Here is a 115343-nt window from a genome sequence, read left to right as displayed (position 1 = left end):
CTGATTATTGGCACTAATACCTTGTTGTTCTGAAATTTTTTGTGTCAGCCACTCCTGCACAGCAGGGCTCGGTACAATAAAATGTTGGGTTTTTAAAACAGTAAATGGATTTTTTGAGGGTTGAGCCGTATTTTGTAAGAGCCCTTGTACAAGCACATCTATACGTTGGCTTTGAATTACATGAATCGCCATAGTCCCTCAACCGTCTGTTTTAATGATTTATTGAAATGCACAAAAGCATAAACATTCGCCTCTATACAACGACTTCATACTATGGCATTTTTACTGCATTATTGGTACATAACTTCACAATTTCAAGCTTACACACTGCTTCTGTAGAAATATGATAAAAATCTTGATAAATAGGTAATTACTTTATGAAAATTGATAAAATTCCAGACTCGATTGATCCACATTTAAACCTTGAAAACATTCGTACAGAATGCTTAGAGCTTGTTAAAAAACGTTCTTACGTTTCGGCAGGTGTTGCTGTTATTCCTATCCCCTTTTTTGATGTGATTATTGATATCGGTATGTTGTCTTTACTCATTCCTGAAATTAATGCACGTTTTGGACTCGCACCTGAGCAAATTAGTGTGTATGACCCTGAAACTAAAAAAGTGCATTGGAATGAGCTACGTAAACGTGGTTTTGAGTTTTCAGGTTTAGTGGTCGCACGTACTGCGGCAAAAGCATCGCTCAACAATTTAGCTGCGAAAGTCATTACTAAGCAAGTGACTAAATTTATTCCACTGGGCGGTTCAATTATTGCGGCAAGTTTAGGTTATATTGTGATGAAAAAAGTCGCTGAAGTTCATGTAGATGAATGCTATAAGTTAGCAAAAGGGATTCAGCAAAAGCAAAGTGCGAGCGTGGTGAAGTATTCTTAGTCGTATTTTAGATATTTTAAAACAATAGAAAAGCGGATGATAAGTCCGCTTTTTACTATTTTACTGAAAAAAAAAACAAAGTGCCTTTCTTTTCACTTAAAGAGAGGTTACATCTACTCTCCCCCCTTAGTTAGTAGTTAAATTCCTTACCCCAGAAACCATATAGACACAAAAAGTACACGGATTTTCAAGATATTAATCAGCTTTTAACTGCTTTAAAATTGCCTTAAGCACCTGAATACGAGCCGAATATTTATCATTAGTGGCAATCACATGCCAAGGGGCGCAGTCGGTATTGGTTCGCTCTAACATATCTGCGGCTGCATTCAGATATTCATCCCAATGCCCACGGTTACGCCAATCTTCTGGGGTAATTTTAAAGCGCTTATGCGGTGTCTGCTCACGGGCTTTAAAACGAGCTTCTTGCTCCTCTTTTGAAATCGCTAACCAAAACTTAATCATCACATGCTGATTTTCAGTTAAATCTTTTTCAAAACGATTGATTTCATCATAGGCACGTTGCCATTCCACAGGATTTGCAAAACCCTCAATACGCTCGACCAATACCCGTCCATACCAACTCCGATCAAAAATGGTAATTTTTTCTTCAGGCTGAATTTTTGTCCAAAAGCGCCATAAATAAGGTCTGCGAAGTTCATATTTTTCAGGGGCGGCAATGGTATGAATATCATATTCACGAGGATCAAGTTTTTTCACAATACGCTTAATTGCACCACCTTTACCCGCTGCATCCATGCCTTCAAAGCTAATGACGATATTTCGAGGATCATTTCTTAGTGCATCTGAAACTTTTTTAGTCAGTTTTTTCAACTCAGTTTTATAATCTTCTGCCGATAAAATGTCATGAGCAGGATTCAATAAAACTTCAGGTGTGATTGTTTGTTTCCATTTCGTCCGTACCGATGTGCGATGTCGTGGTAACTCTTTTAGCGCACGTAAAATATGTTGAGCAAATTGCTGATCACGTACAGTTTCATCTTCACAATCAATAACAAACCAATCATTTGTAAATTGTTGACGTAACTTTTGTACAGTATCGTATTGTTTTTTATTACGCCAATCTAAACCATGTAACTTATGCCAACGCTGTTCTGAGGCATCCATTTCATCTAAACGTTTTTGTAAACTTTTCCAAGATAAATCAAACCAAACTTTAATGACTTCGACATGATTATTTTTCAAATCTTGTTCATAAGTACGCATACTATCGACATAAGCATCAAAAAGTGTGTCATCGAGTGGACGTGAAACGTGCATCGTGGTCGCTAATAAATCGCTGTACCAATTGCCAAACATGACTTGGATCTGCCCTTCTGCAGGAATAAAACGAACATATGGTTGCCAAAAAGTTTGTTTATCTGAAAATAGATGTGCAGGATCCGCTTTAACACGCAAATAGCGAGGGTCAACCCATTCACGTAACTGTTTTACCGCCTCACCTTTACCTGCTAATTCAATTCCACTAACCAAAATAACTAAACTTTTCCCATTTTTTTGATCACGACTATTTTTTAAAGCATACTGAGCTTCAATCAAATCTACCGATAAACTTTCTTCATCACGCACAACAAAATCTAATTCTTCTTTCATCATTTTTTCACATATATTTTGATATTGATTTGAGTATAACCTGATCAGATTACATCATGATTTTTTTTATACAGAGTCAATACCTTGCTCAAATTAATCAATATTTATGGCATTTTTTCTGCATTGTTTTGTTTTTTTGTCATAGAGATACCGTTAAACTGCCTTTATTCTTGATCAAAACAGATTTTCGAGCTTTATATGTCTAAACTTGCTGCACTAGATCAACTCTTAGAACAATATCAGCAGTTGAGTTACCACACCGACCCTATATTAAAAAATCGTTTACATGAAGCACAGACATGGTTAAAAAACCGTATTCAAATGACGCATCAGGACTTATTTAATCAAAAAGAAAATGTTCTGATGGCACAATATTTTCTTAATCGTTTATATGGTGGTCCTGAGTTTGATGACTTAGCTGTACAAATTGAACGCTTGTTAAAATACGCGCATAAAGCTGAAAAAATCATTCCTGAAAATGCCATTAAAACAGGCTTAAAATCTGTTGGACTTGCTGTTTTAGCCATGCAGCTTGATGAACAAGTCGCAGCACAACTTCTGAAAGATTATCCTGCAGATCAAGTCATTGATAATGAAATGATGCGTCAAACACTTATTAAACTCGATCAATATGACGCCCGTTTAGATCAACTCTCTTTACTTGATGACCTGGGTGGCGCACTCGATAAATATATGCGTTCATTCATCATGCACACTGCTTTTAAAATGTGTAAAGGTGCTGCAAATAAATATCGTTTTGAATTGATGTATGACTTTATTGGTGAGGGTTTTATCGCAATGAAACCTATGAAATCTGCTGCAAATTTTATTCATACATTCACGGTAAAAGAACGGGAAATTGTTGAAAAAGTTCATGCGGGCGAACCCAACCCATTTTATTAAATGTTGAAATCACATCCAATATATACCGATCTTTTCGATCGGTTTTTGTATATTATTCATAACAATTACGTGCAGAAGACTGCAAATTTTTGCAGAATCTGTCATTATGCAAAATAAGATCAGATTTCCCATTTTTGTGTTCAGGAGTGACTCAAGTGTCGAATGAAAACCAACAGCCAACCGCACCTGTAGAGTCGGCAACCAATACAGACAAACAGAGTCCTTTTTTAACTGAACCATTACCGCAAGGTACTCCACAAGGGCAACAACAATCTTTACAACAAGCCCATGTTGATACACCTGTTTCAGGTACAGTACCTAAATACAATCTGCCACGTGGCGCAAACACGGGCAATGTCGGTGCAACCACTCACTTCGGTTATCAGACTGTAAGTAGTGATGATAAAGCTCAAAAAGTTGCCGAAGTATTCCACTCTGTAGCAGCAAAATACGACATCATGAATGACTTAATGTCATTTGGTATTCATCGTTTATGGAAACGCTTTGCAATCAATATGTCAGGCGTTCGTCGTGGTCAACACGTACTTGATATCGCAGGCGGTACGGGTGATTTAGCCAAAGTATTTAGCCGTGAAGTTGGTCCTACAGGTCACGTAGTTTTATCTGATATTAACGAATCGATGCTCAATGTTGGTCGTGATCGTCTGATTGATGCAGGCTGTACCAATGTCGATTTCGTTTTGGCAAATGCTGAAACTTTAGAGCCATTTGCAGACAACAGTTTTGACTTACTCACCATCAGTTTTGGTCTACGTAATGTGACTGATAAAGATGCTGCACTACAAGCCATGTATCGTGTACTTAAGCCAGGTGGTCGTTTACTCATTTTAGAATTCTCTAAACCTGTGTTTGAACCATTCTCTAAACTTTACGATATGTATTCATTCACGGCATTGCCAATCATGGGTAAAATCATTGCCAATGATGCTGAAAGTTATAAATATTTAGCTGAATCAATTCGCATGCACCCTGACCAACGTACCCTTAAAGGGATGATGGAAAATGCGGGCTTCCAAAACTGTGACTACCACAATTTAACAGGTGGTATCGTTGCGGTTCACCGTGGTTTTAAACTGTGATTTTCACATTTTGATGATTAACAATAAGGTTGCATTATGTGGTCAATTTTAGCACTCGGTGCAGTTGAACGACTGATCAATCAGTTGATCAATATGGATGCGATTACTCGCATCCAATTCAATCAGTTGCAAGGCAAACTATTACGTGTGGTGATCGACTCACCACAGTTGTCGGTTGATGTTTATTTTGATGAGTATAAAGTTCGTTTTGAACCAACGGTAACAGGTAAAAGCGATACGCCTTCTATATTTGAACAACGCCCTTATGACAAAACTGTTGCAATTGCTGAAGCAACGGCAACCTTACACGTCAAAAGTATTGTTGAATTAGCGAAGCTCTTTGTTGCTGAAGATATTGGTAATATTCCGCTTGAAGGTGATTATCATCTTTTGCAGGATATTCAAAACATCATCCAACAGACTGAACCTGATTTAGCTTCACATTTAAGCCCGTGGATTGGTCCTGCTTTGGCACATGAAATCGGCAAAATTCAGCTTGCACCCAAACATTTAAAACGTTCAGTGCAAAGTCATACCTTCTTTGTCGAAGATTTTCTAAAAGAAGATTCTGGTCTTTTTGCGCCACGTTGGCAAATGGATGATCTACAACAAGATACGCGTCAACTCAATCAAAATATTGACCGACTTGAAGCTAAAATTCAACAACTTCAAAATCAATTCAATTCTGAACAATCTAGGTAAGACCATTTATGATTCCGCACATCAGCCGTTTACTCGAACTTTGGCGCATTGCCGCGCACTATCGACTCGATACACTGGTTCCTGCGGAAGAGTTACCTGAAAAAGCGCGTCATGTCTTAGCATTAATTCGCATGCACCCTGCTGCATGGTCAAGCAAAGAGAAAAAGAACCCTCTCAAGCTGAAAGAAGCTTTAGAAGAGATGGGACCTCTCGCGATTAAAATGGGGCAATTACTCTCAACTCGTCGTGATTTGATTCCACCAGAAATGTTACAACAATTGGTTTTATTACAAGATCGTGTTAAACCTTTTGATAATGATGTTGCGAAAACGCGTATTGAACAATCTCTAAAAACCAATATTTCAACGCTATTTTCCCGTTTTGACGAACAGCCTTTAGCAGCAGCATCAATTGCACAGGTACACACGGCTGCCCTCCATGATGGTCGTGAAGTAGTTGTCAAAGTCACTCGACCTGACATTCGCAGTCAAATTTTACAAGATTTTGAAATTTTAAGATGGCTTGGTGCAAGTCTAGAAAAGCGTCTTGAAGCTGCTCGTGCTGTGCATATTTCAGAAATTATTGAGAACTATCGTCAAGTCATTTTGAATGAACTCGATTTGACTTTAGAAGCTGAAAATACACGCCGTATGCGCCATTACTTCACAGGTTCAAGTATGATGTATGTGCCTGAAGTGTATATGGATAGCAAAGATGTGATGGTGGCAGAACGCATCACAGGTGTACCAATTTCAGATACTGAAACCTTTGATAGATTGGGCATGGATCGTAAAGATCTAGCTGAAAAAGGTTTAACAATTTTCTTTACCCAAGTGTTCCGTGACAACTTTTTCCATGCTGACATGCATCCAGGAAATGTCTTTGTTGAAACATTAAATCCAAGTAGTCCTCGTTATATTGCACTCGATTGTGCAATTATGGGTGAGTTGTCTAAATCAGATCAGATGACCGTTGCTCGCATGTTACTTGCTGTAATGAACAGTGATTTCATGCAGTTGATTCAAATCGTGCATCAAGCAGGTTGGATTCCACCGGGGACTGATCAAGATGCTTTAGCGCGTGAAATGCGTCGCACTGTCGGACCAATGGTATCCAAGCCGATGCACGAATTGGACTTTGCAGGCATTTTGATTCAAGTCATGGATATTGCACGTCGCTTTCATTTAGAAATTCCACCGCAATTGATGTTATTACTCAAAACATTGGTGCACGTAGAAGGTTTGGGAACAGACTTGTATCCTGATTTGGACATTTGGAGTACAGCAAAACCGATTCTGACTGAATGGGTTAAAGCACAAATGAACCCTCAGAAAAACCTGAAAGAATTAGGACAAAAAATCCCTGATTTACTTTTAGGTGCGCAAGATTTACCAATGCTAATGATTGATAGTCTAAATGGTTTGAAAAATCAATCTGCTTGGCATTCAAAGCAACTACATGAATTGCAAATGATGCGTTTGGAAGTTGAGCATCAACAAAAACGGAGTTGGATGTTCGGCAGTATCATGGCGATTTTATTGTCTATTGCAATTATTGCGCCGTGGTATGTATCTATCGTATTAATTGTGCTGGCAAGTGTTTTAGCGATTTGGCGGATTGCGAAGTAATTAAATCACCTTAAATAATTGAACTACCTTAAAAACCACATCAAATTTGGTGTGGTTTTTCCATATTAGGGATTTTACACTCCCAATCTAAATGACGTACTTGTACAAAATTTAACTTTAGAGATGAGTAGAACTGCTATGTAAGGGAGAAGTTCTTATTTAAACTCCTCTCATCCTAACCTTCTCCCTTTGGGGGGAAGGAATTCTCAATATAAATTTGAATAGCAATTCTCAGTTTTTCCAATTTCTTAAAAATTAAGGAATACTTATTTTCAAAACCTTGAATAAAGTATCCAATGACTCAAAAGTCATCTACTGATACCTCTCGCCATTGCCCTGTCATGACTATTTTCTAAAATATAGCCATCTGTTTGAGCGAACATCACCATGACCCAAATTCTCTACCGAAAACCATCATCACTTAAAATCCAAGCTGGCTCGCTCGCCAAACAACTGATCGAAAAAGAAGGTCTTCATGCACAGCAAGTGGATATGATTCCAGGTGCAGCAGGTGGTCCCAAAGGCATCGGGCTGACAGGTTTAGACCAAGCTATTTTTGGGGAATTTCTCCCTCAAGCCAAACAAAGACGTTTTTTAATTGGTTCATCTGTTGGTGCATGGCGTTTTGCAGGAATTGTGGCGCAAGGTGAAAAACTCGGACCTGAAAAATTGGCTGAGTTGTATATCAATTTACCATTTAAAAAAGGTATGAAAATCGCCGATATCGAAAAAATTTCAAGAGACATGCTTCATGGAGTTTTAGGTGATCAACCTGATAAATTAGTCACTCATCCTGACTATCATTTAGCCATCATTGCAGCAAAAGCCGAACATTTATTTCAAAGTGATCAAAAACTTGCATTATATAGCTCTTTACTTGGAATTATTGGTAGTAATGCGATTTCTCGTGATCACTTAAATAAATTTATGCAGCGTGTGATTTGTCAGCCTACAGATTTTCCACAATTTAAAATTCGGGATGATGCTTTTAAAACTCATTATATGAATTTTAATCAGGATAATGTTGCCGATTGGCTCATGGCTTCGGGTTCAATTCCAGGTGTAACGCCTGCAGTGAAAAATATTGCCGATGCTCCTGAAGGTGCATATCGTGATGGTGGTTTGATTGACTATCACATCGACCTACCATTTGAGAGTAAAGGTATTGTTTTATATCCTCATTTCACCGACAGCATCACACCGGGTTGGTTCGATAAAATGTTTAAATCACGTAAAGCCAACCCTAAAAATCAAGCAAGAACTTTACTGATTTCGCCATCTCAAGAATATTTACAATCCTTACCTTTAGGACGGTTGCCTGATCGTAAAGATTTTGTATTAAAAGGCTTATCAGGCAGTGAACGTAAAAAATTATGGCGACAATCTGTTGCAGAAAGCCAAAGATTGGGCGATGAATTTTTAGAGTTGATAGAAAAACAGAATTTTGCGGAAGTAATGCAACGTTTATAAACTTAAAAAATTCCCTCTTTTTAAAGAGGGAATTAGGGAGATTAATAAAACGCTAACCAAGTTTTATCTTGCCTATTTCCTCTATTTTGTTAAATTTAAAACAATTAAAAAGACTAAAACCAATAATGCCAACATCTAAAATTCCAAAATTTGCCATCATTGGTGCAGGTACAGCAGGACTTTCAACTGCAATATTATTGGCTCGACAAAATATTCACGTCACCCTTTTTGAAAAAGTAAACGAACTCGAACCTGTCGGTGCAGGTCTACTGCTACAACCTTCTGGGCTTGCTGTATTTGAACATTTAGGCGTACTCGATGAAGCACTTAAACTAGGTGCAATCGTCACAGGATTAGAAGGACAACTTGCCAATGGTTTTAAAATTGTTAATAGTCACTATACTCAAGCACACCCAGATTTTTACGGTCTAGGCATTCATCGTGCAAGCTTATGTCATGTGTTAGAAAATAAATTCCATGAATATTCAGAATTGATTACATGGCAAATGAATACAGATATTCAACGACTTGAAGAATCTACCAATGAAATAAGAATCTATGGCGCTGTGGATGATCAACCTTTTGATGCTGTTTTCGATACAGTGATTATTGCAAATGGCGCACGTAGCGAGCTACGTCCTAAGGCTTGGGTGAAGATTGATAAGCCTTATCCTTGGGGTGCAAAATGGACAATTGTTCCTGAATGTTTAACACTCGAAGCAAAAATTCTGCATCAGTTTTATGATAAATCTAAAATTATGATGGGTATTCTCCCAACGGGTGCAACTCCTACAGCTCATAATCAGAGGCTTTCAAGTGTCTTTTGGAGCATGCCAACAGATCAATTAGGAAATTTTTTACAGGATAATCAATCACGTTCTGATTGGTTAAAAGTAGTATCTAAGCGTTGGAAGCCTGCTGCTGAATGGCTGGAGCAAGTCATTGCCAATCCCGAAGAAAAACAACAATGGTTTGCTGCAAATTATCGTGATGTGGTGATGTCTAAGTTTGGCGAAGGTCGCATTGGTGTGCTGGGCGATGCTGCACATGCCATGAGTCCACAACTTGGGCAAGGTGCAAATATGGCACTCCTTGATGCTTGGGCGTTGGGGCAAGCTGTAGAAATATCAAAAAATAATAATTCAATTGATCATGTGAAACTTTGGCAAACTTATCATCAACATCGTCAAAGTTCGACTGCTTTTTATCAGTTTTTAAGTCGTTTACTAACTCCACTCTATCAATCTGATTTGTGGTGGGCGGGTGCTTTTCGTGATTTAACTTTTTCGTGGATGTACCGTATTCCCTATTTCCGCAAAGAAATGGCGCTGACTGTTTCAGGTTTAAAATCTGGCATGTTGAGTCAGATGCAGTATGAGCAGATTGTGAAAAACAAACGGAACGGCGATGTTTGAAATTACTAAAGAATCTCTCGAAAATATTTTCCCACCTTTCCAATTAGGAGATAATCGCTCTCTACTAGAATGCGATTTCTACAATACTCATTATTGTTATTTTGACCAAATTGATGATGATTATTTATCGGCAATAGACATGTCCGCAGAAGGCTTACTTCTTGAATGGGGCTTCGATTGGTCAAAATTTTACTTACAAGCAGGTTTAGATGCTACTCGTTCACGCACTAGACCACTTGAAAGTATTAAGACATGGAAAGATGTAAGTTATAAATATTTATATTATTTTGGAAATAGTCGCAGTTTTTTAAATTCTGGAAGCTATAAATTCTTTTTTCCTTCTGCTGTTTATCATTTCCTGACCACAGATAAGAATAAAACCTATATGGATTCGTTCATTTTTAGATTGGAATCACAATGGGAAAAAGACAACCACGTTTTTAATGATGCTCAAAAAGAATTTATTGTTGAGTTTGTTAAAAAGCATTAGCAAGGTTATGTTTCGTGGATTCCTAACGATAAATAATTTTTAAGATTTTCCGCAAACCATTTCAAATCACGTAAACTATTATCCTCTATGCTGATTCAAAAACATCAGCACGTAGCATCTTAAAACTTAATAACTTGGTGAAATCCTATGAACAACTTGCAATGGCTCGATGAAGTAAAATTTAACGAACAAGGACTTATTCCTGCTATTGCACAACATCATCTTACAGGTCGTATTTTGATGGTGGCATGGATGAACCGTGAAGCGTTACAACTCACTGCAGATAAAATGCGTGGGGTATATTTCTCACGTTCACGTAGTAAACTTTGGTTCAAAGGTGAAGAATCTGGGCATTTTCAAACAGTTTACGAAATTCGTTTAGACTGCGATGCAGATGTGATCGTCCTACAAATTGAACAAGAAGGCGGAATAGCCTGCCATACAGGTCGTGAGTCTTGTTTCTATCGTAAGCTCACACCAAATGGCTGGGAAATTGTCGATGCTCAACTGAAAGATCCAAACGCAATCTATGGTGAAAAATCGGTAAATCCACACACATTGGCAATGAATGCATCAAATGCCCAATCCGAACAAGTCGAAGTCCTCGATTATTTAGGAAAAATGATGGCAGAGCGTAAAGCGGCTGATCCTGACTCTTCATATGTCGCGAAGCTTTACGACAAAGGTTTAAACAAAATTCTAGAAAAAATTGGTGAAGAAAGCATTGAAACCATTATTGCAGCTAAAGATTTTAAAGCCGTAGCCAATGAAGATAATAAAAATGATTTAATCTATGAAGTGGCAGACTTATGGTTCCATACCATTGTAATGCTGGGTTATTTCGACCTTGATATTCAATTGGTTCTCAATGAATTGGCACGCCGTCAAGGTTTATCAGGATTAGTTGAAAAAGCCAAGCGTGATCACTAATTATTCATTTCAATAAGCAAAGATAATGTTTAAATTCAAAAGCTCATGTACTACATGAGCTTTTTTATTATCCATGACTTATCTCAGAACCAACATTTACTCAGCTTTTCGAACATGATCTTCCCGATTGAATGTACGCTTATTCGGACTGTTCTTTGCTATACTCAATCTCTTGATTTTTATTTTTGTGTAGATTTTAGCCACTGTGTCAGACCTATTAAAGCCCACGACAGAACAAAACTTTGCCATTGAAGAAGCGCAAAAAGGTCAATCATTTAAAGTGATTGCTTATGCAGGCACGGGTAAAACGACAACATTACAATTGATCAGTGATGCTATGCAGCATCGCCGTGGCATGTATTTAGCTTTTAACAAAGCGATTGCATCTGAAGCACAAAATAAATTTCATCGTGGCGTAGACTGTCGAACGTTTCACTCACTCGCATTTCGTAGCGTGCCTCGTGGTGTGACCGATAAACTTCGCTTGCCTCGTTTAAGTCCAGGCTTTCTTGCTAAAGAATATCGTATAGAGCCAATCACACTTCGTCGTTTAATGGGTGGACGTTACGAACGTTACACACTCATGCCAAGTCGTCTTGCGAGCTTGGTTGCCAACGCCGTCAGCTATTTTTGTTCGACAAGTTCACAATACCCTGCCCCTCGACACATTCAAGCGCCAAGTTGGCTACATACCGATGATGTTGAGTCATTACAAAAACATTTATATCCTTCAGTCGAGCGCCGTTGGCTAGAGTCTATTGATCAGAATCATCAAGCTGGTATTGGACATGATATTTATCTAAAACTATGGGCACTTTCCGATCCGTATATTCCTGCCGATTATGTGCTGTTCGATGAAGCGCAAGATGCAGATCCGCTTATGCTTGGAATTTTACTGCGTCAGCGTAATACTCAAGTAATCTATGTTGGTGATGCACATCAACAAATTTATGCATGGCGTGGTGCGGTCAATGCCATGCAACAAATGCCTTTGCCTTCAACACGGCTCACGACTTCATTCCGTTTTGGTGAACCTATTGCTGATGTTGCAAATTTACTACTTGGTGCGCTGAATGAAACTGTGCCGTTAATTGGTAATCCTGACGCAAAATCAAGTGTGGTCAATAAACCACATACCAAAATGCGTGATGCCATTTTATGCCGTACCAACGCACGTGCAATGGAGCTTTTGCTTTCAGGTTTAGTTCAGGGAGATAAAGTCAGTTTACAAGCCGACCACGCACGATTAAACCGTTTTGTTGATGCAGCAAGCATGCTCAAACAAGGCAAGCGTGCAACGGATGTTCCTGAACTTGCATGGTTTAATTCTTGGCATGATGTACATGAATACTGTGAAACCAATGATGGTAGTGATATTAAACCTTTAGTAAAGCTAGTCGATGATCACGGTACTGAACCACTAAAAAAAGCCCTAGCCAAAATTACGCCCATTGAACAAGCCGACTACGTCATTTCTACAGCACATAAAGCCAAAGGTTTAGAATGGAATCGAGTACATATCGAAGATGATTATCAATTTAAAATAAATGGCTTAGAACATAAAATCAGTGATGAAGAATTACGATTATTATACGTTGCCTGTACGCGTGCTAAAGTAAGCTTAAACATTCATCATATCTACGATCTGGTTCAACAACTCAAAATCAGACCACAAATTAATAATAAAGCGTCTGCCTAAATTTTGGCAGAACAATTCAGTCGTCAAAATTTAAAGGTATACCATGAAAATTCATGCCATTCGTCTCAGACATGCCTGTCATTTTTCTGATCTGAAAGTTGAATTTAATCCTAATCAATCTGTGACCCTGATTATTGGTGAACAAGCTTCAGGAAAAACCACGCTACTTAAAAATATGTTTCATGCCTTGTCATGGTTTCCTGCACGCTTCAAAGATTTACGCAGTCCCGGCATTGTCATGCCCGATCAAGATATTATGTACAAACGTGTGCAATCTAAGATTGAGATTGAAGTTGATGTTCCTACTGAAATTGGACCACTCAGTGAAAGTGCCGATGCACGTAGTATTAATACTTTTCGTTGCCAATGGGAGCTGTATAAAACATTAAATGCAACGGGTGTTGGTATCAGTAAAGTCGAAGTTGAACAACTCGAACAACTGACTGCAAAGTATATAAAAGCGATTAAACAAGACCCTATGCAAGGTTTACCCCTTGTTGCATTTTATCCAACTGAACGCTTTGTTAATGAAATTAGTTTATTAAATAAAAACAATCCTCATGTGTTCCAATCGGCAACTGCCTATGAGGCTGTTCCATTGCCTTTTACTACATTTACTCGTTTTTTTGAATGGTTAAGAGAGATCAGTGATGTGGAAAATGCCCAAACAACGCAAGTCTTTCAACAAATTTTAGCAGATCGTAAGCAAAGTAAACTGACATCAACACCTCCTGATACTAGTCTATTGGCAGATGCACTTCTACATGCTAGCACCCAAATGCATACCCCTGCCTTAACGGCACTCCGCACCACACTACAAACCGTTATTCCCGACATTACTGATCTTTTTATTGAATACCAACCTCGTCTACAATTGATGGTGGTCTACAAAGGGCAAACCATTCAATTTGTGCAACTGTCCAATTCCTTTAAAAATTTAGTTGCTATGCTAGGTGATATTGTTCGCCGTATGTGTTTACTCAATCCACTGAGTCTTTACCCTTGCATAGAAGGTGATGGCATTTTAATGATTGATGAGTTGGATGCCCAACTTGATGATTCATATAGTTTAGGTGTATTAGAACGTTTACATCATGCATTTCCGCGTGTACAAATTATTGTAACGAGTCAACGCAATGCTTTACTTGAAACCGCAGAACAATATCAATGCTTCTTGCTTCAAGATAAAACCATCTCACAGATTCAATTTGACAATCAGCAGCAAAATTTTCAACAAATCTATGCGGATTTACTCTCAAATCATTCTACTTCCGACCAAAACATAGAAACTGAATCTACTTTAGAAAATATAGAGATCAATACATCTGAACATAATGTGACTGACTTTTTTCAGAAAATTCAAAGCATGAATCCTGAAGAAAAACTGGCTTTATTGACCTTACTGCGAGCAGATCATGATCCTACGCCACATCAGCCTTTGAATTAAATCTAAGTATTTGCATATATATCTCCATGTCAATGATGATTTAAACGAATCAAAAAATACCAAAGACTCGATATTTGCATATTTGGTCTTTTTTCAAAATCCGCGTATTTCTCACATAATGAATCTAGAACTTTAAAATTCTGATTTAAAAGATTCATTCACAGATTGAAGTGATCTGTAAAATAGCATCTAAATAGATATTTTCTGACGTATTTTTCAACATTACCTAGGTGAAACTAGCCGTACAATGTTGACATTATGCAAAATCTGACAAAATAAATTGATGTTATTCCCTACATGTAATAAGATAAAAATTCAATTTGAATTAGATTTTTCAATCCATTTTGATTTTACAATCGTTTTATCAAGTTGTGCAATACAGCTTGTTTCTTCAAATTTTTTAGATTCAGCTTCCAAAGTTTCATCGCTTTGGGGCTTTCCTTGAGTCCCTGCAGTTTTTGGAAGATAAGATTCACTGAGGTTTCGGCCCATTCACGATACTGGATACACGTGTGTTACCGATTATCATCTTACTACCATTAGTCCTAGGCACTCTACTTGTCTTATGGTTGCAACGATTTTCACGTGGCTTAACTGCATGTGGCGCAATTGCTGTCAGCCTAAGTAGCTTCTTGCTACTTCTATTACAAGCTAGACAAGTTTTTAATGGCATACCTGTTGTCCAAAGTTGGCAATGGTTACCGCAACTCGGCATCGATTTTAGCTTTCGTCTCGATGCACTCAGTCTAATCTTCGCATTACTCATCAGTGGTATTGGCACGCTGATTTATATTTATGCCTATTATTATCTCAGTCCAAAAAATTCTCTCAGTAAACTCTATGCATTGCTCATGCTGTTTATGGCGGCAATGCTTGGCATCTCATTATCCAATAACTTAATTATTTTATTGGTTTTTTGGGAGTTAACGAGTATTTCATCCTTTCTGTTGGTGGGGTATTGGAGCAATTATGAAGCGGCACAACGTGGCTCTCGTATGGCGCTCACCATCACAGGGATGGGCGGTCTTGCCATGCTCGGTGGTTTCATTCTACTTGGGCAAATCACTGGTACTTACCAAATTGATCAACTCACTGGAATGGCGGAGCAAATTCAAAATAGTTCACTATTCGTCCCTGCTTTATTGCTGATCTTATTGGGTGCATTCACAAAAAGTGCGCAGTTCCCCTTTCATTTTTGGCTACCTAATGCTATGGCAGCACCGACTCCTGTGTCTGCTTATTTACATTCAGCAACCATGGTTAAAGCGGGTATTTTCTTAGTTGCACGCCTCTTACCTATTTTTGTCGGTTCGGCATTATTTCATAATTTAGTGACTACTATTGGTTTGCTCACTTTATGCATGGCTGCATTTTTTGCTATTTTCAAAGAAGATTTAAAAGGCTTATTGGCATATTCAACCATCAGTCATTTAGGTCTGATTATGTGCCTATTGGGTATTGGTTCACCTTTAGCCGTTGCTGCTGCTATTTTTCACATCATTAATCATGCAACGTTCAAAGCCGCACTGTTTATGATTGCAGGTATTATTGATCATGAAAGTGGCACACGAGATTTACGTAAACTTAGTGGCTTATGGCAACTACTTCCATTTACCGCAACATTGACGATGATCACTGCTGCTGCAATGGCAGGCGTTCCACTCACCAACGGTTTCTTGTCTAAAGAAATGTTCTTTACTGAACTTTTGGCAAACCTTTCAGGTGGTTATGTTGTTATTGCTGCTATTGTGGCAACTTTAGCAGGACTATTTGCTGTTGCATACTCAGCTCGCTTAGTACACGGCGTATTCTTCGATGGTGACATCGGTACAGAAGTTCCCAATAAACAGGCACATGAACCTCATATTGGTATGCGTGCACCTGCCATTTTCCTTGCTACTTTATGTATTTTAGTCGGTATTCTTCCTGCTTTATTGGTTGAAAATATTGTCAATGCAGGAACACGTGCAAGCGCTCAATTACCAACATTTGAAGGTGTACACCTTGCAGTTTGGCATGGCTTCAATACCCCCTTATTGATGAGTGGTATTGCCTTAATTGGTGGTCTACTTTTTTATTTTGCACTGGCTAAAGGTGGACGTATTCGTGAAATTGATCTTGACCCTGCTTTAGGTGCATTTCAAGGTAAATTGATTTTTGAAAAGTTCCTTAAAAACCTCCTACTTATTTCTCAAAAAATAAAACAAAAAACCGAAACAGGTTCATTACAGAACTATCTTTTATTGATTATTGTTTTTAGTATTTTCATGGTGACATTACCGCTATGGGGACAAGGTTTAACCCTCGGTACACGTGAACTTTCAAGTGCCCCACTCACAGCCATTGTCTTGTGGTTACTACTCTTTACTGCATGTTGGATGATGCTGTGGTTCCATCATGAACGCATTAAAGCGGTCTTAATTAGTGGTGCAATTGGCTTAGTTGTAACCATGGTCTTTATTCTACTTTCTGCTCCCGATTTGGCACTAACTCAAATCACTGTAGATGTCGTGACCACTGTACTGTTATTGATGAGTTTATCATTACTGCCTCAACTTACGCCTTATGAATCGAGTCGTACCCGTCGTTGGCGTGATGCAATTATTTCAATTGTGGCAGGTCTAGGGATTGGTTGGATTACATGGCTAATTCTAACCCGTGATCACGATTCAATTTCGTGGTTCTTTGTACAACAAGCACTTCCTCTAGGTGGTGGTTCAAACATTGTCAACGTCATTTTAGTCGATTTCCGTGGTTTCGATACCTTTGGCGAAATTACTGTACTTGGAATCGCAGGCATTGGTGCACTGTGCATGATGGATGGTATGCGAGCACATGGTACAACGATGACTCAAGGTCTAACCTACCGCTTCAACCCATCTCCACTCATGTTTCGTATGACGGCATCTTGGGTGCTACCTATTGCACTTGTTGTTAGTCTACATATTTTCATGCGTGGACATAATTATCCAGGTGGCGGCTTTATTGCAGGGCTCATTACCTCTATGGCACTGGTGATTCAGTACATTGCTTTAGGACAAGACAAAACCGAACAATTGCTCAATGTTAAATCTGGACGTCTGTATGAAGTCTGGATCGGTCTAGGATTACTTATTGCAGGTTTAACAGGTATTGCCGCTTGGTTATGGGCACGTCCATTCCTCACCAGTGCACACATTTATGTTAAAACTGACATTTTTGGAAAATTCCATTTGGCATCTGCCGCAGGTTTCGATCTGGGTGTTTATGTCACGGTTGTCGGTGCAACCATGTTACTCATTTCTGTACTCAGTGATGCACGCAACTCAAGTATGTCCGGTCCGGTCTTTAAGGAGTAATCATGATTAGTTTAGAATTTTTACTCGCTTCCGCAATTGGTTTACTTGTGACAACAGGTGTTTATCTTGTATTGCGTGCTCGTACCTTCCCTGTAGTTTTAGGACTTGCGATGATTGGCTATGCAGTCAATTTATTTCTTTTTGCGATGGGTCGCTTACAAGAAAATGCACCTGCAATTTTAGTTGAAACTGAAAAAGTGACAGATCCTTTACCTCAAGCACTTGTGTTAACTGCAATTGTAATTGGCTTTGCAACTACTGCATTCATTGTTCAATTGGCACTGCGTAGCCGTTATGAGTCAGGTACAGATCATGTTGACTCTAAAGAGGAGCCGAATACTTTTGATCCGCGTGAGGATGAGCCTTAATGAATATGTTGATTGATTTTTGGCACACTCATACCCCTATTTTGAGTATTCTCATTCCTGCATTTACAGCCTTTGCCTTAGTTCTACTTGGCAATCCAGGTTCAGGAACTTTAGCACAAGATTGGCGACAACCTTGGCGTCGTGGAATCAGTTTAATCTCAGCAATTTTGGGACTTGCAACAGCAATCAGCTATCTAATACAAGCAAGCTCAGGGCAAATCTTTATTTACGAACTAAGTGAATGGACTGCGCCTTTCGGAATTATTCTAGTTCTAGATCAACTCTCTGCTTTAATGCTTGTACTGACCTACAGCCTTGCACTACCCATCCTTTGGTTTGCAAGTAAAGAGTGGGATGAACGTGGACGTTATTTCCATGCAATGTCCCATTTCTTATTAATGGGACTGTGTGGTGCATTCCTCACAGGTGATTTATTTAACCTCTTTGTCTTCTTTGAAGTTTTATTAATGGCATCTTATGTTTTGCTCCTTCATGGGCAAGGCAAAGCACGCTTTCAATTGGGTATTCACTACGTCACCATCAACCTACTTGCATCTGCACTATTCCTCATTGGCTTAGGCATGATCTATGGCAGTGTCGGCAGCCTCAATATGGCAGATGTTGGACGTATATTGCCAACCCTACCCAATGATCAACATCGCCTTGCTACAGCAGGTGGCTTATTGCTCTTTGTCGTATTCGGCATTAAAGCTGCAATGCTTCCTGTCGGCTTTTGGTTGCCAAAAACCTATGCGGTGGCGGCAACACCTGTGGCTGCTCTCTTTACCATTATGACCAAAGTTGGTATTTATGCCATCTTACGTGTCAATGGTACGGTATTTAATGATGAACTCGGGCAAAGTATTTTAAGTCATACCTTGTTGATTATTGGTTTAATCACTTCACTCTATGGTGTGATTGGAGCAATAGGTGTCGATCGTTTACGTCGTTTTGTCGGCTTTATGATTTTATCCTCTATTGGAACGATTCTCGTTGCATTCTCAATGATGAATGAAGCCGCATGGAGTGCAGGTCTCTATTATCTCGTACATAGCACAATCATTGCAGCATCGTTTTATTTGCTCTGTGGATGGATTACTTCACAACGTGGTGCACTCAAAGATCATCTCAAAATTGCTCCTAAAATGAAGCAAGATAAGATCATTGCTGCAAGCTTCTTCCTTATTGCTTTAATGATGGCAGGACTTCCGCCATTCAGTGGCTTCTTAGGTAAAGTCCTCATTTTGCAAGCTACTGCAAATTTCGCATATCAAGGTTGGGTTATTGGTATTGTACTCTTGGTAAGTTTACTCAGTATTCTTGCTTTTACTCGGGTTGGCTTTGTCTTATTTTGGCGAGCAACTTCACCAGAAAATAATCCAGCAGAACAAGCCTATGCCGATTATCAAAATTTGCCAAATCAAGCGCCCGTTCGTAATGATTGGACTATCTACCTACTGCTCAGTGGCTTAATTTTATATGTCGCTTGTGCAGCACCAATTTTAAAATATACTGAACAGACTGCACAGCAAATTACGAAAGCGAGCCACTATCAACAACTTATTTTGAAATCTGATGAACATCAAAAGATCATTAGTGTTCAACCTTTTGATCCAAAATATATTCCAGAAACTAAAGACGGTGGTGAAGTTGCTGATCCAAATGCTCACTATATTCCATACAGTATTTCAAAAAATACGCTGAATGGTGAACATATTTCAGAATATAAACAGCAGCAGATTCAGCAACAACAAGCCGAACAACGCAAAGATCATGATCAACCTCAACTCAAGCCGATGGAGCAGTAAATGAAACAAAAACTTTCTTTCATTGATCGCGTCCTCCCTCATCCATTTGTATCGGTACTGGTTGGTCTATCTTGGTTAATGCTTGGGCATAGCTTTGAAGCCTTTGATATTTTTATGGCAATAATGCTCGGCTTAATTATTCCTAAAATTGTACAACCATTTATTGTTCGTACACCCAATATTCACTGGAAACCTGCCATTCATTTAGTTTTTGTCGTACTTTGGGACATCATTTTGTCCAATATTCGTGTTGCAAAACAAGTGCTTGGTCCAAAAAAAAACTTACACCCAAAATGGTTCCGTGTGCCTTTAGACACCGATCATGAGCATGTTAATGCACTTCTTGCAATGATCATTACGACCACACCAGGGACAGTAAGTGCGGGTATTGATCAAGAACGTGGCGATATTTTAGTTCATGCGCTTAGTTGTGATGATATTGATGCTGAAATTGAAGCCATTAAACTACGCTATGAACTTCCATTGATTGAAATTTTTAACGTCAAGGAAGGAGAAGAACAATTATGATATTTCTACCTTATGTACTTGGTATTTGCATCAGTATGATCACGATTTCGATGCTTCTCTGCCTGATTCGACTTGTGATGGGACCTTCAATCGTGGATCGCTTGCTTGCACTCGATACCCTATTTTTAAATGCAACCTGCTTGGTGATTATTCTCGGAATTTATTGGACAAGTACCAATATGTTTGAAGGTGCTTTATTGGTAGCCATGCTTGGTTTTGTATCAACCGCAGCGTTAGCACGTTATTTCACTACTGGTCATGTCGTTGACTAATCAGGAATAAATGGAGAACTTTATGCAACTTGCTATGGAAATTATCGTTTCATTTTTTCTAATTACAGGTTCATTTTTCACCTTGGTTGGTGGCATAGGTATGGTTAAACTTCCCGATTTATTCATGCGTCTACATGCACCGACTAAAGCTAGTACATTGGGATTAGGGAGTTTTCTCATTGCAGGAATGATTTATTCGGCTTATAACAGCCGTTTCGGCTTTGCAGAATTACTCATCACCCTACTCGCTTTTATTACCGCACCTGTATCTGCAAACTTAATTGCACAAGCTGCGATTCATTTACGCTTACGTTCAACTTCAGGCGATGTACCAGAAACACTAGAACGAGCATTGCCATGGCAACGTCAAAAGACCATTAAACATTTTAAAGATGATCACCTTTAAAAATATAGCCCTAACAACACCCAAAATCATTGTTTTTATAATGAGATTCGCTTGTACTTCACCCTCAACTGAAAGTATAAGTGAATCATCCATCAGCAAATTTCTGAGAAAAAAATGTATACAGGTATTGTGCAAGGCTTAGAAAAAGTGAATGACATTCAGCAAGGCAATCACTTTACAACACTTTTTATTTCAAATAAAAATAACTTTTTCAGTGATGTTTTTATTGGTGCAAGTGTTGCAATAGAAGGTGTATGCCTCACTGCAACAGGATTTGATCAAAAACTCAATCAAGTATCATTCGATGTTGCTCAAATCTCAAATACTTTAACAACCTTACAATTTTTACAAATTGGAAATGCCGTCAATATTGAGCGTTCAATCAAAGCGGGTATGGAAAATGGCGGACATAACTTATTTGGTCATATCGAAGGAATGGCAACCATCAAAAATGCCGTACATAACGGTGAAACCTTACATCTCGATATTATTATTCCAGATGGCAATATTAAATACTTCTTCAAAAAAGGTTTTATTGGCTTACAAGGATGTAGCCTAACAGTAAATCGAGTTGACAGAGAAAGCCATGAAATTTCAGTCGATTTAATTCCTGAAACTTTACGCTTAACAACATTTAAATCTGTAAAAGCAGGTGACAAACTTAACTATGAAATTGATCAAATGACTCGAACAATGGTCGATACTCTAGAAAGTATTCATGCACGTTAACCGTAAAATTTCTGAACTTAATAAAATCACAAAGCCAATTTTAATGATTGGCTTTGTTCTTTTTTTTTTAAAACAATATCAACTATAAATGGGGGCATGGACATCCTCTTGAAAACTTTCCATGCCATACTCATCGGCAAGTTTTGTCTTCCAATATTCCACAATTTTACTGTAATCAATTTCATCAGGGTGAAAACCTTCTTTATAATAAGATAGGTACTCAGGGATTAAAGAGATCATCATTTTTGACAGCATATAAATGCCGTAAAGATTTTGAGGTACTTTAGGTACGCTCTTCTTCCAATCCTGCATAAATAAACGTGTCGCAGAATAAAAAGTTAAACTTGCAAAACCTGTCGTCACATTACGCATGACAGAACGACGGACTTTGTCATCTTTATACAGGGTTTGATAGACATCAAAAGCAACCGCACGATGCTCAATTTCTTCAATGGCATGCCAAACCCAAAGTTTGATCGCATCATCATCTAAAGTACTCAGTACCTCAGGATGACGTAAAATATAACCACCAAGAAGTGCCGTAAAATGTTCAAAAGCGGCTGTCACTGCCAATTGATACTTTGGTGGCACACTTTTAATAAGTGCATCACGGCGCCCGAGCCATGCCTGAAAACTATCTAAGTTATAGTCATCTCTGCGCCATGCATCATTAAATTCAGCATGTGCTTTGGAATGCATCGCCTCTTGACCAATAAATGCGGCAATTTGTGCTTGCAGTTTTTCATCAGTAATCTTATCACGTACATTTCGTACGCTATGTACAAAAAACTGCTCACCAATAGGGAAAGTCGATGACAATGCTGTCAACAAATGTGACATCACAGGTGAGTTTGCAAAAAAATGTCTACGAATGGCTTTGGGGTTAAAACTCGGTTTACGGACTTTAATACCAATAGCCTTAGGACGATTTAAATATGTTTTTTTTTCTTCCGCCGCTATAACTGTTGACATAAGAATAATCCTACTTTTGTCTGAATTAATCCATATTGGCAGAAAACATAAATTTGTATATTGCTAAAAAAATCATCAATTGACTAAAAATACCAATCTGGCAGAAAGGTCAAATAAGACAGAAAAATCAAAAATATAGTTATTAGTTTTTAACATTAAAAATCAACTATATATATCAAAATAAAAGACAATTATTAACATCTTATTATGTCAATCATTTACATTTATTCCTATAAAAAAACGCCTACATAAAATGTAGGCGTTGAAAATGGGTCTCTAAATTTTTAACGTGCTCAATCCATCTTATACATCCAGGTAATCTAGAATACCTTCTGCTGCTTCACGACCTTCCCAAATTGCTGTGACAACAAGGTCAGAACCACGAACCATATCACCACCCGCAAAAATTTTCGGGTTTGAGGTTTGGAATTTATACTGTTGTTTTTCAGCTGCAAGTACGCGCCCTGAACCATCTAAACCAATATTTACATCTGCAAACCAATCAGCAGGACTTGTACGGAAACCAAATGCCAATAAGACTGAATCTGCAGGTAAAATTTCTTCAGATCCAGGAATTGGCTCAGGACTACGGCGACCACGAATATCAGGTTGACTCAATTGAGTTGTCACAAACTTAACGCCTGTCACTTTGCCATTTTCACCGACAATTTCAATTGGTTGACGATTAAATTGAAATTCAACGCCTTCTTCACGTGCATTCTTCACTTCACGACGTGAACCAGGCATATTCTCTTCATCACGGCGATAAGCACATGTTACAGACTCAGCACCCTGACGGATTGAAGTACGGTTACAGTCCATTGCAGTATCACCACCGCCAAGAACGATCACCTTTTTACCTTCAACACTAATATATTCCGATGGATCTTTTTCCCAACCTTGCGTACGGTTAACATTCGCAATGAGGAAATCAAGCGCATCTACTACGCCATCAAGATCCTCACCTGCAAAACCACCTTTCATGTAGGTATATGTTCCCATACCCATGAACACAGCATCATAATCTGCAAGAAGTTGGTCAATGGTGATATCTGTACCAATTTCAACATTCAAACGGAATTCAACGCCCATACCTGTGAAAATTTCACGGCGACGTTTCATTACGTCTTTTTCCATTTTGAATTCAGGAATACCAAAAGTCAGCAAGCCACCGATTTCAGGGCGTTTATCAAATACAACAGGCTTCACACCATTACGCACAAGAATATCTGCACAACCTAAACCTGCAGGACCTGCACCAATGATCGCCACTTTTTTGTCTGTCCATTTCACATTGGACATATCTGGACGCCAACCTAAAGCAAAGGCTGTATCATTAATATATTTTTCAGCATTACCAATGGTAACGGCGCCAAAACCATCATTTAGGGTACAAGCACCTTCACATAAACGGTCTTGTGGACATACACGACCACACACTTCAGGCAAAGTATTAGTTTGATGGCACAGTTCCGCTGCTTGGAAAATACGACCTTCCGCAATCAACTTTAACCAATTTGGAATGTAGTTATGTACTGGACATTTCCATTCACAGTAAGGATTACCACAACCTAAACAACGGTGGGTCTGATTTGCCGCCACTTCTGCTGTAAAAGGCTTATAAATTTCCACAAACTCTGCTTTGCGGACATCAATATCTTTTTTTTCTGGATCTTGGCGTGCTACATCCAAAAATTGAAAGTCATTATTCAGGCGTTCAGCCATGTCTCTCTCCGTGGGTTGGATATGGATAACTTCATATACCTGTGTATATCTGCAAAGTTACCCACACCTACCTAAAATATGAGTAGTGGAATTATTGTGGATCGGCTTGAGTTGTTTTCAAAAGCGTTTGTAAATTAGCTGCTTTTGGTTTCACGAGCCAGAATTTACGACTATAGAAATCAAACTCATTGCGGATCTTATACGCCCAAGCACTACCTGTTTCTGCAATATGTTCATCTAAAATACGAAGTAAGAACTCTTGATGTTCTTCCATCGGCTCTGTTGAAATACGGTTCAATTCAATCAATTCGTGATTATAGTAATCTACGAAGTCATTATCTAAGTCAAGTACATAAGCAAAACCACCCGTCATACCTGCACCGAAGTTATGTCCAACTTTACCGAGTACAGTCACAATACCGCCTGTCATGTATTCACAACAATGGTCACCTGCACCTTCAATCACCGCAAATGCACCTGAGTTACGTACTGCGAAACGCTCGCCTGCCGTACCTGCTGCAAATAATTTACCGCCTGTTGCACCGTAAAGACAAGTATTACCAATGATTGCTGTTTCTTGTGTTTGGAATGGTGAACCTTTTGGTGGGAAAATCGACACACGACCACCCGCCATACCTTTACCTACATAGTCATTCGCATCGCCTTCAAGACTGATATGCAAACCACCAGCATTCCAAACACCTAAAGACTGTCCTGCTGTACCTTTCAGATTCATTTTTACAGGATGTGCTTCCATGCTCAAGTTACCATAACGTTTGGCAATTTCACCTGAAATACGTGCGCCAATTGAACGGTCACAGTTTACGGTTGTGAAGTGATATTCACCGCCAGTACCAGCGTCAATTGCAGGAAGCATCTCTGCAATCATTTTCTCAGCCAATACACCTTTATCAAATGGTGCATTACCTTGAACTTCGCAATATTGTGCTTTACCTTCCGCAGATGGATGTGATGTTAACAATGCACTTAAATCGAGATGTGCATGTTTTTCAGTTTCACCCGGTAACATTTCAAGTAGATCAGTACGACCAATCAAGTCTTTCAATGATGCAATACCCAATGCTGCTAACCATTCACGTGTTTCTTCTGCAATGAAGTGGAAGAAATTGATCAGCATTTCAGGTTCACCGATATAGTGTTCCTGACGTAAATGATCTTGTTGAGTCGCAACACCTGTCGCACAGTTATTTAAATGGCAAATACGCAAGTATTTACAACCTAAAGCAATCATTGGTGTCGAACCGAAACCGAAGCTTTCAGCACCCAAAATCGCAGCTTTAACCACATCCAAACCTGTTTTTAAACCGCCATCGGTTTGTACACGAACTTTGCCACGTAAATCATTCACACGAAGCGCTTGGTGCGCTTCTGCAAGACCCAATTCCCAAGGTGAACCTGCATGGTGAATTGAAGACAATGGTGAAGCAGCTGTACCACCGTCATAACCTGAAATGGTAATGAAGTCGGCATAAGCTTTCGCAACACCAGCCGCAATTGTACCTACGCCTGGCTCTGAAACTAATTTTACAGAAACCATTGCATCAGGATTGACTTGCTTCAAGTCAAAGATCAATTGTGATAAATCTTCGATTGAGTAAATGTCATGGTGTGGTGGAGGTGAAATCAAGGTCACACCTGGTACTGAATAACGTAAACGTGCAATTAAGCCATTCACTTTACCACCCGGTAACTGACCACCTTCACCCGGTTTTGCACCTTGTGCCACTTTAATCTGTAAAACTTCTGCAGATCTTAAGTAAGCAGGCGTTACACCAAAGCGACCCGATGCAATTTGTTTGATTTTCGAGTTACGAATTGTGCCGTAACGTGCTGGATCTTCACCACCCTCACCAGAGTTTGAACGACCACCAATGGTGTTCATGGCAATGGCAATGGCTTCATGTGCTTCGGGTGACAATGCACCTAATGACATACCTGCAGAGTCAAAACGTGGCAAAATTTCTGAAACCGCTTCAACTGCTTCTAAAGGAATGGAATTTTCAGTTTTTAGTTTCAATAAATCACGAATCGTAGCAATCGGACGTGTATTGACAAGCTCTGCGTATTCTTTAAAGTCCGCATAATTACCTGAACGCACAGATTTATGTAATGCATTGATCACATCAGGGTTGAATGCGTGGTATTCCTTGTCGAATACAAATTTTAGTAAACCACCTTGCTCAATTGGCTTACGTGCTTTCCACGCCAAATCTGCCAATTTTTTCAAATCGTTTTCAAGGTCTGTAAATGTCGCACCTTTAATACGGCTTGGTACGCCTGTAAAGCATTTTGCAACCACTTCATCAGACAAACCGACAGCTTCAAACAACTGACCGCCACGATACGATGCAACCGTTGAAATCCCCATTTTAGAGAGAACTTTCAATAAGCCTTTTTCAATCCCTTTACGGAAGTTCGCTTGTGCATGAATTGGATCACCCAACAACTCACCTTTAGCAATCAAATCATTGATCACGTCATACGCAAGATATGGATAAATTGCAGTTGCACCAAAACCTAAGATCACTGCAAATTGATGCGCATCTCGTGCAAGTGCAGTCTCAACGACAATATTGGCATCGGTACGCAAACCGACCTTCATTAAATGATGATGAATTGCACCTGTGACCATTGCTGAGTTTGCAGGTAAATAACCTTGACGAATTTTACGATCTGAAATGACCAACAATGTTTTGCCATCACGAATCGCTTGTGCCGCTTCTTCACAAATACGTGCAATTGCAGCTTCAAGACCTTCAGTTTCCGCATAGTTCAAATCGATATCGGAAATTTCATAACCTTTACGACCCAATGTACGAATTTGGTGCATTTTAGAGTTTGAAAGTACAGGACTTGAAACAATTAAACGATCCGCATGTTCAGGACCTTGTTCAAAAACATTTTGCTCCCGACCAAAACACGTTTCCAATGACATTACGATAGATTCACGCAATGGATCGATTGGTGGGTTTGTCACTTGGGCAAATTGTTGACGGAAATAATCACTCACATGACGTACTTGGCGAGACAATACTGCCATTGGCGTATCATCACCCATTGAACCAACAGCCTCCTGACCGCTTTCAGCGATTGGGCGAAGCAATTGATCACGCTCTTCAAAAGTTACCAAGAACATTTTTTGTGCGGCCTTAAGGTCATCACCTTTTAAGCCTTGTTCACATAAATATTCTTCTAACTCAGGGCTACCTTGGATACGCACAGAATTTTCACGTAACCATTGACGATATGGGCGCATTTTTTTCAGGTGATTGCTGACATCTTTGGTGTCGAGCATTTTTCCTGTATGGGTATCGATCACGAGAATTTGACCTGGACCTACACGCCCTTTCGAGATCACATCTTCAGGCTTATAACCCCATACACCAATTTCCGATGCAAGTGTGATGTAACCATTTTTGGTAATCACCCAACGTGCAGGACGTAAGCCATTACGGTCAAGCATACAAATGGCATGACGACCATCTTGAATCACTAAACCTGCAGGACCATCCCATGCTTCCATATGTTTAGAGTTAAACTCATAGAACGCACGTAAATCTGCATCAAGCGTTTCAACGTTCTGCCAAGCAGGTGGAATTAACATGCGTAGCGCACGGAACAAGTCCATACCGCCACCGACTAAGATTTCAAGCATATTATCCATGCTTGAAGAATCCGAGCCTGTACGGTTAACGATTGGATCTAAATCGGTAAGACCTGGTAATAATGGATTTTCAAATTTTGGTGTACGTGCAACAGCCCAATTACGGTTCGCTGTAATCGTATTAATTTCACCATTGTGCGCCAAATAACGAAATGGCTGAGCCAATGGCCAACGTGGCAATGTGTTAGTCGAGAAACGTTGATGAAATACCACAATATGTGATTCTAAACGTGGATCAGCTAAATCTGTATAGAAGTCTGCAATCGCTTCAGGCAACATCAAACCCTTATAGCTAATTACAGTTGAACATAAAGTCGTGACATAAAATGATGAATCTTGACTTAACTTTTGTTCAGCACGACGACGTGCCATAAACAATTTACGGTTAAACTCAACTTCAGTTACACCCATTGGGCAGTTAACAATAATCTGTTCAAATGCAGGCATAGACTGTAAAGCTATACGACCTAAAATATCAACATTGGTCGGAATCACACGCCATGCAATCACACGGCAACCTTCATCTTCAATTTCTTTGGTTAATACTTGTTTTGCATACGCTGCAATTGCAGGGTCAAGACTTAAAAATACACTACCGACGGCAAATACTTCACTCAGTGTAATGTCACTTAAGCGTTTTGCTTCTTCACGGAAAAATTGCTTTGGCATTGCCAAAAGTAAACCACAACCATCACCAGTTTTGCCATCTGCGGCAATACCACCACGGTGGGTCATACAACTTAAACTATGAATCGCGGTCTTGACTAAGTCATGGCTTGCATCACCCTGCATATGGGCGATTAAACCGAAACCACAGTTATCTTTAAACTCATCAGGTTGATATAAACCTTGAGCGGGAGCTACAGAATTAGGCGATGGCATGTGCATAGCGTACCCTTCTTTTCAACATGGGCCCTATCGGGCAAAAAACAAACGAATTATAACTTTGCGATTTTTATGAAACATTTCAATTTAGCTGACATCGGTCATTTTAACGTCATTATATAACCCGCTACTTATGCTTTTGTAACAAACCTTTTACGAATAGTTTTGCACTTTTTTAAAGCGATGTAGCGGATTAAAATCGCACACTAATTGGATCGTTTCGCGCCAAAACAGGGACAATTAACTCAATTAGTGCACCAATAAAGCAAAATATATGCCAATTATTATAAGAACTCACCCAAGCCCTAAAATACACTTTATTTTAATGATAACTTTAAGTGTTGCTCTATTTTAAGTCTATAAAATGCACCATTTACGTGCAATAAATATTTAAAAAAAATTAACCGCTCCATTTTAGAACTTTTTAGTTAAATGGATCACTCATTTCTTGTGAAGCTACTTTTTTCTCTACAGGTAATTGTTCTTTTGGCTTGGGTTTCGGCTGTTCAACCGCTGAATGTGACTGCTCAACCCCAATCACATTACCACTTTGATCTTTGCGTGTAATTGTCGTTTTTGTCGTTGGCACACCTGTTGTTGTCGATGAGCCACTTGTTGAACCTGATGGTAGCGTTACTGGTTTAGGTCGTACAATCAGTGTCTCATCAATAATTGGAATAGGTGCAGATTTCAACTTCACTTCATATAGTTTATTGCCACCTTGTGTTTCATCAAAACCCAAGTCATTCACTAAATCTGTATACTGCCCCAACTTAATCACTTTAGGCTTTACAGATGCAGGTAAACCCAATTGTAATTGTTGTAGTTGTGTATTGGCTTCAGCCTCAGTTTTAAATACACCGTAGTTAGCAACATATTGCTCAGCTTGATTGTCACCACTTAAACGAAAATAGAAAAGATTCTTTCTATCTGCCTGTTTACGAATAAAACCTGAAATCACATCTTCCTCATTGGCTTTAAACAATTCAATACTAAAATTTTTCTTATTGTCTTGAATAAATTTCGTGCCACGAAATTCAACGGTATGATCACCAGATACAACCACACGTGTCGTCATTTCTAGCGGACGGACTTCATCTTGCAAACTTCCCAAATGAATGCTCGCTGCCACTTTTTCAGGCTGAATTTGCACTTGAGTATCTTCAATTGGACGATCCATCTCAACCAACTGATCTGTATCTGTGACAACCCAAAAAATAAAGGCAGTCAATAGACAAGCTAAACCACTGATCAGCCAAATATATTGCCGAATACTTTCCCAGTGAATACGCTTTGTTGCCATGTGAATGCCTTAATTTGTTCAGTGTTGATTTGCAAGAATCGCTTGCTTCATCTGCTCTACATCAAACTCACGCGTAATAATTGCCCGCCCCAATTGCTTCATTAAAACTAAGCGCAATTGACCATCAAGCACTTTTTTATCGTGTGCCATATATGCAAGGAATTCATCTAGCGGAATCTGCGGACATGCTACAGGTAAATGTGCACGTTGAATGATATTTTTTGTACGCTCCAAATCAGCTTGACTGATCCAGCCCATACGATGTGACAAATCTGCTGCCATTACCATACCAGTTGCAACAGCTTCGCCATGCAACCATACGCCATAGCCCAAATAAGATTCAATCGCATGACCAAAGGTATGACCTAGATTGAGTAAAGCACGTTCACCTTGTTCTTTTTCGTCATTTGCAACAATGCGAGCTTTATGAGCACATGAACGATAAACTGCTTCAGCAAGTAAATCTGCATCACGCCCAACCAAAGCATCCATATGCACTTCAAGCCAAGCGAGAAATTCAATATCACCTAATAATGCATATTTAATCACTTCTGCCAGACCTGCAGAAAGCTCACGATCAGGCAAAGTGCTTAACTGTGCCATATCAGCAAGAACCACTTGAGGTTGTTGAAAAGCACCAATCATGTTTTTACCCAAAGGATGATTAATTCCTGTTTTCCCACCAACACTGGAATCGACCTGAGAAAGCAAAGTCGTTGGCACCTGAATAAAATATACGCCACGCTGAAAACATGCCGATGCAAAGCCCGACATATCACCAATCACACCACCACCTAAAGCCAATACGGTACAATCACGGTTAAAACCCGCTTCAAGCAAAGCATCAAAAATTAAATTAAGATGCTCAATATCTTTGAATTTTTCACCATCAGGTAAAATACAAGTTTTAACTGTTTTACCTAATTGCTCAATAGCAGATACATAATGTGATAAATATAATGGCTCAACTGTCGTATTACTCACAATCATCACTTGTTTACCAAAAATATATGGCCCAAGGAGCTGTTGTGGGTCTAAATGACTACCAATAAAAATAGGATAACGGCGTTCGCCAAGTTCAACATATAACGTTTGCATGATGTAAGCCACTAAAGAGTATCAGTCAATTCTTTGGAAATAATCAGTTGGAGAATACTTTGCGCTAAATCACGCGCTGCTCCCTGATTAGTTTCAATAATATAATGCGCAACTTCTCGATAAAATGGATCTCTAAGCTGTAATAAGTCTTTTAATTTTTGCTCAGGATTTTCGACTTGCAATAATGGTCTATTCTTATCACGATAAGTGCGCTGTAATTGAAGCTCTACAGGCGTATAAAGATAAATAACAATTCCGCGTTGATGCAGATATTCGCGGTTTTCAGGCTGCGTTACAGCACCACCACCCGTTGCAACAACCAAATTATTTTTCGATGTCAGCTCATCAATGACTGCTGTTTCCCTGAACCTAAAACCAGGTTCACCCTCTTTTTCAAATATCCACGGGATGGTCGCCCCAGTTTTACGCTCAATTTCATGATCACTGTCTAGAAAATCACGATCAAGTAAATCTGCCAAATGACGACCAACGGTAGTTTTCCCGGCTCCCATGGGCCCTACCAAATAAATATTCGGTAGGGTGTTAAACTCTTTGCTTGGCAAGGAGTCACCTATTGAATTGCTTTCATTGAAAGTATATTAATGATTTCTGGTTTGACTGTCATTAACAATTCTTGGTGTAACAAAGATTAATAGCTCACGCTTATTCTCTGTTTTTGCATCTTTACGGAACAAACGACCTACGTAAGGAATATCCCCAAGGAATGGAACTTTGGTTTGTGTTTTCGAATTTTGCTGTTCAAAAATTCCACCTAAAACCACCGTTTCACCATTATCAACAAGTACATTGGTTGTAATTTCATTTTTATTTAAAATGATTTCACCATTCGGCGCTGTTCCTGCTGGCGAGTCACTAGTAATCAGCAAGTCCATCTGCACCTTACCATCTGGTGTAATACTTGGCGTCACATCTAAACTCAACAATGCGTCTTTAAACTCAGTTGTTGCTGTTGCAGCACCACCTGCTGTCGAGGTTGTTTGATATGGGATTTGTTGACCTGATGATACTTTGGCTTTCTGCTTATCTGCAGTCAAAACTTTTGGTGTCGAAATGACTTCACCATAACCATCGGCTTGTAATGCCGATAACTCAAGATCCAACATGAAATCTGACAAACTAATCAGACCAAATGCAATTTTACTTGCACCCGCACCTGTTACACCTAAATCCACATTTAAATTATCTGGACGTGTAATGGTATATTTACCATCATCATCAGGTGTTTTTAAGTCCCAAAGTGTCGTGTCGCTACCACCAACAAGTAAATCATTATTTTTTGTAATACCTTGAGATAAAATGCCCCACTTGACTCCCATTTCCTTGGTAAAGTCTGTCGTTGCACGCACAATTCTTGCCTCAATCATGACCTGCTTCACAGATACATCAAGTAAATCAATCATTTTTCTGACTTTATCAATATTTTGTGAAGTGTCATTTATAATTAGAGTGTTGGTTCGTGTATCTGCAACGACACTACCACGAGAACTTAATAAACTTTCGAGCGCAAGATTGTCTGCATTGTTATTACCATTATTATTGCCAGCATTTTTCCCATTACGAGAATCCTGCAATAATTTCAATACATCTGCAACTTTTGCATAACTCAACTGAATATACTCAGTTTGAATTGGCGCAAGTTTAATGCTTTGTGCAATTGCTTTCGCTTCCTCATCCTCAGATTTAATTAATTCTGCAACAGGTGCAATCCAAATCACGCTACCATTACGACGTTTATCTAAATTTTTCGTTTTGAGAATAATATCAAGCGCTTGATCCCAAGGAACATCTTTTAATCGTAAAGTAATATTGCCCTGTACCGTATCTGCAGCAACCATATTGATTCCCGTAAAGTCTGCAAGCAACTGTAGAACTCGACGTACTTCAATATCTTGGAAATCAAGAGAGATTTTTTTACCTGTATAGTTATTTGGAGATTGTAAGCTTTGCGGACTTTTCTTCTCTTCAGGACGTTTTAAGCTCACAGTCAGTTTATTTTCCGCCTGATAAGCCATGTACTCATAGCTACCCGATGATTGAATAGTAATGACACCATTTGCACCATCATTATAAGCATCGATTACAGATACCGGCGTTGCAAAATCATTGACATTCATACGGCGAATCAGATGTGCAGGAATACGATTTCCTAACAAGCGAACAACGACTTTACTGCCTTGTTGCTGGACATCTACAGGTGTATTTGCTCCTAATAAGCTAATACCCACCTGCCCCTCACCAGATTTGCCACGTTGAAAACCAATATCAGCAATGCCTTGTTGTTGTGACACAGCACTTGGTCCAAGTTCAGGCAAGGCTGTATTGCTACCGACTTGAGCTGAATTATTGACTTTTAAAATAAAGGTATTGCCTTCAACACGCGTTGTAAATGCACTTTTATTATTTAAATTAACCGTTAACCGTGCGCGCTTCTCATCTGAAGTGACTTCAACAGAGCTTGCTTCATTGGTCGCAACAGGCACATTCGTTTGATTTAAAGTTTGTTTCGCATCGTTAAAGTCAAGAACCAATCGAGATGGATTCTCCAATTCATAGGCTTGTGGCTGTGGTGGCAAGCCATTAAACATCACACGAATTTCCGTCCCTTGACCAGGAACCTGCATTGGCACAACATTAGTCATGGTGATTTGTGCAGATGCAACTTGCATGATTGCCATTGATACCGCCGCCATTGAAAACTGACGAAGACTGCTATTCATAAATGTGCCATCCCCAACGAATAAATTTTTTACACTATTTTTCATTTTTATTCCTTAATCTAATCTCAATCTGCAGGCCCAAGAAGTACAAGACTCCGCGGTCTTTCGATATAACCATCCCTGCCATCTGGTACAATTTCAAGTAAATCAATACGTGTTGGCGTAATATCAATAATACGTCCTTGATTCATCCCGATATAGCTACCACGTTGTACACGTTCAACTTCACCATCTGGCGTTTGAATCAATGCAATGATCTGACCTGTTACACCCTTCATGCTACCCTTCATATTCAATGATTCAATCGCATAACTTTCAAGGGGTTGTGGTGGACGTGAGAAGTTTGGATAAACACGCTTACCTGACATGATTTTCAATTCATTGGCAAGTGAATTTGGTAAAACCGGACTGCGCAATTGTTGAGCACTATAGTTAAAACTTGCAATCGGCTCAAAAACTGGTGCTGGTTCAATCGGTAAAGGCTCTTGGCTACGAATATCTGCCATTGCTTGAGTCACTGCATCCATACGTGAATCACAGCCTGATAAAATCAATCCTATCGCAAGACCGCAGGCAATTTTAATTGTTTTCATTATTGTTGCCCTCCTGGCTGAACCGCAGGTGCTTGACTAGAGCCTGCATTATCATCCGTACCAATATAACGGTATGTCTTTGCATTCAACGTATAGTCAACCAATGGAATATCTGATTTTTTATCTGATGGTGGCGCAGCCGTCACGGTAAAGTCGTGCATAGTCACAATACGTGGTAATGCTGCAATACTGCTGACAAAATTACCAAATGAGTGGTAATCACCTGTTGCTTGAATTGAAATAGGCTGTTCAATAAAGAACTCTTGTTTTACTTCATTTTCAAGACGAATATTTTTAAATTTAAGCCCTGAACCCACGCCAGCAACGTTAATATCTTCAACTAATCCTGGTATTTCAGTTTCTTTCGGCAATTGTTGCAATTGTTGCGTAAAATTGGCTTCCATTTGCTGTAACTGCGTTTGAAGCTGCTGTAAGTTACGTAATTTAGAATCTTTTTCCTTAAACTCATTCAGCAAAGTTTGCTCTTGGTTACGCGCACCATCAATCGACTCTAACTTCGATTTGATTGCCAAGAAATACCCCAATGCGCAAACAACAAAGAATAAAAATATCCAACAGGTAATTTTGACGGACCAAGGCCAACTACCAAAATTATTCATATCAAGTGTATTAAATTGTTGAAAGAATTTTTCAACTGTCATTTTTTTCTTTTTTGGTCCATCTTTATCTAGAGACACTTCATTTAATTCATCACGACTCATTGTGCACCTCCCGCATTCGCTGTTGTTGCAACCGCAGCACTTGCACCCTGATCTGCATCGGCTTGAGTCCCAGCTTCACCAAGATCAGCAGTAACAACAAAACTTCCATAAGTTTCTTCAACTCGTGGAACAATTGAACTTGTGTCTTTATTTTTATTTTCTTCTGCTGCTAGGAATGAATTCATAAATGCATTTCTAAACCATGGTGATGCTTCCATACCACGAAGTAATTCAGCTACTGTATTTGGACTTTCTGCACGCCCTTCGATCGTAAACTTATCACCTGTACGATTGAACTTTGTAATATACATACTTGATGGCACAACACGTACCAATTCATCAATTAAATGAACTGTGACAGGTCGCTGACTTTCAAGTCCTTGAATCAGTTTCATGCGCTCAATAATGGCATTACGACGTTCTTGCATACCATCTAATGTTTTTAATTGGCTATCAAGCGTTTGATTGGTGCTTGTAATAAGCTGATTTGCTTGTTCCTGATCATTGAGTTTATGATCAAAATATAACCAAGCCAACATCACTGCAACCAAGCCTAAAATTGCCACCCCAACGCACATTGCAATAAATTGTTTCTTACGCTGTTCTCTCAGCTCATCACGCCAAGGGAGTAAGTTAATCTTTGCCATTAATCAAAACTCCTCAATGCCAAACCGCATGCAACCATTAATGATGGCGCATCATTTTCTATTTTTTTCAGGTCGATCTGTGGTGAGAACCCCATCTGCAAAAATGGATTTGCAACAGTGACTCGATAACCTAGTTTTTGTTGTAATAATTTGGATAAACCAGGAATATTTGCATTCCCCCCTGCCAGCAAAATGTGGTCAATCTCGTTAAATTGAGATGATGAGAAAAAGAATTGTAATGAACGTGCTGCTTGTTGTACTACAGCTTCTAAAAATGGATTCAATACTTCCGTTTCATAGTCATCAGGCAATGTACGATCTTTTTTCGCACGCCCTGCTTCATCATATGACAAGCCATAACGGTTCTGCACATCTTGAGTCAGTTGTTTACCACCAAAGACTTGCTCACGCGTATAGATAATTTTCCCATTTTGCATGACAGACAATGTCGTCATGGTATGACCAATATCGAGAATACCGACCATATTTACACCAATAGGCAATGTATCTGAAAACACATCAAATGCACGTTCAAGTGCATAGCTTTCAACATCAGCAATTTTTGGTGTCAAACCTGCAATTTCGATCACTTCGAGTCGAGTATCTATATTTTCTGTGCGTGTTGCGACAAGCAACACGTTGACCCGATTCGGGTTTGCAAGACGATCGGGTAACACTTCAAAATCAAGACTGACTTCATCAAGTGGAAAAGGAATATACTGCTCTGCATCCATACGAATCTGAACTTCACGTTCTTCATCGTTCATATCTGCATCCATCTCAATGACTTTATTAATCACCATTGATGTAGGAACAGCAAGCGCAACATTCTGTGATTGCGGATTTGCAATATTCACCGCGCGCTCTATTGCATCTGCAACAGATTCTGGATTGAGAATGCCTTTTTCAACGACACTCCCTTCCTGTAATGGACTTAATCCATAACTTTCAACCCAATAACGACCGTTTTTAACAGACAGTTCCAATATCTTTACAGAAGTAGAACTAATATCCACCCCTGCTAACCCCTTATTTGGCTTACGATATAGTCTAAGCACGATACAATTCCTATTATTTTTTTATCCCCAACTACATACAAACTAAAATACAGCTGGTCTTAATTTTTTAACAGATACAATATCTCATCTAACAATCCGCCAAATGAAAAGCTATACTGACCGTCAATTAGTTTGCCATTAGCTCTTATTAAAACTTACTTGTTATGAAAAAGCTATCTCGATTAGGTCATATTCACCCATTTTTTTTGCTGATTATTAGTATATTAGTTGCAATTCCAATGGGATTTTACGGCATGTACCTTTACATTGCCCCTTCACTACCTGAAATGAGCTCATTAAAAAAAGCTCCTTTATTGAAGCCATTACAGGTGTATACCTCCGATAATGAGCTAATTGCAGAGTATGGTGGCAAACTTTCGGTACCTGTTGAATACAAACAAATTCCACCAGAATTCATTTATGCATTTTTGGCGGCTGAAGATTCGTCTTTTTTTGAACACAGTGGGATCAGCTTTAAAGGTCTAGGTCGTGCTGTTAGTGAAAGTGTGACGGGGTCAAATGTTCAAACGGGTGGCTCGACCATCACCATGCAGGTAGCTAAAAACTATTATTTATCGCCTGAGCGAACGCTTAAACGTAAGTTAACTGAAGTTTTCCTTGCTCGAAAAATAGAACAAAACCTAAGTAAAGAAGATATTTTATCTTTATATGTCAATAAAATTTTCTTAGGTAAAAATGCTTATGGCATTGCAGCCGCTGCAAAAATTTATTATGACAAAAATCTTGATCAGCTCAGCATTGCCCAAATGGCAATGATTGCGGGTTTACCCAAAGCCCCATCAAAATATAATCCTGTTGCCAATCCTGAACGAGCTTTAGAGCGTCGTAATTGGATTTTGGGACGTATGTTGCAACTCGGTTATCTTAAACAAGAGCAATATCAAAAAGCAGTCGCTGAACCTATTAGTTTAAATATGCCTGACCGTGGCATCACCAATAAATTTCCTTATGTCGGTGAAATGGTTCGCTCAGAGTTAGTCGAAAAATTTGGCGAACAAGCGGTTGACTCTGGCTATAAGGTTTACACAACCATTAACAGCCAACGTCAAACCTATGCCGAAGAATCAGTACAAAAAGGTTTAGAAGACTATGATCGCCGTCACGGTTGGCGTGGTGCAGAGGCACATGACAAACCATTAAAAGACTTCATTCCATTTGCAAATACTTACCCCGCACAGGTTGTCAAAGTTAATAGCAGTAGTTTTGATGCTTTGATGCAAGATGGCTCTAAAGTCACTATTCCTTGGTCTGGTATGTCTTGGGCTCGACCATATCGTAATGCCAACAGTGTTGGTGGAGCACCAAGTAATGCATCACAAATTGTTAAAGTAAAAGATATTGTCCGCTTGCGTCCAAACGAAGAAAAAACGGCTTGGTCATTGGTTCAAATTCCAAAAGCCCAAGGACAATTGATTGCAATTAATCCCAACGATGGCTCAATTGAAGCAATTGTTGGTGGTTATAACTTTTATCATTCAAAATTTAACCGTGCGCTACAAGGTTGGCGTCAACCCGGCTCAACCATTAAACCATTCATTTATGCTTTAGCACTTGAACGTGGCATGACTCCTTATAGTATGGTAAATGACAGTCCGATTCGGATTGGGAAATGGTCACCGAGAAACTCAGATGGTCGCTATTTGGGGATGATTCCACTACGTCGTGCATTGTATTTATCTCGTAATACTGTGTCTGTTCGCCTATTACAAAGCGTTGGTGTAGAACGCGCTCGCCAACTACTTATGGATTTTGGTCTACAAGATGATCAAATTCCTCGCAACTTTACGATTGCACTTGGTACACCTCAGGTACTTCCAGTACAAATGGCGACTGGCTACGCAACGATTGCAAATGGTGGTTATCGTGTTCAACCTCACTTTATTAGCCGTATCGAAGATGCGTATGGTAAAGTCATTTACGAAGCGAAACCTGATTATGCATGTATTCCGTGTATCAATGAAAAAGTCACTCAACCTCAAGTAGAAAAAGCCGAAGATTCAATAACCTCGCCTGATGACGAAGTATTTGCGAGTGCTGCTTCTACTCCAACACCTGAAAGTAAACCTCTAAGCAAAGAGGAACAAGGGAAGTACCGCCAAGCTCAACGTATTCTAAAATCACAATCTGCATTTGATATGGCAAATATCTTACGTGATGTGATCGTACATGGTACTGGTCGTGCCGCATTGAAAATTGGTCGTGATGATATTGGTGGTAAAACAGGGACAACCAACGATGCTAAAGATGCTTGGTTTGCAGGCTTTAATGGCAAGCTTGTGACCATTGCATGGGTTGGATTCGATCAACCATCAACTCTAGGTCGTCGTGAATATGGTGGTATTGCTGCCCTACCTGTATGGACAAACTTTATGGGCAAAGCGCTTAAAGATACACCTTCTGCTTGGGTACGTTTCGACAAAGATGCAAAAGATCCTCTAAGTCGCGAACAACGTAGTACAGAAGAAGATATAATGCTGAATGATGAAGATAAAAAAGATTATCGCGCATCACCACCATTGGCTCGCCCTATTTATCGTCCTGCACCTGTGGCACCAACACGTAATCGTGCGAGTGACTTTGATGATTTACCTGGAGAAAGTGGCAATGCCGATGCTCCATCTGCGCCTCGTTCATCAGAACAAGCGCTTAAACCTAAAAACTCAGCGCCACCTGCAATGAATCAAGGTTCGACTTCAGCAAAACGAGAAAGCGATTCTATGGAAAATTTAATTAATAATGTGCAGTGACCATCTTCCAGTGAGTTACAAAGCATTATGCTAAAAAAATAGCCATCTTCGGATGGCTATTTTTTTTATGTCTATTGAATCTGTTGTTTGACTGGATCAACAACTTATTTCTTCTGAAAAATATACATTTGGAAACTCGCTTTGAGTTTCATTTCGGATTGTTGCTCCAATTGCTGACGTTTATCTTGCTTTGCTTTATAGGCATATGGTGTCATTGCAATCAAGTCTTTCAATTGTTGTTGATCTAAAGTAAATTCCGACTCGATCATCGGTTGCTCAATTAATTCAAAATTTTCTTTTAACTGCTCAACAAACTTATGCGGATCATGTGCATTTACTTCATCAAATAGCGCTTCACGCATTGCATACAAGTGTTCAGGTGCAGGCGTAACCACCATCAAATAACCTTGTGGCTTAAGTACACGTAAAATTTCATCTTCAGGAATTGGACTAAATAAACTCGTACATAAATTAATGCTTTGATCAAGTACAGGCAATGTTGCCCCTGTACCAACTACCCAAGTCACATCTCGATTCATTTTTGCTGCAACTTGTACCGCATTTTTGGCAATATCTACACCAACACATTGTAAGGTTTCTTTTTGCATTGCACTGGTGTAATAGCCCTCACCACAACCAATATCGAGCAAATTTTCAATGTGTAATTCACGAATTTTTTCAACCACTGCATGCTGTAGTGGCGCATAGAAATCACCACTTAAAAATGCACGGCGAGCTTGTACCGATTCAGGTGTATCACCCGGATTTTTACTGTGCTTATGCTGTACCACATGCAAGTTGACATAGCCTTGCTTCGCCACATCATAACTATGATGATTCGCACAGCGCCATGTTCTTTCCGTCAGACTGAGTGCTTCACGACATACGGGGCACATGAGCAGATTCATCATTTTTCTCCTGAAAATAGAAAAGTCGGCTTGAGCCGACTTTTCATTAAAGTTTTGCTTAGCGTAATTTTAAGGTCATTAAGCCTAAAACTACTAGCATAATTGTAATAATCCAAAAGCGGATAACCACTTGCGTTTCACGCCAGCCTTTTTTCTCATAGTGATGATGCAACGGTGCCATGAGGAAAACACGTTTATTACGCATGCGTAGTGAGCCAATTTGTAGGAAAACTGAAATTGCCTCCACCACAAATACACCCCCCATAATGGCAAATACAATTTCTTGACGCACCATCACCGCAATTGTACCGAGCATCGCACCTAAAGATAATGCACCGACATCACCCATAAAAATTTGTGCAGGATGGGCGTTATACCATAAGAATGCCAAACCAGAACCAATCATTGCCGCACAGATAATTACAAGCTCAGAGGTATATTTCACATAAGGAATATGCAAATAATTAGCAAAGCGAATATCACCTGCCAAATACGCAAATACACCTAAACCTGCTGCCACTAAGACAATTGGCATAATCGCCAAACCATCCAGACCATCAGTTAAGTTCACTGCATTTGAGCCACCATTAATCACTAAATATGTGAATAAGATAAAGCCTATTCCCAAAGGTACTGCTGATAACGGAATGCTGAGGTTCTTAAAAAATGGAATCAATAAATCAAGCATATTTGCAGTATGAACAGGATTCGCTTGCTGTGTCGCAATCACATATAGCGCAATACCTGCACCCAATGAACCAACTGAAGTCCAAAAAAACTTTTTCTTTGCAGGTAATCCTGCATTATCTTTATAACGAACTTTAATCCAATCATCCGCCCAACCTACTGCACCGAAGATGATCATTACAGCGAGCACAATCCACACATAAGGATTAGATAAATCTGCCCAAAGCAATGTACTGATGCCAATCGACAAGAGTATGAGAATCCCGCCCATCGTTGGCGTACCCATTTTCTTTGCATGATTTTCAGGTGCAAATGAACTGACCGCTTGTCCATATTTCAATGCTTGCAGCTTACGAATCATATATGGACCAAGCGCCAAGCCAATGGCAAGAGAGGTCAATACACTTAATAAAGCGCGCAATGACAAATATCGAACCACCTGAAACGTGCTATCAAAGCCTGCCAGATGTTCAAACAACCATAACAACATTTTAGAGTTTCTCCATTAAAGCAGTCATCAATGTTTCCATATGCGTATAACGAGAACCTTTAAAGAGGAAACTCATTGACTGTGGTTGATGGGTTTCAACCAAACTTACCAAGAAAGGTAAAGCCTGTTCTTGCGTCAGAAAAGCCTGCATTTTTTTACCGTATTGTGTACTACGTGCACCTTCTTGTGCAGCAGGAGAAAATTCACCCACAACAACTACAAAATTGACACCTTGAACAGAAACTAGGTCACGTCCCAACATATAGTGTTGTTGTGCCGCCGTATCTCCAAGCTCTCCAATATCACCCATCACCATGACATTTATACCGTTTTGCTGTGAAAGCACTTCAGCAGCAGCGCGCATAGAAGTCGGATTGGCATTATAAGTATCATCAATAAATAAATATTTATCTTGCTGAATAAAGTTCAAACGCCCTTTCGCGCCTTGTGCTTGTTCAAGCCCAGTAACAATATCATCAAGTGAAATACCAATCGCTAAAGCAAAAGCAGTCGCTGCTTCCGCATTTTGAACATTATGCTCACCTGCAAAGGGTAAATGAACTTTTTTAGAGCCTTCAGGTGTATTCATGGTAAATGTTGCAGACTGAGTATGTAGCTGAAGATCTGTTGCAAAAATATCACCACCTTGACCAAAACTGAGTACTTTCTCGGTTTTTATCACTTGGCGAATCGTATCGGTAAAGTCGTCATGTGCAGGAATAATTGAAGTTCCTGTAGGAACAATATGTGCATAAATTTCAGATTTTGCACGACAAATGCCATCACGACCACCAAACTCACCCAAATGTGCCGTCCCAATATTGAGAATACCTGCGACATGCGGTTGAACTAAATTTGAAGTGTAATCAATTTCACCTTGGTGACTTGCACCCAACTCCATGACCGCATATTGATGCTCGGCACGTAGCTCAAGGAGCATCATCGGCACACCTAAATCATTGTTCAAGTTACCACGCGTAATTAAAGTCGGTGCTAAGCGAGATAAAATACTACCCAACATCTCTTTGGTTGTGGTTTTACCACTACTGCCTGTCAGCGCAATTACTTTCAGTTGTGAGTTTTTAGCACGACGATATGCACCCAAATACCCCAAAGCCAAGCGTGTATCTTTGACGACCAATTGGCAAATATCAGCATCAACTGGATGACTCACAATCGCAACTTGGCAACCATTGGTAGCCACTTGTACAATAAAATCATGCGCATCAAAACGCTCACCTTTGAGTGCTAAAAATGCATCTCCCAATTCTGCATGACGTGAATCGGTCAAAATACGTTTAACTTCACCTTGTGGTGCTTTATCTAAATACCAATAACCTTGAGTTGCTTCAGCAAGTTGCTCTGCTGACCATGGCTCCAAAGGCACAGTACTCGTGGTCGAGGTATGCATCTCTTATTCCTACTGAGCTGGATATGCTGAATTTGAATTATGATGTTGCGCATCAATGGCTGATTGCACTTCTACCACATCATCAAACCAATGGCGTACACCATCAATTTCTTGATAGTTTTCATGCCCTTTGCCTGCAATCACCACGATATCACCGCTATTTGCATGCTTAACGGCATATTTAATGGCTTCACGGCGATCATGTATTTCATGAACGTCATGCTGACTAAAATTAATATCTTGTTTCATATCTGCAAAAATTTGTGTCGGATCTTCTGTTCGTGGATTATCCGAAGTAATGATGATCGGATTAGCTTGTTCTAAAGCAGCCCTAGTCATCAGTGGGCGTTTACCACGATCACGATCACCACCACAGCCAAACACCGCCCACAATTGATTTTCTACGTGACGTTTTAGAGTTTTTAAAACTTGTGTAAGTGCATCGGGTGTGTGCGCATAATCGACCACAAATAAACGATCTTCATCACGAATCACCTGCATGCGACCCGGTGCACCTTTGAGCTTCGGCACATCAGCAATTAAACTTGCTAAATCAAAACCTGCTTGCTCTGCAACAATCAATGCAGCAACAAGATTTTCAATATTGAAATGCCCTAATAATGGGCTACGAACGGTAAATTCTTGAGTTATCGTTTTTAAGTGGAATGTCGCGCCCTCTAAACTGTACTGAATACCAAAAACTTGATAATCCGCAGTACGTGATGTTGAATAGGTCAACACTTTAGGATGCGATAAATTGCTACTTGCCGCATCTAACATGATATGAGAATGTTCATCATCAATATTAATCACAGCAACTTTCAGTGATGAAAATTTAAATAAACGTGACTTCGCTTCAGCATAAGCTTCAAGCGTACCGTGATAATCCAAATGATCACGGCTTAAATTGCTATACGCTGCAATTTCAATATCACAGCCATTCAGACGACCTTGCTCTAAGCCATGTGAACTTGCTTCAAGTGACGTAAATTCGGCACCTTGTTTGGCAAAATCATGCAACATATCTTGTAAATGTAGTGCATCCAATGTGGTATGTGACGATGCTTCAAGGTTCGGTAAAATACCATTCCCTGTTGTTCCCATCACGGCACATTTTTTGCCTTGCAACATAATCAATTCAGCAACTAAACGAGAAATGGTCGTTTTACCATTGGTTCCTGTAATGGCTAAAATACGACTTAGCGTTACAGCATCAGTCGCTTGCAAATATTGTTTTTGCCATTGTCCCATCAAATGACGTACATCGGGACAAATCAAAGTAGATTCAAGACCTAAATCTGTTTCACTAATCACTGCCAATGCACCATTTTGCAAAGCGGATTGAGCAAACTGAATAGTTTTTTCAGGCTGCGTATAACTGGTCAGAGCAATAAAAATTTGCCCTGACTGTACAGCACGACTGTCTAAACTAAAACCGTGAAAAGGCTCTGCCATCCAAGCATACTTATTTTCGGTATCAAAAATATCCTGAAAACAAATCATCATTTTTACCTATTGGGCTTTCGCTGTTTCAAGCGGTTTATCTAAAGGAACATTCATTAAACGCAGAGATTCCTGCATGATACGTGCAAACACAGGAGCAGCAACCAAGCCGCCATAATATTGCCCACGAGGATTTTCCACCACAATAATAATCGCTAAACGTGGATCGCTAATCGGAGCAACGCCTGCAAATAATGCACGATACTCGGTATTTGAATAACCACGATGGTCAGGGCGCAATTTATGTGCCGTCCCCGTTTTACCACCGACACGATAACCAGGAATGTTCGCTTGTTTTGCTGTACCACCTGGCATCGTCACCTGCTCAAGCATCAGCAAAACATCATCGGCAATTTTTTTATCAATAATTTGTTCGCCCTTCGGCTCACTTTCCAACTTATACAAACTTAGTGGATGACGCACGCCATGGTTCGCCAACATTGCATAACCTTGTGCAAGCTGTAAGGTTGTGGCATTGATCCCGTAACCATATGCCATTGCACCTACTTCAGATACATTCCATTTATTCGATGGCAGAATTAAACCACCACTTTCACCTGGAAATTTCACCGCAGAGCGCTGACCAAAGCCGACACGTTTAAAGAACGTTGGTAAAGTTGAATATGGCATCGATAATGCGATTTTCGCTGAACCGACATTCGATGATTTAATAATGACACCTGTAACTGTCAACGAACCATAGTTATGCGTATCACGAATGGTATGGTTACCAATACGCATTGAACCCGGACTTGTACTAATCACACTATTTGGCGTGTATTTACCACTTTCTAGACCCGCAGCAATAGTAAATGGTTTCATGGTTGAGCCTGGCTCAAACATATCAATTGCCCCACGGTTACGCATAGCATCTTTATTTTTTAGACCATTTTTATCATTTGGATTGTACGATGGCCAACTGCTCATCGCCAAAATTTCACCCGTTTTCACATCTACAGCAATCGCAGAGGCAGAACGTGCATTATTTGCAACACCAACCGCCGTCAATTCACGATACATAATATATTGCAAACGTGAATCGATACTCAGCGTAATATTTTCACCCGCAGTGACTTCTTTCACTACTTCAGGCGTTTTTACACGGTTACCATGTTTATCACGGGAAATTTTTTGCTCACCATCTTCACCTGCTAAGCGAGTATTGAGCTGCATTTCCAAGCCTTCAATTCCAAGCCCCTCACTATTGGTCAAACCAATAATCTGCGCATTTGGCTGTGGCTGTGGATAATAGCGTTTATAGGTTTTTTCAGCATATACTCCTGCAAATTCACGCTTCACAATCAAATCAGACTGTGGTGGTGGCACTTCTTTTTTCAGTACCAAATAGCGTGAACGAGGGCGATCATTCAAATTTTTCTTTAAAGCTGCACGATCGATACCCACTGCATCCGCAAGCTCATCTAGATTTAAATTTTTATCGGGTAAAGCGCGCTTTAATTTACGGCTATTCGGCTGTTTTTCAAGCTCTTTTGCGATGCGATCAAATTCAGCTTTTGTTTCAAAATATTCTTTTGGATCAATCACAACTTTCATGATTGGTGTACTAATTGCTAAAGGTACACCATGACGGTCACTAATGACTCCACGCATTGCTCTGAGCTTTTCTGTTCTCAAAATATTAGCATTGGCTTTATTTTGTAAAAAGTCTTTATTAATGACTTGTACATAAAACGCCCGACCAACCAGTGCAAAAAAACACACCAATACTACGCCCCATAAAAGATAAAAACGCCACATATCTAGGGTGATTGTATTTTTTTCGGAAATAGACTTCTTTTTACGCGTAGGTTGAGTCTGTTTCGTCTGCTTAGTTACCATACAGCGAGCCTTATTTCTTCTGATCTGTTTCAGCAGGTAATGAAATTACAACGGTTTGTCCCGCTGGTGGTGAATACATACGTAATTGTGTGACAGCACGTGTGCCGATTTGTGCCGTTGCACCAAAGGTTTGCTGCTCAATCAGCAAGCGCCCCCATTCTGCATTAATATCTTCACGTTCACGCATATAGGTATTTAATTCACGAAAATCATGTCGATATTCAAATACTTGTAACACCACCATAAAAGCACTACCCATCACTATAAGCAGCAAAATGGCATATACCACGATTTTTTTAATAGCAATATTTGCTGATTTTTCTTCAATCACCTGTTCTTTCATTCTGTGCCTTTTTGCTCTAAGCGTTCAGCTACTCTTAACCATGCGCTACGTGAACGAGGATTTTCCTTCACTTCAGCTTCACTCGCACGGATACGGTCAATTTTTTTCAGTTTACGGGTATCTTTAATTTTTTGTGGTAAACCCCAACCATCATCTTCGGCAAGTGTTGATTCTTTTTGAATAAATTGTTTAATAATTCGATCTTCTAAAGAATGGAAGCTAATCACTGCCAAACGACCACCCGATTTTAGCAAATCTGTTGCCTGAGGTAAAAAGGCATGTACATCATCAAGTTCTTTATTAATTTCAATACGAATCGCTTGGAATGTCCGTGTTGCTGCGTGTTTATTTTTTTCCCATTTCGGATGCGCAACTTTTACAATTTCAGCAAGTTCCGCTGTCGTTGTAATATAACCTGCATTTTTAATCGCTTTAGCAATACGACGACTATAACGCTCTTCACCATATTGATAAATAATATTGGCAAGATGCTCTTCATCTACACTCATCAACCAATCCGCTGCAGTTGGACCTTGTGAATTGTCCATACGCATGTCCAAAGGACCATTACGCATAAAGCTGAAACCACGTTCAGCCTGATCAAGCTGAGGAGATGACACGCCCAAGTCCGCCATAATACCATCGACTTCAAACAAACCAATTTGATTCATTTCCTGTTGTAGGTCGGCAAAACTTGCATGAATAATTTTAAAACGAGGATCTTCTTTTTCAAGTTGATAAGCAACTTCAAGAGCTTGCGGGTCTTTATCAAATGCATAAACTTGCGCATTTGTATCCAGTTTAGACAACAATAAGCGTGTATGCCCACCTCGTCCAAATGTCCCGTCAATATAAATTCCGGTATTGCGATCTGCTAACAGTGCATCAACAGTTTCATGGAGTAATACGGAAATATGAGACATAAGCGGGGTTTCAGCATAATCAAAAAAGTAACTGCACATTATTACCTTGTTTTATTAAAGCTCCAAACGACTTTTTGTACGGAAATATTAATTTTAATAGGGAAATCCGTTTTATGACGGTTATTCTGCCCTTTTAACTCAACTTCAAGATGTTCATTTAAAATTGATTACAATTTTTTTACAATTGTCTTTTTAAATACAATTTTTTTTACAATGAAATACCTAAAAACATCAAATACACCACCTAGAAAAAAGTCTCCTGTCATTCAGAAGACTTTTATCATTTAAATTAACGCTTTGAGTTATAAATTTGATCAAACATACCGCCATTCACAAAGTGTGTTTGCTGTGCTTTCGCCCAGCCACCAAATACTTCATCAATGGTAAATGTTTTCAATGCAGGGAATTGCTTTGAATACTTCGCTAAAATTTGTGGATTCCGTGGACGATAGAAATGACGTGCTGCCATATCTTGACCGAGTGGTGAGTATAAATAGTTAATATAGCCTGTCGCCAACCATTTATTACCATTCTTCTCAACAGTTTTATCAACAATTGCCACCGATGGTTCAGTCAATATAGACATTGATGGATAAACGATATCAAACTTATCACCCAAGGTTTTTTTACTGATCATGGCTTCATTCTCCCAAGTCAGTAAAACATCACCTATACCACGCTCAGCAAAGGTCGTCATTGAGGCACGAGCAGCAGGATCCATTACTTTCACGTTGTGATACATTTTCGATACGAATTCACGTGCCTTAATATCATTACCACCCGGTTGTTTCAGTGCATAACCCCATGCAGATAAATAAATCCAACGTGGTAAGCCACCTGTTTTTGGGTTTGGCGTAATAATTTGCACACCAGGCTTAGTTAAATCTGTCCAATCCTTAATACCTTTCGGATTACCTTTACGTACCATAAATACAATGGTCGAAGTATAAGGTGCAGAGTTTGATGGGAACTCTTTTTCCCAACCTGGATTGATCTGACCCGATTTCACAATTTCATTAATGTCATTCGCAAGTGCGAGTGTCACCACATCACCTTTCAAACCATCAACAACAGAACGTGCTTGCTTACCCGAACCGCCATGCGACTGTTTAAAATGTACGGTTTTACCTGTATGTTTTAACCAATATGCACCAAATGATGTGTTAAATTCATCATAGAACTCGCGTGTCGCATCATAAGAGACATTAAGAAATTCACGGTCGGCAGCCTGTACAGACGTTGTCGTTGCAACAACACCTGAGAGCAATAATGTTGCACTCAATACGGTTTTTAATAGGCTTTTCATGACATATCTAAAAATAATCTAAGTTACTAGTAAATATATGAAAAATTCATATAAATCGCAATTCAGCTTTTCGTAGATAGCATATGCTGATTTATTCTCAATTTTTTTAATCTATTGTTTTTAATTTAAAAAAATACATATTTAACTTTTAGAATGCATATATACCAATTTCTGCTTTTATTATGAAAGAAACGAATATGATTCAATTCGTTTCTTTCCACTTTACTTTCATGCACAATTTTACGATTATTTTTTAAAAGAATAATCTACAGATCATTTCTCTGCTGAAATTTGATCATAAATCGCTCCATTTACAAAATGTGTTTTTTGCGCTTTTGCCCAACCACCAAATACTTCATTGATGGTAAAAAGTTTGATCTTTGGAAATTTTCCTGCATATTTTGCTGCAGCCTGAGCATTACGTGGACGGAAATTATATTTTGCTGCCAAATCCTGCCCAACAGGTGAATACAAATAGTTTAAATAGCCTTTAGCAAGATTACGATTCCCATCTTTATCGACATTTTTATCAACAATTGCCACCGATGGTTCAGCTAAAATTGAAATCGAGGGATAAATAATCTGATATTTATCTTTATCAGGTCCTGATGTTGCCAATAATGCTTCATTTTCCCAAGACAGTAAAACATCGCCAATGCCACGCTCAGCAAAAGTCGTGAGAGACCCTCGCGCACCTGAATCTAACACTTTGACATTTTTATACAGCTTTTTCACCAATTCACGAGCCTTCGCATCATTACCACCTGGTTGCTTTAATACATAACCCCATGCTGACAAGTAAATCCAACGTGGTGCACCACCTGTTTTCGGATTTGGGGTAATAATTTCAACACCTGGTTTAACCAAATCACTCCAATCTTTAATGCCTTTGGGGTTACCTTTTCGTACTAAGAATACAACAGTCGATGTATAAGGTGCTGAGTTGTTTGGAAACTCTTTTTCCCAACCTTTTTGAATTAAGCCTGCATTGACAATTTCATCAATATCATTAGCAAGTGCAAGAGTCACTACATCTGCTTGTAAACCATCAACCACAGAACGTGCTTGCTTTCCAGAGCCACCATGTGATTGTTTAAAATCAATATTTTGTCCTGTCTTGGTCTTCCAAAACTTACCAAAATTTTCATTATATTCCTGATAAAATTCACGGGTTGGATCATAGGAAACATTGAGAAACTCTTTGGCAGCATAACTTGCTGTACTACCAAATACTCCCCCAAAGCTAACAAGTGTGACGAGACTGTGTAATATTAATTTTTTCATTGCGCATCTACTATTGGTATCATTTTTAACCACTATATTTTTATCATCTCGTTTCTACAATCCTTCGGTTATATGTATATTTTTATAATAAATCACATTTTGTCATATTTAATCGCTTGAAATTCACTCAGAAATAAATGAGAATAACTTTCATTAAGAATATTCCATAAATAGATCACAAACGAAATAAGCTCTTCATGTTGTCTACACAGTTATTTGTTAAAACAACGTGGTGAGAAACGTAAAAATGGATAGCTATTTTTATTACTTTTCGTAAAAAATGTGAACTAATTTATATTTTTTGTTATCAAATGTATTATAGTTAGTATATAATCTTGATATCCATCCAGATTATAAGAAAATACCAACCAATAGGGGATGATTGGATATGAAAACTCAATTACACAAAATAGCAATACTCGGGCTTTTTTTAGGATTTACTGCACAAATGGGGCATAGCGCTGCCATTAAAGATACACATAGAGCAATTACATCAAGCGTGGTGATTGAACGTCAATCTCCTATTGAAAAAGCTTTACTGCAACAAAAGCAACAAAAGCGTAGCGAACAAAAATTGATCACTGAAACAGATGAATTAAAAGTACTGACTTCACTTAAGTCTGCACCTACACAGAATTTTTTTGCTGAACAACACCAACGTTTTTCACGTTTTGTGCAGGCATTTTTCCAACCGCATAACTCTTAAAATAGTATTTGTAGTCATTTAAGACTACTGACTAAATTCACTTCCCCAAAGAGAATTAACTTGCTCAATCGTTTATTGGTGAATTAGCCCTTAAGCGATTGGGCTTTTTCGTTATAATAGTATCAATTTATAGTTTGAATAATAGCTTACCATGACCGTTCGTACTCGTATTGCTCCCTCTCCTACAGGTTTCCCCCATGTAGGTACAGCTTATATCGCCTTGTTTAACTTATGTTTTGCTAAACAACATGGCGGTGAATTTATTTTACGTATTGAAGATACTGACCAAGTTCGCTCCACTCCTGAATCTGAAAAAATGATTTTAGATTCATTGCGTTGGTTAGGTCTAAATTGGTCTGAAGGTCCAGATATTGGCGGACCTCATGCACCTTATCGTCAATCTGAACGTATGGGTATTTATAAGCAATATGCACTTGAGTTGGTTGAAAAAGGTCATGCCTTTTATGCCTTTGAAACGGCTGAAGAATTAGATCAAATGCGCGCAGATCAACAAGCACGTGGTGAATCACCTCGTTATGATGGTCGTGCATTAAACTTATCTGCTGAAGAAGTAAAAACTCGCCTTGCAGCAGGTGAAGCGCATGTGATTCGAATGAAAATTCCAACTGAAGGTATTTGTCGCTTTCCAGACATGCTTCGTGGTGAAATTGAAATTCCATGGACACAAGTGGATATGCAAGTGCTGTTAAAAACAGATGGCTTGCCGACTTATCATTTAGCGAACGTGGTTGATGACCACTTAATGGAAATTACTCATGTAATTCGTGGTGAAGAATGGATTCCATCTGCACCAAAACATCAATTACTTTACCAATATTTTGGTTGGGACATGCCAACACTGTGCCATATGCCTTTGTTGCGTAATCCTGACAAATCAAAATTATCTAAACGTAAAAATCCGACATCAATCAACTACTACAAAGATATTGGTGTACTTCCTGAAGCATTATTGAATTATTTGGGTCGTATGGGTTGGTCAATGCCTGATGAACGTGAAAAATTCAGCCTTGCAGAAATGGTTGAAAACTTCGACATTAAACGTGTATCACTTGGTGGTCCAATCTTTGATGTTGAAAAACTCAATTGGCTCAATGGTCAATGGATTAAAGGTTTAACACCAGGTCAATTACTCGATACGTTATTGACTTGGAAAGCAGATCGTAAATTACTTGAAGATATTGCCGCTGCAATTCAACCGCGTATTAACTTATTGTCTGAAGCTGTGAATTGGGCAGGTTTCTACTTCAATCAATTCCCAACTTTATCTAAAGAACAATTTGAAAGTAAAAAATTGTCAGAAGAACAAGTTCGTCAAAGTTTACAGTTTGCTATTTGGCGTCTAGAAAGCATGTTTACATGGAACAATGACACTGTGAGCCAAACTTTAATGGATTTGGCAACACAAATGGAAATTAAACTACGTGATTTCATGCCAACATTCTTTATTGCCATTGCAGGTTCAACATCCTCGACCCCTGTTATGCAGTCAATGGTGACGATTGGACCTGATTTGACCTTTGCTCGTTTACGCCATGCGCTTGAAATTGTTGGTGGCCCGAGTAAAAAAGAAACAAAAGTATGGGAAAAACTCAATGAAAGCTTAAAACTGCCGAAAAATGATGCAGTTGATAACACTTAATTGAATTTAATGTTGACGTATAGGCGCTATGCCCCTAATATAGCGCCCATACAGAGACTAGGTTCAAAACTTAGTTGGTAAGATCCTACAATGACATTGTTAATGTAAATTTTACTGCTGTTGCCTCGATTGTCCCTATCGTCTAGAGGCCTAGGACATCGCCCTTTCACGGCGGTAACCGGGGTTCGAATCCCCGTAGGGACGCCATATTTAAGATGGCTTTGTTTGAAGTTATCTTCGTAAAAAACCCAAGCATTATGACTTGGGTTTTTTATTGCCTATTTTTCACGATGTATTTATTTATACCTATAAAATCAGCACGCTTTTTACATTCGTCAATATTCCGATTAAAATAACACTCAGATTAAATCTGTGGAGTCCTCATGCAATACCAATGCCCTAAATGCCAGAGCCGAAAAATTCTTCCAGTTGCAAGTGCCAATGAACCTGCAGTACGCCCTGTCGTGCCGAAAAGCTTGGTATTCCTTATCCCATTAATTTTCATTTTATTGCTTTTAGTTGTTATTAGCATTTTTATGATGATTTTTGGTAATGGTGCAGGTCAAACACTCCAAATTGCAACTGTGGTTATTTTTATTGCCTCAGCCATTGCCGGAATTTTATTTTGGCGTGATCTTCCTGATTTTAAAATTTCAATGCAATCTTTCATGCAAGCCAATAAAGAGTGGAAATGCCGTGATTGCAATCATCAATGGAAAGTTTAACCCTTAATCTTATAAATAGAAAACAGCATCAATGTTGATGCTGTTTTACAGAATTTGAATGTTCATGTGACTCATGATCGTCATTCACTGACTGTTCACTATGTAAATGTGGGGCACACTCATCGTCTTCAATCTGTAAAGTCATTTCAGTAATCCCATGTTGATGACTGAGTATTTCCATTGCATCTTGATACAACTGGTTGCGATCTACTTGTGGTGCCAATAAATGTACCGTCAAATGTACATTTTTTGAAGTAATTGCCCAAACTTTCAGTTGATGAATACTCTCCACACCTTTTAAAGCCAATAAATCATTACGCAATTTCTCAATATCAATTTCTTCAGGTACACCCTCTAACAAAATATTGATACTTTGTTTTAACAAAACCCAAGTTCTTGGTAAAACCCAAAAACCAATCAATACTGCAATAATAGTATCGACCCACATCCAACCCGTGAAATAAATAACTGTAGCACCGATAATAACGCCAACAGAACCAACTGCATCACTCAATACTTCAAGATAAGCCCCTTTTACATTCAGGCTTTCTTGCGAACTTGAAAATAAAATTTTCATAGAAATTAGGTTAATAATCAAACCAATTACCGCAACAATCATCATACCAAGACTTTGAATTTCAGGTGGATGACTAAAACGCTGATACGCTTCATACAGAATATAAATCGCAACAACAAAGAGCATCATGGCATTAAACAATGCCGCTAAAATTTCAAAACGCTGGTAACCAAAAGTGCGCTTATCATCGGCAGGCAATTTACCAATTTTAATCGCAACCAAAGCAATCGCCAAAGCCGCAGCATCAGTAAACATATGCGCTGCATCGGACAACAATGCTAAACTTTGTGTCATAAAACCCGCAATCACTTCAATGACTAAGAAGGTCGTTGTTAACACTAAAGCAAAGGTTAATTTTTTTGCATTTCCTTCTGTTACAACAGCATGACTATGATCATGACCTGCATGATTACCCATTTTTCACCTCTTTTTATTGCTTTGACCTGATGGACTAATAATTAACTCAACCACAGATACTAATGATAATTATTATCAAATAATAAAATTCTCATATATACTTCATCCATTTTAAGACCAACGCTATAAACTATAACCTTACATTAGGATTCAAAACCGATGAAAAAATATATCCTTTCTACTTTATTTTTCAGCTTAGCAACAACATTAACATATGCACATGAACCCTATGTTGCTCCTCTAAGCTATATCACGTCAAATACTCAAATTCCTGTGATTAGTGCCTATGCTGAGCAAGCACTTCAACCAGAATATGCATTAAAACAACCTACATTTAATATCATTCAACCTGATCAAAGCAAAATCAGTATTCCATCTGAAAGCGATTTAAAATCTGTAAGTTTGATTGATTTACCGCTCCCTCAAAAAGGTACGTATCAAATTTCAAGTAAAGTATCTTTCCCTTTAAAATACGTACAGCACAATAAAGAATGGAAAACCTTTTTTGATATGCCCGCAGATAAAGCAAAAGATATTAAAGAGCGTGATTACATTATTCCTTCTGACTTCAAAAAATCACCTACTCCTATAGAAATCACACGTGAATGGTCAATTCAGAGCTATGTTTCTAAAGAAGAAATATCACCTCTACAAAGTACAATTGATGCACCTATTCAAGTTGAGTTCAAAACCCATCCAAATAACATTAATGCACAACAACCCATTCAAATAACAATTAAAAAATCTGGTCAAGCACTAAAAAATCCCGAGCTTGTTGTACGAGCGCAAGGACAAGAAGAGGATGATGCAACACACGTTACTGTTGATACAAATGGCCTAGCGACTTTAAATTTCCCACATGCAGGTCAGTATCTTGTTGAAGTCAGTGAGAAATTCAATAAAACAGCTAAACCAACCAATCAGTACTACACCATTATTAGCTTAGGTGTTCAACCTGCAACGAAATAAAGAAAAACTCTTTGTTTCAACCTCGCTCTTTCATAGGAAAAAGCGAGGTTCTTATTTTAAATACGCGTTCTTAATGTTTAGGATTTAATAATATCAACTTTCTCTTTCCGCTCATTCATCCAACGGTAAATTACAGGTAAAATGAACAAGGTTAGTAAAGTGGATGATACAATTCCGCCAATAACCACAGTTGCAAGTGGACGCTGCACTTCTGCACCCGTTCCTGTCGCCAATGCCATTGGAATAAAACCAAGCGATGCGACACAAGCTGTCATCAATACAGGACGTAAGCGCAGAATTGCACCCTGCCATGTTGCCTGCACAACATCGAATTGCTGACGCAATTCTTTAATAAACGTAAGCATCACCAAGCCATTTAACACAGCGACACCAGACAGTGCAATAAAACCAATACCAGCCGACATCGACAATGGAATATCACGTAACCACAATGCAACTAGTCCACCGCACAGCGCAAAAGGTACACCTGTGAATACAAGCAAACTTTCTTTCACATTGTGAAAAACTGCCATAAGTAGAATAAAAATGGTGATCAGCGCCAACGGAACAACCAACTGCATTCGAGCTTTGGCAGATGTTAGGTTTTCAAATTGCCCACCATAATCCAACCAATAACCTGATGGCATTTCTTGTTTAGAGAGTGTGCTTTGCAGTTCCTTCACAAAAGAACCTAAATCCCGTCCTTCAACATTGGCAGTCACAACCACACGGCGTTTACCATCTTCTCGACTGACCTGATTGATGCCCAGAATATTCTCAACTTTTGCCACATCTTGCAGTTGAATCAAACCACCATTCGGAATTTGAATCGGCAATGTTGCTAAATGTTCAGGTGTGCGCTGTGCATCATCTAAACGAATGACAAAATCAAAACGTCGATCGCCTTGTAAAATCTGCCCGACATTTTGACCACCTACACTCGTTGCAACCAAGTCCTGAACGGCTTTTACCGACAAACCGTATTGGGCAGTTGCAGCTTTATTCACTTCAATATTCAGCAATGGTAAACCCGAAGTTTGTTCCACATTGACTGCCGTGGCACCTGAAATACTTTTTATTTTCTGTGCAATTAAATTGGCTTGCTGATTTAGCACCTCCATGTCATCACCAAAAATTTTCACACCTACATCACTGCGCACACCTGAGATTAACTCATTAAAACGTAGTTCAATCGGTTGAGAAAATTCACTGTTATTGCCAGGTAAAGTCGCCAAAAATGCAATCATACGTTGACGCAATTCATCCAAAGTTTCCTTTGGATTTTTCCATTGATCACGTGGTTTCAGTAACAATACTGCATCGGAAATATTCGGTGGCATTACATCGGTTGCGACTTCTGCTGTACCTGTACGAGCAAAGATCGCTTTAATTTCAGGAAATTCTTTCAACAACAGCTTTTCAGTATTTTCCTGCATACGTAAAGACTGCTCTAAGCCTGTACTTGGTGAGCGCATTTGCTGAACTGCAAAATCACCTTCACTGAGTTGCGGGGCAAACTCACTACCAATTTGTGTCGCTAGCATGCCTGTTAAACACAAAATACACAGCGCAATCGTGACCATGAACATTTTAAATTCATAAGCCCAATTCAAAAGCGCTTCATATTTTTGCTTTAGCCACAGCATCCAACGACTTTCAGTTTCTTTAACTTCACCATTAACAAATAAAGCTACTGCTGCAGGGATAAAAGTCACCGATAGAATAATTGCCCCCACCAAAGCCAAGACCACAGTCATTGCCATTGGATGGAAGAGTTTAGCTTCTACACCTGACAATGCAAAAATTGGTAGATAGACGACAAGAATGATCAATTGACCAAAAATAAGCGGACGACGTGCTTGCTTAGCGGCTAGAAAAACTTCTTTAAAACGCTCAGAACGATTAAGCAAGCGCCCTTTGGCATGTTGCGCTTCTGCAAGCCTGCGGATACAGTTTTCCACAATCACCACTGCACCATCGACAATAATGCCGAAGTCGAGCGCACCTAAGCTCATCAAGTTAGCACTAATTCTTTGCTCCGCCATTCCTGCCAATGTAAATAACATTGATAACGGAATCACGCAGGCAACAATTAAAGCCGCACGGAAATTCCCAAGGAATAAAAACAAAATCACAATAACCAGAATCGCCCCTTCTACAAGGTTTTTCTGCACAGTAGTAATCGCGCGTTCAACCAGATCTGTACGGTCATACACGGTTTCTATCACAATGCCTTTGGGCAAAGATTGCTGGACTTCTTTCACTTTGGCATCGACTGCCTTGGCAACTGTTCGGCTATTCTCACCCATCATCATCATGGCAATGCCAAGTACAGTTTCTTCACCGTTATAGGTTGCACCACCTGTACGCAAATCATGACCAATGGACACAGTAGCTACATCTACCACCCGAATTGGAAAGCCATTTTTATTACTTACATTTACATTTTGAATATCTTCAATACTGTTTAATGTACCTGGCACACGAACCGTCAACTGCTGACCATTGGTTTCAATAAAGCCTGCACCACGGTTTTCATTATTTTCCGTAAGTGCAATTTGTAGATCTGACAATGGAATTTGTAACTGTTGCAAGCGATTTAAATCGGGCGTTACCACATAGGTTTTATTAAAACCACCAATAGAGTTAACCTCTGCAACACCTGCGACACGTTGTAACTGCGGACGTACAATCCAGTCTTGAATTTCACGTAAATCCATCGCTGTATAAGGTGTGCCATCGGGCTTTTTCGCATTCGGCTCTGCTTTAATCACCCATTGATAAATTTCACCTAAACCTGTCGACACAGGTGACATAGTTGGTGCAATACTTTCAGGCAACTCGGCTTGCGCTTCTTGCAAACGCTGATTAATCTGCTGTCTTGCCCAGTAAATATCCGTACCATCTTTAAAAATTATGGTGACTTGTGATAAACCATAACGAGAAATAGATCGGGTTTGCTCAAGTTTTGGTAAACCTGCCATCGCATTTTCAATCGGGTAGGTGATGCGTTGTTCAACTTCAAGCGACGTAAAGCCTGTGGCTTGCGTGTTAATTTGCACCTGCGTATTGGTAATGTCAGGCACAGCATCAATCGGTAATTTCTGATAACCATAGATACCCACACCAATCCAAGCGATAATAAACAGCATCACCCAAATCGCGTTTTTAATGGAAAATTGAATCAACCGATCGAACAATCCGTCAGGTTTTGGCAATGCTGAAGCCATATCTATATCTAATTTAGAATCAGAAGAATCATTAATGCTCATGACTCGCTTCTCCTTTTTCCAATTCAGATTTCAGCAAGAAACTGCCCTGCCCTGCATATTGCAGACCTTGCGTTAACCCTGACTCAATTTCAATCCATTGACCATCACCTGAGATTTGTCCCAAAACAACAGCCTGCGGGGTAAATTCAATTTTTTTGTCGTGTTCATGCGCCACGAAAACAGCATCTTTACCTTCAATTTTCTGTACCGCACTTTTCAACACACGCAGTGCCTGAGTTGAGCCATTTTGTTGTAATTGAACATTCACCATCAAATTTGGACGCAGTTCAGAGGCATTGGATAAAACTTTGGCACGAATCTGTAAACGACCTGTTTGAGCATCTGCTTCACTGTTTAAACTTTGAATTTGAGCTTTGAAAATATTGCCTGTTTGCAAAGATTTAAATTCAATTTGCTGATTGGGAGCAATCGCTGAAAATTCAGCACTTGGCGCAATAAATTCAAGCCATAACTGATCGAGTTGATCAATAATAAAGAGCTGATCTGCCAACTGAACATTTTCACCAATCACTAAATCTTTTTTACTGATCACACCTGAAATGGGTGCAGTCAATACATAACGTCCATTTGAACCTAAAGATGCACCAAAAGCAGAAAGGCGTGATTTAATCGCTTGCACCTGAATTTGTGCTTGTTGATAAGCGTTATAAGCACGTTGATAATCTTGTTTCGCAGAAATTCCCTGTGACCACAATTGACGCTCACGTTCATAATCTTGCTTCGCCAATTGCAGATTAGACTGTGCAATTTGTAAATTAGACTGCTGATCAACCAAATCAGGTACGAGCAATGTTGCCAAAGCCTGACCTTTTTTTACCTGCTGACCAAGCTCCACACTGACTGATTGCACATGACCACTAAATGCAGGTGACACATGCGCTTGACGATCCGTATTGACCATTAATTTTGCAGGATAAGAAGCTGATTTTGTGACTGCACCTAATTCTACTTTAGCAAGCTGTACACCTTGTTCAGCCATTTGCTGAGCCGTTAAACTAATGGCTTCGCCGTGACCTTCTCCTTGTTCGCCTTCCTCATGTGCATGCTCGCTCTCTTTATGCACCTCTTCCCCATCACCTTCTTTATACGCATGTCCTTCTTCTGCGTGAGCTTCCGATTCACCATGCCCATGCTCATCGGTTTCAGCAGGTTTATTTTTTCCAACAATAAACAATCCAAACGCAAGCAATGCTGTAATTACTAAAGCAATTCCAATTAATAGCTTTTGGGAAACTTTTCCTTGTTGATTCTGATTTTGAATATTCATTTTATCTTTTTGATTCAACATGATTAATTTCCCCCACCCACAACAGGTAATGCCTGTGTGTCCTGCCATAAACTTTGATTGAGCTGAGCAATTGCATCTTTTGCCATCACCTGACTTGGCTCAATTCCTAAACTCAGACTTTCTGCCTCAATTGCACGTTGCCAACCATCTTTAAGCAATTGCACCTTACGCAAACGCACATCCTGTAACTGCAAAGTCGCCTGTTGCACATCAGTCACAGCGAATTTTCCTGCAATAAATCCCATCAATGTTTTACGCTGTACTTGTGTCGCTAAAGGAATTTGAGATTGATCCACCGCATTGAATTGCACCTCCAAACCTTGCAATTCCGTCAATAAAGTTCCCACTTGCAAGGCATTTTGTTTCAGATAAAATTCCTGCTGTTTCGCCAATAAATCCTGTTTAGCTTGTGCAATTTCTACACCATACTGCTGACGATTAAAAATATTCAGAGGAATAGAAACCCCAACCACAAATGCATTTTCTGTCGAGGTTTCAAGGGATTTTGTTCTATTTACCCCTACATTTACAGTTGGATTCGGGCGTGCAGAAGCTTTCAGCTGATCTACTGTTGCTTTTGATTCCAGCACCTGTAACTGACGAAATTTTTCCATCAGATTTTCAGACAAATATTGCTGAACTTGCTGATGCGTAGATGATGGCCACAAAGCCTGTGGGCTCAAACCGATCCGAATATTTTTATCTGACTCACCCCAAACATTGGACAGTTGTTGAGTTGCAACTTGTACTTGCAAATCTGCTTGGCGATAAAGTCGTACATTTTCTGCATGGCTAAGTTTGGCACGATCTACATCGACCTGTGCCACACTTCCTGCCTGATAACGCTTTTGAATGGCATTAAAATTATCTTCGCTGACATTCAACTGTTCACGAATAATATTTTTTCCCAATTCAAAAATTGCTAATTGCGACCATAAATATTTAACCGCCAACTCAAGTTGAGCCCGATATATTTTTTGCTTCAATGACATTTGGTCTTGGGCGATATATGCTAATTTCTGAGCCGATTTCCGCTCACCAAATACATCTAAGCGCTGAGAAATACCAATTTCTAGCTCTCTGTCTTGATCTGAATCGAAACCTGTTTGCGTTATGGATAACTCAGGATTTATCCACAGTTTTGACTGTTTTATATTTGCAGTTGCAATATGTTGCTGAGTTTCCCACAGCCCTTGAGTCTGCTGATACTGCTCAACTTTGCTGATGGCTTGTGCTAAATTCAGTGTTGAATTTGGTGTTTCAGCCCAAGTCGTAGCTGACATTAAGGCAAGAATAATTCCAGCATATAAAGCACTCTTGCACTTCAATGATGATAATGAACCCGTTGCATAGGGTTTTCTGTTAGACATGTTGATGCCCCACTAAAATGAATGTTTAGTGGTGGGCTCTTTTTCGGCTACCCCACCTTATAGCGGGGATGATACGGGCGGAGGATTGGGCAGAATTAAATGTGGCGACTGATACAAATTATGCCAATCCATAAATGCAGATTCAGGATGTATTATAAATTTTGGTTGCTCAGATTGTTTCTGAACATCTTTAACAATGAAATGTGCAAATGAAGGTAAATGATCACTATGATCGTCACTTAAATGGTTCAAAAAATCACTTTGTTGTAAATAATCAACTTGTACTAAAGAATAATTATATTCGCTAGATTCAATGGCATGCTGTTGTTGGTCTTGCCTACAATGTAAAGCAACATGGTGACCAAAATGCGTAGAAACAAGCTGATTTGAAGAGATTGTACTTTCATGACCACAAAAAGCTGCCGCCACATTCCATAAACTTTGAAACATGAACAAACTCAATAAGACGGTCATCAAAATACCAGAACGCTTCACATATCGACCCAAAAATTACATCTTGCTAATATAACAAAAGATGTCTTGTTATAAAATTACACTGCCATTTTTATGATGCTGATCACAACAATATTAAAATAAACTTACATATTCAAAAAACATACAAAATAATATTGACACGTTACATTTAATGATTTGCAAACTTTTAAAAACACGCTAAATTAGTTATATCTAATCAGTTTTTAGATTAGTCCTCACTTTTACTTTGTTAACGGATTAACAAGGAGGTTTATATGTTGACACATCTTTTAAGACGTTTGAAGCATGATGCCAAAGAGGAATTATATGCTCCACTTTCGCATTCAATTGAGGAACACACGGATCAAGCAATCCGTAATACGATGTGGTTTTACTTACGAGAAGCACTTCGTGGCGATCAAGAAGCTCAATATCAAATAGGTCGAAGCTATTTAAATGGTGAACTTGGACTAGACCGTAGTTTTTCGCATGCGGAAAAATGGCTTGATCAAGCTGCTCATCAAGGGCACATTGCTGCAAAACATGAGCTAGAGAAAGCCTACAATAGTCTAGTATTTTCATAACCTCATCCTATTCTAAACATATTGAATTTATTTATTTAAAACCTGTCTATAGACAGGTTTTATTTGATTGACAGCTTATTTTTTATTCGATATCTTGCTTTAAATGAATAAGTTAATACAAAAACAATATGACAAGTATCACACTTCTGAAAGGAATACAGAACTATGAACTTTTTCAGAACCATTATTCAAATGAAAATAAAGTTTCTTTCATCCTTTATTCATCAATATTCGTCTGAACACTCTTCTCAGTCTGATGCTTACCTAGACTATTTAAAAGCACGGCGCTATGAGTTTAAAGCCATGTATCAAGCCCGAGATACTATAGATCCTTTTTATAATCTGAATGAACGCAATGCAATGTGGTATTTCTTACATTCAGCATCAGAGGGCTATAGCTCTGCGCAGTTTAAACTTGGGCAATGCTATTTAACAGGGCAGTTAGGACTTCAAAGCAATCCACAAAAAGCGCAACAATGGCTGGTACTTGCAGCTGATCAAGGGCATTTAGAAGCTAAAAACACTTTATTACGCATCGCTATTACCTCTTAACCAGAGAATTAATGACTAAAGTTATATTTTTCAATCAGCTATAAAAAAACCAGCCCGAAAGCTGGTTTTTTGTTTTTAAAATTAGGGATTAACCACCAATTTTACGATATTTTTGACGCTTAGCTACAAGATCATCACCATCGCGTTTACGACGGTATTCTTCGAACTCAGTATAGTTACCGTCGAAGAATTCTGGTGTTTGACCTTCAAATGACAATATATGCGTTGCAATACGGTCTAGGAACCAACGGTCATGCGAGATCACCATTACAGTACCTGGGAATACTAAAATTGCATCCTCAAGCGCACGTAAAGTTTCGATGTCCAAGTCATTCGATGGTTCATCGAGTAAGATCACGTTTGCACCCAATTGTAGGATTTTCGCAAGTTGTAAACGATTACGCTCACCACCTGACAATTGACCTACGCGTTTTTGCTGATCTTGACCTTTAAAGTTAAAGCGACCGATATATGCACGAGATGCAATTTCATATTCGCCAATCTTTAAGATGTCTAAACCACCAGAAACTTCTTCCCAAACAGTTTTATCATTATCCAATGTGTCACGAATCTGACCCACATACGCAACTTTAACCGACTCACCAAGTACTACCGTACCTGTATCTGGTTGTAGCTCGCCTGTCATCATACGGAATAAGGTAGTTTTACCTGCACCATTCTCACCCACAATACCGACAATCGCTGTTGGTGGTACTGTGAAGGTCAAATCTTTATACAACGTACGGCCATCAAATGATTTACTAATACCTTGAACTTCTACAACCTTGTTGCCTAGACGTGGGCCAGGTGGAATGTAGATTTCAGAGGTTTCATTACGTTGTTGGAACTCACGTGAGTTAAGTTCTTCAAAACGCTCCATACGCGCTTTGTTTTTCTTTTGCTGACCTTTCGCATTTGAACGAACCCATTCAAGTTCTTTTTTCAATGCTTTAGCAAAAGATTCTTCTTGTTTGTTCTCTTGTTCTAAGCGGGCATTTTTCTGCTCTAACCAAGAAGAATAGTTCCCTTGATATGGAATGCCCATGCCACGGTCAAGCTCAAGAATCCATTCAGCAACGTTGTCTAAGAAATAACGGTCATGCGTAATTGCAACGATTGTGCCTGCAAAATCTTTCAAGAATCGTTCTAACCAAGCAACAGATGAAGCATCTAAATGGTTCGTTGGTTCGTCAAGAAGTAACATGTCAGGTTTAGATAACAATAAACGACATAATGCTACACGGCGGCGTTCACCACCTGAAAGCAATGATACGTCTGCATCCCAAGCTGGAAGGTTCAAGGCTGCAGCCGCTTGATCCATTTGGTTGCCAAGATTATGTGCATCCCAAGCATGGATAATTGCTTCTAACTTTTCTTGCTCTTTTGCAAGTTTGTCAAAGTCAGCATCTTCAGAAGCATATTCTGCGAAAACTTCATCCAAACGTGCCAAAGCATCTAATGGTTCGCGTAAACCATCTTCCACATTACCACGAACGTCTTTAGTGTCGTCTAAAGGTGGTTCTTGCTCAAGGTAGCCAATTTTGATGCCCGGTTGAGCACGTGCTTCACCAGAGAAATCTTTGTCTACGCCAGCCATAATACGGAGTAAGGTAGATTTACCTGCACCGTTTAAACCAAGTACACCAATTTTCGCACCTGGAAAGAATGATAAAGAGATGTCTTTTAAGATTTCGCGCTTAGGCGGAACCATTTTCGACACACGGTTCATCGTGTAAATATACTGGGCCACGTAGGACTCCTCTATAAAAAAAGCAACATTCACCTAAACATGAATATTCAGTGAACAATAATTTGGGGCATTATACGATGAAAGCATTAAAAAAATAAGGCATTGCTGAAATCTTCAATCAGTTGTTACAACTCTCTGTATGCTGCATTTTATTCCTCCACATCCCTTACGCTATTTAATTGGGAGTTCACTCAAAAATTTCAACCATATATTTAAATAAGATATTTATTTCCATAAATATGCACTTTTACATATATAAAAAACTGCTAGACTGTCGAAATAAACGACAATACTCGATGATGGAATCATGACATATAAAGATGAAACATTAGCCATTCATGCAGGCTATGAACCTGAAGCAACCACTAAAGCCGTTGCTGTACCTATTTACCAAACAACTTCTTATGCTTTTGATAATACACAACATGGTGCCGATCTTTTTGATTTAAAAGTTCAGGGGAATATTTACACTCGAATCATGAATCCAACCACAGCCGTACTTGAGCAACGTCTTAGCGCACTAGAAGGTGGTATTGGTGCTTTAGCTTTGGCTTCAGGTATGTCTGCGATCACCTATTCAATTCAGACCATTGCTGAAGCGGGTGACAATATTGCTTCTGTTTCAACATTATATGGTGGAACATATAACTTATTTGCCCACACACTACCTAAACAAGGTATTGAAGTTCGTTTCTTTGATTATCAACAGCCTGAAAGTTTACGTAGCTTAATTGATGAAAAAACCAAATTAGTTTTTGTTGAATCAATCGGTAATCCACTTGGTAATATTATTGACCTTGAAGCGATTGCAAAAATTGCGCATGAATATGGTATACCTGTGATTGTCGATAATACTGTTGCCACCCCTGCTTTACTCAAACCTTTTGAACATGGCGCAGACATTGTGGTGCATTCTTTAACCAAATATATTGGCGGTCATGGTAATTCAATTGGTGGTGCAATTGTCGATAGCGGTAAGTTCCCTTGGGGTAAGTATCCTGAGCGTTTCAAAGTCTTGAATACGCCTGATCCAAGTTATCATGGCGTGAACTATGTAGAAGCTTTAGGCGAAGCGGCTTACATCGCTCGTGCACGTGTTGTACCACTAAGAAATACAGGTGCTGCAATCAGCCCATTGAGTGTATTTTTAATTTTACAGGGTTTAGAAACTTTAAATTTACGTATGGAACGCCACACTGAAAATGCACAAAAAGTCGCTGAATATCTGAAAACCCACACAAAAGTCAAATGGGTAAACTATGCGGGTTTAAAAGATCATCCACAACATGCTTTGGCTCAAAAATATGTGAAAGGTAAACCTTCAGCAATTTTATCTTTCGGTGTACAAGATGGACTTGAAGGTGGGACACGTTTTATTGATGCACTGCAATTATTCACTCGTTTGGTCAATATTGGCGATGCAAAAAGCTTAGCATGTCACCCAGCAACGACGACACATCGTCAGCTCAATGAAGAGGAATTAAAAGCTGCAGGCGTGAGTATTGATATGGTTCGTCTTTCTATTGGTATCGAACATATTGATGATTTAATTGCAGATCTAGAACAAGCATTATCTAAGGTTTAATCAAAAAAAACATATAAAAGCCTATCTTTGTGTAGGCTTTTTTAATTTAAACTTGACCTGAGCTTAAATAACAGTAAAAATCACTTTATATCATTTAGCCAACATTATAAAATAGAGCAATTACTCTAAAATAATTTTAAAATTCATATACTTATATGCTAGTATTTTTTTTATTTTCCGTTATTATTGCCGCACTAAAATGCCTAACTTTTAGACAACTTGCATCTATCTCAATAACGATGCATGCTTATATTTATTCATTTCAATCGTCAGGGAAACGGTTATGAATCAAAAATTAGAACAACTTTTTCAACAAAAAGTTCAGGGTAAAATTGCGCTAATCACAGGCGCATCAAGTGGTATTGGTTTAACCGTTGCAAAACGTTTAGCAGCAGCGGGTGCTCATGTACTGCTCGTGTCACGCACAGAAGAAACACTAAAAGAAGTCCAAGCTGAAATTCAAGCAGATGGCGGTCAAGCCTCAGTTTTTCCATGTGATTTAAATGACATGAATTCAATTGATGATGTGTCTAAACAAATTTTAGCCTCAGTCGATCATATTGATATTCTCATTAATAATGCAGGACGCTCAATCCGCCGTGCCGTACATGAGTCAGTTGACCGTTTTCATGACTTTGAACGCACCATGCAGCTGAATTATTTCGGTGCAGTTCGCCTTGTATTAAATATTTTGCCACAAATGATGCATCGTAAAGATGGGCAAATCATCAATATCAGCTCGATTGGTGTCTTGGCAAATGCAACTCGCTTCTCTGCTTATGTTGCATCGAAAGCAGCGTTAGATGCGTTTAGTCGTTGTTTATCTGCTGAAGTTCATTCACATAAAATTTCGATTACTTCTGTGTATATGCCTTTAGTTCGTACACCCATGATTGCACCGACTAAAATGTATAAATATGTCCCTACACTTTCACCAGAGCAAGCAGCCGACTTAGTAGCTTATGCGATTGTGAAACGTCCGAAAAAAGTGGCGACGCATTTAGGTCGTTTGGCTTCAATTACTTATTCAATTGCCCCAGAGATTAATAATAAATTGATGTCGATTGGCTTTAACTTGTTCCCAAGCTCAAGTGCATCTGTAGGTAAACAAGATAAATTAAACTTGGTACAACGTGCTTACGCTCGATTGTTCCCTGGCGAACATTGGTAAGATTCTTCTCACCAGTTCGATCTAAATAAAAAACCGCCTTTCGGCGGTTTTTTATTTAGAGGTATTAAAAATTACTTTGAACCCTTAATCCCTGCTTGTAATAACAATGCACCTAAACCACCAATTTTAGCTTCTTGTGGTTTAGTAGACTGTGGTTTCTTCGCTTGTTGTGGACGATCCCCCTGCGGACGAGTCTGTTGAGGACGTTTCGCTTGTGGTTTACGTTCACCACGTTGTTCAGTATTGGCTTGAGCTTCACGACGTGGCTGACGTGGTGCTTTTACAGGTGCTTCCGAACCTTCAGGACGCATCGACAAATTCACACGATTACGTTCAACATCTACGGCCAATACACGTACTTGAACAATTTGACCTGGTTTTGCCACTTTATGTGGATCAGATACAAATTCATTGGCAAGTTCAGAAATATGCACTAAACCATCTTGATGCACACCCACATCTACAAATGCACCAAAATTGGTGACATTGGTAATCACGCCTTCTAATTGCATACCTTCAGTAAGCTGTGATACTTGTGTGATGTCATCACGGAATTTTGCTGTACGGAATTCAGGACGTGGATCACGACCCGGTTTTTCCAATTCAGACAAGACATCTTTAATCGTTGGTAAACCAAATACATCATCAACAAATACTTCCGCATCAACCTGACGAATAATTTCAGTATTACCAATAATGTCTTTTACCGTTGTTGCTTTGGCTTCAACAATTTTATTCACTAAGCCGTAAGACTCAGGATGTACTGCAGATGCATCAAGCGGCTCTGAACCATCCTGAATACGTAAAAAACCTGCTGCTTGTTCAAATGTACGTTCGCCTAAACGAGGGACATTTTTCAACGCTTGACGGTTGTCAAAACGACCATTTTCTTTACGGAAGTCAACAATTTGTTGCGCAATTGATTTATTCAGACCTGCGATATAACCCAAAATAGCCGCTGATGCTGTATTCACATCCACACCAACCGAGTTCACACAGTCTTCAACCACTGCTTCAAGCGTTTTTGCTAAACCTGTTTGATTGACATCATGTTGATATTGACCCACACCAATAGATTTAGGATCAATTTTCACAAGTTCCGCCAATGGATCTTGTAAACGGCGAGCAATAGATACAGCACCACGAATAGATACATCTAAATCTGGGAGTTCATTTGAAGCCAATTCTGATGCTGAATACACCGATGCACCTGCTTCAGATACTGAAACACGCGTCATCGTCAAATCAGGATGTACAGCCATCATTTCAGCCACAACCGCTTCAGTTTCACGACTTGCTGTGCCATTGCCAATCGCAATCAAATCAACATTGAATTCACGGCAAAGACGTGCTAACTCAGCAATTGAACCTGCTTTATCTTCTTTCGGTGCAAATGGATAAATCGTACTGTGTGCAAGTACATCACCCGAATTTGAAACGACTGCAAGTTTAACACCTGTACGAATACCAGGGTCTACACCGAGTGTTGTACGTGCGCCCGCAGGTGCAGAAAGTAATAAATGACGTAAGTTTTCTGCAAAAACATTCATCGCTTCCGTTTCTGCATTTAGACGTTTTTCAGTTAACAATGAATGTTCAACCGTTGGACGAACTTTACCCAACCAGAACAATTTTGCTGTTTGTTTTAAGAAATCTTGACGTGCTTGTGGCTGAACAGTTTCTAAATCATATTCAGTTTCAATACGTGTCAGTGGCGCAGCATCTTCACCATCTACTTTTAATCCCAAGACATTTTCTTGGCGACCACGAAGCATCGCAAGTAAACGATGTGAAGGTACTTTGTTAAAATTTTCAGAGAAATCGAAGTAATCACGGAATTTTTTACCAACTTCTTTTTTCTCTTCACTTGCAACCAAACTTTTAAGCGTCGCTGTTTTTGCAAACATCGCTTTGAGTTCTGTCGTCAAGCCAATATTTTGAGCCCAATCATCAATAATAATATGTTGAATGGCATCAAGCTGGCTTTCAAGATCAGCATAATTTTCATGGCTAAAACTTGCCAATGCTTCAGCTGGATCAATTTGTTCTGCAATGATTTTTTCAGCGATTGGCCCTAAGCCCGCTTCTTTTGCTTTAAATGATTTACTGGTACGTTTTGGACGGTACGGTGCGTAAATTTCTTCTAATGCATTTTTAGTTTCTGCCCCGTTCACACGAGCAAGTAAATCATCTGATAATTTATTTTGTTCTTTCAGTGATTCAAGGACTTTCTCACGACGTTCAAATAAATCACGTAAATAAACAAGTCGTGTATCGAGTTGGCGTAATTGGATATCGTCTAGGCCTTGCGTTACTTCTTTGCGGTAACGTGCAATGAATGGAACACTAGAGCCTTCATCAATCAGTTTAATTGCAGCTTCTACTTGGTTGGGACGTACGGCAAGTTCACTTGCCAACTGCTGAACTAAGTCAGTCATCGTGTTTAATTCCACAAGGATAAGGACTAAAAGTTAGTGATTATAAAGACCAAGACTATAAAATCCACACTTGTTTTTCAAATTGCGAAAGAAAAAAACTATAAAAGGAGAATTTTCAATAATTTTACCTATGCAATCAGTCATTTCTATCATATTGCTAAACACTGATTTTACATAGAAAAGCATCAATTTTATTCCGTTCAAGATACTTTTAACTTATTCAATATAAAGCATAAAATCATATTCTTAAAAACAACGTTATTTTGTTGAATCATAGTGAATGACTTAAAATCTTCTGAGATGTTGTTTTTTGGTTTAAAAACACCCTTTAAATTGTAATTTTGAGCAAATTGATACATAGTCTTAACAAGAACTTAGGCATTATACTGAGACTAACGAATATCTATAATTTACAACATTTAGGGAGTGCATCATGAGTTTAGTTGTACCAGCTGAAAAGACAGATGTCGTACAAGGTGAAACGGATCGTGTCGAACGCATTTTAGTGGTCGATGATGATGTGCGCTTACGTACCCTGCTACAGCGTTTTTTAGAAGATAAAGGCTTTGTGGTCAAAACTGCCCACGATGCAACTCAAATGGATCGCTTGTTACAACGTGAATTATTTTCGCTTATTGTGCTCGACTTTATGCTTCCTGTTGAAGATGGCTTGAGTATTTGCCGACGTTTACGTTCTTCAAATATTGATACACCTATTATCATGCTCACTGCGCGTGGTAGTGACTCTGACCGTATTGCAGGTTTAGAGGCAGGTGCAGATGATTACTTACCAAAACCATTCAACCCTAATGAGTTGTTAGCACGTATTCGTGCAGTACTGCGTCGCCAAGTGCGTGAAGTTCCAGGTGCACCAAGCCAAAATGTTGAAGTGGTTTCATTTGGTCCTTGGTCACTTGATTTATCTACACGGACACTAACACGTGAAGGTCAAGTTGTGACTTTAACCACAGGTGAATTTGCTGTTCTTAAAGCCTTAGTACAACATCCTCGTGAACCATTGACACGTGATAAGTTAATGAATCTTGCACGTGGTCGTGAATGGGGTGCAATGGAGCGCTCTATTGATGTACAAGTTTCACGCTTACGCCGTTTGATTGAAGAAAACCCTGCTCGTGCGCGTTATATTCAAACGGTTTGGGGTGTTGGTTATGTATTCGTTCCAGATGGTGCTGAATAATCAATTTATTAAAATAAGCCTATTTTTATAGGCTTATTTTATTTGCATTATCCAATGTTAATATCTGTATAAATACCAATAATCTATTTTATATCTCGGGATAACGCTGTGAAATTAGAGCCCATTGATCCTCAAAAATTTACTGAATTCGCTGCATATTCTGAAAAAAAACGCACAGCTTCAGAGCGTTTTCTCGACAAAATCAAGCCACGTTCAGCAGCAATGCGAACAACGGTATTGGTTTTATTTGTAGTATTTTTCAGTTTATTTATGTCTTTTTGGTTCTTTTGGAAAACTCTATATTTACCAGAGATTCAACAACATGCTCGCTTTTTAGCAGTTGAATTAGAAATGGTCAATAACCCTCGCCTACAGATTTATCATGATGAACAACAGCTTGATACAGATGAATGGCTCAAACAGCGTGTCGGTGTTGAATATGTTACTGATCCAGCAGAATTTCCCAACGTTAAAGATAAACTGATTGCTGACTTTTTTACGAGTCGCATTGAGCATCAGCTTGCAACAGAACTAAATATCAAAGATGTGACGGTCTATTTCCAATTTAAACCGAGTCCGCGCATTTGGGTACAAACCCCTGAAATGAATGGTAATTGGGTGCGTGAACCGCTCAAAACTTATGCGAACTATAGCCCTGAACTTATTTTAGCTTGGTTATTGGGAATTCCTCTGATCTCTGCTGCCATTATTTTAACTTTAGTCCGCCAATTGAATCGCCCATTGCACCGATTACAAAATGCAGCCAATAGCTATAGTAAAACAGGCAAAGCGCCCTATCTTGAAACCAATCATGGACCTCAAGAAATTCGAGAGGTAAATCATGCCTTTAATCAAATGATTTATACACTAGAACAAACTGAGCGTGACCGCCAAATTATGCTCGCAGGCATTTCTCACGATTTACGTACTCCATTGACCCGCGTTCGCCTGAGTGCTGAAATGATGCCTGATGATGACTTTTTAAAAGAAGGTCTGATTTATGATGTCGATGATATGGATGCAATTTTGAATCAATTTATCTCTTATATGCGAGATGGTTCGGATGAAGAAATTCAAGACACCGATATCAACAACATGCTACAAGAGCTTGTTATTCAGTTTAAACCCCTTGATGTACGTTATACACCGCAATCTCTACCCATCATCCAAGCTCGCTCGTTGTCGCTTAAACGTATGATTGGTAACTTAATTAACAATGCCAAACGCTATGGTGCTGAGCCCATTAACCTAAGTGCTTTAGTTGAAAATGATCATATTAAAATTAGTGTTTCAGATCATGGCGAAGGTATTCCTGAAGACCAAATTAGTGATTTAATGCAACCCTTCGTTCGTGGTAATGCCGCTAGAACAGTACAAGGAAGCGGTTTAGGTCTTGCCATTGTGAAGCGAATTGTCGATTTACACCAAGGTGAATTATATATTCACAATCGACCTGAAGGTGGACTTGAAGCAATTATTTCATTGCCGCTTCGACAAGAAACTGAGCAGGAAGATGTGCCACAGAATACAATTCAAAAAATTAAACAAACACTTAGCGATCATTTTTGATGGTCGTTCAATAAAGCAACACCCAGTATCGTTTAATTATCAAGCAGGCACTATTATTTCATTTAAAAATAGCAACTTAAAACACATCACCAATATTTATACCTACATTTATTGAAAAAATTAGACCTTAGCATTAGAGGCATGCACAATTCAGTTTGATGGCGGTACAATCCGTCTAGTTTTGAACAAGAATTGAGCGTAAACCATGTCTTTAGATCGTATTCGTTTAGCATCACTCCACAATAAAGTGATGAGCGCAGAGCAAGCAGCTACCTTTATCCAAGATGGCATGACTGTTGGTATGAGTGGTTTTACTCGTGCAGGTGAAGCAAAAGCAGTGCCTTTGGCACTTGTTGCTCAAGCACAAGAGAATCCTTTAAAAATCACATTAATTACAGGCGCAAGTCTAGGTAATGATCTAGATAAAAAACTGACTGAAGCAGGTGTTTTAGCACGCCGTTTACCGTTCCAAGTAGACAATACCTTACGTAAAGCCATCAACAAAGGCGAAGTGATGTTCATCGATCAGCATTTGTCTGAAACTGTTGAACAAATGCGTAACCTTCAGTTGAAAAAACCTGATGTTGCAATCATTGAAGCTGTTGCAATCACTGAAGATGGTGGCATCATTCCAACGACTTCTGTAGGTAACTCAGCAAGTTTTGCAATTTTCGCTGAAAAAGTGATTATTGAAATCAACACCAACCTAAGCCCTGCATTCGAAGGTTTACACGATATTTACATCCCAACGTATCGTCCAACACGTCAACCAATTCCGTTGACTCAAGTGGATGAGCGTATTGGTACACCTGCAATCAACATTGACCCATCTAAAATCGTGGGTATCGTGATTAATAGTGAACTCCATGACTCTCCATCTACTGTGACTGAACCTGATGATGAGACTCAAGGCATTGCAAACCACCTGATCGCTTTCCTTGAAAAAGAAGTGGCTGAAGACCGCTTACCGCCAAACCTAGGCCCATTACAAGCAGGTATTGGTTCGATTGCGAATGCAGTACTTACAGGTCTTAAAGATTCTAAATTTGAAGACTTAGTGATGTATTCTGAAGTTCTTCAAGACTGTACTTTTGAATTGATCGATGCGGGTAAAATGAAATTCGCTTCAGGTTCTTCTATTACGCTTTCTGCTAAATATGGCGAAAAAGTATTTAATAACCTTGAGCAATACAAAGACAAACTTGTATTACGCCCACAAGAAATTTCAAACCATCCTGAATTGGTTCGTCGTTTAGGTATTATTGGTATCAACACTGCGCTTGAGTTCGATATTTACGGCAACGTAAACTCTACTCACGTGTGTGGTACGAAAATGATGAACGGTATTGGTGGTTCAGGTGACTTTGCACGTAATGCACACCTTGCAATTTTTGTGACTAAATCAATTGCAAAAGGTGGCGACATTTCTTCTGTTGTGCCATTTGCATCTCACATTGACCATGCTGAACATGATGTTGATATTCTTGTAACTGAACAAGGTCTTGCTGATTTACGTGGTCTTGCACCGCGTGAACGTGCTCGTGCTGTCATCGACAACTGTGCTCACCCAATGTACCGTGATGCATTAAATGATTACTTCGATCGTGCATGTGAAAAAGGTGGTCAAACGCCTCACATTCTTCGTGAAGCACTTTCTTGGCACTCTAACTTCGAAGAAACAGGTCATATGTTGACTGCTCAAACTCAAGAGAAAAAATCTGCATAAGATTTTGGTATTGATTGAGGAATAAAGAACGCCCGAAAGGGCGTTTTTTACGCCCTTTCGAAGCATGCTCATCACCTTTTCCAAAGGAGGGGGATCTAACCATTCACATTCTCTATCGCTTAAACTACCTCAACAACTTTTTCTTTTTTCTCTACAAATGCCACACTCGCTTGATCTTGACGAATCATATCCACCGCTTTCTCTGCAATCATAATTGCGGGCGCATTGGTATTACCATTCACCACAAAAGGCATAATCGAAGCATCGACTACACGTAAATTTTGCACCCCATAAACACGCAGTCGCGCATCTACAACTGCCATGTCATCAACACCCATCTTACAACTGCCTACAGGGTGATAGACCGTATCTGAGCGATCACGTAACACCTGACGAATATCTTCATCTGTCTGTACGTTAGAGGTAAATAAATCTTCCTTAATCATACTTTTAAATGCATTAGACTCCATCAATTGCTTGGTTATCTTATAGCCTTTGACCATTTCTTCTAAATCTGACTCATCACCATAAAAATCAGGATCAATGAGCAAAGGGTCATCAATACTCGGCCCACTCATTTTAATCGTGCCCCGACTTTTTGGATTTAATAAGCATACATGACAAGAAATACCGTGCCCTGTATGCATGGTACGAGCATGGTTATCAACAAGTGCGACCACAAAATGCAGTTGTAAATTTGGAAGCTTTTGTTCTATTGAACTTTTAATAAATCCACCACATTCCGCAAAATTGGTTGTGATCAAACCACGGCGTTCTTTTCGATAACGCCCAATTTGCTTGACCAAATCAATTGATCCCGGAATGGATAAACCAAAAGTGCCTTCAATTTGACTGACTTTATAGCCAAAAATAAAATCGGGATGATCATGGAAATTCTTTCCCACCCCAGGTAGATGCTTCTTCACAGCAATACCATGCTGGGTTAATTCATTTTGATCTCCCACACCTGAAAGCATCAAAATTTGTGGTGACTGCATAGCACCTGCACTGAGCAACACCTCACGACGGGCACGAATCTGCTTTAATTGCCCATCTTTTTTATATTCAACACCAACAGCCACGTCATTTTCAATCAAAATTCGATGTGTTTGCGCATGAATTTCAACTGTTAAATTTGGACGCTCTAGATGTGGAAATAAATAAGCACGTGCGGAGCTACAACGCTCACCATTAATATGTGTGACTTGGTAAACGCCTAAACCTTCTTGTTCTTCGCCATTAAAATCATCTAGGATTTTATAACCTTGCTCTTGAGCAGCTTGAATATATTTTTCTTGTAGCGGATTTTCGCTATGTAAATCAATAACAGATAAAGGGCCGTCATTGCCATGATATTGGTTTTTTATACGTCCATTATTTTCAGATTTAATAAAATATGGCAAAACGTCATCATAAGACCAACCTTCGTTACCCAATGTCGCCCAACCATCATAATCTTGACGATGCCCTCGAATATAAATCATGGCATTAATCGCAGAAGAACCACCTAAACATTTTCCACGCGGTTGATAACCCTTACGACCATTCAAACCTTTTTGCGGTACGGTTTCAAAAGCCCAATTGTTGATTTTAGTGGGAATACTGATCACGGCTGCACAGGGCACTTCAACTTTCCACCCATCGCCACCACCGCCGGCTTCTAACAAACATACAGATACATTCGGATCTTCTGACAAACGTCCTGCCAAAACACAGCCTGAACTCCCACCACCAATGACAATATAATCAAATTCCTGTTGATTCATTTCATAGTCCTTTTCTTTCTATTTTAATAATTTTACTTTTTAACCCATCATTCACTGCAACCAAATACTGAAACATCTATTTATTTTAAACGCAACTCAGCTTATTATTTATACACAACTTTCAACTCGGACGCAGTATTTTTTATATCTGGCTTGAACCCATAAAGATCTAAATCAAAAACATCGTTAAATCTTATTTTTTCTTTTCATAAAACTTTTTCTGCTACTTTTTTACTCGGCCCAAGCGTAAAAAGACAGGAAATGTGATTTCAAATTCTTGCTCTAAATCTTGTAAATATTCAGCTAAATCTAACAATGCATGTTCAGCATACTGATCTTGATAATTTTTTATTGCCGACCATGTACTCAAATACTTGAGTAATTGCGCTGCTGTCCACTGATAAGTCATTGAAAATTTAGGAACAGTAATCTCATCAAAATCAAATGGAATCGTTTGATACGCTTCATCAATATACCGACGCTCTGCATCCCAACAGCCAGCAAGTTTTTCATAATACAGTGCTTGAATCATCGTATTGACCTGCTGATCTTGAATCTCAAGTAAGCCATAACCCACTACAGCAAGCAGACCATTTACCTTTAATGTGCGCCTAACTTCTGCATAAAATTTTTCAAAATCGAACCAATGAATCGCTTGAGCAACGGTAATAAGATCAAAACTTTGATTGGTGAATATTGTCTGTTCAGCAATTTGAATTTGATAACTGACATTTTCAAAATAAGGGGCAGATTGTAATTGGCTCTCACTCAAATCAGTTGCCACAATCTGTTCAAAATATGGTACCAAAAGCTGAGTAAACTGCCCTGAACCTGCACCACAGTCCCATGCAAAACTATGTTCAGGCGTATGTTTTAAAATTTCATGAATCACACTATGCGGATAATCTGGTCGAGCTTGTTTGTAAAGTTGGCTATTCTGAGAAAATAAATCTTTCATATGCTTCATTCTTATTTTTCTATTTAAGAATAACTTTACACTGTTTTTATCACAAGAGAATGCATCCTGTTCGACAATTTTTCAAACTCTTGTAATGCCAAGCCAATAGATAAGATACAAACTTAATTTTGTACTGAGCGTATACTGAAAATTGTTTGCTCGATAGGCTGTAAATCATTAGTCATCTGATAATAACGAAAAAAATCCTGAACAAGTTCATTGTTCAGGATTTTTTAAAATATGGTGGCGAGACCCAGGATCGAACTGGGGACACACGGATTTTCAATCCGTTGCTCTACCTACTGAGCTATCACGCCGATGCGGTGTATTAAGCCGTATCTGACTATATTAGTCAATATAAAACATGATTTTTTTATTTGATTGAATGTTTTTCAGCCAAACTATAGCCAAAAAAAATCCCTAAAGTTTATTTAGGGATTTTTTAAATATGGTGGCGAGACCCAGGATCGAACTGGGGACACACGGATTTTCAATCCGTTGCTCTACCTACTGAGCTATCACGCCGATGGGTCGTATTAAACAATCTAAGCCCGTACACGTCAAGTATTCAAATGCATTAATTTAATCAATAGTTTGTTTTTACATCAACTTTTCTCAAATAATGTATTATTCGGTGATATTTCACTCAATAAATTAGTATTAGAACTACTTTTATAATACATCTATACGTCCTATGACTTTTGAGTACATATAAAAAAACAGCCTTTCGGCTGTTTTTTCATGCATTTGATGAGAACAAGATTCTTAAAATTAAACTTTGCCCAAATGTGCCAAGCAACGGTGAATAGCACCACAGCCTGGTTCAAAAACTTTCACACCTTTTTCTTCTTCTATACGACAGACTTCTTCAACCAAACGCTCTGCTACACCACGCCCTCGATTGGCAGGATGCACCACAATATTTTCAAGGACTTTACTTTCACCCTGACCAGTACACCAAAGTGCACCAATAATCTTTGTATTAAATTCTGCAGTATAAAGTAAGGTATACTGAGCTAAGTTTTGCTCAAGTTGTTCTACTGCATCTTTACCATCACCGAATTCAGGACTTGTGTCGTACAATCGCTCAAGCTGATTGCGAACTTCCTCATTTTCAAGCGAAGTTTTAGCATGTACGGTAATAGGCATTGATTAACCCTCCAGAGCAATCTAATATGCGGTGATTTTCGTCACCACGAAAAAACATTTTTACATCAAGGTTTTATTTTTGACGTCTTTTGAGGAACGTGTCCATGGCGCAACGTATCAGTGAAGTTGTAAGAAACACCAACGAGACTAAAATCCGAGTTCGTTTGAATTTGGATGGTACGGGTCAAGGCACCCTCAATACAGGTATTCCATTTTTAGACCATATGATTGATCAAATCAAGCGTCATGGCTTATTTGACATTGATATTGAGTGCGATGGCGACCTTGAAATTGATGATCACCATACTGTTGAAGACTGTGGAATTACCTTAGGTCAAGCATTTGCTCAAGCTTTGGGTGATAAAAAAGGCTTAAAACGCTACGGTCATTTTTATGCACCGCTCGATGAATCTTTAAGCCGTGTAGTGGTCGATTTATCGGGTCGTCCAGGTTTATTTATGGATATTCCATTCACTCGTGCCATGATTGGTCGTTTTGATGTCGATTTATTCTCAGAATTTTTCCAAGGTTTCGTCAATCACTCACTCATGACTGTACATATTGACAATTTGAAAGGTAAAAACAGCCATCACCAAATTGAAAGTGTATTTAAAGCCTTTGCTCGTGCACTTCGTATGGCATGTGAAATTGATCCACGTGCTGAAAATACTGTGGCATCAACAAAAGGATCTTTGTAATGACCCGTATTGCCCTTCTTGATTATGGCATGGGAAACCTACATTCTGCTGCCAAAGCACTTGAACATGTTGGCGCAACGGTTGATGTAACCAATGACCCAAAACTCATTGCCCAAGCTGATAAGATCGTATTTCCGGGTGTTGGTGCGATGCGTGACTGTATTCAAGGCATGCATGAAGCTGGTATTGATGAAGTTGTGCGCCATGCTGCATTCAATAAGCCTGTTTTAGCAATTTGCGTCGGTATGCAGGCATTGCTTGAAACTTCCGAAGAAAATGGCGGTACAGATGCGCTAGGCATCTTCAAAGGTGCTGTAAAGCATTTCCCTGATGTTGAAGGCTTAAAAGTGCCCCATATGGGTTGGAATCAGGTGCATCAAGCCGATCCATCACATCCAATGTGGAAAGACATTGAGCAAGATGCTCGCTTTTATTTTGTACATAGCTACTATGTTCAACCACAAGATCAAAGCCTAGTTGCAGCGACCTGTAATTATGCCTTAGATTTTTGTACTGCAATTCATAAAGAAAATTTATTTGCAACACAGTTCCACCCTGAGAAAAGTCATACGGCAGGATTACAGTTATTGAAAAACTTTGTGGAATGGAAAATATAATTTAGATTTCCTTCATATCTGAAAATCCATAATACAGAGATCAAGTGACTTCGGTTACTTGATCTTTTTTTATAGTTAGATAACAATATTTTGAAATAATCGTATTTTTATTTTCAAGATCAATTCCACATATTATTTAGAATAATAAAGAGTATTTATGCAAAATAGAAATAAAACAAATCAACCTTCTGCTTATGTTGCTGATGGTCGTTGTGGTCGTGCGACCTACATTGCTTGGAACTTCCTCATCACCTTAATCATGTTTATCTGTTTTGCCATTGTGATTACAATCTATTGGAGCAGTATTAGCGTACTCTTCACTATGAATGAAGCCACACCTGAAACAGCAGATCAAATTATAAATGCCATTGCTCCGATCAATGCTTTTGGCTCGTTGATTAATTTTATTTTTATGTATTTTATGTTTGTTTTTTCCATTAAGCGTTTACATGATTTCAATAAATCAGGTTGGTTTTCCTTATTTAACCTCATCCCCATTGTAAATCTATTTTTTATCGTTTGGCTCTCTATGAACATTGGTGATGAAGGCAAAAATGATTTCGGCTATCCACGCCCAACAAAAAAATGGGAATATATCCTTGCTTGGATCTCAATTATTTTCACTAGTCTAATTGGACTTAGTCTAATTGTCGCTTTAGTTCAAGTTTTTAAATTTTTATAAAAACTCATAAATTTAGCTATTTCAAATACAACTCCAAGATAGCCAAATCAATCTGAAATGTGATTACAACATCACTTTTCAGATTCATCACGCATGACAAAACCGCCTTCTATCGGTTGAACGCTAATTTTAATGTCGGCTTTTAAATTCAATGCTGCATAACGGTCTTTAATTTCACCCATAAGTTGCTCCATCGTTACATGACTCAAATCAAGCTCAGACTCAGCATAAGCTTTGGCAACCAGATCAGCTCGGCTATCTTGCTTTGTATCACTGCTTCTACGTTCTGTCATGCCTACAAGTTTGACCAACTCAACTAAACTTTGTGCGCTCGAGGGTGTTGAGTTCTGTAGCCATTTACTCATAGTACCTTTTGAGGATTCCAAAACACTCACGAGATCAGATGCTTTAATATTTTTTTCTTGAATGAGTTGTTTTAGACGCTTAGCACCTTCAACAAATAAATCATCATCCTTATCTGACATAAAACAATCTCCATTTTTCAATGTGTTAAAACTATCATTTTTTCAGCAAAATTTGTTATAAACATTCTAATTCTTCATCGTGAATATTGCCTGTGTTAGCACTTAAAAATGAACTTCCCAATAAAATACAGTGTATAGAAAAAATAATTTAATTGTATGCATATAAATTTCCATTAGAAAAGTAAGCATTAATGAGTTCTTTTTGGGTGCATCATTAAGCATGGTGTAAACATTTTCTGCATTTATAAACATTCTAGCGTCCATATTCCTACGATTCTGAACTCCTCTAGACCATATTTTAAACATACCTAATGAGTTAGTTTTATCTTAGAGCAAATTTTTGATTTTTCTTTATCAGATAAATCAAAAATATATTTATCAACATAAAAATTTATATCTTTAGAAAAATATGTTTTTATAAAAAACTTACAATTTTCAATTGCTCCATATCGCGATTCATTTATTCGACTACTGCTACTTATTCTTTGCAGAAATGGTTTATTTTTCTTCAATAAAATTAATGTAGAAATATCAATATTTCCTCTATCTGAAAAATTTGTTGAAACTTCAACACTTTCTTCATTTATTTTTTTTAATTTAGCGTTGTCATAATATGAAATTTTATAATAATCAGTATTTCCTATTTTTTAAACGATAAGCATTTTTTCCATACTTATCTGTATACTCAAACAGACATATTTTATTTTTTCCAACAGTAGAACAACTGTAATCTTTAGCTTTTGCCTCACAAGAAATTGAAATAAATAAGCCTATAAATATTAAAAAAAACTTATTTTTTATTTGTACATTGATCATACTTCATAACCTTTTTAAACTTGTCCAATTCTGGACTTTGGTAGGAAACAAAAAGAATAAACAATTAGGTATTCATTACACCCAAATCGCAAGTGATCATTGGTACAGTTTCATCACTGGTTTTAAAAACTGTAAACAAAGTATTGCTAAGTTTTTTACCGTAGGTATTGAAGGTAATAATTGTAAAATAAGGCATCGAATTAGGCGGGGTTTAACAGCAGTCGCAAAGTTGCCCGACTTTGAAAAATGGCTTTAGCCATATTTCAAAGCATCGAGCTAATGGTATATTTTAGCTAATTAATATAAGAATTTTGATAACTCAACATTTGATAATTCATACCTTTTATCAAGTGGTAATTTTTTTATTGTGCGATGATCATCGTTACCATCAGGGACTATTTTTTGTGAGACTACTTTTGTTAAGAAAATCCCTTTATTTTTTTTATCGAATTGCATTATCGTTTCAGTTGTTGAACTTTGCCCATACACTAAAGAAATAGAGAATCCATGATTGATTGATTCAACATTGATGTCCGATATGTAGTCAAGGTTTGATAAGAGTTTTCCGCTAACTATAAGTGGCTTTTTATCTTCATGTATAACAAAAACATACTTATGTAATGTAGAGTCTGAATATGGACAATCTTTTATTTTTTTGGGTGAAATATTTTTATCTAGGATATAAATATATTGAGAATTAGCTGTTTTTAATGTAGAAATTATCTTATATCTATCTGATATTAAAATATTGTTTTTACTTATAAATCTTTCTTTTTTTTCATCACATTTTTCATCATATTTAGCTGCTACTTTATTTTCAGCATAAGCCATTCCAATAGTACAAATCAGCATTAAATACAGAAAATACTTCATCAATAAGTCTTCCAAAAAATAGTATGCCCTTCACAGACAGTAGCTATAATACTTTTACCTGAACTACGTGCATTAGTAATGTAAATAAAATTTCCAGTACTCCAATTTTTAGGATCTGCAAAGACAGGAGATGGTACTGATGAGGTGTAATTATATTTTGTATACACAACCTTTCCTTTTGGATAAATTTTTAAAGTAGCAGTCTTGTACTTTTCAAAAATAATTTTATCAATAGTTATTTTTTTATACTCTCTAAATTTTGCATGTGGTACACCATTTTGAAATGGGCTTTTTAGCCCCCAAGCTAAGAAATCTGTACCATCCCAAAATGTTGCGCCTTTAGTTGGATCATCATAATCAGCTAAAAATTGTAATAACCCTTTGTGAATATTATTTGATTTAGTGTCAGTTTTAGAAGGTATCAATAAAGTTCCTTTCTTACTTTGAGGAACGGAAGAATAAGGAGTGAGAAGGAGCTTAAATAATTTCCAACTTAATTCTTTTGCTCTATTCGATGCTGTAAACCCTAAACAAACACATTCTTGACCAGGATCTCCAGCTTCTTCAGAAAGAATAAATGCATTTTTTTGAAAATCAGTATGTGTCATTTCTAATTTTTTCTTATTTTTATAATCCTCTCCATCTTTCCCATTACAAGCATATAAATCTTCTACTTGCCCTGTACCATTAGTTATTTTTCCTTCAAAAATACCCGTGTCCACATTGTAATAATGACCATTCAATAAATCTTTATCATCTACCAAACTATTAGTTAAATTTTGCTGAGAATTAACAGGCTGAGAGCTTGATCGAGCAGAGCTACCCGAACTTCCGCCCCCTGCATCACCAACAACATGCGATTGTTGATATAATATTTTCGCTCCACAGGTCAAAGAATCCCCTACAAAAGCCACTGCCTTCCCATCAAAAATGACATGATCATTGATTTTGATAACGGTTGACCAACACTTACATTTAGGACAGAAATGCCCATCTCCTGCTCTGACAAAAGTATTACCTTCTTGAGAACTTCTTAACTGTGTAGAAGGAATAATTCCACCGTGATCAGTCGGTGCATTGTGAATCGCAAAACCTTTCATTATCTCAGCCCTTAAAATTTAGTCATGACTAAGAAAATTCTTAGGTATTGGTTGATCTTTAAAAATACGGATCGTGATTCCTGTAGCAGAACTATCCACAATTTCATCGCCATTTTCTAAACGACTACCAGCCAATGCCACAGAAGCCCCTTCAACAATACAAACGTCACCTGCACCTGAAATAATTTTAGAAATTGTGCCATCGGCATAAATCACATCATCCCCAACACGACCAATAGATAAGCTCTTAATTTTCCAAACATCCGAAGATGCTTTCAATAAACCACCTTGTTTAGTCTTAGCCCCATTAACAGCTAAATAATAAATTGTATGAGGTTTATTATCGTAATAAAGCTGTTCAGCATTAAGAGTTTGTTCAATAGGTAATTCATGAGAAAAGATAGGACTAGTCATTTTTATATTCTTAAAATTATTGTGACAAAGTTAACATAAAAAGCAATTAAGAAAAAGTAATACATAAATCATTTCCAATGAGAACCGAGCAAATGCCTACGAGCAATTATCTGCTATAAAAGTTTTGCGCATCTCCGCCCTTTTCTATGATTATAAATTTTCTGTTGCGACTAAATGAAATTAACTGAGTAAGAACTCCGCAGAACATCCCCTAAAATGGGTAGTGGAAGATTTAGATGACTAATCCAAATGATAATTTAGACGAGCAACTTTATATTTTATAGGCGCATTAAAAATGCTGTATTCAGGAGTAAGACAAAATAATTTACAGGCTCCGATTGAACTATCAATTCATTGCGCTCTATGTCAGTGCCTTTGTTGCCTTGGTCATCATTTTATTTTTGGCAATATTTCTATTTGTACCTAGTTTGGACGAGATTCAACAACGTAGATGGGAAGTAAATAACCTCAAACAATACAGCCTTGATATATCAAAGTATGACAGACAAACCTGCGTCAAAGTTTTGACTAAAAAATGGGTATTGGGAAAATATGGATCACTATATGATTGACCCTAAATAATTTGAGGCGGTACTTTGCCCTGCTCTTGGTCGCGACCAAATAAATACAGCAGTCGCAAAGTTGCCCGACTTTGAAAAATGGCTAAAGCCAATTTTCAAAGCATCGAGCTAAAGTATTCATTACGCAAGTATTATTTTTCGGAGCTTTAAGCGCTATAAAACATCAGATAATTTTATATATCCTTTTGTTATTTTATTTTTACCCTTAAATTCAACTTTCATATAAATCAGATTATTTTTTTTAATTAAATTATCAACTTTCACTTTATCCCCACGGACAATATAAGGTTTCGTTTGTTTTAAATTTTCATCGAAAAAATATGCCTTCGCTGAACTTATTTCTAAATTTTTTATTACTTGATTTGAATCATTTTTTAAATAAAATGTAGGTGTCTTATCCAAATAAACTGTACTTAAATTAAGATCACTAGCTAATGTTTTTAATTCCTCAAATACGTAGTACTTACTGTTTTTTAAAACATATGTGCGTGTATAACTGACAGGTCCATCTTTAAATCTTTCAATAATTTGCTTTTTAGTACTATCGACTTCTGGGTCATATAGTGGACTTAAATAGAATTTTTTAGCTTTATTTTCAGATATATCAAATATTTCATATTTACCACTAGGGTTACAATCATCTGTATGATTTACAAATAAATATTTTTTATTATCATTTGTTAATTTTTCAACTGAAAAAGCATCTTTATCAAAGCAGTAATTATTATCAGTAAATAGAAAAATTTTAGTATTCCCCTGTTTAAAAAAAATTCTATTATTTTCTTTCAACAACCCATCACTAGCAAAAGAAAATGTTGAATAAATTGTCAAAAATAAAAATAAATACTTATTATTTAAAACCATTTCTCTTTTCAACCTCTCTCAATATCTTTAAAAACAAGCTTTTTCTTTCTGCCATGCCATTAATACCGCCATTTATTTTTTTACTTACTTTATAAACAACAGCCAAATGTTGTGAATCAGTATACGTTTTTGTTAAATCACCATAACTATTGCGAATCAAACTATCTGCGTTTTTGAACTCGTTAAAAGCCCATACTGAACTTTCCACGGCATGAAAAAGATCACTACACAATAGATCTGGATTGCTTACTACATCAAGTCCAGAATATTGTTTATATTTAATATAAGCACTTTTCCAAGTCAATTGAATCAGACCACGTCCTTTATATCTTGCTCCATCACCTACTGATGTATTTCCTTCGTTTATGATTTGTTCACGCCTTCTACATGATGCACTTTTTGGAATATTACATACAGACGCTGGAAAATTTGCAATCTCCATCCTTGCGCCCGTTGTATATTCAACCAATGTATTAAAGTGATCACACTCATGATAAATCTGAGCAAGAAAATGACAAAGCATCAGTTTTTCTGTCATTTTATACTTTAGTAATCCTTTATTGAGAGCAGATAAAAATTGTTCAGGAGATGTATGTTGAGTCGATTTCCCATTCATCTCTTTACGCCAAAATAATTTTTTTGTTCCATATACTTCTTTAAAAAAATTTAATGAAATAATTTCACCAACAGAGCTATCCTCTATACGCTGAGGAATATTAGGATCATTTTTTGCTGTTTTTCCATTTAGAACATCTACATCTAACTGTAAATCAATAAACTCTTCCTTTACTCTTCTAACCATGAACTCGACTGAATCTAAAGGCTTTCCATCAGGTTTAAAAATAGTCAACTTAACTTTTTGACCAACCCAATTAGTTAATTTTAATTGCCCATTTTTAACTTTTAAATTCTTCTTTTGTCCATTATCAAAAATCATTTCAACATCTACATCTTTAACAGCGTAATGTTGCCCCGATTTATCTAGTACTTTTATTAGCGTAAAACCCTTAAAACTATCATATGGTTCATTTAATTTAATTAATATAGGTTGCTTAGTTCCAGCTCCTGAATTTCCAAAAAATTTAAGCTCAAACTGATCTTTAGAAGTGAGTGTTAAAATTTCAAAATCTCTATTTGCAGAGGATAAAACCTCAACAATACCTTGATTATTAGTATATTTATCAGGGGAGCTTCCTTTTCCTTTAGGTCTTGATTGAATTGGATAATTAACCATTACCTTTCCATTACTATCTACAATTTTAAACAAGGTGCTAACTATTCCTTTATTGGGAGTAGGACTACCACTACCTGTTTTATTATATTCATCAATTGTTTTAGGCAATTTTATAATGATAGGATTATTTTCAGATGAAATTATTGATGAACTTATTGATTTAAATACAGTATAGTTCTGTTGGTTAGGAGGTTTAGCTAAGATTTCTATTGTTTTATTCGGAGAAGCTTGAAATATAAAAAAGCCATTGCTATCTGTTTTTTTTAAATTTTCTGTAGTTGAACCTGCATATCTAGATTTTACATTTAGATTGATTACATACTTTCCAGAGCTATCAAAAAATTTTGCTGTAATTATATTTAATTCAGACATTTAAAAATCATCCCCTGTATATACCTCTTCATTATCAGACTCAAGCAGAGCCTCTTCTAATAATTCATCTTTATTTTCACCATCCAAGCGATTTTGTTTTAAAGAAACATGCGAAGAATTAAAGCCTAAAGCTGTGAATTCTGTTGAATCAGATGTATAAAAACGTAAGGAGCTTAAATTTTTTTCATCATCTAATTGATCTACTTTTGATGTTATTAAACTATTTTTATTTTGATCTAAAACAAAAATTTCCTTTTCATTACCAAGATTATCATCCCAATTGTAATCAATTTTATTACTATATGGTGTTTCAGACATAGGCAAACTGACCTTAGGAATAGGAACATGTGCTCCACCTTCAAAAACGTGCTGTCCTGCAAAAACTTTAAACTCCCCAGGTGTTTTTATAATTATACCATCAGAGGAAATAATAATTTGTGAACCACCAGCCATGACTATGCCATTTGTAATTATATAGATAGAATTGCTTTAGTATAACTTAATAATATTATAAATATGACTTTTATTGTTGCCATTCAACTTCAAGATAGTATTGTTATAGCAATCGACAACAAGCATCTTCTTTTAAAAGATAAAAAATTAGATGAATATCAAGAATATGAAGATTCAAAACTATATGCATGGCATAGTGGAATTATCACTGGTACAGGTGAACACTATGTCATTGATAAAGCCATTCGCCTCTTTATCAATAATGCTGAATCTGACCTTGAAAAGCTCCCTGCATGCTTGAATATTTCAAGACAAATTAGAGAGATGGAAGTTGGACAGCATGAACAAATTCAATTATCTAAAATTTTGTACTCCAGTTATAGTGAAAATGGAGCAAAACTTTTTGCAGTAGAATTAAATGAAGAGTCTGGTTTGTATCAAACCAGTGAATTTAAAGAAAATGACTTAATCATTTGGCTATTCAATCAAAATATTCAAAGCATTACAGAACATTTAAAAACTTTATATGCCAATCCTCGCCCCCGATCTTCATTCACTCGAGTCGAAGACTGGATTGATTATTATATTTCAGCCATTGCAAAAATATATGAAAAACAAAGTCATATTGATTCTTGGATGAGCAGTAGCTTTGATATATTTTTTCAAACTAAAGATCACTATTTTTATCAATACATTGAAAATAATAGAAACTTTATTTGAAATAAACGATTAATTATTTTAAATGCTTTTAGAACCTTTGAAAGTATTGCTATCAGGTGGTTTCATTTAAGATTAGCATATTAATTCTCTTATATAACCCAACAACAAATAGAATATGCTGATGCCTATGCTGCGCTTTTATTCTATCAAGAATTACACGCTAGAGGCTCAATTTAGCCACAATGATAGAAAAATTGGCTTCATCATTAGGAAAATTGGGCTTTCTTGGCAATAAAATCCATGACTAGCACTTAGAAATTGATCAATACTTTGCTAAGATTAGCGCCAATAAATTCCTTATGAAATTAGGCAAGGAGCGAAAGCATGCTGATCATCCCTGCAATTGACCTGAAAGATGGCAAATGTGTTCGTTTAAAACAAGGTCGTATGGAAGACGATACTGTATTTTCTGATGATCCTGTAGCCACTGCACAGCATTGGGTCAATGAAGGTGCACGCCGTCTACATCTTGTTGATTTAAATGGTGCTTTCGCAGGTACGCCTATTCATAAGCCTGTGGTTGAAGCGATCTGTAAAGCACAGCCTGAACTACCTATTCAAATTGGTGGCGGTATTCGTTCATTCGAAACCATTGAACACTACTTAGATGCAGGTGTGTCTTTTGTCATCATTGGTACAAAAGCAGTTCAAGACCCTGAATTTGTAGAAGAAGCATGTAAGAAATTTGCAGGTCATATCATTGTCGGTATTGATGCTATTAATGGCATGGTTGCAACTGATGGTTGGGCGAATGTTACAGATGTTAAAGCGACTGATCTTGCGAAACGTTTTGCAGATGCAGGCGTATCAAGCATTGTGTATACCGACATTGCCCGTGATGGCATGATGCAAGGTGTAAACGTTGAACAAACCGTTCATCTTGCTCAATATTCTGGTTTACCTGTGATTGCTTCAGGTGGCGTAACTAACCTAGATGACGTTCGCAACTTAAAAGGTCAACCAGGTATTTTAGGTGCGATTACTGGCCGTGCGATTTACGAAAACACTTTGAACTTACGTGAAGCACAATTACTTTTAGATACGCAGTCGCTTTAAGTCACTCCGTATTTAAACCCAAAAAGAGGTCGATATGACCTCTTTTTTCTTTGTGATAATGTTCTATTTTCATTGTTATCTAGCCTTATCATTTTACCGAAAGATTCATTTTAGCTCCCATGTCTATATTTTTAAGCCCTTGGATGCAATCCAAAGCACCTCAATTGGTTCTAATTTTTATTACCATTATTTGGGGTGGTAGTTTCCTAACGGTGCAATATGGTCTGAACTTTAGCAGCCCTATTTTATTTGTCGCTTTACGTTTTGCAGCGGCTGCCATTCCCGTGAGTATCATTTCATGGCGAAATTTAAAAGGCTTCAATTTAAAAGAAATTGTTGCAGGTGCGTGTATTGGTGCTGTCATTGCAATTGGCTATGGTACGCAAACCGTTGGGCTACAAACCATCAGTAGTAGTGAGTCTGCATTTCTAACTGCGCTTTATGTACCACTAGTACCTATTTTTGTTTGGATCATTTTTAAAACTAAAACCCATCTAATGACATGGCTCGGCGCAGGTTTGGCTTTTATTGGCTTAGTATTTTTAACAGGAAATGGTTTTGGCTCTATTCAACTGAATGATGGGCAAATTTTGACACTACTTGGCTCAATTGCGATTGCCTTTGAGATTATATTGATCGGTCATTTTGCTGGTTCAGTGAATGTCCGCCGAGTGACCGTATTACAACTAGTCTTTGCATCATTATTTTGTTTTTTACTTGCACCTTGCATTGGTGAAACACAATTACCCATGTTTGATTGGCGATTATTAATGGTTCTCATTGGGCTTGGCTGTGCGAGTGCAGGCATTCAACTGGCAATGAATTGGGCACAACGCGTAGTCGATCCTTCACAAGCTGCCATCATTTATGCAGGCGAACCTGTGTGGGCAGCAATCTTTGGGCGAATCGCAGGTGAGCGTTTACCGATAATTGCTTTATTTGGTGGTTTACTCGTGGTACTTGGTGTGATGGTCAGTGAGTGGAAGCCAAAATTTTTACAAAAAATGGAAAAAGAGATAAAGCCATAATGTTTTCAAAATGGCTTATGATCTCACTTGAAAATTTATGGCAGATGTCTTTATGAGCACTTTTTATAAAAAATCACATGGCTTAAAATATTCAACATCCGGCATTGGATCATAAAAATGATGAAGCAATATTTTCCATTCTAAATATGCCTCAGACTTTCTAAAGCCTTCTGTATGATGCTCAAGCTTATCCCAATGTACCTGTAAAATATAATGCTCTATATTCGTATGATGTTGCATGAGCTGTAACTGTTGGAAACCTGCGGCTTGCTGAATAATTTCTTTGGCAATATTAAATGCCTGTTCAAACGCAGCAGATTGCCCCACACTTACGTGTAAATGTACATGCTCAATAATCATGAAATATGAATCTCGTTAAGGAACAGGTTTATCTTCATTTAACACAATTAATCCACGTACAGCTCGGTAAACAATCCAAATCCAAGAAATAAAAATGACCGCTACACAAAAAGTAGTGCCAGCAAATGCAACACCCGCAAATGCATTTGGATTATCTAATGTCATGAACAAAAAGAAAAAAGGTACAAAGGCTAAGATATTCCAAATCAAATACCACCAAAAGGTACGAATTTGCCATTTAAAATGGCTTTCATAAATCGTACCTCGGACTGAATCCAATTTAACGTAGTTAATTATCAATGCGATGACAGCCAAAATCCCTGCCGAAAAAATTGCAATCATATATAAAATATAAAGAATAAAAGTTAATGACTTACTGTTATTTGAATCCATATCTTTATCTCCAATCGCATTTCCAAAAGATTAAATTTTGAAGGTGTTTAAAGGTGAAACCAACCATACTATTAATAATAGATTTAGAAAAATTGTACAAAAGTAAATATTGCGAAACGGTTGTTTTTGCGTTTTATGTCGTAAACGTTGTTGTGCTAACCACGCAGATGGCCAACCACCCAAAAAGGATAAGATATGTAATGTATTTTCAGGTACACGGCGCTCACCTTGCTGAGCCGCTTCTTTATCTTGAGCATAAAACCAATACGTCATTGCATTGATAATAAAAACAAAGAGTAAAACTAGACTTGGCAATAAACCAGCAAAACTCAATCCTGCCAAAGCAATAATATAAATTACTGCCGCAATTTGCATAGGTTGTAATTTTTGTTTCTGTGCCTCAGCATAATTACTTTTAGACTGTGCAGATTTTTTCTTTGTTTGCGAAGCTTTTAAATACGTCACTTGCTTGGCTTGATAGCGCCCATGACCATCAAGCTGAACCACATATTCCAAAGCACAACCCTCGATTGGACGAGGACCGCGCTGTGCAAAGTCTTTAATATGTAAAAATACACGATCTTTGCTTGCATCATTGGGTTGAATAAAGCCGTAACCTTTATCATCAAACCATTCTACTAAACGTCCTTGATCGCGCATTTAAACCTCTTTATTCATAGACCTAAAACTAGGTGAAAAACCATTAAGCTGTGACGAATTTTAATCGTTCAATCAGCATATTACGCATTTCTTTCGGATTTTTCTGCAAAATATCATCGCCAGTACGACCTTCAGCTTGATTAATTTGAGCCACTTGCAAACGCATCATCCAAAAACGCCCTGCAGCCATTGCCAAATACAACTCTAAACACGATTTTTCATCTGAAGTTAAAGGACGAATCGTTTCATAAGCTTCAAGAAATGCTTGTGCTTTATCTTCATTCAACGTCACATCAGGATATTCAGTACAGAAATCATTGAGCGTAATCGCAATATCAAACAACAATTCATCTTGATTCATTTCATAAAAATCTAAAATACCTGTCAGTTCCTCCCCCTCAAACAAAGTATTGTCACGGAATAAATCTGAATGGATTAAACCTTTCGGTCGATCAGGATACATCACTGTCAAAACTTCATATAAACCCAATAAATTATTCAAAATAGTCTTATCGGAATCATCTAGTGTAGGCTTAATCTGACGTGCAACATTGTACCAATACGCATGATCACGCGCCTCAGCACGAACCAAAGGAAAGTTTTGTAATGCTACATGCATTTTAGCTTGAGCAATTGCTATCGCTTGTGTTTGCTCAAGTGATGCAGGCATCGGATGATCACCCAACATCCGAGGTGCAATTTGTGCAGGTTTTTGCTTTAATTCATGAATCGCTTTACCACTATGACTTAATGGTACAGGGACAGCCAAACCTTGCTGCCCAAGATGTTCAAGTACAGGAACCAACTCACCTGCGCCCTGTTCATCAAGGTTTTCAAATAAAGTCAAAACATACTGTTTTACATCTGCACACACAATAAAATAGTTGGTGTTTTGAATACCGCCCTGAATCGGAATCAGATCATTCACCTCCAGTCCATAAGGTGCTGCGAAGTCCTGAACTTCCTTTAAACTCAAAGTGGTATAAACCGACATATAAAACCTGCGAAAAAACTTACATAAGTTTGATAGAATACCCTCTTGAGTTACCAAGGTGTAGCACCTATGTAGCTTAGTTTCATAATCGACTGTTATTTTTGGAAAAAATTATGCTCGCTAAACGTATTATTCCTTGCCTAGACGTAGATAACGGTCGTGTGGTGAAAGGCGTTCAATTTCTTGATATTCGTGATGCAGGCGATCCTGTTGAAGTTGCACGTCGCTACAATGAACAAGGCGCAGATGAAATTACCTTTTTAGACATTACCGCTACCTCAAATGGTCGTGATACGACGTATCGCACTGTAGAGCGTATGGCTGAAAGTGTTTTTGTTCCACTCACTGTCGGTGGTGGTGTACGTAAAGTTGAAGATATCCGTTTATTACTCAATGCAGGTGCAGACAAAGTCAGCATCAACTCTGCAGCAATTTATAATCCTGAATTTGTACAAGAAGCATCACAACGCTTTGGCGCACAATGTATTGTCGTTGCGATTGATGCGAAAAAAACTGGTGACAACAAATGGGAAATATTCACCCATGGCGGTCGTAAAGAAACAGGGATTGATGCAATTGAATGGGCTGTGAAAATGGCTGAATATGGCGCAGGCGAATTACTCGTAACCTCAATGGATGCCGATGGGACTAAAGCTGGCTACGACCTTGCGCTAATGCGTCAAATCAATGATCGAGTGACTATTCCAACAATTGCATCAGGTGGTGTAGGTAATTTACAACATTTAGCCGATGGTATTTTACATGGTGGTGCAGATGCCGTTTTAGCTGCGTCTATTTTCCACTTCGGTCAATATACCATTCCTGAAGCGAAACAATATCTTGCTGATCAAGGTATTGAGATGCGTCTATAATTTAAAAAATGCAGACCATAGAGTGTAAAAATTACACTCTTTTTTACACTCAAAACAGCTAAAATAAAGATAAAAAAAAGGAGCCCTAAGACTCCCTATTAACTGAGAAAAGATAAGAAATACGCTTTCAAATCTTTAAAAAAATAAACATTCACTTTTACTCGCAAATCCAATATATATCAGCCATATACCTAGATATTGACCAATTACGCCTATTTTTATGACAATACACGACAGTTTGTGATTTTTAAACTTTAAGATAAGGCATCGACACGATTATCCGCTTGAACTTCAGTTTCAAGCATTTTGATGTTTTCAGCCGCCAACATTTTTACAGGAAAATACTGTTCCACTGTTTTTGACAACCATTTTGCTACAGGTTTTGGTAAGGTTATTCCCAATGGATTTTGCTCTTTTAAATCTATTGAAGACACCACACGTGTTCCCATAATATAATCAAACCAAGGCTTGGTCACACACCAGTTGGCATCTTGATTTGAGTTCATATGATGATCATAGTGCCATGGAATCGTCTTTTTCGCCCAATCAGGTTCTAAATGTGAACGACGATGAATATAATAATAATTGCAGGCACAATAGATGGTTGAAAGTGCCATACCTTTTGAAACAGGTAAAAATGCTGTACCAAATGCTGCAACCACAACAGCTAAAGATATCACTTCATTTTTTGTACGCCAATTTGATAAACCTTCGACATAACCATCATCAAAAAAACTTTGCTTTCTCACTTCACGATGATGTTCCCAATGTGACTTCATACTATGTGGCACAGGGCTAAAACGTGGCTTTCCTGTACGATGCGTACCATGCAAAATATATTTATGTGCAAACCACTCAAAGCCATTGGCAATTACAATACCGGCAATAAAACCTTTAATCATTATCAGCTCTCCTCTTTATATCACTCAATATACCCCTGCTAATTTGATGAATCTTGACCCTAAAAAACCGTTTCGTTGACAAATTACGACAAATTGATTCAAATATTCTAAAAGATAATCTCAAACTCATTTAAAATGAGGGTTAGAACCCTACAACACCTGCTGAAAGGCTTGGAAATCATGTTTAAATTCTCTATAGTCAAGCGATATTGACTTAATACGACAACTTATTCTCACTACAACAAGAAAGGCCATAAAGATGCAACGGATAAAGGATTATGCCGGCTCAGTCTATGGTGGTTTGGGGCACTTGCTTTATGCATTTTGTCAGACCCGAAAACTAGACATTTCCGAACAATTACAACAGGTTCAAAATTTAGAGCGTTTTGATTTTGCACTTTGGCGGGACATACTCAAGCAAATGAGTCATGACATTAAAAGCCCTGCTCTCGGATTAGAAATTGCGGAACATGTTCAACCTAAACACTTGGGTATTATTGCTTATATTGCACAATCGAGTGAAACCCTCGGTGAGGCTTTGGCACGTTATCATGACTTTCATCGCTTGATTTATGATGGCAGTCCACTACAACTCAATAGATGTAATGAATATATTTCAATCCGTTGGGGAAAATTGCCTGAACATCTGACTACACAAGTCACCGATGAAATTGCGATGGCATTGATGGTGCAATTTTTACGACATTTTTTGTCACTAGACGACATTTTTTTACATGAAGTGCACTTTTGTCAAACTGCGCCAAAAGATATTAGCTTTTATAAAAAATACTTCCGTTGTAAGGTCAAATTCTCACAACCTTATGCAGAATTGCTTTTTGATCCATATATTTTAAACACTGAAATTAAACATGCCGATCAAACTTTACAAAAACTTTTGATGCAACAAGCGACATCTTTATTAGAAAAACTACCAAATAGCACACAGTTAGATGAGCGTTTACAGCAATTTATTCTCAGAGGTTTACAGAAAAATAATTATCAAATTGAAGATGTTGCAAAACAACTTAATATGTCCATTCGCCAGTTACAACGCCATTTACAACAACAAAACACCACTTATCAACACCGAGTACAAGATATTCGCAAGCTACTCGCTACACAATATTTAAGCGATCCACATCTAAGCCTACAAGAGATTGCACTACTCCTGAGCTATTCCGAGCAAAGCGCATTTCAACGTGCATTTAAATTATGGACAGGGGTTACGCCTTTACAATGGAGGCAACAAGATCAAATCAATGCATAATTGTCATAGATTTTTAAACAAAATTGATTAAAATACCTTCAAAGTGCTTCAAAAAGCCTGATTAAAATAAATATCAAATATCTAAAAATAGGAAACAATATGAATAAATATCTTGCTGAATTCATTGGAACATTTTGGCTTGTCTTTGGTGGTTGTGGTAGTGCTGTGCTTGCCGCCGCGTTCCCTGAGCTTGGAATTGGCTTTGCAGGTGTTGCACTTGCTTTCGGTCTGACTGTTTTAACAGGCGCTTATGCTCTAGGACACATTTCAGGTGGTCACTTCAATCCTGCTGTGAGTATCGGCTTAATGGTTGGCGGTCGTTTTGATGTAAAAGATCTTTTGCCTTACATCATTTCACAAGTCATTGGCGGTACTTTAGCTGCATTCGTTCTCTATCTGATTGTACAAGGTCAAGCTGACTTCACAGGTACAGGTGGCTTTGCAACAAACGGTTTTGGCGACTTATCTCCGGGTAAATACTCAATGATGTCAGCATTAATAATTGAAATTGTACTGACTGCCGTATTCCTCATCATCATCATGGGTTCTACAGACAAACGTGCACCTGCGGGCTTTGCACCAATTGCCATTGGTCTAGGTTTAACCTTAATTCACTTAATCAGTATTCCTGTAACAAACACTTCTGTTAACCCTGCTCGTAGTACTGCTGTCGCTTTCTTCGCTGAAACAGCAGCACTTAGCCAATTGTGGTTATTCTGGGTTGCACCAATTATCGGTGCGATCATTGGTGCAGTGATTTATAAAGTTTTGGCAAATGGTCAAGATAAATAAAATGCTACGTTACATCTCATAGCGTTAACGATAAAAAGTCCGCATCTAATGCGGACTTTTTATGTTCGAATATATAGGATCATGCATTATAAAAATGGATTTTCAACTTCACCTAGATCAGGTCGATCAATTGTTTCTGGCAAATTTATTTGAGCTTCTAAAACACTGACAATAGTATTTATATAGTCTTGCAATACCTTTGCAGCCTCTAACCCTTGCTGATCTTTCGTGATCTGTAAATTACCTGAAAGATTAACCACATCTACATCATTTTCTAAAGTGAGATCATGAATGCTATGTGATTCTGTACCATTTTCAAAAGGTTTAAACATTTAAATTATTCTCAGCTATTTTCATCATTATGCTTTGAGTATATGTCAGTTTTTTTAGAATATTCAAACTTATTCAGCTTGCTATCCCAAGAAATTACATATGGTCAGACGTCATTTTATTTAATCTAACCATATGCTTACTGTTTATTTAAAAGCTGTAAAATAAACTGCAATAAAGCATCTTTTAACTGTTGAACCAAAGCATCTTGCGTTTGCTGATCTACTTTTGGCAATTCTGTTGGTGTAGTCGTTGAACTCGATGTATTCGACTGTCCTGACTTAAATTGCTTCTTAAGCGCAGTTAGCTGCTCTGCGGAAACATTTTCAGCACACTGACTATTTGCATCCCAATGGGAATAAGCAATTTTCTGTCCCGCTTTCACCTGTGTTGCTTTAAATGGCAGATTATACGTATTGCGCTTCTGCTCTTCCGTCAATTGTGGAAAGAGGTTCATGCCTAACTGTTCTTCAAGTTGGCAAATACTGACTATTTTAACTTGTAGTGAATTATCATTCGGTGCGTAATATGCCCCAATCACACCATCTTTCGGAATATAAACTGCCTTAAAAACTGCGGTTGGAACAATGACCCCATTGCCAATGGTTTTGAGTTTCTTTGCAGCAAATACAGGTCCCGTAATCACATATACATCTTGCTTTTGCTTGGTGACAATAGCACGTGTTGCTTCTTCTAATTCACGCCACACTTGCTGATTATTTTTTGGCGCTTGCGGCACCATATTTGCCAACGAAAAGCTATCATACTGTGAGGCTTTATCAGGCATATCTGCATTTGGCGACATGTGCCCCCGGTCATAACCTGAAGCTCGATAATCGGATAATAATGCACGATGTTTTTCACTCACACGTGTTTCTTCGTGAAAGCTATCTTCACGTTTAATTTTTTGACTTAAGCGCTGTGGTGATAAATGCTCAGCAGTCCACAATGGTGTTTTTGACATGCCTGAATACATGACATTAAAGCCATTAAAACACAGTGGATAGGTATTTTTTTGTAAACTTTCTTTGGCTAAAAATGGCGGTTCTTCACGATAAAATTGTTTCAAACATTCTGAACTGCCAGATGCTGTAAAAGGAATATATTGTGCAATTTTTTCTTGTCCAAATGCAAAGGCAAAACTTCCTGTTGCAATCACACCCAATACCATTTTAACCAATGAATTATTCAACCAATTCCTTCCTGAAATTACTGATGTTTTGCGACTTTTCTTACGCGCCATTCTAACAACTAATCCTGAATTAAAAATCGTAAAAGGAAAGTGATTTATAGAAAATTTTCACCTGAATATTCAAATGAATAAATATTATTCATTTTCTACTTATTCCCCGAGTTATAGGATGTTTCAATACAAATAAAGATTTATAAATTATGGCATAGTTCATTTTATTATTAGACTTCCAGACGACATTAATTGTCGTTTTAATGCATTATTTCATGTGAAAAACCACTATATACTTCAACTTTAAATATTTATCCTATTTTTGTAGACACAAAAAAGCCAAGCGAACTTGGCTTTATCATCTATATGTTTAAATCATATTTTTAAATTTCGATTTGACTTCCCATTTCCACCACTCGGTTTGGTGGAATTTGATAGAAATCACTGACAGGGCTTGTATTTCGTTGCATTGAAATAAATAACTTTTCACGCCAAGGCGCCATACCATCACCTACCGTATGAATCAGGCGATCACGAGAAATAAAGAAGCTGATTCGCATCATATCAAATCGAATGTTTAACTGTTGATATGCCAATTCTAAAGCATCTGGAATATTCGGCTGATCTTTAAATCCATAATAAACATAGATGCGTTGGAATCGATCATCTAAAACTTCTACACGAATTCGTTCCTGATTAGTCACATAAGGGACATCTCGGGTAATGACCGTGACCATCATATTGCGTTCATGCAAAACTTTATTGTGCTTAATATTATGCAACATCGCATGTGGCACAATATTTGGGTTGCCTGTAAGAAAAATTGCATCACCTGGTACAAAGATCGTTTCAGAACTTAAACTGACGCTTTTAATAAATAGTTCAAGTGATAAGGAATCTTTGGATAAGCGGTTAAATACAATCTCACGGCCATCTTTCCATGTCATTAAAATACAGAATGCAATTACACCAATCAGAATTGGCACCCATCCACCAGATATGATTTTTAATGATGTTGATGCAATAAAAACCAAATCAATCAACAAAAATGGAATTGCAAATAGTGCCACTTTCCATTTTGGCCAACGCCAAAAACCATAGGCTAGAATAGCAATCAAAATGGTGTCACAGAGCATGGTCATAGTAACCGCAACACCATAGGCACTCGCCAAATTTGCACTATTTTGAAAGATTAATATCAGCAATAAAATTGAGATATATAACACCCAATTGATAAAGGGCAGATAAATCTGTCCTTGTTCAACATCAGATGTATGTTGCACAGTTAAACGAGGCAAATAGCGCAATTGAATCGCCTGATTTGCCATGGAAAATACACCCGTAATTACCGCTTGTGATGCAATAACAGCAGCGGCTGTCGCCAAGCCAATCATTGGGTATAAAGCCCATTCAGGAATCAAAAGATAAAATGGGTTTTCAATGGCTGCGGGATCACGTAAGAGCAATGCACCCTGTCCTGCATAGTTCAGTAATAATGCAGGTAGAACGACAGTGAACCATGCTAACTTAATCGGTATACGTCCAAAATGGCCCATATCGGCATAGAGTGCTTCGCCACCTGTCATGGTCAAAATCACTGCACCCATCGCAATAAATGCAACAAAAGGTTGATGATAAATAAAGCTAATTGCCCAATGCGGACTAATCATTGCCAAAACATAAGGCGTCTGAAAAATACTATTTAGCCCAATCACGCCAATTGCAACAAACCATGCAAGTGTTACTGGACCAAAAAATTTTCCCATCGTTCCTGTACCATGTCGTTGTACAAGAAACAGTCCTGTCAAAATACCAATTGCAATTGGCATCAGCCATTGATTAAAAATTGGTGTGGCAATACTCAGCCCTTCAATAGCAGACATAACAGAAATCGCAGGGGTAATAATACCATCACCAAAAAATAGTGAAGCGCCTATAAAACCAAGCGCGATCAGAAAGATTTTTTTATTATCCGCAATTCGCGTGGAGCGAAGATTCAATGCCAATAAAGACATAATCCCGCCCTCGCCATTGTTATCGGCTTTCATAATGACAGTGATGTATTTGAAGCTAATGGTGAGCATCATGCACCAGAAAATTAACGATAGAATACCGAGTACGGTACTCTCATTAATCGCAATATGGGCAGAAATAAAGCATTGTCGCAGGGCGTACAATGGACTAGTTCCGATATCTCCAAACACCACACCAAGCGCAGCGAGTGTAATGGCAGGCAATGCAGCTTTTTTAGCAGTACTTTGCATAGATAATTCTTCGTTGAATAAACGCTGTTTTGGCGAATAATATCACTGAGTAAAATAATTTGCTTAAATCAATTGTTTCAACTTGGCATAACTGAGTTTTTTCGTTATTATCCGTCGCCTTGGTGAGGTGTCCGAGTGGCTGAAGGAGCACGCCTGGAAAGTGTGTAAACGTTTATAGCGTTTCGAGGGTTCGAATCCCTCTCTCACCGCCAAATTGCAAGAAACTGCATTCCAAAGCAGTAACAAAAGGCTTGAATCTAAAGGGTTCAGGCCTTTTTGTTGTCTAGGCAATTACATGTAGTCTATTACAATCTTGCTATATCTGAGAGTATAAATTTCTCTCTTATAATACTGATTCCCATATAGCGTCGATTAATCTAAGACAGACAAGAGATTAAAACTTGAATTTCAAAATAAAGAATACTTTTTAATCACGATTGGATTTTTTTAAATTTTACTTCACTTTATTTAATAATATGTACTTTTAGTAAAGTGAAAATAAGCTAAATATAAACACAACGTATGATGTAAAATAAATACTTAAATTATCATTAATTAAAATAAAAAATATTTAAATAAACTTAATAATATTTAAAAATAATTTAATACTAAAAAACATACTCTTAACTCAACAATTAAAATAAATTAAATAAAAAGCAAAATTTATATTTACAACAAAATCGATCTTTGTTAATAATAATGCAAACAAAATCACATTAAGAAGAAAAAGATGAAAAATTTACAATTGCTTATTTTTGGTGCTTTAGTTATTGCAAATGCAAGCGTGTTCTCAAACTCAAGCTTTGCTCAAGAACCAATAAAGAATCCAATACAAACTGAGCAGAGTACTTGTCATTCATTTGCATGGAACCTTGCAGCAGCACAAAAAGGCGATGCTCAAGCACAATATAATCTTGGCATGATGTATTTAAATGGCGATGATGTAAAAGCTGACAGTAAGCAAGCAATTACTTGGTTAAAAGCTTCAGCACAACAAAACAACGTACACGCCTCTTATCATTTGGCAGTAATATCAGAACGTGGTATTTCAGTGACTCCGAATGATAAAGAAGCATTCCAATGGTATTTAAAAGCTGCTGAACTCGGTCATGCGAAAGCACAATACAAAGTTGCGAGTGCTTACCGTACAGGTACTGGTATACAACAAGATCAAGTGCTTGCAGCACAATGGTTCAGGAAATCAGCGAACCAAGGTAATCTTATGGCACAAGCTAATTTGAATTAATAAGATTAATAAAACAGCAATATAGCCTTTAATTTTAACTTTTTTATCCTCAGTGGAATGTTTGTATATTTTTTGGCTTGCATTCTCATTTTTTTTCTGTAGAATTCACGACACAACGCCGACATAGCTCAGTTGGTAGAGCAACTGACTTGTAATCAGTAGGTCCACAGTTCGAATCCGTGTGTCGGCACCACATCTTAGCCTCGCTTTTAAAGTGAGGCTTTGTTGTTTCTAGGCATTCGCTTTTGATAAAGTATTCATTTTTTAAAATTATATGATTCACAAGACTTTAAAAATTTAGAGCTCTTTCCTCCCTATTTTTCTGCTGTAATTTGTACATAACGAACAAACCCATCATCAAACAGTTTCTGACATAGCTTTGCTGTCATTTTTATTTTAAATGCATCTAAATTGTGTGTTTTAAGTTTTCGCTGATCAATATAATGTGCAAAACCTGCCAAAACAGACTGAGATAAGTCTTCAATTTGAATATTTTTAAATTTCTGATCTTTGAGTGCTTGCTCAATTCCTTGCCTGAATAATAAATCTTGTACATTCACATCGGCAGATTTCAACATTGTTTGATAAGGTAGACGTTGAAAATTTGTGAGTTGTTGCCATTTATCGGTCAGCATCAGTGTATGGAACCCGACACGACCATTTTCAGCCAGTACCTTCGATATCGAAAGAAGTAATTGATCTAAATTACAATGATATGCGGCATCTATAGAGATGATCACGCTAAATGGCTTGATTGGATACAATTGTGCTAAATCTAAAAAAGAATAACGATGGATGTGAATATCTGGAAGATGTAGTTGAATCAATTCAACGCATGCAGATTGGAGTTCAACCGCTTCTATTCGTGTAGGATGATAATGTTCTATCCAATGTTTGAGGCTTGCACCTTGTCCACAGCCTAAATCGAGTAGATGATCGTGTGGACTTAAGTGTAGCGCATGAGCAAGATGATCCGCCAAAGCTTGTGCAGCTTGTATATAGCTCGCTTGAGTGTCTGACCAATAGCCAAGATTACTCCAAGCAAGTATTGCATCATCCCCCAACATTTGGGCATTGATGGCGTACTTATGCTGAGGGAAGACTTTCCAAAGGAATTTACGCATAGATCACTCAAATGCCTATTTTGACTTCATTTTCTCAGCACAGTCTATCATTAACACCCATTTTTGAATCATACATACCATATAGAAAATGGCGATTATGCATAGCCAAGTTCAGGGGCAACTTCCACTTTTGGCTTTAAACCTTTAAAAGGGATTGGGGCATCAAAAATTTCCGCTATATGCATCGCAGAAGTCACTGCTGATTCTAAAATTGGTAAACCATCGCATGACCACGAACCACAGTAGAATACTTTACGGTCTGTTGCCTGATGACGTTGTTGTAATTGATGATTGAGTTCAACTGTCACAGAGTCAACTACAGCACGTGTTAATGTCACTGAAGAAATGATCTTTTTCGGATCAATTGCCGTAACTGGACGCCATGTTTGGAATACTGGAGATTTTCCAACCAAAGTCGGTTCAATTGCATTTAACCATACTGTAAATTGCTGACGGGTAAAGTTACGATCCATCATATAACTCAATACAGCCCACTCTTTACGTTTTGGCGGCATCACGGTTACATCGGTATGCATGACCAATTCACCTTGCTCAAACTTAAACTGTTTCAGCAAAGCAATATCATCAGCAAACTGTTCATTATTAAGAAAACTTTCAATCTTATTGGTTGGTGTTGCTACCACCACACGATCAAACTCAAACTGCTCACCTTGTGCATTTTCAACATGCACATACTCACCACGTTGCTCTACTAACGTGATTCGAGAATCGCTGTGAATATCAATACCTTCAATCAACTTATCAACAAATGCAGCAGTTCCGCCATGTAAACGAAGCAATGCATCACCATCAGTCAACTGTCGAAGAAAAACCAAGAGTGGCTTTGCTGGCCATTCACCAATAGTTTTGGGATCACAAGTACAAATGGTATAGAGCACAGGCATCACCGCACCATGCCAAAAGACTTCTTCAATTTGATTATGATTGATAAACTCAGCGAGCGTAATATCTTGATTTTTAGATTTAAAAAATTGATGAATAGCTGTTTTGAGTTGTAACATCCCCTTCACCAAACGCCAACCGTACTGCTTAATTCCTTTTTTATTGTTAATAATGGGAAAGTTACCAATACGCGTTCGGCTCGTGGTCAGCCACGTTTCAATTTTGTCATCAAATAGCCAACTGCATGTCATAAATGTACGTACAGGGAAGGATTTAATACCTAAATGCGTTGCAAAGCTCAGTGTATTTTGCCAAAGATGCGGATTCATGACACGCAAAGGTGCATCAATGATTCCACCTTCAAAAGCAAGGCTATGACTGTCCATGCCTCTACCTGACAATGCTTCAAAAATTGTTATATTATGCCCAGCATCTTGCAAAATTCTTGCGGTCGCAAGCCCTGCCATGCCACTACCGATGACTGCAATCTTCAACGTTATTATCCAGAATTAACCATTTTTTTTATTATGACTGATGCTTATCCAATAAGAGCTATTAAAAAGTTCCAGTTTTTAAGATTTTTGATTGTTCAATCCTTGCATATCACTATTTGATTTACTCAAGATTCACATTGTGACTCTAACGACATCAGGAAATGAGCGATTTTAATTAATAAATTAAATTATGTAAATTAAAACATATAAATCAATATATTAAATTTACTTTTTATTTAAAATACTATTTACAAATATTTTTAACTTCATTATTATGCTAGCCAATAAAGTGAAACATATCACGTATTACAAAATAAATAACAATACGATGATGTAATTTAAAAATTAAAATACGACCAAAATAATAAGTAAAAGAGAAACTACAGCGCAAAAAGGATCTCTAGTCCAAACACTAGAGATCCTTTTTTATTATGTAAAATTTTTACTTTTTCAAAAATTCAACGCATATCTATGTACATCTATGAAAATTTGACCGATTATTAAAATTAATGTCTATTTTTTATACAAATTTACAAAAAAAGAAAGAGCTCTTCAAAAAACATATATAAATCAATGCACAAATAATTATCTTTTGCTTTACAACGCTGAAGAAACACACTAATATGCACCCAACAAAATGACAACTATGTCACACTAATTAATGTAAACATTACTATGTGTGCAAATAATAACAATAAACAATAATAATAGTTGCAAATAATAAAATAGAAACTACAGCGCAAAAAGGATCTCTAGTGTGTGGACTAGAGATCCTTTTTATTATAAGCCTTTAGATAATTTTTTTCGAATAGCTACGCATAATTTTCAGCATACTTTATAGATAAAAAGCGGATCTGTGGATCCGTTTTTTATTGATAATATTGTATAAAACAATTTATGTATCAATCGCTTAAGACTGAACTGGAATCGTACCAAATTTACCATTGTTAAAATCGTTAAAAGCTTCAACAATTTCTTCTTTGGTATTCATGACAAATGGCCCATAACCTTGAATAGGTTCATTAAGTGGCTCACCTGTTAGAACAAGGAATTTCGTATCTTGTATTGCTTCCAATAATATCGCTGGATCATCATTTTGTTCAAACAATACAATTGAACTATCTTGAACTTTTTGCGTACCATTAATTAACATTTCACCTTCAAGTATAACAACAAGTACTGTGTGACTCATAGGCACATGAATATGTTCAGATTTCTCTGCTTTCAACTGACCATCCCATACATTGATTGAGCTAAATGTTGACGCTGGTCCTTTCACATCATGGAATGTTCCCGCAATCACACGAATCTGACCCGCATCATCAGCAAAATTTACAACTGGAATATCAGAATTATCAATAGCCTGATAACGCGCTGGTGTCATTTTATCTTTTGCAGGCAGATTTACCCACAATTGAACCATTTCAAATAAACCACCTTTTTTAGCAAATTCTTTTGAATGAAATTCTTCATGTACAACGCCTGCACCTGCTGTCATCCACTGTACATCGCCAGTTTTAATGATACCACCACCACCACTCGAATCTTTATGCTCAACTTCACCTTTATAAGCAATCGTCACAGTTTCAAAACCACGGTGTGGATGTGAACCTACTCCATGTTGTGCAGTTGTTGGCTGAAATTGATATGGTGCAGCATAATCAAGTAATAAAAATGGACTCACAGCTTGACCTAAACGATCATAGCTGAATAGATTTTTTACTGGAAAGCCATCGCCAACCCAATGCATATTTTGATTACGATACACACCAATTACTTTTCTCATTTTTTTGGCTCCAATTTGATCAATTATTTAACTTGGTTATATGTTATTGCGTTTATCATCATCACAACATAGTGCTACCAATATTCTTCATCTCAAATATAGGAATATTATGAAGCTATATTAAGTACATAAATTCTTTCTTATAAAAATCAGTATACTATCCATAATGTCTTATATTTAGGATTATCTTTCTCACAAGACACACTTAACGAACTAAAAATCCACCAGTAAAGTGTTGTAAATTCGAAATTGATTTCGGATTTTAAATTTTTTGATAATCCTGACGCATATTTAAGGAAAATAAAAATGGGCAAGCCATACGTACGTTTAGACAAAGATAATGCAGTGGTTCTTTTAGTAGATCATCAAACTGGTTTACTTTCACTCGTTCGTGATATTGATCCTGATAAATTCAAAAACAACGTTTTAGCACTTGCTGCTGCGGCGAAATATTTTAATCTTCCAACAATTTTAACAACAAGTTTTGAAGATGGTCCAAATGGTCCTTTAGTTCCTGAACTTAAAGCAATGTTCCCAGATGCACCTTATATCGCTCGTCCTGGTCAAATCAATGCTTGGGATAACGAAGACTTCGTAAAAGCAGTTAAAGCAACGGGGAAAAAACAGTTGATCATTGCTGGTGTTGTAACTGAAGTTTGTGTTGCTTTCCCAGCTCTTTCTGCACTTGCTGAAGATTTTGATGTGTTTGTTGTAACGGATGCTTCTGGTACGTTCAACCAATTAACTCGTGATTCTGCATTAGACCGTATGTCGCAAGCTGGTGCTCAGTTGATGACCTGGTTCGGTGCTTCTTGTGAATTACACCGTGACTGGCGTAATGACATCGAAGGTTTAGGTGCATTATTTGGTGCGCATATCCCTGACTATAGTAACTTAATCCAAAGCTACGTAAAAAATACAACAAAATAATCAGTAAAGTATTCAGTTCTACTGAATAACAAAAAAGCGATTTTTGTATCGCTTTTTTGTTATTATTTTAAACAATTTTATTTTTAAATATCTAAATTCTACTGATTTTCACATCAATGATATAATTTTTACTCTGACTGAACGTTTCGGGTGAATCAATGCATTCTTTTGATGACTATTATTATTTTTACCTTGTCGTCAAACATGGCGGTTTCAGTGCTGCGAGTGAAGCAAGTAATATTACAAAATCCAAATTAAGTCGTCGCATTTTAGATTTAGAAGCAAAATTTAATATTACATTGATTCAACGCTCTACAAGACATTTTAAAGTGACAACACTTGGACAAGAATTTTATGAAGAGTGTAATAAAATTATTGAACAAGTTGAAGTTGCACAAAGCGTATTGCTAAAACAAAAAATTGATCCGCAAGGTTTAATCAAAATTAGCTGTCCTGCAGTAATGATGGAGTATCAAGTTCGTCCCTTACTCAATGACTTTTTAAAAAATCATCCAAAAATAAATGTCGAGCTTGAACTAACGAGCCGCCGTATCGATATTTTACGCGATGATATTGATCTTGCGATTCGTACCAATTTTTCATCCAATGAAGATTCTAGTATTATTGTTCGTGATGTCATTAAAACTACCCATTGTTTAGTGGCAAGCCCTGAGTTATTACAAGGTAAAACGCTAAAACATATTACTGAACTCAGTGCATTTCCAAGTATTGTTTTAGGTACGCACAAACAACAGTATCACTGGCATTTACATAATCTAACACATACAGATGAAATTGATATTCCGCTACAACCGCGAATTAAAAGTAATGATTTAGCAGGTACCTACTATGCTGTACTTGATGGTTTAGGCATTGCCGATTTGCCTTATTTGACGGTAAAAAAAGATATTCTCGCAGGTCGACTGATTCATTTATTCCCCGATTGGTGTTCAAATATAGGCACTGTTCAATTGGTTTACGCTTCTCGTAAAGGTCAACGCCCTGTTATGGAAAAACTAATTGAACATTTAATTGAAGGTTTACGAGCTTATGCACCTGAAAATGATGGCTACTTGATGTAAATGTAATTTTAAATTATTGAATGTATTTAAATTAAAGTAAAAACCGAGCATATTCTGCTCGGTTTTTTTAAAAATATATATTTAATCAAAAATTTATATTTTTCCAACTAAATCAATTGACGGTGCAAGTGTTGCATCACCTTCTTTCCATTTTGCAGGACAAACTTCACCTGGATGTGCATAGACATATTGTGCTGCTTTCACTTTACGCAATAACTCTGATGCATCACGACCAATACCACCTGCATTGATTTCTACAATTTGAATTTTACCTTCAGGATCAATTACAAACGTACCACGATCCGCCATACCATCGGCTTCAATTAAAACATCAAAGTTTTTAGCTAAAGTCCACGTTGGATCACCTACCATCGTATATTGAATTTTCTTAATTTCATCAGAAGAATCGTGCCAAGCTTTATGCGTAAAGTGTGTGTCTGTAGATACTGAATAAATTTCTACACCCATACTTTGAAATTCTGCATAGTTGTCTGCTAAATCACCCAATTCTGTTGGACATACAAAGGTAAAATCAGCTGGATAGAAAAATACAACTGACCATTTACCAAACATATCTTTTTCAGATACTTCAATAAATTCACCATTTTTATATGCTGTTGCGTTAAATGCCTTAACTTCAGTATTCATTAAACTCATTTGGTATTCCTTCAATTCATTTCAGAAAATGCTTATTTGGTGAAATCAGAATACGTAAAAACACAAAATAGGTAAAACAGTAGTATTTTATAAAAATAATCGTTTTTTTAGATTTAGACTTTCATAGACATCATTAAAAATACCTCAACAAAATAAATTATATATGCACTTTTAACTTAGCATTTTCTTTAGTTAAAAAAATAGCTTCTCTTATTTACAAAATAAAAGAAGCTATTTTTCTATTTAAGTTTTTAATTTTAAATAAATTTAAAACAATAAAATCTTAAATAATTTAACAAATTATTTAGATATATGATCTCAGAACGGAAGATCATCATCTAAATCTGTAGGTGCTTGCGCAGGCGCAGATGGAGCAGCAGGTTTAGGTGATTGAAAACCTTGGTTTACAGAATTTCCGCCATTACCATAACCACCTTGATTGCTCTGATTGTTATAACCACCTTGGTTAGACCCCTGATTGCCATAACCACCGCCTTGGTTGTTATTGCTGTTATAACCACCTTGCTGATTATTATTGAAACGAGGTTGATTATAACCACCATTATCAGCGTTTTGACCTTGATCACCTTGCTGACGGCTGTCTAGCATTTGCATTTGGTCACCACGAATTTCTGTCGTATAGCGCTCTTGACCATTCTGATCTGTCCACTGACGTGTACGAAGTGAACCCTCAATATAAACCTTTGAACCTTTACGTAAATATTGCTGTGCAATTTCACCTAAACGATTATTCAAGACAATACGGTGCCATTCTGTTTGTTCTTTTCTTTCGCCCGAACTTTTGTCTGTCCACGATTCGCTTGTTGCAATCGAAAACTGTGTCAATGAACCACCATTTGGAAACGATTTTGTTTCAGGATCTTTACCCAAAGTACCTACTAAAATAACTTTATTTACGCCGCGCATCTGCTCTAATCTTCCTATTCGAATCTATGTTTTACTTTATAAGAGTTATGATTAAATGGCTACCTCTTTACCCAACAAGTGCGTTAAATGTTGTCGCGCAGCATCGTCAATTTGCTGTTTATCGACCTTTAAGTACGCCACTTGATGTTCTGACATCACCACAACTTCTTCAATACCACGAATTGCCAATAATTGAGAAGTCCAATCATCGGTTTGTTTATCTTCAGGTAAACGAAGTACAACAGAGCTTAAATAACGGGGTTGTTCCAAGCCAAAACTAATAAATAACCAAATGATGGCAATCGCAGAAAGAATGCTCCAGCCCATGGTTGTATTGTGCAAAAGTAACAATTGCCCGCCTAATGTTCCGCCAAAAAATGCACCAAGGAATTGTGCACTCGCGTTAACGCCCATTGCAGTTGCTTTGGACTCAATAGGTGCTACTTTTGAAATCCATGAAGGTAAAAGTGCTTCCATCACATTGAATGCAATAAAGAATAAACCTAAACCTGTAAGCAGAATATATTTTGACTCGTAACCAAAAATTAGAATCAGTAAACCTGTGATAATTCCTGTAATGGCAACAAGAAAAATTCCACGCATTTTGCGATATTTTTCAGCCAAAATAATACTGGGAAATGCGAAAAATAAGCTGACGAGTAATAGCGGTAAATACACAATACCATGCTTTGACAATGGGATTCCTGCATAACCGATTAACTGCGATGGAACATAAATAAACATTGCTGTGAGCAATAAATGTAGAGAAAAAACCGAAACATGTAGTCGATTTAAATCACCCATTTTCAGTACTTGTTTAAGCTGTTTTACATAACCATGTTTAAAATTTTGATGATGGCGTGTGGTTTTAGGCACCATAAATAACATAAGCATGGCAAGCAAACCCATGATTGTAGTCACCCAGAATAATCCTGAGATTCCGACCAAAGTCGTCAGCCACGGACCAAGACTAAATGCCACCACAAAAGACACACCTATACTCATGCCCATGGTTGCCATTGCTTTAGTACGGTTTTCTTCACGTGTGACATCAGCAAGTAGTGCCATTACAACTGCTGAAACAGCTCCTGCACCTGCAATTGCCCGCCCAATGATTACGCCATAAATCGTTTCAGACATTGCCGCAACTGCACCACCAAGTGCAAACAGCAGTAAGCCAAAAATAATCAGTGGCTTACGGCTAAAACGATCTGCCAGTAAACTAAAAGGTATTTGTAACAATGCCTGACTTAAACCATAGACACCAACTGCCAATCCAAGCAATGCTGGTGTTGCATACTGATATGACTGCCCCGCCACTGCAAATACTGGGATAATCATGAACAGACCTAACATTCGTAAAGCAAAAATACTGCTCAGCGCAAAGGTCGAACGACGTTCTAAGGCATTCATCATAGCTATAAACTTTTCAATTTAATCAAACAACTCTCTAAATACATCATCGCATATTGGCGTGACTTTGTCGCAATTTCACCCGTAAAAAAGAGGATGCAATAATGCATCCCCCTAATCATAGTTTTTCTACAAAGGTCATTAACCCTGTTGTACTGTCCGTTTGTTATATTGAATAGATGCAAAAATTGCCCAAACAATAAATGCGACACCAATCAGACCTGTCACAACTTCTGGTACATGCACACCCGTACCACTTGCAAGCATAATGAACGCCAATGCACCAATCGCGTAATGTGCACCATGCTCTAGGTAAATGTATGCATCCAAAGTGCCTTTCTCGACTAAATAGATAGTCATAGAACGCACGAACATTGCACCAATTGCAAGACCAAGCATGATGATTACAACATCAGAAGTAATCGCAAATGCACCAATTACACCATCAAAGCTAAATGATGCATCAAGCACTTCTAGGTAAATAAAGCCACCAATACCCGCTTTAATTACACCTGTAGGCGCACCATTGGCATCATGTCCAACGGCATTCCCCTCTTCATCGACTTCAGGTTCACCACCAAGCATATGACTGAGGACTTGAACACCTACATAAACCACGATGCCCCAAATACCCGCCATTGTCACGGCTAAACGTGTTGCATCATCAACATTGGCAGCCATTATCAGCAAAGCAATCAGTGCAATGAAGACTGACATTGCAGGTACATTTGCTAAACTTGCTAAACGATGTTCTAACCATTTAAACCAATGAGTATCTTTACCTTCGTCAAGGAAGAAATTCAAAAATACCAGTAATAAAAATGAACCACCAAATGCTGCAATTTCAGCATGATGTGCCATTAATTTTGCAGAGTATTCGATTGGATTATTTAGTGCCATGCGCACAACTTCCATCATGCCCATGTCTGCGGTAACTGCAACAATGACCACAGGAAAAACCAAACGCATACCAAAAACAGCAATCAAAATACCGACTGTTAAAAAGATCATTTTCCAAAAATGATCCCAATTACGTAGTACAGATGCATTTACAACAGCATTGTCAAAAGACAAAGAGACTTCCATCACTGCCAAAATTGCAGTAATGGTCAGCGCAGTCAGCATGGCTTGTACGCCTGCATTTGGACCGTGATTCAGTCCCCAATATGCAGATATACCTAAACATACGACCGTAAAAATGATTGAGAAACCAAAGTGTTTCCACATGATAGATCGACCTTCAAAGAATATTTGAACTAGCGTAAAACTTAAAATTGATTAAGTATAATTGCGCGTAATTATGACGACTTTTTCACATTTAAGCCAAAATTCTTCGTATGATTTTTTGTAGCACCGCATTAGCGTACCTATAAATGTCATTATGGCTCAGTATCTTCTGCCCAAAACTCTTGCTATAGTCCCGAGATTCGCAAAATTTAACCCCTTATTTTACGGAAATTGAATATGAGTTTTTCTCAAGACGTATGGCAACGTAATCTCGCATTATATGAAAAAACATTGGCGCTCCCTTTTAATCAAGAGTTGGCTCAAGGCACACTGAGCAAAGAGGTGTTTTGTCATTATGTCATTCAAGATGCACATTATTTAGTGGCATACGGTCGTGCTTTAGCAGTATGCGGTGCGAAAGCCTTTGATGCAGATGATATTATTCAGTTTACCCAAGGAGCAAAAGAAGCGATTGTCGTTGAACGTAGTTTACATAACGGCTTTATGCAAGATTTTGGTATTAGCAAAGCAGACTTTGAAAATACGCCTTTAACGCTCGCTTGCCATCATTACACGTCATTTTTAACAGCAACCGCTTGGTCTGAAAGCTACCCTGTAGTACTTGCATCACTCTTGCCTTGTTTTTGGATTTATGCAGAAGTTGGCAAAGACATTGTCAGTCAATCAGTTGCAAATAATCCGTATCAAGCTTGGGTTGACACTTATTCAGGTGAAGAATTTAACGAAGCTGTTAAAAATGTTCTCACAACTATTGATCGTATTGCTGAGCATTGTGATTCAGATACGATTGAAAAAATGCACAAAGCATATACCAAAGGTGCTGAACTTGAATGGTTATTTTGGGATGGCGCTTATCAGCAAAGACAATGGCTAGGTTTAGATGAGTAATCCCTTCACAACCATTAATCACCAAGCATCAATACAATCATTTTAAATCGGGATTACTCGTCTAAATCTCTTTTAAAAGCTCAAAACCAGATGCAGTCAGTCCGACATTTAGTTGGGTGATGTCATAACTTGCTACTGCCTGAAACGGATCATTTTGTAAAATTTGTTCAATTTCAGGCAAAGGCATGTCTTTCACTAAAAATACACCACCTGTTATAGGGTTTTTTCGACCTGCAGCAATAAACGTACCATTGGCAATGTATGGTTTAAGCCAATCGATATGCGCTTTTAAAAGAAGGTCTACTTCATCCAGACTTTTTTGATAATTCAAATTAACGATATACATATTTATTACTCAGAAGTTCAACTTTTTATAATCAATCATTTTTATAAATACAATGATCACAAACACTGTTTATGAAAAGTAATGATTCCATCCCAAAATTAAAACGATTGCTGCAATAATCCAACATGCTGTAGCAACACCTAAACATGACCACATGGGTAATTTTGTCGCAAGTAAATATACCATCAATAAATAGATAAAATATGGAATGAGCGACCACATACCGAACAGTGCAGTTTGTTTTAATGCATCTGCACCTTTTTCCTGTGCCACAATCACATGTGCAATCAGCGCAAAAGTTGGAAACAGTGGAACTAAACCTGCAATATAAAATGCCTTACTTTTTGAAAGAATTGAAATGAGCAGAACGACTGCTGCACCTATGACACATTTCAAAAATAACGACAGCATGTCTAATCCAATGATTGAATCTAAATAAGTTATGAGAGTTTACGCTGATTGTTTAGTTTTAAAAGATGTCATTTAAAACGTTTGAAACATCTTTATATTATAAAGGTTAGACAAGGACATAAAAAACATGTCAAAATAAATGAGAATAATTATCATTTATAATTGTTTGAAAACGGAAATCTTAATACTACGGGGGCAATATGCATCAGGATAATTTAGGTACAGAGGCTATTCGTGCATTTTTTACATTACAATGCTGTTGGCTCAATAGTGAAGAAATCTATTTAGAAAAGGGCTGTACACACTGTGGTTCTGCTGCAACATATTTAATTTACTTTACCAACTCTCCCATTCAAAAACTAATGTTGCAATTCATTGGCAAATATCAATGTCATTTTGCGAGAAAAATGGATTTACTCGATTTTCCTGATTTTGAAGAAAAATATAATGATTTTCTGCAAATACTTGAAAATGAGATCAATACCTATGCTCGAACACACCATGAAATACCGAAAAATCATAGCTTTGAAGATATAGATTCTATTTTTGAAAGATCCTATGCACTCGCATCTTAGTCACAAGCATTTCACAGTATAACGAGGAGATTGTTCTCCTCGTACTTACACAGTCAGCTCTACAAGACGTAGAATTAAGCTAGAAAGTTTACAGCGAATAAAGCAATCAATGCAGGTAATGCCTGAATATATAAAATCTTTTTACTCGCAGTCATTGCACCATAAATACCAGCGACAAATACACAGCCCAAAAAGAAATTGGCAAGTTGCGTGGCAAACGGTGCAGTAGCGCATAAAGACCAAATTAGACCTGCAGCAAGAAAACCGTTATATAAGCCTTGGTTCTGAGCTAGAACCTTAGTCAGTTTTGCCTTTTCAGCATTGTTACCAAAGGCTTTCATACCGATTGGCTTATCCCACAAAAACATTTCCAAAATAAGGAAATAAATATGCAGAATAGCAATAAAAGCGATCAAAAATTTTGCAATAATCATGTACGATCCTTTGTTTTTATAACGTTAATGTGATGACATTGAAGACTCTATTTTAAAGCCAGTTTGACTTAAAAATACATTATTACCTATAAAAACTGACTTGCTTGTCTATTACACGCTTCATTCTGGTGAGTTTTTTTTAAAGTATTATCACCCCGACACAAAATGTCGTTAAAAAACGATTTAATACAGCTTGAACAAAATTAAATCGCTATCATATACAAGTTTTCAATTTGCATAATTTCGAGAAAGTTTTATGAGCCAAAGTCATATCCGTATTCGAGGCGCACGTACCCATAACCTAAAAAATGTGTCCCTTGAT

Annotated in this window: 102 protein-coding genes, 5 tRNA genes and 2 pseudogenes (2 of these 109 cut by a window edge); 49 read left to right on the top strand and 60 right to left on the bottom strand. The window is 37.9% G+C overall.

The annotated features are described in order from the left end of the window. Window positions 1-192, bottom strand: partial view of an exodeoxyribonuclease V subunit gamma gene (locus tag FW754_RS00750; protein ID WP_446323592.1) — the 5' end (the start) only. The gene continues 3594 nt to the left of window position 1, outside the view; only the first 192 of its 3786 coding nucleotides appear in the window; its start codon is at window positions 190-192; its stop codon lies beyond the left edge, outside the window. 185 nt (window positions 193-377) lie between these two features. On the opposite strand from FW754_RS00750, the gene FW754_RS00745 reads away from it, so the two are divergent. Next, a complete protein-coding gene (locus tag FW754_RS00745; protein ID WP_409509913.1) occupies window positions 378-890 on the top strand; it encodes a hypothetical protein in 513 nt (170 codons plus the stop codon). A gap of 195 nt (window positions 891-1085) precedes the next feature. Here FW754_RS00745 and pap read toward each other — a convergent pair whose 3' ends face one another. After that, window positions 1086-2504 carry a polyphosphate:AMP phosphotransferase gene (gene pap / locus FW754_RS00740; RefSeq protein WP_446323591.1) on the bottom strand — a complete coding sequence of 473 codons (1419 nt, stop codon included), beginning with the start codon at window positions 2502-2504 and terminating at the stop codon, window positions 1086-1088. A gap of 195 nt (window positions 2505-2699) precedes the next feature. On the opposite strand from pap, the gene FW754_RS00735 reads away from it, so the two are divergent. From FW754_RS00735 to FW754_RS00690, 10 genes are all read left to right on the top strand, one after another. Then, window positions 2700-3404, top strand: a complete 705-nt coding sequence (locus tag FW754_RS00735; RefSeq protein WP_419345822.1) for an FFLEELY motif protein — start codon at window positions 2700-2702, stop codon at window positions 3402-3404. A 155-nt stretch (window positions 3405-3559) separates the two neighbouring features. Beyond that, window positions 3560-4504, top strand: a complete 945-nt coding sequence (gene ubiE, locus FW754_RS00730; protein ID WP_409509910.1) for a bifunctional demethylmenaquinone methyltransferase/2-methoxy-6-polyprenyl-1,4-benzoquinol methylase UbiE — start codon at window positions 3560-3562, stop codon at window positions 4502-4504. Between the two features lie 36 nt (window positions 4505-4540). Further along, window positions 4541-5206, top strand: coding sequence for a ubiquinone biosynthesis accessory factor UbiJ (locus FW754_RS00725; protein ID WP_446323590.1), 666 nt, complete (start codon window positions 4541-4543; stop codon window positions 5204-5206). A gap of 8 nt (window positions 5207-5214) precedes the next feature. Then, the gene (locus FW754_RS00720; protein WP_446323589.1) at window positions 5215-6834 is read left to right on the top strand and encodes an ABC1 kinase family protein; all 1620 of its coding nucleotides are present in this window, start codon (window positions 5215-5217) and stop codon (window positions 6832-6834) included. 387 nt (window positions 6835-7221) lie between these two features. After that, on the top strand, window positions 7222-8304 hold the full coding sequence (locus FW754_RS00715; protein WP_446323588.1) for a patatin-like phospholipase family protein: 1083 nt from the start codon (window positions 7222-7224) through the stop codon (window positions 8302-8304). Window positions 8305-8429: 125 nt separating this feature from the next. Continuing rightward, complete coding sequence (locus FW754_RS00710) at window positions 8430-9719, top strand: FAD-dependent oxidoreductase (protein WP_446323587.1); 1290 nt, start codon at window positions 8430-8432, stop codon at window positions 9717-9719. After that, a complete protein-coding gene (locus FW754_RS00705; RefSeq protein WP_446323586.1) occupies window positions 9712-10209 on the top strand; it encodes a hypothetical protein in 498 nt (165 codons plus the stop codon). Before FW754_RS00710 ends, FW754_RS00705 begins: the two co-directional genes overlap by 8 nt. A 147-nt stretch (window positions 10210-10356) precedes the next feature. Then, window positions 10357-11139 (top strand): bifunctional phosphoribosyl-AMP cyclohydrolase/phosphoribosyl-ATP diphosphatase HisIE, encoded by a 783-nt coding sequence (gene hisIE / locus FW754_RS00700; protein ID WP_446323585.1) that lies wholly within the window; start codon window positions 10357-10359, stop codon window positions 11137-11139. 205 nt (window positions 11140-11344) lie between these two features. Further along, the gene (locus FW754_RS00695) at window positions 11345-12838 is read left to right on the top strand and encodes a UvrD-helicase domain-containing protein (protein WP_446323584.1); all 1494 of its coding nucleotides are present in this window, start codon (window positions 11345-11347) and stop codon (window positions 12836-12838) included. Between the two features lie 43 nt (window positions 12839-12881). Further along, on the top strand, window positions 12882-14285 hold the full coding sequence (locus tag FW754_RS00690; protein WP_446323583.1) for an AAA family ATPase: 1404 nt from the start codon (window positions 12882-12884) through the stop codon (window positions 14283-14285). A 315-nt stretch (window positions 14286-14600) separates the two neighbouring features. On the opposite strand, the gene FW754_RS00685 is transcribed toward FW754_RS00690, so the two are convergent. Further along, window positions 14601-14777 (bottom strand): hypothetical protein, encoded by a 177-nt coding sequence (locus FW754_RS00685; RefSeq protein WP_409509900.1) that lies wholly within the window; start codon window positions 14775-14777, stop codon window positions 14601-14603. Between the two features lie 8 nt (window positions 14778-14785). Between FW754_RS00685 and FW754_RS00680 the strand changes: the two genes are divergently transcribed. The 7 genes from FW754_RS00680 (at window position 14786) to FW754_RS00650 (ending at window position 21734) form a co-directional block, all read left to right on the top strand. Beyond that, entirely contained in the window at window positions 14786-17623 is a 2838-nt protein-coding gene (locus FW754_RS00680) for a monovalent cation/H+ antiporter subunit A (RefSeq protein WP_409510010.1), read from the top strand. A gap of 2 nt (window positions 17624-17625) precedes the next feature. After that, window positions 17626-17991, top strand: a complete 366-nt coding sequence (locus FW754_RS00675; RefSeq protein WP_409509899.1) for a Na+/H+ antiporter subunit C — start codon at window positions 17626-17628, stop codon at window positions 17989-17991. Next, entirely contained in the window at window positions 17991-19799 is a 1809-nt protein-coding gene (locus FW754_RS00670; protein WP_446323582.1) for a monovalent cation/H+ antiporter subunit D, read from the top strand. Before FW754_RS00675 ends, FW754_RS00670 begins: the two co-directional genes overlap by 1 nt. Then, window positions 19800-20327 (top strand): Na+/H+ antiporter subunit E, encoded by a 528-nt coding sequence (locus tag FW754_RS00665; RefSeq protein ID WP_446323581.1) that lies wholly within the window; start codon window positions 19800-19802, stop codon window positions 20325-20327. Next, window positions 20324-20599 (top strand): monovalent cation/H+ antiporter subunit F, encoded by a 276-nt coding sequence (locus FW754_RS00660; protein ID WP_409509896.1) that lies wholly within the window; start codon window positions 20324-20326, stop codon window positions 20597-20599. Before FW754_RS00665 ends, FW754_RS00660 begins: the two co-directional genes overlap by 4 nt. A gap of 22 nt (window positions 20600-20621) precedes the next feature. Continuing rightward, the gene (locus tag FW754_RS00655; RefSeq protein WP_409509895.1) at window positions 20622-21005 is read left to right on the top strand and encodes a Na+/H+ antiporter subunit G; all 384 of its coding nucleotides are present in this window, start codon (window positions 20622-20624) and stop codon (window positions 21003-21005) included. A gap of 114 nt (window positions 21006-21119) precedes the next feature. Further along, entirely contained in the window at window positions 21120-21734 is a 615-nt protein-coding gene (locus FW754_RS00650) for a riboflavin synthase subunit alpha (protein ID WP_409509894.1), read from the top strand. 78 nt (window positions 21735-21812) lie between these two features. Here the strand turns inward: FW754_RS00650 and FW754_RS00645 are convergent, their stop codons facing one another. From FW754_RS00645 to FW754_RS00595, 11 genes are all read right to left on the bottom strand, one after another. Next, window positions 21813-22706: a metal-dependent hydrolase gene (locus FW754_RS00645; protein WP_446323580.1), complete on the bottom strand. Its 894-nt coding sequence runs from the start codon at window positions 22704-22706 to the stop codon at window positions 21813-21815. Window positions 22707-23009: 303 nt separating this feature from the next. Then, window positions 23010-24431, bottom strand: a complete 1422-nt coding sequence (locus FW754_RS00640) for an FAD-dependent oxidoreductase (protein WP_409509892.1) — start codon at window positions 24429-24431, stop codon at window positions 23010-23012. A 91-nt stretch (window positions 24432-24522) separates the two neighbouring features. After that, on the bottom strand, window positions 24523-28998 hold the full coding sequence (gltB, locus tag FW754_RS00635; protein WP_446323579.1) for a glutamate synthase large subunit: 4476 nt from the start codon (window positions 28996-28998) through the stop codon (window positions 24523-24525). 427 nt (window positions 28999-29425) lie between these two features. Then, window positions 29426-30304 (bottom strand): hypothetical protein, encoded by an 879-nt coding sequence (locus tag FW754_RS00630; protein WP_419345806.1) that lies wholly within the window; start codon window positions 30302-30304, stop codon window positions 29426-29428. An 18-nt stretch (window positions 30305-30322) separates the two neighbouring features. Then, window positions 30323-31402 (bottom strand): 3-dehydroquinate synthase, encoded by a 1080-nt coding sequence (gene aroB / locus FW754_RS00625; protein ID WP_419345805.1) that lies wholly within the window; start codon window positions 31400-31402, stop codon window positions 30323-30325. Window positions 31403-31413: 11 nt separating this feature from the next. Continuing rightward, complete coding sequence (aroK, locus tag FW754_RS00620; protein WP_409509888.1) at window positions 31414-31965, bottom strand: shikimate kinase AroK; 552 nt, start codon at window positions 31963-31965, stop codon at window positions 31414-31416. Window positions 31966-32001: 36 nt separating this feature from the next. Next, window positions 32002-34185: a type IV pilus secretin PilQ gene (gene pilQ, locus FW754_RS00615; protein ID WP_419345804.1), complete on the bottom strand. Its 2184-nt coding sequence runs from the start codon at window positions 34183-34185 to the stop codon at window positions 32002-32004. A 20-nt stretch (window positions 34186-34205) separates the two neighbouring features. Next, on the bottom strand, window positions 34206-34733 hold the full coding sequence (locus FW754_RS00610; protein WP_419345803.1) for a pilus assembly protein PilP: 528 nt from the start codon (window positions 34731-34733) through the stop codon (window positions 34206-34208). Next, on the bottom strand, window positions 34733-35455 hold the full coding sequence (locus FW754_RS00605; RefSeq protein ID WP_409509885.1) for a type 4a pilus biogenesis protein PilO: 723 nt from the start codon (window positions 35453-35455) through the stop codon (window positions 34733-34735). Before FW754_RS00605 ends, FW754_RS00610 begins: the two co-directional genes overlap by 1 nt. Next, complete coding sequence (locus FW754_RS00600; protein WP_409509884.1) at window positions 35452-36102, bottom strand: PilN domain-containing protein; 651 nt, start codon at window positions 36100-36102, stop codon at window positions 35452-35454. Before FW754_RS00600 ends, FW754_RS00605 begins: the two co-directional genes overlap by 4 nt. Then, window positions 36102-37160 (bottom strand): pilus assembly protein PilM, encoded by a 1059-nt coding sequence (locus tag FW754_RS00595; protein ID WP_409509883.1) that lies wholly within the window; start codon window positions 37158-37160, stop codon window positions 36102-36104. The genes FW754_RS00600 and FW754_RS00595 overlap by 1 nt, the downstream gene beginning before the upstream one ends. Window positions 37161-37324: 164 nt before the next feature. Between FW754_RS00595 and ponA the strand changes: the two genes are divergently transcribed. After that, on the top strand, window positions 37325-39928 hold the full coding sequence (gene ponA / locus FW754_RS00590) for a penicillin-binding protein PBP1a (protein ID WP_446323578.1): 2604 nt from the start codon (window positions 37325-37327) through the stop codon (window positions 39926-39928). Window positions 39929-40032: 104 nt separating this feature from the next. Here ponA and FW754_RS00585 read toward each other — a convergent pair whose 3' ends face one another. The 9 genes from FW754_RS00585 to FW754_RS00545 form a co-directional block, all read right to left on the bottom strand. After that, window positions 40033-40836, bottom strand: a complete 804-nt coding sequence (locus FW754_RS00585; protein ID WP_446323693.1) for a putative RNA methyltransferase — start codon at window positions 40834-40836, stop codon at window positions 40033-40035. Between the two features lie 58 nt (window positions 40837-40894). Beyond that, entirely contained in the window at window positions 40895-42013 is a 1119-nt protein-coding gene (gene mraY / locus FW754_RS00580) for a phospho-N-acetylmuramoyl-pentapeptide-transferase (protein WP_409509880.1), read from the bottom strand. A 1-nt stretch (window position 42014) separates the two neighbouring features. After that, a complete protein-coding gene (locus FW754_RS00575; protein WP_419345801.1) occupies window positions 42015-43424 on the bottom strand; it encodes a UDP-N-acetylmuramoyl-tripeptide--D-alanyl-D-alanine ligase in 1410 nt (469 codons plus the stop codon). A 9-nt stretch (window positions 43425-43433) separates the two neighbouring features. Beyond that, a complete protein-coding gene (locus tag FW754_RS00570) occupies window positions 43434-44930 on the bottom strand; it encodes a UDP-N-acetylmuramoyl-L-alanyl-D-glutamate--2,6-diaminopimelate ligase (RefSeq protein ID WP_446323577.1) in 1497 nt (498 codons plus the stop codon). 6 nt (window positions 44931-44936) lie between these two features. Beyond that, window positions 44937-46766 (bottom strand): penicillin-binding protein PBP3, encoded by a 1830-nt coding sequence (gene ftsI, locus FW754_RS00565; RefSeq protein WP_446323576.1) that lies wholly within the window; start codon window positions 46764-46766, stop codon window positions 44937-44939. A 10-nt stretch (window positions 46767-46776) separates the two neighbouring features. After that, a complete protein-coding gene (gene ftsL, locus FW754_RS00560; protein WP_409509876.1) occupies window positions 46777-47109 on the bottom strand; it encodes a cell division protein FtsL in 333 nt (110 codons plus the stop codon). After that, window positions 47106-48032 carry a 16S rRNA (cytosine(1402)-N(4))-methyltransferase RsmH gene (rsmH, locus tag FW754_RS00555; protein ID WP_446323575.1) on the bottom strand — a complete coding sequence of 309 codons (927 nt, stop codon included), beginning with the start codon at window positions 48030-48032 and terminating at the stop codon, window positions 47106-47108. Before rsmH ends, ftsL begins: the two co-directional genes overlap by 4 nt. 289 nt (window positions 48033-48321) lie before the next feature. Then, window positions 48322-49338, bottom strand: a complete 1017-nt coding sequence (locus tag FW754_RS00550) for a sulfate ABC transporter substrate-binding protein (RefSeq protein WP_409509874.1) — start codon at window positions 49336-49338, stop codon at window positions 48322-48324. A gap of 273 nt (window positions 49339-49611) precedes the next feature. Continuing rightward, complete coding sequence (locus FW754_RS00545; protein WP_446323574.1) at window positions 49612-50622, bottom strand: sulfate ABC transporter substrate-binding protein; 1011 nt, start codon at window positions 50620-50622, stop codon at window positions 49612-49614. Between the two features lie 388 nt (window positions 50623-51010). Between FW754_RS00545 and FW754_RS00540 the strand changes: the two genes are divergently transcribed. From FW754_RS00540 to FW754_RS00525, 4 genes are all read left to right on the top strand, one after another. After that, complete coding sequence (locus FW754_RS00540) at window positions 51011-51328, top strand: DUF4179 domain-containing protein (RefSeq protein WP_409509872.1); 318 nt, start codon at window positions 51011-51013, stop codon at window positions 51326-51328. A 151-nt stretch (window positions 51329-51479) separates the two neighbouring features. Next, the gene (gene gltX, locus FW754_RS00535) at window positions 51480-52988 is read left to right on the top strand and encodes a glutamate--tRNA ligase (RefSeq protein ID WP_446323573.1); all 1509 of its coding nucleotides are present in this window, start codon (window positions 51480-51482) and stop codon (window positions 52986-52988) included. A 131-nt stretch (window positions 52989-53119) separates the two neighbouring features. After that, window positions 53120-53195 (top strand) — tRNA-Glu (locus tag FW754_RS00530). Between the two features lie 176 nt (window positions 53196-53371). Beyond that, window positions 53372-53713 (top strand): hypothetical protein, encoded by a 342-nt coding sequence (locus FW754_RS00525; RefSeq protein ID WP_409509870.1) that lies wholly within the window; start codon window positions 53372-53374, stop codon window positions 53711-53713. Between the two features lie 28 nt (window positions 53714-53741). Here the strand turns inward: FW754_RS00525 and FW754_RS00520 are convergent, their stop codons facing one another. Further along, entirely contained in the window at window positions 53742-54707 is a 966-nt protein-coding gene (locus FW754_RS00520) for a cation diffusion facilitator family transporter (RefSeq protein WP_419345798.1), read from the bottom strand. A 159-nt stretch (window positions 54708-54866) separates the two neighbouring features. Here FW754_RS00520 and FW754_RS00515 point away from each other — a divergent pair, with 159 nt between their 5' ends. Further along, complete coding sequence (locus FW754_RS00515) at window positions 54867-55676, top strand: DUF4198 domain-containing protein (RefSeq protein WP_446323572.1); 810 nt, start codon at window positions 54867-54869, stop codon at window positions 55674-55676. 77 nt (window positions 55677-55753) lie between these two features. Here FW754_RS00515 and FW754_RS00510 read toward each other — a convergent pair whose 3' ends face one another. From FW754_RS00510 to FW754_RS00495, 4 genes are read right to left on the bottom strand one after another with little or no spacing between them, the layout of a single operon-like run. Continuing rightward, complete coding sequence (locus FW754_RS00510; protein WP_446323692.1) at window positions 55754-58906, bottom strand: efflux RND transporter permease subunit; 3153 nt, start codon at window positions 58904-58906, stop codon at window positions 55754-55756. Window positions 58907-58937: 31 nt separating this feature from the next. After that, window positions 58938-60257 (bottom strand): efflux RND transporter periplasmic adaptor subunit, encoded by a 1320-nt coding sequence (locus FW754_RS00505; RefSeq protein ID WP_446323571.1) that lies wholly within the window; start codon window positions 60255-60257, stop codon window positions 58938-58940. A gap of 2 nt (window positions 60258-60259) precedes the next feature. Beyond that, the gene (locus tag FW754_RS00500; protein ID WP_446323570.1) at window positions 60260-61627 is read right to left on the bottom strand and encodes a TolC family protein; all 1368 of its coding nucleotides are present in this window, start codon (window positions 61625-61627) and stop codon (window positions 60260-60262) included. Between the two features lie 57 nt (window positions 61628-61684). Continuing rightward, entirely contained in the window at window positions 61685-62122 is a 438-nt protein-coding gene (locus tag FW754_RS00495; protein WP_446323569.1) for a cation efflux protein, CzcI-like, read from the bottom strand. A 254-nt stretch (window positions 62123-62376) separates the two neighbouring features. Between FW754_RS00495 and FW754_RS00490 the strand changes: the two genes are divergently transcribed. Beyond that, complete coding sequence (locus FW754_RS00490; RefSeq protein WP_446323568.1) at window positions 62377-62685, top strand: hypothetical protein; 309 nt, start codon at window positions 62377-62379, stop codon at window positions 62683-62685. A 165-nt stretch (window positions 62686-62850) separates the two neighbouring features. Next, window positions 62851-63237 (top strand): tetratricopeptide repeat protein, encoded by a 387-nt coding sequence (locus tag FW754_RS00485; protein ID WP_446323567.1) that lies wholly within the window; start codon window positions 62851-62853, stop codon window positions 63235-63237. An 88-nt stretch (window positions 63238-63325) separates the two neighbouring features. On the opposite strand, the gene ettA is transcribed toward FW754_RS00485, so the two are convergent. Further along, window positions 63326-64987: an energy-dependent translational throttle protein EttA gene (gene ettA / locus FW754_RS00480; protein WP_409509862.1), complete on the bottom strand. Its 1662-nt coding sequence runs from the start codon at window positions 64985-64987 to the stop codon at window positions 63326-63328. A gap of 307 nt (window positions 64988-65294) precedes the next feature. On the opposite strand from ettA, the gene FW754_RS00475 reads away from it, so the two are divergent. Together FW754_RS00475 and FW754_RS00470 are read left to right on the top strand one after the other, a co-directional pair. Further along, complete coding sequence (locus tag FW754_RS00475; protein WP_409509861.1) at window positions 65295-66572, top strand: O-acetylhomoserine aminocarboxypropyltransferase/cysteine synthase family protein; 1278 nt, start codon at window positions 65295-65297, stop codon at window positions 66570-66572. Between the two features lie 283 nt (window positions 66573-66855). Further along, a complete protein-coding gene (locus FW754_RS00470; protein WP_409509860.1) occupies window positions 66856-67743 on the top strand; it encodes an SDR family NAD(P)-dependent oxidoreductase in 888 nt (295 codons plus the stop codon). A 71-nt stretch (window positions 67744-67814) separates the two neighbouring features. On the opposite strand, the gene FW754_RS00465 is transcribed toward FW754_RS00470, so the two are convergent. Then, window positions 67815-70181, bottom strand: a complete 2367-nt coding sequence (locus FW754_RS00465; protein WP_446323566.1) for a Tex family protein — start codon at window positions 70179-70181, stop codon at window positions 67815-67817. A 433-nt stretch (window positions 70182-70614) separates the two neighbouring features. Here FW754_RS00465 and ompR point away from each other — a divergent pair, with 433 nt between their 5' ends. The 3 genes from ompR to FW754_RS00450 all read left to right on the top strand — a co-directional run bounded on the left by ompR (window position 70615) and on the right by FW754_RS00450 (window position 74674). Next, complete coding sequence (gene ompR / locus FW754_RS00460; RefSeq protein WP_409509858.1) at window positions 70615-71379, top strand: osmolarity response regulator transcription factor OmpR; 765 nt, start codon at window positions 70615-70617, stop codon at window positions 71377-71379. Between the two features lie 108 nt (window positions 71380-71487). Continuing rightward, window positions 71488-72948, top strand: a complete 1461-nt coding sequence (locus FW754_RS00455) for an ATP-binding protein (RefSeq protein WP_419345791.1) — start codon at window positions 71488-71490, stop codon at window positions 72946-72948. Window positions 72949-73153: 205 nt separating this feature from the next. After that, entirely contained in the window at window positions 73154-74674 is a 1521-nt protein-coding gene (locus FW754_RS00450; protein WP_409509856.1) for an acetyl-CoA hydrolase/transferase family protein, read from the top strand. 119 nt (window positions 74675-74793) lie between these two features. On the opposite strand, the gene FW754_RS00445 is transcribed toward FW754_RS00450, so the two are convergent. From FW754_RS00445 to FW754_RS00425, 5 genes are all read right to left on the bottom strand, one after another. Continuing rightward, complete coding sequence (locus FW754_RS00445) at window positions 74794-76440, bottom strand: GMC family oxidoreductase (RefSeq protein WP_419345790.1); 1647 nt, start codon at window positions 76438-76440, stop codon at window positions 74794-74796. Window positions 76441-76663: 223 nt separating this feature from the next. Further along, window positions 76664-77398: a class I SAM-dependent methyltransferase gene (locus FW754_RS00440; protein WP_446323565.1), complete on the bottom strand. Its 735-nt coding sequence runs from the start codon at window positions 77396-77398 to the stop codon at window positions 76664-76666. Window positions 77399-77639: 241 nt separating this feature from the next. After that, a tRNA-Phe gene (locus FW754_RS00435) sits at window positions 77640-77715 on the bottom strand. A 132-nt stretch (window positions 77716-77847) separates the two neighbouring features. Then, a tRNA-Phe gene (locus FW754_RS00430) sits at window positions 77848-77923 on the bottom strand. A gap of 246 nt (window positions 77924-78169) precedes the next feature. Beyond that, on the bottom strand, window positions 78170-78547 hold the full coding sequence (locus FW754_RS00425; protein WP_419345788.1) for a GNAT family N-acetyltransferase: 378 nt from the start codon (window positions 78545-78547) through the stop codon (window positions 78170-78172). Window positions 78548-78651: 104 nt separating this feature from the next. On the opposite strand from FW754_RS00425, the gene hisB reads away from it, so the two are divergent. The 3 genes from hisB (at window position 78652) to FW754_RS00410 (ending at window position 80544) form a co-directional block, all read left to right on the top strand. Continuing rightward, a complete protein-coding gene (gene hisB / locus FW754_RS00420) occupies window positions 78652-79245 on the top strand; it encodes an imidazoleglycerol-phosphate dehydratase HisB (RefSeq protein WP_409509852.1) in 594 nt (197 codons plus the stop codon). After that, window positions 79245-79862, top strand: a complete 618-nt coding sequence (hisH, locus tag FW754_RS00415; RefSeq protein ID WP_419345787.1) for an imidazole glycerol phosphate synthase subunit HisH — start codon at window positions 79245-79247, stop codon at window positions 79860-79862. Before hisB ends, hisH begins: the two co-directional genes overlap by 1 nt. 157 nt (window positions 79863-80019) lie before the next feature. Further along, window positions 80020-80544: a DUF805 domain-containing protein gene (locus FW754_RS00410; protein ID WP_419345786.1), complete on the top strand. Its 525-nt coding sequence runs from the start codon at window positions 80020-80022 to the stop codon at window positions 80542-80544. A gap of 71 nt (window positions 80545-80615) precedes the next feature. Here FW754_RS00410 and FW754_RS00405 read toward each other — a convergent pair whose 3' ends face one another. Further along, complete coding sequence (locus tag FW754_RS00405; RefSeq protein ID WP_409509849.1) at window positions 80616-81029, bottom strand: transcriptional regulator; 414 nt, start codon at window positions 81027-81029, stop codon at window positions 80616-80618. Window positions 81030-81870: 841 nt separating this feature from the next. Between FW754_RS00405 and FW754_RS00400 the strand changes: the two are divergent. Further along, window positions 81871-82056: pseudogene (locus FW754_RS00400) on the top strand (IS1 family transposase); the annotation flags it as partial. Between the two features lie 86 nt (window positions 82057-82142). Here FW754_RS00400 and FW754_RS00395 read toward each other — a convergent pair. The 6 genes and pseudogenes from FW754_RS00395 to FW754_RS00370 all read right to left on the bottom strand — a co-directional run bounded on the left by FW754_RS00395 (window position 82143) and on the right by FW754_RS00370 (window position 87736). After that, on the bottom strand, window positions 82143-82718 hold the full coding sequence (locus FW754_RS00395) for a hypothetical protein (protein ID WP_446323564.1): 576 nt from the start codon (window positions 82716-82718) through the stop codon (window positions 82143-82145). Between the two features lie 835 nt (window positions 82719-83553). Next, a pseudogene (locus FW754_RS00390) lies at window positions 83554-83821 on the bottom strand (PAAR domain-containing protein); the annotation flags it as partial. A gap of 15 nt (window positions 83822-83836) precedes the next feature. Next, window positions 83837-84232, bottom strand: a complete 396-nt coding sequence (locus FW754_RS00385) for a PAAR domain-containing protein (RefSeq protein WP_446323563.1) — start codon at window positions 84230-84232, stop codon at window positions 83837-83839. Window positions 84233-84966: 734 nt separating this feature from the next. Then, window positions 84967-85677 (bottom strand): hypothetical protein, encoded by a 711-nt coding sequence (locus FW754_RS00380; protein ID WP_446323562.1) that lies wholly within the window; start codon window positions 85675-85677, stop codon window positions 84967-84969. Next, window positions 85664-87283 (bottom strand): glycoside hydrolase family 19 protein, encoded by a 1620-nt coding sequence (locus tag FW754_RS00375; protein ID WP_446323561.1) that lies wholly within the window; start codon window positions 87281-87283, stop codon window positions 85664-85666. Before FW754_RS00375 ends, FW754_RS00380 begins: the two co-directional genes overlap by 14 nt. Then, window positions 87284-87736, bottom strand: coding sequence for a hypothetical protein (locus tag FW754_RS00370; protein WP_446323560.1), 453 nt, complete (start codon window positions 87734-87736; stop codon window positions 87284-87286). 63 nt (window positions 87737-87799) lie between these two features. On the opposite strand from FW754_RS00370, the gene FW754_RS00365 reads away from it, so the two are divergent. From FW754_RS00365 to FW754_RS00355, 3 genes are all read left to right on the top strand, one after another. After that, window positions 87800-88456 carry a hypothetical protein gene (locus tag FW754_RS00365; RefSeq protein ID WP_446323559.1) on the top strand — a complete coding sequence of 219 codons (657 nt, stop codon included), beginning with the start codon at window positions 87800-87802 and terminating at the stop codon, window positions 88454-88456. Between the two features lie 324 nt (window positions 88457-88780). Continuing rightward, the gene (gene hisA, locus FW754_RS00360) at window positions 88781-89512 is read left to right on the top strand and encodes a 1-(5-phosphoribosyl)-5-[(5-phosphoribosylamino)methylideneamino]imidazole-4-carboxamide isomerase (RefSeq protein ID WP_409509838.1); all 732 of its coding nucleotides are present in this window, start codon (window positions 88781-88783) and stop codon (window positions 89510-89512) included. A gap of 119 nt (window positions 89513-89631) precedes the next feature. Beyond that, complete coding sequence (locus FW754_RS00355) at window positions 89632-90540, top strand: DMT family transporter (RefSeq protein WP_446323558.1); 909 nt, start codon at window positions 89632-89634, stop codon at window positions 90538-90540. A 63-nt stretch (window positions 90541-90603) separates the two neighbouring features. Here FW754_RS00355 and FW754_RS00350 read toward each other — a convergent pair whose 3' ends face one another. From FW754_RS00350 to FW754_RS00335, 4 genes are read right to left on the bottom strand one after another with little or no spacing between them, the layout of a single operon-like run. Next, window positions 90604-90900: an antibiotic biosynthesis monooxygenase family protein gene (locus tag FW754_RS00350; protein WP_446323557.1), complete on the bottom strand. Its 297-nt coding sequence runs from the start codon at window positions 90898-90900 to the stop codon at window positions 90604-90606. A gap of 15 nt (window positions 90901-90915) precedes the next feature. Beyond that, window positions 90916-91293, bottom strand: a complete 378-nt coding sequence (locus FW754_RS00345; protein WP_409509835.1) for a DUF4870 family protein — start codon at window positions 91291-91293, stop codon at window positions 90916-90918. Window positions 91294-91323: 30 nt separating this feature from the next. Beyond that, window positions 91324-91953: a DUF1294 domain-containing protein gene (locus tag FW754_RS00340; protein ID WP_446323556.1), complete on the bottom strand. Its 630-nt coding sequence runs from the start codon at window positions 91951-91953 to the stop codon at window positions 91324-91326. 43 nt (window positions 91954-91996) lie between these two features. Next, window positions 91997-92947, bottom strand: coding sequence for a homoserine kinase (locus FW754_RS00335; protein WP_446323555.1), 951 nt, complete (start codon window positions 92945-92947; stop codon window positions 91997-91999). A gap of 113 nt (window positions 92948-93060) precedes the next feature. Between FW754_RS00335 and hisF the strand changes: the two genes are divergently transcribed. Continuing rightward, window positions 93061-93819 (top strand): imidazole glycerol phosphate synthase subunit HisF, encoded by a 759-nt coding sequence (gene hisF, locus FW754_RS00330; protein ID WP_446323554.1) that lies wholly within the window; start codon window positions 93061-93063, stop codon window positions 93817-93819. A gap of 254 nt (window positions 93820-94073) precedes the next feature. On the opposite strand, the gene FW754_RS00325 is transcribed toward hisF, so the two are convergent. Then, a complete protein-coding gene (locus FW754_RS00325) occupies window positions 94074-94721 on the bottom strand; it encodes a sterol desaturase family protein (RefSeq protein ID WP_446323553.1) in 648 nt (215 codons plus the stop codon). Between the two features lie 259 nt (window positions 94722-94980). On the opposite strand from FW754_RS00325, the gene FW754_RS00320 reads away from it, so the two are divergent. Together FW754_RS00320 and aqpZ are read left to right on the top strand one after the other, a co-directional pair. Next, window positions 94981-95988: an AraC family transcriptional regulator ligand-binding domain-containing protein gene (locus FW754_RS00320; RefSeq protein WP_446323552.1), complete on the top strand. Its 1008-nt coding sequence runs from the start codon at window positions 94981-94983 to the stop codon at window positions 95986-95988. Window positions 95989-96087: 99 nt separating this feature from the next. Continuing rightward, window positions 96088-96780, top strand: a complete 693-nt coding sequence (gene aqpZ / locus FW754_RS00315; RefSeq protein WP_419345768.1) for an aquaporin Z — start codon at window positions 96088-96090, stop codon at window positions 96778-96780. 86 nt (window positions 96781-96866) lie between these two features. On the opposite strand, the gene FW754_RS00310 is transcribed toward aqpZ, so the two are convergent. The 3 genes from FW754_RS00310 to FW754_RS00300 all read right to left on the bottom strand — a co-directional run bounded on the left by FW754_RS00310 (window position 96867) and on the right by FW754_RS00300 (window position 100557). Continuing rightward, window positions 96867-97112: a hypothetical protein gene (locus FW754_RS00310; protein ID WP_409509829.1), complete on the bottom strand. Its 246-nt coding sequence runs from the start codon at window positions 97110-97112 to the stop codon at window positions 96867-96869. A gap of 137 nt (window positions 97113-97249) precedes the next feature. After that, the gene (locus FW754_RS00305; protein ID WP_419345767.1) at window positions 97250-98353 is read right to left on the bottom strand and encodes a DNA/RNA non-specific endonuclease; all 1104 of its coding nucleotides are present in this window, start codon (window positions 98351-98353) and stop codon (window positions 97250-97252) included. Between the two features lie 323 nt (window positions 98354-98676). Continuing rightward, window positions 98677-100557 (bottom strand): potassium transporter Kup, encoded by a 1881-nt coding sequence (locus FW754_RS00300; RefSeq protein WP_409509827.1) that lies wholly within the window; start codon window positions 100555-100557, stop codon window positions 98677-98679. A 121-nt stretch (window positions 100558-100678) separates the two neighbouring features. On the opposite strand from FW754_RS00300, the gene FW754_RS00295 reads away from it, so the two are divergent. The 3 genes from FW754_RS00295 (at window position 100679) to FW754_RS00285 (ending at window position 101996) form a co-directional block, all read left to right on the top strand. Further along, window positions 100679-100769: transfer RNA gene (locus FW754_RS00295), tRNA-Ser, on the top strand. 518 nt (window positions 100770-101287) lie between these two features. Further along, complete coding sequence (locus tag FW754_RS00290; protein ID WP_446323551.1) at window positions 101288-101803, top strand: tetratricopeptide repeat protein; 516 nt, start codon at window positions 101288-101290, stop codon at window positions 101801-101803. Between the two features lie 117 nt (window positions 101804-101920). Continuing rightward, window positions 101921-101996: transfer RNA gene (locus FW754_RS00285), tRNA-Thr, on the top strand. Window positions 101997-102117: 121 nt separating this feature from the next. On the opposite strand, the gene FW754_RS00280 is transcribed toward FW754_RS00285, so the two are convergent. The 3 genes from FW754_RS00280 to FW754_RS00270 all read right to left on the bottom strand — a co-directional run bounded on the left by FW754_RS00280 (window position 102118) and on the right by FW754_RS00270 (window position 106110). Further along, a complete protein-coding gene (locus FW754_RS00280) occupies window positions 102118-102927 on the bottom strand; it encodes an SAM-dependent methyltransferase (RefSeq protein ID WP_446323550.1) in 810 nt (269 codons plus the stop codon). A 95-nt stretch (window positions 102928-103022) separates the two neighbouring features. Continuing rightward, entirely contained in the window at window positions 103023-104324 is a 1302-nt protein-coding gene (locus FW754_RS00275; RefSeq protein ID WP_419345765.1) for an FAD-dependent oxidoreductase, read from the bottom strand. Window positions 104325-105234: 910 nt separating this feature from the next. Further along, window positions 105235-106110: a pirin family protein gene (locus FW754_RS00270; protein ID WP_419345764.1), complete on the bottom strand. Its 876-nt coding sequence runs from the start codon at window positions 106108-106110 to the stop codon at window positions 105235-105237. A 306-nt stretch (window positions 106111-106416) separates the two neighbouring features. Here FW754_RS00270 and ycaC point away from each other — a divergent pair, with 306 nt between their 5' ends. After that, window positions 106417-107040 (top strand): isochorismate family cysteine hydrolase YcaC, encoded by a 624-nt coding sequence (gene ycaC, locus FW754_RS00265; protein WP_446323549.1) that lies wholly within the window; start codon window positions 106417-106419, stop codon window positions 107038-107040. A gap of 158 nt (window positions 107041-107198) precedes the next feature. Then, window positions 107199-108122, top strand: coding sequence for a LysR substrate-binding domain-containing protein (locus FW754_RS00260; RefSeq protein ID WP_446323548.1), 924 nt, complete (start codon window positions 107199-107201; stop codon window positions 108120-108122). 93 nt (window positions 108123-108215) lie between these two features. On the opposite strand, the gene ahpC is transcribed toward FW754_RS00260, so the two are convergent. From ahpC to FW754_RS00240, 4 genes are all read right to left on the bottom strand, one after another. After that, window positions 108216-108779, bottom strand: a complete 564-nt coding sequence (gene ahpC, locus FW754_RS00255; protein WP_419345761.1) for an alkyl hydroperoxide reductase subunit C — start codon at window positions 108777-108779, stop codon at window positions 108216-108218. Window positions 108780-109097: 318 nt separating this feature from the next. Beyond that, window positions 109098-109706, bottom strand: coding sequence for a single-stranded DNA-binding protein (gene ssb / locus FW754_RS00250; RefSeq protein ID WP_446323547.1), 609 nt, complete (start codon window positions 109704-109706; stop codon window positions 109098-109100). 51 nt (window positions 109707-109757) lie between these two features. Then, entirely contained in the window at window positions 109758-111122 is a 1365-nt protein-coding gene (locus tag FW754_RS00245) for an MFS transporter (protein WP_409509818.1), read from the bottom strand. Window positions 111123-111260: 138 nt separating this feature from the next. Next, on the bottom strand, window positions 111261-112346 hold the full coding sequence (locus FW754_RS00240) for a DUF475 domain-containing protein (protein WP_419345758.1): 1086 nt from the start codon (window positions 112344-112346) through the stop codon (window positions 111261-111263). A gap of 237 nt (window positions 112347-112583) precedes the next feature. On the opposite strand from FW754_RS00240, the gene tenA reads away from it, so the two are divergent. After that, a complete protein-coding gene (tenA, locus tag FW754_RS00235; protein WP_419345757.1) occupies window positions 112584-113255 on the top strand; it encodes a thiaminase II in 672 nt (223 codons plus the stop codon). Window positions 113256-113316: 61 nt separating this feature from the next. Here tenA and FW754_RS00230 read toward each other — a convergent pair whose 3' ends face one another. Next, window positions 113317-113601 (bottom strand): YciI family protein, encoded by a 285-nt coding sequence (locus FW754_RS00230; RefSeq protein ID WP_419345756.1) that lies wholly within the window; start codon window positions 113599-113601, stop codon window positions 113317-113319. Window positions 113602-113670: 69 nt separating this feature from the next. Beyond that, the gene (locus FW754_RS00225) at window positions 113671-114012 is read right to left on the bottom strand and encodes a GlpM family protein (protein ID WP_409509814.1); all 342 of its coding nucleotides are present in this window, start codon (window positions 114010-114012) and stop codon (window positions 113671-113673) included. 200 nt (window positions 114013-114212) lie between these two features. Here FW754_RS00225 and FW754_RS00220 point away from each other — a divergent pair, with 200 nt between their 5' ends. Further along, a complete protein-coding gene (locus FW754_RS00220; RefSeq protein WP_446323546.1) occupies window positions 114213-114587 on the top strand; it encodes a hypothetical protein in 375 nt (124 codons plus the stop codon). A 74-nt stretch (window positions 114588-114661) separates the two neighbouring features. Here FW754_RS00220 and FW754_RS00215 read toward each other — a convergent pair whose 3' ends face one another. Then, a complete protein-coding gene (locus FW754_RS00215; RefSeq protein ID WP_446323691.1) occupies window positions 114662-115018 on the bottom strand; it encodes a DUF1304 domain-containing protein in 357 nt (118 codons plus the stop codon). A gap of 259 nt (window positions 115019-115277) precedes the next feature. Here FW754_RS00215 and uvrA point away from each other — a divergent pair, with 259 nt between their 5' ends. Next, window positions 115278-115343, top strand: partial view of an excinuclease ABC subunit UvrA gene (gene uvrA, locus FW754_RS00210; protein WP_446323545.1) — the 5' portion only. It continues 2766 nt past the right edge of the window; 66 of the gene's 2832 nt are visible here — the first part of the coding sequence; the start codon lies at window positions 115278-115280; its stop codon lies off the right edge, out of view.

It is taken from the genome of Acinetobacter sp. 1207_04 (assembly GCF_052850415.1).
The sequence above is the reverse complement of the archived record's forward strand: the minus strand, read 5'-3'. Positions and strand labels throughout refer to the sequence as shown.

Coding starts and splice junctions, on each gene's coding strand:
- FW754_RS00745 (WP_409509913.1), top strand. CDS start 378: ATGAAAATTGATAAAATTCCAGACTCGATTGATCCACATTTAAACCTT.
- pap (WP_446323591.1), bottom strand. CDS start 2,504: ATGATGAAAGAAGAATTAGATTTTGTTGTGCGTGATGAAGAAAGTTTA.
- FW754_RS00735 (WP_419345822.1), top strand. CDS start 2,700: ATGTCTAAACTTGCTGCACTAGATCAACTCTTAGAACAATATCAGCAG.
- FW754_RS00725 (WP_446323590.1), top strand. CDS start 4,541: ATGTGGTCAATTTTAGCACTCGGTGCAGTTGAACGACTGATCAATCAG.
- FW754_RS00720 (WP_446323589.1), top strand. CDS start 5,215: ATGATTCCGCACATCAGCCGTTTACTCGAACTTTGGCGCATTGCCGCG.
- FW754_RS00715 (WP_446323588.1), top strand. CDS start 7,222: ATGACCCAAATTCTCTACCGAAAACCATCATCACTTAAAATCCAAGCT.
- FW754_RS00710 (WP_446323587.1), top strand. CDS start 8,430: ATGCCAACATCTAAAATTCCAAAATTTGCCATCATTGGTGCAGGTACA.
- FW754_RS00705 (WP_446323586.1), top strand. CDS start 9,712: ATGTTTGAAATTACTAAAGAATCTCTCGAAAATATTTTCCCACCTTTC.
- hisIE (WP_446323585.1), top strand. CDS start 10,357: ATGAACAACTTGCAATGGCTCGATGAAGTAAAATTTAACGAACAAGGA.
- FW754_RS00690 (WP_446323583.1), top strand. CDS start 12,882: ATGAAAATTCATGCCATTCGTCTCAGACATGCCTGTCATTTTTCTGAT.
- FW754_RS00685 (WP_409509900.1), bottom strand. CDS start 14,777: ATGGGCCGAAACCTCAGTGAATCTTATCTTCCAAAAACTGCAGGGACT.
- FW754_RS00675 (WP_409509899.1), top strand. CDS start 17,626: ATGATTAGTTTAGAATTTTTACTCGCTTCCGCAATTGGTTTACTTGTG.
- FW754_RS00670 (WP_446323582.1), top strand. CDS start 17,991: ATGAATATGTTGATTGATTTTTGGCACACTCATACCCCTATTTTGAGT.
- FW754_RS00665 (WP_446323581.1), top strand. CDS start 19,800: ATGAAACAAAAACTTTCTTTCATTGATCGCGTCCTCCCTCATCCATTT.
- FW754_RS00660 (WP_409509896.1), top strand. CDS start 20,324: ATGATATTTCTACCTTATGTACTTGGTATTTGCATCAGTATGATCACG.
- FW754_RS00655 (WP_409509895.1), top strand. CDS start 20,622: ATGCAACTTGCTATGGAAATTATCGTTTCATTTTTTCTAATTACAGGT.
- FW754_RS00650 (WP_409509894.1), top strand. CDS start 21,120: ATGTATACAGGTATTGTGCAAGGCTTAGAAAAAGTGAATGACATTCAG.
- FW754_RS00645 (WP_446323580.1), bottom strand. CDS start 22,706: ATGTCAACAGTTATAGCGGCGGAAGAAAAAAAAACATATTTAAATCGT.
- FW754_RS00640 (WP_409509892.1), bottom strand. CDS start 24,431: ATGGCTGAACGCCTGAATAATGACTTTCAATTTTTGGATGTAGCACGC.
- gltB (WP_446323579.1), bottom strand. CDS start 28,998: ATGCCATCGCCTAATTCTGTAGCTCCCGCTCAAGGTTTATATCAACCT.
- FW754_RS00630 (WP_419345806.1), bottom strand. CDS start 30,304: ATGGCAACAAAGCGTATTCACTGGGAAAGTATTCGGCAATATATTTGG.
- aroB (WP_419345805.1), bottom strand. CDS start 31,402: ATGCAAACGTTATATGTTGAACTTGGCGAACGCCGTTATCCTATTTTT.
- pilQ (WP_419345804.1), bottom strand. CDS start 34,185: ATGAAAAATAGTGTAAAAAATTTATTCGTTGGGGATGGCACATTTATG.
- FW754_RS00610 (WP_419345803.1), bottom strand. CDS start 34,733: ATGAAAACAATTAAAATTGCCTGCGGTCTTGCGATAGGATTGATTTTA.
- FW754_RS00605 (WP_409509885.1), bottom strand. CDS start 35,455: ATGAGTCGTGATGAATTAAATGAAGTGTCTCTAGATAAAGATGGACCA.
- FW754_RS00600 (WP_409509884.1), bottom strand. CDS start 36,102: ATGGCAAAGATTAACTTACTCCCTTGGCGTGATGAGCTGAGAGAACAG.
- ponA (WP_446323578.1), top strand. CDS start 37,325: ATGAAAAAGCTATCTCGATTAGGTCATATTCACCCATTTTTTTTGCTG.
- FW754_RS00585 (WP_446323693.1), bottom strand. CDS start 40,836: ATGAATCTGCTCATGTGCCCCGTATGTCGTGAAGCACTCAGTCTGACG.
- mraY (WP_409509880.1), bottom strand. CDS start 42,013: ATGTTGTTATGGTTGTTTGAACATCTGGCAGGCTTTGATAGCACGTTT.
- FW754_RS00575 (WP_419345801.1), bottom strand. CDS start 43,424: ATGCATACCTCGACCACGAGTACTGTGCCTTTGGAGCCATGGTCAGCA.
- FW754_RS00570 (WP_446323577.1), bottom strand. CDS start 44,930: ATGATGATTTGTTTTCAGGATATTTTTGATACCGAAAATAAGTATGCT.
- ftsI (WP_446323576.1), bottom strand. CDS start 46,766: ATGGTAACTAAGCAGACGAAACAGACTCAACCTACGCGTAAAAAGAAG.
- ftsL (WP_409509876.1), bottom strand. CDS start 47,109: ATGAAAGAACAGGTGATTGAAGAAAAATCAGCAAATATTGCTATTAAA.
- rsmH (WP_446323575.1), bottom strand. CDS start 48,032: ATGTCTCATATTTCCGTATTACTCCATGAAACTGTTGATGCACTGTTA.
- FW754_RS00550 (WP_409509874.1), bottom strand. CDS start 49,338: ATGAAAAGCCTATTAAAAACCGTATTGAGTGCAACATTATTGCTCTCA.
- FW754_RS00545 (WP_446323574.1), bottom strand. CDS start 50,622: ATGAAAAAATTAATATTACACAGTCTCGTCACACTTGTTAGCTTTGGG.
- FW754_RS00540 (WP_409509872.1), top strand. CDS start 51,011: ATGAAAACTCAATTACACAAAATAGCAATACTCGGGCTTTTTTTAGGA.
- gltX (WP_446323573.1), top strand. CDS start 51,480: ATGACCGTTCGTACTCGTATTGCTCCCTCTCCTACAGGTTTCCCCCAT.
- FW754_RS00525 (WP_409509870.1), top strand. CDS start 53,372: ATGCAATACCAATGCCCTAAATGCCAGAGCCGAAAAATTCTTCCAGTT.
- FW754_RS00520 (WP_419345798.1), bottom strand. CDS start 54,707: ATGGGTAATCATGCAGGTCATGATCATAGTCATGCTGTTGTAACAGAA.
- FW754_RS00515 (WP_446323572.1), top strand. CDS start 54,867: ATGAAAAAATATATCCTTTCTACTTTATTTTTCAGCTTAGCAACAACA.
- FW754_RS00510 (WP_446323692.1), bottom strand. CDS start 58,906: ATGGCTTCAGCATTGCCAAAACCTGACGGATTGTTCGATCGGTTGATT.
- FW754_RS00505 (WP_446323571.1), bottom strand. CDS start 60,257: ATGTTGAATCAAAAAGATAAAATGAATATTCAAAATCAGAATCAACAA.
- FW754_RS00500 (WP_446323570.1), bottom strand. CDS start 61,627: ATGTCTAACAGAAAACCCTATGCAACGGGTTCATTATCATCATTGAAG.
- FW754_RS00490 (WP_446323568.1), top strand. CDS start 62,377: ATGTTGACACATCTTTTAAGACGTTTGAAGCATGATGCCAAAGAGGAA.
- FW754_RS00485 (WP_446323567.1), top strand. CDS start 62,851: ATGAACTTTTTCAGAACCATTATTCAAATGAAAATAAAGTTTCTTTCA.
- FW754_RS00475 (WP_409509861.1), top strand. CDS start 65,295: ATGACATATAAAGATGAAACATTAGCCATTCATGCAGGCTATGAACCT.
- FW754_RS00470 (WP_409509860.1), top strand. CDS start 66,856: ATGAATCAAAAATTAGAACAACTTTTTCAACAAAAAGTTCAGGGTAAA.
- FW754_RS00465 (WP_446323566.1), bottom strand. CDS start 70,181: ATGACTGACTTAGTTCAGCAGTTGGCAAGTGAACTTGCCGTACGTCCC.
- ompR (WP_409509858.1), top strand. CDS start 70,615: ATGAGTTTAGTTGTACCAGCTGAAAAGACAGATGTCGTACAAGGTGAA.
- FW754_RS00450 (WP_409509856.1), top strand. CDS start 73,154: ATGTCTTTAGATCGTATTCGTTTAGCATCACTCCACAATAAAGTGATG.
- FW754_RS00445 (WP_419345790.1), bottom strand. CDS start 76,440: ATGAATCAACAGGAATTTGATTATATTGTCATTGGTGGTGGGAGTTCA.
- FW754_RS00440 (WP_446323565.1), bottom strand. CDS start 77,398: ATGAAAGATTTATTTTCTCAGAATAGCCAACTTTACAAACAAGCTCGA.
- FW754_RS00425 (WP_419345788.1), bottom strand. CDS start 78,547: ATGCCTATTACCGTACATGCTAAAACTTCGCTTGAAAATGAGGAAGTT.
- hisB (WP_409509852.1), top strand. CDS start 78,652: ATGGCGCAACGTATCAGTGAAGTTGTAAGAAACACCAACGAGACTAAA.
- hisH (WP_419345787.1), top strand. CDS start 79,245: ATGACCCGTATTGCCCTTCTTGATTATGGCATGGGAAACCTACATTCT.
- FW754_RS00410 (WP_419345786.1), top strand. CDS start 80,020: ATGCAAAATAGAAATAAAACAAATCAACCTTCTGCTTATGTTGCTGAT.
- FW754_RS00405 (WP_409509849.1), bottom strand. CDS start 81,029: ATGTCAGATAAGGATGATGATTTATTTGTTGAAGGTGCTAAGCGTCTA.
- FW754_RS00395 (WP_446323564.1), bottom strand. CDS start 82,718: ATGAAGTATTTTCTGTATTTAATGCTGATTTGTACTATTGGAATGGCT.
- FW754_RS00385 (WP_446323563.1), bottom strand. CDS start 84,232: ATGACTAGTCCTATCTTTTCTCATGAATTACCTATTGAACAAACTCTT.
- FW754_RS00380 (WP_446323562.1), bottom strand. CDS start 85,677: ATGGTTTTAAATAATAAGTATTTATTTTTATTTTTGACAATTTATTCA.
- FW754_RS00375 (WP_446323561.1), bottom strand. CDS start 87,283: ATGTCTGAATTAAATATAATTACAGCAAAATTTTTTGATAGCTCTGGA.
- FW754_RS00370 (WP_446323560.1), bottom strand. CDS start 87,736: ATGGCTGGTGGTTCACAAATTATTATTTCCTCTGATGGTATAATTATA.
- FW754_RS00365 (WP_446323559.1), top strand. CDS start 87,800: ATGACTTTTATTGTTGCCATTCAACTTCAAGATAGTATTGTTATAGCA.
- hisA (WP_409509838.1), top strand. CDS start 88,781: ATGCTGATCATCCCTGCAATTGACCTGAAAGATGGCAAATGTGTTCGT.
- FW754_RS00355 (WP_446323558.1), top strand. CDS start 89,632: ATGTCTATATTTTTAAGCCCTTGGATGCAATCCAAAGCACCTCAATTG.
- FW754_RS00350 (WP_446323557.1), bottom strand. CDS start 90,900: ATGATTATTGAGCATGTACATTTACACGTAAGTGTGGGGCAATCTGCT.
- FW754_RS00345 (WP_409509835.1), bottom strand. CDS start 91,293: ATGGATTCAAATAACAGTAAGTCATTAACTTTTATTCTTTATATTTTA.
- FW754_RS00340 (WP_446323556.1), bottom strand. CDS start 91,953: ATGCGCGATCAAGGACGTTTAGTAGAATGGTTTGATGATAAAGGTTAC.
- FW754_RS00335 (WP_446323555.1), bottom strand. CDS start 92,947: ATGTCGGTTTATACCACTTTGAGTTTAAAGGAAGTTCAGGACTTCGCA.
- hisF (WP_446323554.1), top strand. CDS start 93,061: ATGCTCGCTAAACGTATTATTCCTTGCCTAGACGTAGATAACGGTCGT.
- FW754_RS00325 (WP_446323553.1), bottom strand. CDS start 94,721: ATGATTAAAGGTTTTATTGCCGGTATTGTAATTGCCAATGGCTTTGAG.
- FW754_RS00320 (WP_446323552.1), top strand. CDS start 94,981: ATGCAACGGATAAAGGATTATGCCGGCTCAGTCTATGGTGGTTTGGGG.
- aqpZ (WP_419345768.1), top strand. CDS start 96,088: ATGAATAAATATCTTGCTGAATTCATTGGAACATTTTGGCTTGTCTTT.
- FW754_RS00310 (WP_409509829.1), bottom strand. CDS start 97,112: ATGTTTAAACCTTTTGAAAATGGTACAGAATCACATAGCATTCATGAT.
- FW754_RS00305 (WP_419345767.1), bottom strand. CDS start 98,353: ATGGCGCGTAAGAAAAGTCGCAAAACATCAGTAATTTCAGGAAGGAAT.
- FW754_RS00300 (WP_409509827.1), bottom strand. CDS start 100,557: ATGCAAAGTACTGCTAAAAAAGCTGCATTGCCTGCCATTACACTCGCT.
- FW754_RS00290 (WP_446323551.1), top strand. CDS start 101,288: ATGAAAAATTTACAATTGCTTATTTTTGGTGCTTTAGTTATTGCAAAT.
- FW754_RS00280 (WP_446323550.1), bottom strand. CDS start 102,927: ATGCGTAAATTCCTTTGGAAAGTCTTCCCTCAGCATAAGTACGCCATC.
- FW754_RS00270 (WP_419345764.1), bottom strand. CDS start 106,110: ATGAGAAAAGTAATTGGTGTGTATCGTAATCAAAATATGCATTGGGTT.
- ycaC (WP_446323549.1), top strand. CDS start 106,417: ATGGGCAAGCCATACGTACGTTTAGACAAAGATAATGCAGTGGTTCTT.
- FW754_RS00260 (WP_446323548.1), top strand. CDS start 107,199: ATGCATTCTTTTGATGACTATTATTATTTTTACCTTGTCGTCAAACAT.
- ahpC (WP_419345761.1), bottom strand. CDS start 108,779: ATGAGTTTAATGAATACTGAAGTTAAGGCATTTAACGCAACAGCATAT.
- ssb (WP_446323547.1), bottom strand. CDS start 109,706: ATGCGCGGCGTAAATAAAGTTATTTTAGTAGGTACTTTGGGTAAAGAT.
- FW754_RS00245 (WP_409509818.1), bottom strand. CDS start 111,122: ATGATGAATGCCTTAGAACGTCGTTCGACCTTTGCGCTGAGCAGTATT.
- FW754_RS00240 (WP_419345758.1), bottom strand. CDS start 112,346: ATGTGGAAACACTTTGGTTTCTCAATCATTTTTACGGTCGTATGTTTA.
- tenA (WP_419345757.1), top strand. CDS start 112,584: ATGAGTTTTTCTCAAGACGTATGGCAACGTAATCTCGCATTATATGAA.
- FW754_RS00230 (WP_419345756.1), bottom strand. CDS start 113,601: ATGTATATCGTTAATTTGAATTATCAAAAAAGTCTGGATGAAGTAGAC.
- FW754_RS00225 (WP_409509814.1), bottom strand. CDS start 114,012: ATGCTGTCGTTATTTTTGAAATGTGTCATAGGTGCAGCAGTCGTTCTG.
- FW754_RS00220 (WP_446323546.1), top strand. CDS start 114,213: ATGCATCAGGATAATTTAGGTACAGAGGCTATTCGTGCATTTTTTACA.